The following is a 113271-nucleotide window of genomic DNA, read 5'->3' on the forward strand; positions in this document are numbered from 1 at the left end:
TTCAGCGGGATCTTCGCCTCGGCCGAGAGCAGCCGCATCGTGATCTCGCTCTTGGACATCTCCAGGCTGAAGAAGCAGCTGGTCAGGTTGTTGTGCACCGAGGCGGCTCGGCAGAAGTCCAGGGCCAGCGTCGACTTCCCGACCGCGGGACGGGCGGCGACGATGATCATCTGCCCCGGACCGAAGCCGTTGACCAGCTCGTCGAGGTCCGCGAAGCCGGTGGGCACGCCGTTGGCGGCGCCGTCGTTGTTCGAGATCGCCTCGATCTCGTCCAGCGTCGCCTCCATGATCGCCGACAGCGGCGCGTAGTCCTCCTGCTGCCGCTTCTCGCCGATCGCGTAGACCTCCTGCTGGGCCGCGTCGACGGTCTGGTCGACGTCGCCCTCGCCGGCGTAGCCCATCTGCGCGATCTTGGTGCCGGCGTCGACGAGGCGCCGCAGGATCGCCTTCTCGCGCACGATCGTGGCGTAGTAGCCGGCGTTGGCGGCGATCGGGACGCTGGCCGAGAGCGTGTGCAGGTAGGGCGCGCCACCGACCTTGACCAGCTCACCGCGGCGCTGCAGCTCCGCGGAGACCGTCACCGGGTCGGCGGGCTCGCCGCGGCCGTAGAGGTCGACGATCGCGTCGTAGATGATCTCGTGGGCGGGACGGTAGAAGTCCGCGCCGCCGATCTGCTCGTTGACGTCGGCGATCGCGTCCTTGGAGATGAGCATCGAACCCAGGACGCTCTGCTCGGCGTCGGGGTCCTGCGGGGGCATCCGTCCCGACCAGTGCTCCTGGTTGCCGCCGGGGTCGTCGCCGAAGCCGCCGGGGTAGCTGCTGGCGAAGGCGTCGTCGGTCCAGGAGCCCTCCGCGACTCCCGAAGAGCCCCTGCTCGACCCCTGAGTGGGGATCCCGCTCGACTCCGTCATGCTCACCCGTTGCCTCTTCCTCGCGCCCGTAGCCTTGAAGGTAGGTGCCCGCACCGACAACTCCGGGACTGCCGACCTCGTGTGTTCGGATGGGTCGTCGTACGGCGCTGCGCCTACCCGGACGCCGCACAGTAGGCGCGATCGGGGCGGAGCACCAAGACCGTTATCCACAGGACCCTGTGGATAACCCTGTTGATCATGTGGAACACGCCGACCAGCCTGGGTACGGCCTGTTGGTAGGGCTGTGGACAACCAAAATTCTTTGCCGCCCATATGCCCTCTGACCTGCAGGAACGTTGGCGCACAGCCTGTGGACAAAAGATTTCTGGACCAGTGGTGTTCACTTGTTGTCCACCTCACGGCGCTGTGTTTGTTTGTCGACAAAGCCCCCTGACGGACGGGATACCCACAGAAAAGCCGGGTTTTACACAGGTTTCCCGACCGCCTAGCCTCACCTCGTGATAACCGCTCGGGGGTCCAGCCGGCGCGACCGCCGGGCGGCGCAGGAGCATGAACGGTCGGTACGCCGGCAACGCAACCGGGCCCAGGACCGGGAGATCCTCCGGCTCGCGGTGCCCGCCTTCCTCGCGCTGGTGGCCGAGCCGGTGTTCCTGCTCTCGGACTCCGCGATCGTCGGGCATCTCGGCACCGCGGAGCTGGCCGCGCTCGGGATCGTCTCCGCGGTGATGGGGACCCTGGTCAGCCTGTCCATCTTCCTCGCCTACGGCACCACCGCGTCCGTCGCCCGCCAGGTCGGAGCGGGCAACAGCCGGGCCGCGCTGGCCCAGGGCATCGACGGCCTGTGGCTGGCCACGCTGATCGGCACGCTGCTCACGGCGCTCACCATCCCCCTGGTCGACCGGCTGGTCCGCCTCTTCGACCCCAGCGACCACGTCGCCGACCTCGCGGCCACCTACCTGCGGGTCGCGTTGCTGGGAGCGGTGCCGCTGCTGCTGATGCTGGCCGCCACCGGGGTCCTGCGCGGGCTCCAGGACACCCGCACACCGCTCGTGGTGGCCGTCGTGGGCAACATCGCGAACATCGTCCTGAACTTCGCCCTGGTCTACGGCGTCGGCCTCGGCTTCGTCGGCTCCGCGCTCGGCACCCTGCTCGCCCAGCTCGGGTCGGCGGTCGCGCTGGTCTGGGTCGTGCTCCGGGCGGCCCGGCGGGAGTCGGCCTCGTTGCGCCCCGACCTGCCCGGGATCAGGGCGGCGGGCCGGGCCGGCGTACCCCTGATCATGCGGACGCTGATGCTGCGCGCCTCCCTGCTCGTGATGACCTATGCCGCGGCCCGGCTCGGCGAGGACGACCTCGCCACGATGCAGCTCGCGCTGACGATCTGGACCTTCCTGGCCTTCACCCTGGACGCGGTCGCGATCGCCGCCCAGGCGATCACCGGGCGCTACCTCGGGGCCGCCGACGCCGAGGGCACCCGCGCCGTCACCAGGCGGATGGAGCGCTGGGGCTGGCTCAGCGGCGTGGCCACCGGTGTCCTGCTCGCCGCCCTGGCTCCCGTGCTCGGCCACGGCTTCACCAGCGACCCGGCCGTGCTCGACCTGCTGGTGCCGGTGCTGCTCGTGGCCGCGGCGGCCCAGCCCCTGGCCGGCATCGTGTTCGTGCTCGACGGAGTACTGATCGGCGCCGGCGACGGGGTCTACCTGGCGTGGGCGCAGCTGGTCACGCTGTTGCTGTTCGCGCCGGCGGCCTGGGTGGTCGGCGACGCCGGGCTCACCTGGCTGTGGGCCGCGTTCGCGGTGCTGTTCATGGGCGGGCGCGCGGTGACGCTGCTGCTGCGGGCCCGGGGGGACCGGTGGATGCGGATGGGGGCGTAGCGATCGATCGGCTCGCCCCTCGTGGTCTCGACGGGCTCAACCACCACTCGGGGTCAGGATGGGTGGGCGGCCAGGAACTTCCTGATGGCGCCGCGGGGGTTGTCGCGGATCTCGGGGCCGTGGGTGAAGGCGGCCGTGGAGTACTCCAGCTCGCCGAGGCGGTGGGCGGTCTACGTGGTCATCGCGAAGTCGGAGCACAGGAACTTCATCGGCCAGCGCATCCCGAGGACGTTGAAGATGGCGTCCCCGGTGATCAGCACCCCGGACTCCTCGTGCAGGTAGGACGCGTGCCCCGGTGAGTGGCCCGGGGTGTGCACCACCCGGATGCCGCCCGCGACCGACAACACCTGCCCGTCGGTGAGCTCCTCGCCCACGGTGACCTTCTCGGTCTTGGGGTCGGGGAGCCTGCGGAACAGTCTCCCGAGGCGGAAGGACGGGTCGTTGTCGGGCTGGGTGCCGGTGCGCACGTACTCCGCGTCCTCGGCGTGGACGTCGACCGGCAGGCCCGTCTCCCGGGAGACGTACGCCGCGCCGCCGGCGTGGTCGGGGTGGCAGTGGGTGAGCAGCAGCCGGGTGACCTCGCTCGGGTCCGAGCCGATCGAGCGCAGCGCGGCGATCACCTTGGGGCCCGAGGAGGCCAGGCCCATGTCCACCAGCGTGACCTGGCCGTCGGAGTCGCGCAGGGCGAAGCCGTTGACGTAGTCGCCCAGCAGGGGGATGCGCCACACCCCGGGGGCCAGCAGCACCGGTGCTTTCGCCATGGCCGATGACCCTACAGTTGCGCCATGTCGCCGCTCCAGAGAATCGCCATGGGCCTGGTGATCATCGTCGGCAGCGCGCGGTTCCCGGCCGACCCGTCCCCGGCCTGGAAGAGCTACGACGCGCTCGCCGACCCCGTCGGCTGGGTGCTGGTGCTCCTCGGGGTCTTCGCCCTGGCCCGCACCGACGAGGCGTTCGAGACCAGCCGGTGGCTCGCCGTGCTGGCCGCCGTGGTCAGCGTCCCGATGTGGCTCCCGCAGGTACAGCACCGGCTCGACGATTCCGGGGAGTGGTTCGTCTCGCTGCCGCAGATCGCGTTCTGCCTCGTGCTGAGCCGCGAGATCGGCGTGCTCGGCGTACGCCGGTCGCCGCAAGACCCCTACGTGGCCAAGCGGTTCGGCCTGCTGGTGTGGGGGTTCGCCCTGGCCGGCGTACTGCCGGTGGTCGCGCTCGGCGGCGACGTGCCGGCCCTGGAGGGGCCCACGTTCACGTTCTCTGCGCTGGTGAACGTCGCGCTGGTCTACTTCCTGTTCCGGGTGCACCGTCGCGAGTGGCTCGGCGGTCCGGGCCCGCTTGAGGTCGCCCCCAAGGACGGCCCGGTGACCGGGCCCGGGATGCGCGAAGGCCGCCCGCCCTCGAGGTGAGGGGGACGGCCTTCGCAAGGCTGTTCAGCTCAGGCGGATCGCCTCAGCGGATCACCTCAGGCAGATCGCCTCAAGCAGGGACCACGTTGAGGTTCACGGTCGCCTCGACGTCGTCGTGGACGCGCACCTTGACGGTGTGGGTGCCCAGCGACTTGATCGGGTTGCCCACCACGATGGTGCGCTTGTCGACCTCGCCACCAGCCTCGGCGATCGCGTGCGCGATCTCCGCAGCGGTCACGGCGCCGAACAGGCGGCCGCCCTCGCCGGCGCGGACCTTGACGGCGTACGTCGAGCCCTCCAGCGTGGCCTTGACCTGCGCGGCGTGGTCGGCGTCGCGCACCGCACGGGACTCGCGGGCCTTCTTGATCGACTCGATCGTCTTCTCGCCGCCGCGGGTCCAGCGCATGCCGAAGCCGCGCGGGATGAGGAAGTTACGGCCGTAGCCGTCCTTGACCTCGACGACGTCGCCGGCGGAACCGAGACCGGTCACTTCCTGGGTAAGGATGAGCTTCATGATGTCGTCTCCTCTCAGCGTGCCGTGGACGTGTACGGGAGGAGGGCGACCTCACGGGCGTTCTTGACCGCCGTGGCGACGTCGCGCTGGTGCTGCACGCAGTTGCCGGTCACGCGCCGGGCACGGATCTTGCCCCGGTCGGAGATGAACTTGCGCAGGAGGTTGGTGTCCTTGTAGTCAACGCCGGACGCCTTTTCCTTGCAGAACTGGCAAACCTTCTTCTTGGGCTTGCGAATCACTGCTTTGGCCATTGTGGAGCTCCTTCTTGAGCCCGGCCCAGAGTGATGACTGTGGCCGGAATGGTTTCGGTTGAATGTGTGGTCGTGCGGGTGGGACGACTCAGAACGGAGGCTCGTCGGAGCTTCCGGTCGCCCACGGGTCGTTCTGCGGGGCGCGGCTGGGAGCCTGACCGCCCTGCTGGCCGCCCCACTGGTTCCCGCCACCCTGGTTCCCGCCGCCCTGGGCAGGCTGGGCAGCAGGCTGCCCACCCTGTGCGGGGCTGGAGGCCCACGGGTCGTCGCCGCCACCGGTGTTGCCACCGCCGTAGCCGCCGCCTCCGCCGCTGCGCTGGACGCGCGCGACCTTGGCGGTGGCGTACTTCAGGCTGGGTCCGACCTCTTCGACATCGAGCTCGACGACAGTGCGCTTCTCACCCTCGCGGGTCTCGTAGGAGCGCTGCTTGAGCCGCCCCTGAGCCACGACGCGCATCCCCTTCTGGAGCGACTCGGCGACGTTCTCGGCCGCCTGGCGCCAGATCGAGCAGTTGAGGAACAGCGTGTCGCCGTCCTTCCACTCGTTGGAGTTCTTGTCGAAGGCGCGCGGCGTCGAGGCGATCGTGAAGTTCGCGACCGCGGCACCGGACGGGGTGAACCGGAGCTCCGGATCTCCCGTCAGGTTCCCGACGACGGTGATGACTGTCTCGCCTGCCATGTGGTTCTCCTTGTTGTCAGGATCGAATGCGCTCAGTGAGCGTCGGGACGGAGAACCTTGGTGCGGAGGACCGACTCGTTCAGCGTGAGCTGGCGGTCGAGCTCCTTGACGGTCGCAGGCTCGGCCTGCAGCTGGACGACGGCGTAGATGCCTTCGGCGTTCTTGGCGATCTCGTAGGCGAGACGGCGGCGACCCCAGACATCGACGTTGTCGACACTTCCACCGTCGTTGCGGACGACGTTGAGGTACGTGTCGAGCGATGGCTGAACGGTTCGCTCCTCGAGGTTCGGGTCGAGGATGATCATGAGCTCATAGGCGCGCATAGCGTTCTCCACCTCCTTCGGACTCAGGCGGCCACGGCGTTTCCGTGGCAGGAGGGCTGTGCGGTGTCGACCCACCCATCGGGGGTGGGCGACGCGCAAGGTTAACAAGCAGGGTGCCCCGGGGCGAAATCGTTGTCCACAGGTTGCTGGGCGACCTCATTCACCGAGCAGCCGGCGCAGGGTGGCGCTGTGCCGGGCGAAGGCCGCCCGGCCCGGCTTGGTGATCTTGTAGCTGGTGACGGCGCCGCGCCCACGGCCGGTCTTGCTCACCGTGATGTAGCCGGCCTGCTCGAGCGCCGAGGTCTGCTTGGACAGGTCGGAGTCGCTGATCCCGAGGTGGTCGCGCAGGAACGGGAAGTCCGTGGAGGCCGAGGCTGCCAGCACCGCGACGATCGCCAGCCGCTTGGGGGCGGAGAGCACCGGGTCGAGGTCGGCGAGTGGGGAGACGCTCATCCCAGGCGCTCCCGGACACGGGCCGACGCGCGGGCGTAGCTGCGCTCGTACGCCGCCACCAGGGCCCAAGCCGCCAGCACACCGGTGCCTGCTCCCCACCACACGCCCAGGGCAACGGCGACCCCCCATACGGCCAGTGCCACGACCACGGCACCGCAGACCAGCAGCGTGAACGGTCCACGGAGCTCCCTCGGGCTCTTGCCGGTGGGGTAGGTGCCCCGGACCCGGCGCATCCACCACACCGCCACGAGCATCACCACCACGTGCAGCAGCTGGGACAGCGACTTCTCCACGCCGTCGAGCACTCCGAAGGTCAGGGTGTAGGTGCCGGTCCAGATCCCGAACCCCAGCGGCCACCACCAGGCCATCGGCGGGTAGGACACCCAGGGGGCGGCCTCACCCCGCTCGATCTCGCGGAGCTGCTGGACGAGGTCGTCGCGCGGTTCATTGGTTTCCATGTTGGAAACTTATCGGATCACTTTCCAATACGTCAAGTGATCGCGGCGCCGCCGTGGGCGGTTGGAGCCGGGGTGATGATGGTCAGGGTGGAGACGCCTATCCCGGACGGCACCGCCGACGACGGCGACCGGGTGGCGGGCGGTGGGGCTGGCGACGGCCCCCGCAGCGGTCGCCGCGGGCTGCTGGGTGCCGCGGTCGGCGCCGCGGCCGCGGCAGCGGTGGGCGTGCCCCTGGCCAAGGGCCAGGTCGACGACTGGGTCACCGAGGACCTCCCCCGCGTCACCCCCATCCGGGTCTCCCGCCGCTCCTCCGGGCTGCTGACCGACACCTCGAGCGGCTTCGTCGACTGGTTCCGCGCGGGCGAGGTCAGCAACGTCACCGAGGCCAAGGCCGGCACCGGCTCGGTGCGGGTCCGCACGCCCCGCGACTCCGAGGCGGTGGCGAACGCGCTGCGGGAGTTCGCCTCGGTGGACATGTCCGCGATGCAGCTCAAGCTGTGGGTGCGCGTCGACGACTGGGAGGCCCTCGGCGCGAGCCAGGTCCGGCTGCACTCGACACCGAAGGCGTTCTTCTCCGTCCAGATCGGCGCGGCGATCGCCCGCCCGGCGCGCGTCGACGGCGAGTGGACCGAGGTGGTGCTGCCCAGATCGGCGTTCACCGACCGGGAGGGCCAGCCTCGGTGGTCCTCGATCACCGCCCTCGCCTTCACCGCGTGGTCCCCAGCCGGGACGGTGGTCGAGCTGCTGGCCTGCAACGCGGTGCTGGTCCCCGACTCCCCGGCACCCGGCGTGGTCTCCCTGACCTTCGACGACGGATGGGCCAGCCAGGCGCGCGCCGCGCGGCTGATGGACCAGCACGGGTGGGTCGGGACGGCGTACGTCATCCCCGAGCGGCTCGGCTCCGCGGGCTATCTCACCCTTCGGCAGGTGGAGGACCTGCACGACCGTGGCTGGGACATCGGCGGGCACGACGACGGCCCGCTGCGCTCCTTGGACGACGGGGAGCTGCTGGAGCGGGTGAGCGCCACCGCGGCCTGGCTGCGGGAGCGGAACTTCCGCGGCCGGCAGCACTACGCCTACCCCAACGGGTCCGTCGACGACCGCGTGGCTGCGGTGGTGCGGCGGTTCTTCGCCACCGGCCGCACGATCAACCCGATCAACCAGTCGCTGTCCTGGGTGCAGGAGGAGCGGCTGAACGCGGTCTCGGTCTTCGCCGATCAGGCCGACTCCGAGGTGCGCGCACTGGTCGACGGCGCGGCCAGGAACGGCGACTGGGCGAGCTTCGTCTTCCACAAGGTCGGTGACGAGGGCGACGACATCTCCTGGACCGAGGAGCGGTTCCGCTCCTTCCTCGACCACGTCGCCGCCTCCGGCGCCGTGGTCCAGCCTGTCGGCGGGGTGCTCTGAGGTGCCGCACCCCTGAGCCGCTCCTAGGATGGCGCCATGAGCGCGAGCCCACAGATCCCCATCGGTGCCCACGTCGAGCAGTCCGACCCGATCGCCGAGGCCCAGGCCCGAGGGACCTCGCTGGTGCAGTTCTTCCTCGGGGACCCGCAGAGCTACAAGGGCCCCGAGGTCCGGTACGCCGCCGGGGCGGCCGCCCTGCGGGCCGAGGCCGAGGAGGCGGGCGTGGACCTCTACGTGCACGCTCCCTACATCGTCAACGTGGCCACGACGAACAACCGGATCCGGATCCCGAGCCGCAAGCTGCTCCAGCAGCACATGGACGCCGCGGCCGAGATCGGAGCCAAGGGCCTGATCGTGCACGGCGGCCACGTGAACAAGACCGACGACCCCGAGAAGGGCTTCGACAACTGGCGCAAGGCGATCGAGGCCACCGACCTCAAGATCCCGCTGCTGATCGAGAACACCGCGGGCGGCGACAACGCGATGGCCCGCCACCTCGACCGGATCGCCGGGGTCTGGGACGCGATCTCCTCGGCCGAGGGGTTCGAGCAGGTCGGCTTCTGCCTGGACACCTGCCACGCCTGGGCCGGGGGGATCGACCTGCCCACCGCCGTGGAGAAGGTGCGTGCCATCACCGGCCGGATCGACCTGGTGCACGCCAACGACAGCCGGGACGCCTTCGGCTCGGGCGCGGACCGGCACGCCAACTTCGGCAACGGCCAGCTCGACGAGCACGACTTCGCCGGCGTGGTCCGCGACGCGGGCGCTCCGGTCATCTGCGAGACCCCCGGCGGCGCAGCCGAGCACCAGGCGGACTTCGCGTGGCTGCGCGAGCACGGGGTCTGAGACTCTCCCGGCGCAGCCTGCTCGCACTCGGCGCCGGCCTCCCGCTCCTCGCCGGGTGCGGCGGGGAGGAGCCCGTCGCCCGGGTGCCCCCGAGCCCACCGGCCACCGGCGTCCGCCGGATCCGGTACGGCGAGGACCATCGCGACCAGTTCGCCGACCTGCGTCTTCCCGGGCGTGACCCGGTCGCCACTGTGGTCCTGCTCCACGGCGGCTACTGGCTCCCGCAGTACGGCCTGGACCAGCTGGACCCGTTGGCGGAACGGTTCACCTCGATGGGCTTCGCCACCTGGAACGTGGAGTACCGGCGTACCGGCGCCGGCGGCGGGGTCCCGGCCACGCTGGAGGACGTGGCCGCGGCCGTGGACCACCTGGACGGACCGGGCCTCCCCGCCGGGCTGAGCCGCCGCGTCGTCGTGGTCGGCCACTCCGCCGGTGGCCACCTGGCGGCCTGGGTCGCCTCGCGCACGTCCGCCACGCCTGGAGGGCTGCCCGGCTTTCCGCTCCGGGGCTCGATCTCGCTGGCCGGCGTGCTCGACCTGACCCTGGCCGCGACCCGGCCGGCCTCGAGCGAACCGGTGACCGCCTTCGTGGGCGGCGGCCCCGACGAGGTGCCGGACCGCTACGCCGGGGCCGACCCCACGCTCCTGGTCCCGGCCGGCTGCCCGGTCTGGGCCGTGCACGCGGTGGACGACATGGTCGTCCCCGCCGAGCAGAGCCAGCGTTACGTCGCCGCCGCAACCGCTGCCGGCGCCGTGGTGGAGCGGGTGGTGGTCCCCGGCGACCACTACACCGTCGTCGACCCGGCTGCGGCGTCGTTCCCGACACTGACGAAGCTGGTGCGAGCCGCGGTCTAGCCCGTCCGGGCCACTCCGGGACTGCCGGACGGGTCGTCTCCGACGGCTCGTCCCCGCCGATATCTGCGGCTATTCGGGCTATGTCCGGTCACAAAGCCGGGCCAATCGACGAGACGACGGCCCACCAGGCCGGTGGGGGCCTGCCCGCGAGTGATTGACCCCCCTGAAAACCCGGGCCAACAATGGTGGCTCTACTCGCGGGAGCAACGTATGGGTTCTTCAATCTCGGGGATGGACCACCAAGCATCCGCCTCACTCGTGTCTCGGCCCGGGGCGCGGTCGTGAGGCCGCTGATCCTGGTCGGCGCGAGCGGGCTGGCCCGCGAGGTGCTCGCAGTGACCCGGATGGACACCCCCTCGCGGAGGGTGCGGCTGCTCGACGAGGACCCCACGATCTGGGGGTCCGTCCGTTCGGGAGTCACCGTGGAGGGTGGCCTCGAGCTCGTCCACGACGAACCCCGGGGCGAGGTGGTCGTGTGCGTGGGCAGCTCCCTCGCACGCAGGGCGATCGTCAGGCGGTTGACCGACCTCGGTGTACGCCGCGAGCGCTTCGGCCGCGTGATCCACCCGTTCGCCGACGTCGGCGCCGGCTCCACGGTGGGACGGGGGACGATCCTGCTCTCCCAGGTGGTGCTGACCGCGGACATCCACGTGGGGGACCACGTCGTGATGATGCCCAGCTCGACCCTGACCCACGACGACGTGGTGGAGGACTTCGCCACCCTGGGTGCCGGGGTCTCGCTCGGTGGTGGCGTGCGAGTGGCATCGGGCGCCTACCTGGGGATGAACTCCTCGGTCCGCGAGCACACGCACGTGGGCCGTGACTCCGTGCTCGGGATGGGCGCTGTGCTGCTGCACGACCTCCCCGCCGGCCAGGTCTGGGCCGGCGTCCCGGCCGCGGAGCTGCGACCGGTCGAGGAGGCGGCCTCCTGAGGCTGCCGCCGGACGGCCTCGGCCGCCGGGCAGCGGCCTGAGTCGCCGCAACCGGGTCCAGTGCCCCCGTTAGGCTCCTGATGTGGCCAACCAACCCCTGACCGTGCGCACGATCACCGCCGAGGAGCACCTCGCGCTGATCCGCTCGATGTCCCGTCCGGCCGCGGGGACCCCGACCGGCTCGGCCAGCTTCCTGCAGACCCCGGCCTGGGCGGCGGTGAAGCCGGAGTGGCGCTCGGAGTCGATCGGCTGGTTCACCCGCAGCAGCACCGGCAACGAGAACATCGTCGGCGCCGCGCTGGTGCTCTACCGCCAGCTCCCGAAGCTGAAGCGGTTCCTGGCCTACCTCCCCGAGGGCCCGCTCATCGACTGGACCACCGAGGACCTCGGCGCCTGGCTGGAGCCGATGTCGGCGTACCTGCGCGAGCAGCACGCCTTCGGCGTCCGGATCGGCCCGCCCGTGGTCACCCGGCGCTGGAGCGCCGCCCAGATCAAGGAGGGCATCGCCGACGACTCGGTCACGTCCCTGACCGCGCTGCCGCCGTACGAGCGCAGCCAGGTCGGCGCCCAGGTGGTCTCCCAGCTGCGCCAGCTCGACTGGAGGCCGCAGTCGGCCGAGGGCGGCTTCGCGGCCGGCCAGCCGCAGTACAACTTCTGGATCCCGCTGGTCGACGAGGACTCCAACCCCCGCAGCGAGGAGGACCTGCTGGCGGGGATGAACCAGCAGTGGCGACGCAACATCAAGAAGGCCGCCAAGCTCGGCGTCGAGGTGGAGCGCGGTGAGCCCACCGACCTCAAGGCGTTCCACGAGCTCTACGTGCTCACCGCCGAGCGGGACCACTTCACCCCGCGGCCGCTGAGCTACTTCGAGACGATGTTCGAGGCGCTCGGCGCCGAGGAGCCCGACCGGATCCGGCTCTACCTGGCCCGGCACGAGGGCGACCTCGTGGCGAGCACCATCTGGATCCGGGTCGGCACCCACGCGTGGTACTCCTACGGCGCCTCCTCCACCGACAAGCGGGAGGTGCGCGGCTCCAACGCCATCCAGTGGCAGATGATCCGGGACGCCGTCGCTGCCGGCGCGCACGTCTACGACCTGCGCGGGATCACCTCCACCCTCGACGCGAACGACGACCACGTCGGGCTGATCCAGTTCAAGGTCGGCACCGGAGGCGAGGCCGTGGAGTACGTCGGCGAGTGGGACCTGCCGCTGCCGGGCGCCACGAACAAGGCGATCTACCGCGCCTTCGAGCTCTACATGTCGCGACGGGGCTGAGCCGATGACCCTGAACCTGCGCGTCGACGGCGACCGGTGGCGAGCCCACCTCACCGAGGTCCGCGACCGGCACCCGGGGCTGGTCCCCGTGGCCAAGGGCAACGGCTACGGCTTCGGCCTGGGCCGGCTCGCACGCAAGGCCGAGTGGCTCCGCGCGGACACCCTCGCGATCGGCACCTACGAGGAGCTCCCAGAGGTCGAGAAGCGGTTCGACGGCTCGATCCTGGTGCTCACCCCCTGGCGGCCGTTCAGCCCCCCGCCCGGGGACCCGCGCGTGATCCACACCGTCGGCCGCCTCGAGGACCTCGCTGCCCTCGCCGAGCACGGCAGCGAGGGCCGGCGCCCGCGGGTGGTGCTGGAGCGGCTGACCTCGATGCTGCGCCACGGGTTCACGGCCGCTGAGCTGCGCAAGGCCGGCCGGGCCGCGCTGCGCGACGGAGGCGTGCAGGTCGAGGGCGTCGCCCTGCACCTTCCTCTCGCCCCGAGGTCGCAGGGGACCTCCCACATGCGCGAGATCGAGCGGGTGATGGACGACGTGGTCGCGGCGGGCCTGGCCCAGCACGAGCATCCGCGCGCCCGCACCATCTGGGTCTCCCACGTCGCCGAGGTCGAGCTGGCCCTGCTGGCCCGCAAGTACCCCGACTTCGTGTTCCGCCCGCGCATCGGCACCAGCCTGTGGCTCGGTGACCGGGGCGCCCTCTCGGTCCGGGCCACGGTCCTGGACTCGCACCCGGTGCGTCGCGGCGACGCCTACGGCTACCGGGGACGCTCCGCCCCGCGGCAGGGCACCATCCTCGTGGTCTCCGGCGGCACCTCCCACGGCATCGGGCTCGAGGCCCCCACCGGCGAGTCCACGATCAGGTCCAAGGCGGTCTCGATCGCCCGCGGAGGGCTCGACGCCGCCGGGCTGGTGCGCTCGCCGTACACCGTCGACGGCAAGCAGCGCCTGTTCGCCGAGCCGCCCCACATGCAGGCCTCGATGCTGTTCCTGCCCCAGGGCACCCGGGTGCCCGAGGTGGGCGAGGAGGTCGAGTGCCGGGTGCGGTTCACCGTCACCGGGTTCGACCACATCGAGATCAGCTGAGGGTCGACCCCGACCGAACGGCCGGCCCGGCCCCGGGCTCGGCGTCGGACACCGACCCGGCCCGGGACTCGGTCTCGTCCGGAGCGCCTGGCTCGGGCTCCGGGTCCGTACGCCGCACCGGGTCGTGCTCGGGGCGCAGGATGTCGCGGATCACCACCGCCACCAGGTAGAGCTCGGCCGCGACCCGGACCCAGATGGCCAGGTCGTAGACCGGGACGCTCCCGTTGGCCGCTCCCTCGAGCCAGCCGCCGAGGTACCACCACACGGCCGCGAAGTAGAACAGCTCCCCGGCCTGCCAGATGAGCAGGTCGCGCCAGCGGGGCCGGGCCAGGACCGCCAGCGGCAGCAGCCAGAGCACGTACTGGGGCGAGTAGACCTTGTTGACCAGCAGGAAGGCGGCCACGACGAGCAGCGCCAGCTGCGCCAGGCGCGGGGTCTTCGGCGCGGCGAGCCCGAGGACGGCCACGCCGCCGCACAGCACCACGAACAGGGCCATCGAGAGCACGTTGATCGTGGGCAGCGAGAGCTGCGTCCCCTGGTGGGCGAGCGCGAGCCACACCGAGCCGAGGTCGGCCCCACGGGACTGGTTGAACTCCCAGAAGAACTTCCACTGCTCCGGGCCGGTGAGGTAGGCGGGCAGGTTGGCCACCACCATGGCCGCGGCCGTGCCCAGCGCCGCCCAGGCGAGCGGGACCAGGCGGCGTTCGCGCCAGCAGATCACCAGGATCGGGCCGAGGAGGAACAGCGGGTAGAGCTTCGCCGCCATGCCCAGCCCGATCAGCACGCCCGTGAGCAGCGGCTTGTCCCTGGACCACGCCCACATCGCCCCGACGACGAACAGCACCGGCAGCAGGTCCCAGTTGATCAACACGGTGGCGTACAGGCATGGCGAGAGCACGAACAGCAGCGCGTCCCAGGGTCTGTGCGGATGCACCCGGGCCAGCAGCCAGGTCGAGGCCAGCCCCATCAGGCACAGCAGCAGCGCGGTGAACAGGAAGTAGGTGTTCACCTCGGTGGTCATCCCGGGCAGGGACCACAGCGAGTCGGGGCTCGCCTCGTGCCGCTGGTCGACCGGTGGACCGCTCGGGTCCAGCTGGACCGCCTTGGCCGCCAGGTAGGCCAGGTAGGAGATCCCCACGGGGTACTCCATCACCTGGTAGCGGCCGCCGTTGTCCTCGTAGGGCCACAGTCCCTCGATGAAGCCGCGCCCGGCGTACATGTAGGGCACGTCGGAGTAGCACATCTTGGCGTAGCGGGCCTGGTCGCCGGTCCAGTTGGTCTTCAGGCAGGGCTGGTGCTGCACCAGCGTCAGGGCGAACCCGACGGAGAACAGCGCCAGCAGGACCCGCACCGGTATCCACCAGCGGTGCGGCCGGGCGTGCCGGCCGACCGGCCCGCCCGCCACCTCGCTCAGATCCCTCGCGAACGGGTCCGTGAGCGTGGGCGCGACGACCGCCTGGGGCTCGGCGGCGGAGATGGCTCCGCCGTCAGGCCCGGGCGGGTCGGCGCCCGGCGTACGGCCCGCAGGGGTCACGGGTTGCAGGTGGGGTCAGTCGGCTGGCAGTCCGGAGGACCGGGGTCCGGCGGCGGGGGTGGCTGCGGCGCCGGGGCGTCCGGCGTGCTCGGCGCCGGAGCCGGGGTCGTCGGTGTCGGGGTCGGGGTCGGCTTGTCGTTCTTCTTCTTCGGCTTCGGCGAGGGCTTCGGCGGCGGCGTGTACGGCGCGTGGCCCTCAGCGGGAGCCTCCCCGTCGACGAACGCCGGCGGCGGGAAGCTCTCGACGTCCATCCCGTCCATCAGCGACCGCATCACCGCGGTCCACGTCGACGCCGGGTAGTCCCCGCCGTAGAAGCTCGGGAGGTAGCCGTTGAGTGCCTCGTTGCCCTTGCCGCGCGAGTACATCACCGCGGTGGCGATCTGCGGGGTGTAGCCCACGAACCACGAGGAGGAGACGTCCTCGTCCTCGTTGGTCGCCGTGCCGGTCTTGGCCGCGGCCGGGCGCCCGAGTCCCAGGGCGGTGCGTGCGGTGCCGCTCTGGACGGTCTGCTGCAGGGCGTAGCTCACGTCGGAGGCGAGGTCCTCGTCCAGGGCGCGGTCGCTCTTGCGCGGCACCCGGTAGAGCACCTTGCCGTCCGAGCCGCGGGTGACCCGCTTCACCGTGAACCAGTTGTGCCGCTTGCCGCCGTTGGCGATCGTCGCGTAGGCGTTGGCCATGTCGATCGGGCTCACGGTCGCCGAGCCCAGCGAGACGGCCGGGAACGGCTTGAGCCCGGGCGCGTTGCGGGGTACGCCGAGGGCGTTGGCCATCTTGATGACCTTCTCCGGGCCCTCGTCCATCGCGGTGGTCAGGTCGACGTAGGCGGTGTTCACCGAGTTCTGGGTCGCGGTCAGCAGGCTGATCGCGGAGCCGTAGCTGCGCCCCTTGCCCTCGCCCTGGTTGCCGACCTCGCCGCCGCCGCCCGGGAGCTGGAAGGGGGCGTTGCCGTCGAAGGTGTCCTTGAGGCTGAACCCGTCCTTGAGCCCGGCCGCGAGCGCGAACGGCTTGAACGACGACCCCGGGGAGCCGCCGAGTCGTGCCCAGTTGAGCTGGCTGTCGAGGTAGTTCTGGCCGGCGTAGAAGCCGACCAGCGCGCCGGTCTTCACGTCGACGGAGGCCGTGGCGACGTGCAGCTTCTTCAGGCCCTGGGGGCGCTCGGCGAGCACTCCCTCCTCGGCGGCCTTCATCGCCTTGCGGGTGAAGGTCGTCTCGACCCGCAGCCCGCCCGCGTCGATGGCCTCGTCGTCGAAGCCGATCCGGCGCAGCTCGTCCTTGACCATCGTGAGCATGAAGCCGCGCTGGCCGCCGTACATGTTGCTGGTGCCGGACTTCACGACCTTGGGGAGCTTGCCGTAGTTGTTCTCGGCCTCGGCCGGGTCCAGGTTGCCCATCGAGACCATGCCGCGGAGCACGTAGTCGTAGCGCCTGATCAGCGCGTCACGGCCCGCGGCGTCCCGGTCCGGACGCAGGTAGTTCGGCGAGTTCAAGATGGCGGCCAGCATCGCCGACTCCGGCACGGTCAGCTTGCTGGCCGGCTTGTTGAAGTAGGCGTTCGCGGCGGCTTGGACGCCGTACGCACCGCGGCCGTAGTAGATGGTGTTCAGGTAGCCCTCGAGGATCGCCGACTTCGACTTCTCCTGCTGCACCTTCAGGGACAAGAAGGCCTCCTTCACCTTGCGGCTCAGGGTGCGCTCCTGGGTGAGGTAGAGGATCTTCACGTACTGCTGGGTGATCGTGGAGGCACCCTGGGTGGCGTTGCCCTTGGCGTTGGAGGACGCCGCGCGGATGATCCCCTTGGGGTCGATCCCGCTGTTGGTGTAGAAGGTGCGGTCCTCCGCGGCGATCGCGGCGTTCTGCATCGACATCGGGATGTCGGCCAGGGGGATGGACTCGCGGTTCTGGTCGGCGAAGCGACCGATCTTGGCCTTGCCGCCGTTGTAGTAGACGAACGTCGACTGCGCCTCGAAGGCCTTGTTGGCGTCGGGGATCGTGGTGTTGCGGTAGGCGAAGTAGCCGATCGCGGCCAGGATCAGCGAGCTGACCAGGCCCACGACCAGCAGCCACTTGAACGCCGACCTGACCCGGGAGCCGATCGTCCTGGGCTCCTTGGCTGCGGCCGCCTTGCCCTTGGCAGAGCTGGCCTTCGTGGCGCCGACCTTCGTGGTGCCGGCCTTCGTGGTGCTGGCCTTCGTGGTGCTGGCCTTGCCCTTCGCGGCGCCGGGCTTGCCGGTGCCGTTCTTCCCGGCGCTGGACTTCTTCTGGGCAGCACCGGATCCCGACGAGGGCTTCCGGGGCCCGGGCACGTTGGATCTGCCGCTCACTGAGAACTCTTTCCTCGCTGCGTCATACGTCTCGCAGAGAGGGTACGGGTTCTGGCGACTGTCGGGGACACCGTCGGGTGACCCGAAACACACCCTTGTGCTGGTTCACCCTCGATATATCGGTGCGATAGGTTCAGGCGATAGCATCGCAGGCTCAGGGGCACACCGCTCCACGCATCGGCAGGAGGGGAGCGCATGGGCAGCAAGGCCGCGACCCTCGAGCTGGCCGTCCTCGGCCTGCTCCACGACTCGCCCCTGCACGGCTACGAGCTGCGCAAGCGGCTCAACCTGCTGATGGGCTGGACCCGGCTGCTCTCCTACGGTTCGCTCTACCCCGCGCTGAAGCGGATGCTGCGTGCCGGCCTGGTCACCGAGGTCGCCACCGCCCCTGCCGGGGTCTCGCGTCGGCAGCGGATCGTCTACCAGATCACACCGGCGGGCAACGAGTACTTCGAGACGAAGATCACCGACGTCGGTCCCTCCGCCTGGGAGGACGAGGACTTCAACATGCGGTTCGCGTTCTTCTCGCGGACCGACTCCGAGGTGCGCCTGCGGATCCTCGAGGGCCGGCGCTCGCGCCTGCAGGAGCGCCTCGACCGGGTCCGCAGCAACCGTGGACCGGCCGGGCAGGACCGCTACGTGAGCGAGCTGCAGCGGCACGCGATCGAGTCGGTCGAGCGCGAGGTGCGCTGGTTGACCGACCTGATCGCCGCGGAGCGGGGCACGGACCCGCGCCCCGACGCAACCGCCACGGGCCCGCCGATCGCGCCGCCCGCCGGCCCCGCGGCCGGGTCGAAGCGAAGACCGGCCGGCCGCACCCCCAGGACCCGAACAACCCCCCAGCCAGAGCACAAGTCGTGAACACAGAGGAGAACCCCATGGGATCGGTACGAGTAGCCATCGTGGGAGTGGGCAACTGCGCCAGCTCCCTCGTCCAGGGCGTCGAGTACTACAAGAACGCCGACCCGAGTGCTGCGGTGCCCGGCCTGATGCACGTGATGTTCGGTGAGTACCACGTCCGCGACGTGGAGTTCGTCGCCGCGTTCGATGTCGACGCCAAGAAGGTCGGCTTCGACCTCTCCGAGGCGATCAACAGCTCGGAGAACAACACCATCCGCATCGCCGACGTACCGCCGACCGGCATCACCGTGCAGCGCGGCCACACCCTCGACGGGCTCGGCAAGTACTACCGCGAGACCATCGAGGAGTCCGACACCGAGGCCGTCGACGTGGTGCAGGCGCTCAAGGACGCCGAGGTCGACGTGCTCGTCTCCTACCTCCCGGTGGGCTCCGAGCAGGCCGACAAGTTCTACGCCCAGTGCGCGATCGACGCCAAGGTGGCCTTCGTCAACGCGCTGCCCGTGTTCATCGCCTCCGACCCCATGTGGGCCAAGAAGTTCGAGGACGCCGGCGTCCCGATCATCGGTGACGACATCAAGTCCCAGGTCGGCGCCACCATCACCCACCGTGTGATGGCGAAGCTGTTCGAGGACCGCGGCGTGGTGCTGGACCGCACCTACCAGCTCAACGTCGGCGGCAACATGGACTTCAAGAACATGCTCGAGCGCGACCGTCTGGAGTCCAAGAAGGTCTCCAAGACCCAGGCCGTCACCTCCAACATGAGCCACGACATGGGCGCCCGCAACGTGCACATCGGCCCGTCCGACTACGTGCAGTGGCTCGACGACCGCAAGTGGGCCTACGTGCGCCTCGAGGGTCGCGCCTTCGGTGACGTCCCGCTGAACCTGGAGTACAAGCTCGAGGTGTGGGACTCCCCCAACTCGGCCGGCATCATCATCGACGCGATCCGTGCGGCGAAGATCGCCAAGGACCGCGGCATCGGCGGCGCGCTGCTCTCTGCGTCGTCCTACCTGATGAAGTCCCCGCCCGTGCAGCGCCCCGACGACGAAGGCCGCGCCTCGGTCGAGGCCTTCATCAAGGGCGAAGTGGAGCGCTGAGGAACGAAGCGCTCCACTTACCGCCCGCAGGTCGAGCGAGCCCGCGGCTGAGGTACGAAGCCGCGACGGGCGTGTCGAGACCAGGTGACGTGGAGCGCTGAGGAAGGGCGAAGCGGGCGCGAGGAACGAAGCGCCCGCTCACCGCCCGCAGGTCGAGCGAGCCCGCGGCTGAGGTACGAAGCCGCGACAGGCGTGTCGAGACCAGGTGACGTGGTCGCCAGGGGTGGGGACACCCCCCACCCAGAACAGCACCCGAGCCCCGTCAAGGCCACCCATTCGGTGGGTTAGTCGGGTCGACACCTTTGTCGACAAGCTCTCTGCGGTGTTCCTAAGGTCCAGGCATGAGCGAAGGCACGCCACCGCCCCCGGAGAACCCCTATGGCTCCGGGGCGGGGCAGCCCCCGCCCGGCGGCGCACACCCGGCGCAGCAGCCAGGGCAACCGCCGCCGTACCAGCCGCCCGCCTACCCACCTCCGTCCGGCGGGTACGGCGGTGGCGCGCCTCCGCCGATGCCACCCACGGGCGCCGGCGGGTACGACGCGGTCGAGGCGATCAAGTACGGCTGGTCGAAGTTCACCCAGAACGCCGCACCGTTCCTGCTCGGAGCGCTGCTGGTCGGGCTGATCAGCATCCTGTTCAGCTACCTGGGCCAGCTCGTGTCCGACTCGGTCTTCGACACCGGATCCACCACCACGATCGACCCGGACACCGGCGTGGCGACAGTGGAGAGCACCGGGCTGTTCACCGGGCTGCTGGCCAATGGCCTGGTCTCCTTCGTCGGCCAGGTCGTCACCACGCTGGCGAGCGCCGGCCTACTGAAGATGGCGTTCGACGCGGTCTCCGGACGACCGGTGTCCCTGGGGACGATGCTCCAGGGCTGGGACAAGCTGCAGGTACTGGTCGCGACGCTCCTGGTCTCGATCGCGACCTTGATCGGCTTCGTGCTCTGCTTCATCCCCGGCATCGTGGTCGCGGTGCTCACTGCATTCACCACGGCGTTCGTCGTCGACCACAAGCTGGGCGCCATCGACGCGATCAAGGCCAGCTTCAACCTGGTCCGCCACCACCCGGGGCAGACGTTGCTGTGGATGCTGCTCGCGTTCCTGTGCGGGCTGCTCGGGGCGATCGCGTGCGGGGTCGGCCTGCTGGTCGCCGTACCGGTCATCCTGATCAGCCAGGCCTACACGGTCCGCACCCTCACCGGCGGGCAGGTCGCGCCGGCGGCCCCTCAAGGTGTCTGATGGCCCATGTCCGACCTGTTCTGCGCCGCGACGCTGGTGGTCGCCCGACACGCCGACGCCGCGTTCACCGAGGACTTCTTCTCCGACGAGGGCGGTTCCCTGACGCGTGAGGGGCGCGAGCAGGCACGCGCGCTGGCGGAGTCGCTGGCGGGACGCCGGGTCGCTGCCGTCTACTCCAGCGACGTGTCGCGCGCCGTGCAGACCGCCGAGATCGCCGCGGCACGCCTCGGCGTCGCGGTCACCACCTGCAAGTCGCTGCGGGAGGTGTCGGTCGGTTCCCTGGAGGGTCAGCCCTTCGACGCCGCGCACCTGGAGAACCTGGGCGACTCATGGTGCGCCGGCTCGCTGCACGCCTGCACCGAGGGCGGGGAGTCCGGCAGCGAGGTGCTCGAGCGTTATCGGGACCAGCTCGAGGAGATCGCCGACCAGCACCGCGGCGAGACCGTGCTGGTGATCGGACACCAGACGGCCCTTCGCGCCGTACTGCCCGTACTGGCCGGCAGCCGCGCGCCGGCCTGGCCCCGTGAGCGCCAGCTGGAGCACACCGAGTCCGTGGACCTCCAGCGCGACGCGGACGGTTGGGTGCTGACCCGCTGGGGAGCGCGTTCCCTCAACTAGGACGGAAGCGACACCTAAGTGGCTCGCTACCTCAGGTCGAGACGATCCCAAGGCGGACGACAGCCCAAGGAACAGAGATCGGCCGCTGGTCGCTGGGCAGGCCCAGCATCCACGTCCGAACCTCCGCTGCCTCCTCGTAGGTCGCAAGGAGCCCCTGGTAGGTAAGTCGAGTGCCAAGACGTGCCGCTGCTTCAGATGCGTAACCGTGGCAGTGCCAAGAGTGAAAGGCCAGACAGGTTTCCGCCCCTACGATCTCGAACCCAAGCCATCGCACGTTCTCAGGCTCAGCACTCCTGGTCTGCAGCAGTTCGAAGTGTCCAGGCTCCTCGGGCAACTCGCGTATCAGCTCGGCGGCGTCCTGTGGCGTCATGGTTACCACCATGAGGAGAGCCCTTTCCGGGTCAGCACTCCACGTGTCCCGCGCTCCGTCAAGGTCCTGGAACCAGCCAGAGAACTCCGGCACGCGCAACCTGTCGGCAAGGCACCCACTGATTGTCACAAAGGGGTCCGGCACTCCCGGGCCGTACCCTTCCGGCCGACGCGTCGGGGAGACCACTACGTATCCCGCTGTCACCATATGCACGGCGAGCGGCTCAGTAGACATGCGAGAACCGTACGGCCCGGCTAATAGAACCTCGCTCGCGAGAAAGCGTCCGACCGTCCGTTCATAGCCGCGATCCGCGCAGAGTTCGGAACGCGGGATTACTGGCCCACCATGCCGAGCAGCTCTTCGTCGGTGAGACCTTCTGCTCGGCGAACCGACCAACCCGACAGTCCGCACCGACCCGGCGAGCGTCACCGACGCCGGCGTCGAACGGCGCACTGGCGACTTCGTCCCGTGTCTTGACGAAGAGAGCGCTCCCACCCCAACCAACGTCATCAGGTAAGACGACTATCTGCGCACCTGGAAGCACATCCTGCATCGGGAGCCGGATTTCCAGCGCCTCAGCTGGTGGTCGGTCATCGCGGTGTCCATCACCCCGAGCATTCAGGTGGCGAGTCTGTGCGTTCGGGCCGCTCATCTCCCATGGCTCTGCGCCGTCACCCTCCCACCGGCACACCGGACACAGGTCGTAGTCACCTCTGCCTGGCAGCGTCCGGTAGCCGCAGCAAGGGCATGGGTGCATGAGGCCCAGTTTCTCTTGCTGGTGGCGTGGAAGGACGTGCCTCGCAGGGTGACCACGGAGCCGGGTCCGTGCCCGGAGACACCTGCTCAGCCGGCCTCGGCGTCGCGCTTGATCTTCTGCAGGGTCTGGTTCATCCCCTGCTCGAGCTCGGTGGTGAAGCCCTCGACCCCTCCGAGCACCGCCTTGGTGAGCCGCACCGAGGTGTCCGAGATGCCCTGCGGTGCCTCCCGGCGCTGCACCACGCGGGTGCCGCCGTCACCGGTGGGGCTGAGCTCGAAGGACCACACGGTCCAGTTCTCCTTGACCCGGAACGCGACCTTCTGCTGCGGCACGAACTCGGTGACCACCGACTGCGTCGGCCATACCAGCAGTCCACGCCTGTTGATGTTGACCAGCTTGGCGCCCTCGCGCACCTCGCCGCCGCGGACGATCGTCTTGCGGCACTGCGGGCTCCAGCGCGGCATGTTGCGCAGGTCGGAGACCAGTGCCCACACCTTGGCCGTAGGCGCGGCGATCTCGATCGTGGCCTCGATGGGTGCGACGTCGGTCAATGGCATGGGTCCTCCGGGATCGTCGGGCCGGCCACTCAGCGAGGGCCGTGCGTGTTGAGCCAGAGGATAGGTTCCGCGAGCCCACCGGACCCGGCCAGGTCTCGGATGGCGGCCAGCGACTTCCCCGTGTACACCGGTTCCAGCTCCAGGCCGTGGGTGGCGGCCTCGCTCACCGCGGCCGTCGAGGCGGGGGTCGGGTCGCCGTACGTCGTGCCCAGCCAGTCGTCGCGCATGGTGACGTCCTCGGGGTCCAGGCGCGGCAGCTCCTCCCCGGCTCCGCGCTCGGCCAGCAGGCCGGCCGTGCGGTTCGCCAGCCGCGCGACCACGAGCGCGTCGAGCGGGAACGAGTCGTTGACCACCACCCCGAAGACCCGGGTGGGAAGACCGGCCAGGCGCAGGCCGAGGGCGAGGCCGGCCGCCGTACCTCCTGAGCCGACGGCGGTGACCACAGTCCCCGGCACCGGGAGGTGGCCCGCGCGGACCTGGGCGGCGATCTCGAGCGCGGTGTCGACGTAGGCCAGGGCGCCGAAGGCGTTGGAGCCGCCCGCGGGGAGGTACCAGGGCACGCGGCGGTCGCGCAGGACCGCCCCCGCGATGATCGCGGGGGCCGCCAGCTTCAGCCGTCTGGCCGAGGAGTGGCGGTGCAGCTGCGCGCCGGAGGCCTCGAGCCGCGCGAGCTGGTCCCGCACGTGGTCGTCGACCGGCTGGTCGACCAGGCCGAGGATCGTCCGGAGCCCGTGCTCACGCCCGTAGAGCGCCGCCGCCAGCCCCCAGTGCGTGCCGATCCCGCCGACGGTGAACAGCGCCCGGGCCCCGCGACGCTTCGCCTCGGGGATGATCCACTCCAGCTTGCGGACCTTGTTGCCGCCCCAGCCCCCGTCCCCGAACCCGCTCTCGTCCTTGAGCCACACCTCGGCCCCCGCGACCAGGCCGGGCTCGAGCCGGCGTACGGGCGTGGGCCCGGCCCCGAGCGCGACGTGCCCCAGGTCCAACCCCGGAAGGCGGTCGTGGATCAGTGACATGGGGCCCTCTCCTCTGCGCGCCGGCCCCGCTGCAACGCGGGGTTCGTGCTGCTGAGTGTGCCCCCGGGAGGGGCCTCGGCAACACGAACCCCGCGTCACAAGGGGCGGGCTCCGGTCAGATGAGCGGGTGCTTGGGCGGTGCGGTGCCGTCGAGGAGGTGGGCACCGAGGTGCACGTACTTCCACCTGGCGGGGTCGTGCAGGGAGTGCACGCGCACGTTGCGCCAGTGCCGGTCCAGGCCGTGGCGCTCGTCGGCCGCGCTGGTGCCGGCCAGCTCGATCACGTCGCTGGCGATGGTGGGGCCCACCTCCTGGGCGAACGCCTTGGCCTCGGCCACCGCCAGCGAGGCGTCGACCAGCACCTCCTCGGTGGGCGCGGCGCCGGAGTAGGCCCGGTCGACCGCGGCCTGTGCGCGGGCGAACAGTGCCTCCAGGGCCGCGAGCCGGGTGCGCAGCTGACCGAACCGGAGCTGGACGTGCGGCTCCTCGGAGACGCGGGTGACGCCCGACTCGACCCACGGGCGCGACCGGTCCCGGACGAAGGCGGCGCCGTCTTCCAGCGCGGCGCGCGCGATCCCGACGTCGATCGCGGTGTGCAGGAGCTGGTCGTAGGCACCGACGGGGCTCCGGGGCGGGTCCGCCGGCAGTACGCCGAGATCGAGCACCCGCTCCGCAGGCACCCGGACGTCGTCGAGGATGACCGAGCCGCTGATGGTGCTGCGCTGGCCGAAGGCGGTCCAGTCGGTGCCGATGGTCACGCCCGGGTCCTCGGGGGAGACGAACACGATCGCCGGGTGGCCCTTGTCACCGTCGAGGTTGGCCGCAACGCCGAAGATCGAGGAGCCCAGGGCACCGGTGGCGTAGAACTTGCGGCCGGTGAGCACCACCCCGCCGTCGGGGTCGGTCTGGGCGTTGGTCTGCCGGTCGAAGACGTGGGCGGTGCCGCGCTCGGCGGTCGCGTTCCCGATCCAGCCGCCGCCGGTCGCGACGGCGTACAGGATCTCCTGCAGCTCGGGACGACCGGCGGCGCCGGCGATGTCGAGCAGCACGAAGTGCGCCAGCACCAGCTGGGCCACCGAGGAGTCCCCGCGGGCGACCAGCCGCAGTACCTCGGCCGCTGTGGAGCGGGGCAGGCCGGAGCCGCCGGAGGCCTCGGGGACGGTGACCCCGAGCAGGCCCGTGGAGGCGAAGTCCCGCACCTCGGCGAGCGGGTGCCGTCGCTCGAGGTCCCGGTCGACCGACTCCCGGGACAGGCGTAGCGCCAGGTCCCCGGCCGCCTGCACCACCTGCTCAGGGGTCAGGCGCGGTGTCGACGTCGACTCGGCGGGCGTGCTCAGGGGTCGTTGCAGCTGGGTGGTCATGGGGCTCCCTCGTTGATTGTCATGTAAATAACTTAAGTCCAGTGACATGCTATACATAACCACGTCACTCCACCTACCCCAGAGGAATCCCCATGGCCACCACCTTTCCTGAGTCCGACCTCCAGGCCCCGGCAGTCGCCCCGCACCTCGACAAGTCCCTGGTCACCCGCCTCGGCGGGGTGGACCGCGAGGACGTCTCGCCCCGCCTGCGGCACCAGTTCGACGCCGCGGAGCGCACCTACGGCTACGTCCCGAACTGGCTGCGTGGGTACGCCGTCAACGAGGCCACCCTCGAGCGGCTGCTCGCGATCTACGGCCCGCTGTGGGACAACAGCGACAACCACCACCTGACCATCCAGGAGCGCGAGCTGATCTCGGTCGTGGTCGCACACGAGAACGAGTGCGGCTACTGCGTGGCCAACCACCGCTACGGGCTGGCCCAGGCCACCGGCGAGCGGGAGCGCGCCTACCGGATCGCCGACGACCACCACCTCGTCGACTTCTCCGAGCGCGACCAGGCGCTGGTCGACCTCTCGGTCAAGGTCACCAACGAGGCGCACCTGGTGGGCGAGGCCGACTACGAGCGGCTGCGCGCGGTGGGGCTGACCAACGCCGGCATCGTCGAGGCGATCGAGGTCGCGGCGTTCTTCAGCTACGCCAACAAGCTCACCCAGGCCATCGGCCTGCAGCCCGACTCCACGCTGTACATCTGAGCGCCCGGGCGGCGCCGTACCTGTGCCTCGGGTCGGGCACGGCGCCGCTTTCGGGGGCGACTGCGCAAGGCTTGTGGACGCTCAGAGCCCGGCAGGGCCCTTGATGAGTGTCCATAACCCCGATTTACATGCGGGAGGCGTGCCACTCCAGCAGCGCCTGGCGGGCTTCGTCTTGGCTCATCGGGCCCCGGTCCAGCCGCAGCTCGAGGAGGTGCTTGTAGGCCTCGCCCACCTCGCGGCCGGGTCCGATGCCGAGGATCTCCATGATCTGGTTGCCGTCGAGGTCGGGGCGGATCGAGGCCAGCTCCTCGGCCTCGGAGAGGTGCGCGATCCGGGCCTCGAGCTCGTCGTAGGTACGCCGGAGCAGGTCGGCCTTGCGCTTGTTGCGGGTGGTGCAGTCGGCCCGGGTCAGGACGTGCAACCGCTCTAGCTGGTCGCCGGCGTCGCGCGCGTAGCGGCGTACGGCGGAGTCGGTCCACTCACCCGAGCCGTAGCCGTGGAAGCGCAGGTGCTGCTCCACGAGCTGGGTGACGGCGTCGATCTGGTCGTTGGAGAACTTCAGCGCCTGCATCCGCTTGCGGGTCAGCTTGGCCCCGACCACGTCGTGGTGGTGGAAGGTGACCACGTTGTTGTCGGCGAAGCGGCGTGTCTTCGGCTTGCCGACGTCGTGCATCAGCGCGGCGAACCGGGAGATGAAGTCGGGCCCGCCGCCGGTGAGGTCCGCGAGCCGGTCCTCGAGGTCGATGGACTGCTCGAGCACGGTCAGGGTGTGCTCGTAGACGTCCTTGTGCCGGTGGTGCTCGTCGCGCTCGAGCGCCAGGGCCGGCAACTCGGGCAGCACGTGGGCCGCGAGACCGGTGTCGACCAGCAGCCGCAGGCCGCGCACCGGGTCGGGGGAGAGGATGATCTTCACCAGCTCGTCGCGCACCCGCTCCGCGGAGACGATGGAGATCCGCTCGGCCATCCCGGTCATCGCGGCCACCACCTCGGGGGCGACGGTGAAGCCGAGCTGGGCGGAGAACCGCGCGGCGCGCATCATCCGCAACGGGTCATCGGAGAAGGAGTCCTCCGGGCGGCCCGGGGTGCGCAGCACCCGGTTGGCCAGGTCCACCACCCCACCGAACGGGTCCTCGAGCTGCTTCTCGGGCAGCGTCAGCGCCATCGAGTTGACCGTGAAGTCACGCCGGGCGAGGTCGCCGACCAGCGAGTCGCCGTACTCGACGGTCGGCTTGCGGCTGTCCGCGTCGTAGGCCTCCGAGCGGTACGTCGTGATCTCGACCTGCCACTCGCCGCGGCGGCTGCCGATCGTGCCGAAGGCGCGGCCGATGTCCCAGACCGCGTCCGCCCAGCCCTTGAGCAGCCGCTCGGTGACCTCCGGCCTCGCCGAGGTGGTGAAGTCGAGGTCGTTCTGCAGCCGGCCGAGCATCGCGTCGCGCACCGGCCCGCCGACCAGGGCGATCTGCTCGCCCGCGGCGGCGAAGCGCGCCCCGAGCTCGTCGGTCACGGGTGCGATCCGGGCCAGCTCCGCCACCACGCGTGCCTGCACGTCGGTGATCAGCAAAGGCTCCTCGGACATGGGAAACCACTCTAGTGCCGTACGGCGACGGGTCCGGCCGGTGGTGCTCGGGAGTGAGCCGGGCCACGCACCCCGCACGGCGTCCGGAGGAGCACAGCGCGCGCAGATAACATCGCGGGCGTGAGCCGCCGCTGGACGACCCGTGCGCTTGGCGCCGTCGCAGCGGTGGGCCTCCTTGTGACCACCTTCGCGATGCCCGCCCCCGCCCTGGCACGTACGCCGGGCTCGAGCGCCCTCGAGCCCTCGGCACGCACACCTGGTTCACGCGCACCGGCTCAGACGGAGGCCGAGACCACCCCCCTCGCCGTGACGCTGACCGCGATGACGCCGGCCTCGATCCCGCGCAAGGGCGCGATCACCCTGACCGGCATCGTCACCAACGTCTCGGTCGAGGACTGGCTCGACGTCAACGTGGCACCGATCATCTCCACCTCCCCGATCACGACCCGCGACGCCCTCTCCGAGGCGGCCGCGGCCGAGCCCGACCTCGCGGTGGGCGAGCGGCTGACCGACGCCGGCACCTACGCCTCGGTGGGTGACCTCGCCCCGCGGCAGCAGGCGGCCTTCACCCTCTCGGTGCCGGTCACCTCGCTGGGAGCGATCTCCGGGGCGGCCGGCGTGTACTGGATCGGCGTACACGCCCTGGGCACCAACGCGGACGGCCGTGACCTGGTCGCGGACGGCAGGGCCCGCACCTTCATCCCGCTCGTCCCGCCGGCGGTGGCCCGCACCCGCAGCGTCCCGGTCTCGGTGCTGCTCCCGCTGCGCGAGCGCGCGCGCCGCGCGGTCGACGGCAGCCTCAACGGCCCGCAGCGGTGGAAGGCACTGACCGCGCCGAATGGCCGGCTCAGCCGCCTCGCCGAGTTCGGCGCCTCGGCCGGGGACGACTCGCTGACCTGGATCCTCGACCCGGCCGTGCTCGACGCCCTCGAGGACTACGCCCGCGGCAACCCGCCCCTCTCCCTGGACGCGCAGAGCCAGGCAGGCCCCGACGGCGCGGGCCCGGACGGGAACGGCGACGGCAAGGACGACGAGAAGAACGGGGAGAAGAACGGCGACAAGAACGGGGACAAGAACGGGGAGGCCGGCGACGGCGCCTCCCCGAGCGCGGCGCCCGAGCCGCGGGAAGGCACCCCCAGCGAGGAGGAACGGGCACGGGCCCGAACCGTGCTGGAGACCCTGGTCGCCTCCGCCGGCGCCCAGGACCTGCTCGCCCTGGGCTACTCCGACCCCGACGTGACCTCGCTGGCCCGGAACCGGCCCAACCTGATCACGCGAGCCGACGAGATCACTGCCCACCGCCTCGAGGTCCGCGGCCTGAGCGGCCCGTCGGCGGTCGCCCCGCCCAACGGGTACTTCGACCCCGAGCTGCTCACGGAGGTCTCCCAGGAGTCGGTCCTGGTCCTCAGCGACCGGGCCCGGCTGGCGAACCCGCCCGTGTCCCGGCTGCCGTCGGGACAGGAGCTCGTGCTCACCGACGCCCGCGCCAGCGCAGGCGGGCCGCAGCCGACGCTGCCCCTGGACGCGCTGGCACTGCGGCAGCGGATCCTCAGCGAGGCGGCGCTGGAGGCGACGAAGGGCTCCGAGGCGCCCCGGCCCATCGTGGTCTCGCTGCCCCCGCAGTGGAACCCCGGCCCGCACTGGCGGCAGGCGGACTTCTTCGGCGGACTGCAGAACCGGTGGGTCAGGACGGTCCCGCTGAACAGCGCCCCCACGGCCGCCTTCGAGGGGGAGCTCGCCTACGGCCCGGAGCAGCTCGCCGAGGAGATCCCCAGCACCAACGTCGCGGCCACCCGCGTCCTGGCCCGGACCGGGACGGTGCTCGGCCACCTGCTCACCGCCGAGGACACCGACGCGAGCGACCGGCTCGCCGGGGCGGCCCTGCAGGGCTCGTCGTACAGCGCCCTGGCGTCCCCGGGACTGGCTGCCGGGCTCGTGCTCGGCCTCGACACCGACGTACGCCGGCAGATGGACCAGGTGCGCGTCACCGGGACGGACTTCGTCACGCTCTCGGGAGGATCGGGCTCGCTGACGGTGACCCTGGTCAACGGCCTCGACCAACCGATCACCGTCGGGATCCAGGCGCGCACCGACAACACCCAGGTCAAGGTGGAGACACCTGACCCGGTCAACCTGCAGGCGGGGCAGCGGAGCACGCTGCGGCTGCAGGTCACCAGCGGGATCGGGGTGCACGAGGTGACGCTCTCCCCGGTCACCGCCCAGGGCGAGGCGGCGGGGACCCCGCTGACGTTCAGCCTGCGCACCAGCCAGGTCGGGCGACTGATCTGGTACATCATGGCCGGCGGCGGGACGCTGCTCGCGGTGATGATCGCCCGCCGGATCGTGCTCCGGATCCGCAACCACCGTTGGCGAGAGGAGGAGCCCACATGAGCGAACAGGCGCCGGGCGGGCCCGGCACCGACACCGGTGAGAACGCGTCGCGCTCCCTGCTCTCCTCCAGCGCGGTGATGGCCGCCGGCACGATCTTCTCCCGGCTCAGCGGCTTCGTGCGCAGCATCCTGCTGGCCGCGGCACTCGGGGCCGGCCTGCACGCCGACGTGTTCAACATCGCCAACACGGTGCCGAACATGCTCTACATCCTGCTGGCGGGCGGCGTCGTCAACGCCGTACTGGTCCCCCAGCTGGTCCGGTCGCAGAAGCACGACCCCGACGGCGGCGAGGCGTTCACCAACAGGATCGTCACCCTGGCGGCGCTCTTCCTCGGCCTCGTCACGATCCTGCTGGTGGTCGGCGCACCGTGGCTGATGCGCCTGTTCCTCGCCCCCGAGTTCTTCGAGCCGGCCCTCTCGGCCCAGCTGGAGTCGGTGATCGACTTCGCCCGCTACTGCCTGCCGCAGGTGTTCTTCTACGGGATGTTCGTCCTGGTCGGGCAGATCCTGAACGCCCGGGGCAGCTTCGGGCCGATGATGTGGGCGCCGATCGCGAACAACGTGATCGCGGTCATCGTGCTGGTCAGCTACCTGCTCACCTTCGGTCCCGCCCGCGGGGAGGAGAAGCAGGGCGGCTTCGGCCCCGACGCCGAGGCACTGCTCGGGATCGGCTCGACGATCGGGATCGTGGTGCAGTTCCTGGTCCTGATCCCCTACCTGCGGGCGGCGGGTTTCTCCTACCGGCCGCGCTTCGACTTCCGCGGCTCCGGGCTCGGGCACACCCTGCGGCTGGGGGTGTGGACGGTGCTGTTCGTGGTGGTCAACCAGATCGCCTACACGGTCGTCGTACGCCTCGCCAGCCAGGGCACCGTCGATCCCGTGGCCGGCTCGGCACCGGGAGCCGCGGAGGGCACCGGCTACACCGTCTACTCCAACTCCTTCCTGCTCACCCAGGTCCCGCACTCGATCATCACGGTCTCGCTGGCCACCGCGATGCTCCCGCTGCTCTCGTCGTACGCCGCCGACGGCCGGCTCTCCGCGATCGGCGCGGCCGTGTCCTCCACCCTGCGCTCGGCGTACGCCCTCGTGGTCCCGATCGCGGTGCTGCTCTCGCTGATGTCGCTCGACGTCGCCGACGTGATCTGGGGCTACGGCAGCGCAGCGGCCGACTTCGCCAACTTCGCCCCGTCGCTGGCGCTGTTCGGGATCGGCCTGGTGCTGTTCACCGCCCACTACCTGATGCTGCGCGGCTTCTACGCCCTCGAGCAGACCCGCCTGGTGTTCTTCATCCAGTGCGGCATCGCCGCCACCAACATCGTCGCCGCGGTGCTCCTGACCCGGGGAGCCCCGGCCGCCGAGACCGCACCGCGACTGGTGATCGCCTACGCCTGCGCCTACGCCGTGGGGGCGGTCACGTCGTACGTGATCCTCTCGCGCCGCGTCGGCGGGCTGGCCGGGCGCCGGCTGGTCCGGTTCCTGGTGCGCCTGGCCATCGCCGTGGGGCTCAGCGCTGCGGCGGGCTGGGGCCTGCGCGAGGCGATGACCGAGCTCACCCCGGGCACCGGCAAGGGGTACGCCGTGCTCGACCTCGCCGTGGTCGGCCTGGGCTTCGTGCTGGTCTACCTCGGCCTCGCCCGGCTGCTGCGGATCTCCGAGGTCACCGACGTGATCGGGTTGATCACCCGGCGTCTGCCCGGCAGGAAGTAACGCCGAACCGGTCAGGTGCTGCGCACGCCCGCCATACGATGGAGGTCGACGAGCTCTCGGGGACTCGGGCGCGGGGCCACAGGTGCACAGGGGCACAGGGGTCCCGGGCGCACTCGGGCGCGGGTCGGAAATCACCCTGCGAGAGGATGGGCGAGACGTGGGAGGGGGATGTCGTGAGTAGCGGTGCGATCTGCCACGGAACCGTCCTCGCCGGCCGCTACCGCCTCGAGGACCTGCTCGCGGAGCGCGAGGGTGCCTGGTTCTGGCGGGCCACCGACACCATCCTGGCCCGCAGCGTCGCCGTGCACGCGGTCCTCAGCGGGGATCCCCGCGCCGCCGGCATGCTCGAGGCCGCCAGGATCTCCGCCACGATCACCGACCCCCATCTGCTGCGGGTGCTCGACTGCGACGACGAGAACGGCATCGCCTGGGTGGTCAACGAGTGGGGCGACGGCATCTCGCTGGACCTGATGCTCCAGCAGGGCACGCTCCCGCCCGCACGCGCTGCCTGGCTCACCCGCGAGGTGGCCGAGGCGATCGCCGCCGGACACGCCCAGGGCGTGGCCCACGGACGGCTGAACCCCGAGGCCGTCCTGGTCACCCACGCCGGCGCCGTCAAGCTGATCGGGTACGTCGTCGACGCCAGCCTGCAGACCCCCGGACCGATCGACCCGCTCTACGGCGACCTCGACGCCCGCGAGGCCGACGTGATCAACCTGGCCGGGATCCTCTACGCGTCGCTGACCGGCCGCTGGCCGGGGGTGGCGCGCTCCTCGGTCCCCCCGGCGCCACGGGAGTCCCGCCGGCCGCTACGACCCCGCCAGGTCCGGGCGGGCATCCCCCGCACCCTCGACGCCATCTGCGACCGCGTGCTGCACAAGGAGGGCGCCCAGCACTCGCTGCCGATCGAGACGGCCCACGAGGTCGCGGCCGCCCTGGCCGACTACGTCGGCGACCCTGCCCTCGTGGCCCCGGTCGACGCGACGGCGATGCACGCCGAGCCTCCCGCCCCCGCGGCCCCCGAGGTCCCGCCCCTGCCCGACTCCGGGCCGGAGACCCAGGCGATCCGGGCCACCCCGGGCGGCGCTGCCGCAGAGGCCCCGGCTGCTGCCGAGGCCACCCAGGCGATCCCCAGGCCGACTCCTGAGCCCGGCCCCGAGCCCGGCCCCACGGGCGCCTGGAGGACCCCGGACGGAGCGAGCACCCCGGCGCCGAGTCCGTCCACGGACCCGGACGCCACCCAGATCTTCACCGGCTCGGCGAGCGGCGCGGACTCGCCGCCCCGGGTGCGCGCCGACTGGAACGCCCCCCTCCCACCCTTCCCGGAGCTGCCCGAGCGTCCGCTGTTCGCGGACACCGAGCGCAAGGTGCCCGCAGCGACCCTCCGGGCGGAGGAGGAGGCCGCCCGGCGCCGGGCCCAGGAGGCCGCCGCCGGCTGGGGTGCCACCACCGGCTCCACGTCCACGGGTTCGCACTCCACGACCGGCGCGCACGCCACCACCACGGGTCGGTCCTCGGGCCCACGGCTCCCCGACTCGACCACAGGGTCCCGGGACCTCGTGCACGACACCCCACCGGGAGGTCCACCGCCCGGGTTCTGGCCCTTCGACATGGCCGAGGAACAGCACGACGGGGGCACCGGCAAGGAGGGCCGCGGCTGGCTGCGGACCGCCGTCGTCGTCGGCGTACTCCTGCTGCTCGTGGTGGGGGCCGCCATCGTGATCAACAGCAACCGCCAGCCCGACACCCCCCGCTCCGGCTCCGAGGACTCCCCCAGCGCCCCGGCCCGCGCGACGGGACCGCAGCTGAAGCTGGCCGGGGTGCGCGACTTCGACCCGGCCGGCGACCCCGCGGAGGAGAACCCCGAGTCGGCCCCGAACGCCATCGACGGCGACCCCGCCACCTCCTGGCAGACGATGACCTACCGGGGAGACCCCGCGCTGGGTGGGCTCAAGCCCGGCGTCGGCCTGATCGTCGACCTCGGCGCCGACCGGACGGCACGCTCGGTCAGCGTGCAGCTCAAGGGCGAGCCCACCTCCTTCGAGGTGTACGCCGCTCCCGCCGGCGTCACCGAGTCGCCGGCGAGCGTCGACCAGTTCGACAAGGTCGCCGAGCTCGCGAACGCCTCGACGCGCGCGACCGTGCAGCTCGACCCCGCCCCGAAGACCCGCTACCTGCTCGTCTGGCTGACCAGGCTGCCCGCGGTGGACGGCGGCTTCCGCGGCGAGATCACCGACATCTCGGTCAGGTCGTGAAGCCGGACCTCGGCCCGGGGCGAGACGACGCCGCCCTGGTCGAGGCGCACCTCGCCGGGGACCCCGACGCCTTCGGTGAGCTGTTCGCACGCCACCGCGACCGGCTGTGGGCGGTGGCCCTGCGCACGACCGGCAACGCCGAGGACGCCGCGGACGCCCTCCAGGACGCCCTGGTCTCGGCGTTCCGGCGAGCAGGGTCCTTCCGGGGGGAGGCCGCGGTGACGACCTGGCTGCACCGGATCGTGGTCAACGCGTGCCTGGACCGGCATCGCCGGGCCAAGGTGCGCGCCGCCGACCCGCTCCCCGACGACCTCGAGGAGCACGCCGCCCGCGGACAGGTCCTCGTCGGCAGCGACCCGGACGCCGGACCCGAGGCGCTGGCGCTGGCCGGGGACCGGCGCCACCGGGTGCTCGCTGCGCTCGCCGAGCTCCCGGTCGAGCAGCGGGCGGCGCTGGTGCTGGTCGACATGGAGGGGTACCCGGTCCAGGAGGCGGCACAGATCCTGGAGGTGCCGGCCGGGACCGTGAAGAGCAGGTGCGCCCGGGGACGGGCCCGGCTCGCGGTGCTCCTGGCCGACCTGGACGAGCCACCCGCGGCCGCACCGGCGTCCGCACCGGGGCCCGATGCGGCCCCGCAGGGAACCCCGGGCCCCCGCAGCACGTCCCATCGAGGAGACCCACCGAAGGAGGTGAGCGGACATGAGCGATGACCAGGAGGCGGACGCCCGCATCCGTGCCCTGCTCGCCGACCTCGGATCCGGGCCTGAGGGCGAGTCGATGCCCCCCGAGGTGGCCGCCCGGCTCGACGAGACCCTGGCCCGGCTCGTGGCCGAGCGCGAGGCGGACGGTGCCGACGTCGTACCCCTGCGCCGGCGCCGGAGATGGCCGGCTGCCGCTGCTGCTGCCGCCGCGGCCGTGATCGTGCTCGGGGTCGGGGGCGCGGTCGTCTCCGGCACCGACCTCTTCGGCACCGACACCCTGAGCTCCGCCGACGGTGGAGCCGCGTCGAAGACCGACGAGCGCGCCCAGGACAGCGCGTCCGCGTCCGCGGAGCTGCCCCGGCTCAGCTCCGCCTCGTTCACCGCCGACGTCGAGGAGCTGCTCGGCAGCGACCCCGGAGTCGGCAAGGGAGCCACCTCCGACACCCCCGACCCGGGGACCCGTGAGTTCGGGGGGACCGACTCGCAGTCGCCGGACCCGCAGCAGGGCGATGCCTGCCGCGGGCCCAGGACCAGCGCGGGAGCGGTCACCCGCCAGGTTGTCTACGACGGTCGCCCCGCGGTGCTCGTCGTACACGCCGAGGAGCTTCCCGCGCGTGGACGCGCCTCCGGCTGGCTGGTGGAGGCCTGGGACTGCGCGGGCACCCGCAGGCTCGACCAGACGACCCTGGCCGCGACGCCTCGCTAGTTGCGAGACACGTGCGCCCACTCCCCCGCGGTGCGCAAGACTGCACCCATGAGCGCCCCCCGCACCCGTTCCGTCGCCTGCCAGGTCGAGCTCGACGTGCGCGAGGAGGCGGAGCTGGTGTGGTCGGTCGCGGTCGCCGAGGGACCCGAGCTCGCCTCGGAGTCGCTCACCATCACCGTGGACGGCCGGCGCCTCGACGTGCGGGAGCAGCGGGTCTCCGACGGGGGCCGGCTGCACCTCTGCACCGCCCCTCCCGGCCGGCTGGCGCTCTCCTACGCCGCGGAGGTCTCCGGCCTCGCCGCACCACCGGCGGTCGACCCCGTCGACGACATCGTCTACCGCCGTCCCAGCCGCTACGCCGAGTCCGACGAGCTCGGGCCCACCGCGTGGGGCGAGTTCTCCTCCTTCGAGGGCAAGGAGCTGCTCGACGCCGTCAGCTCGTGGGTGGGCACCCAGCTCTACTACGTCAGCGGCACCAGCCGCCCCACCGACGGCGCCACCCAGACCCTGCTGCTGCGCCAGGGCGTGTGCCGTGACTTCGCGCACCTCGTGATCGCGCTGCTGCGCGCCAGGAACGTCCCTGCCCGCCTGGTCGCGGTCTACGCACCCGGGCTCTCCCCGATGGACTTCCACGCGGTCGTCGAGGCGGCCATCGACGGCCAGTGGCGGGTCGTCGACGCCACCACCCTCGCGCCCCGCGAGACGCTGGTACGGATCGCTACTGGTCGCGACGCCTCGGACACCGCGTTCCTGACCGTGCAGTCGGGGCGCGCGGACCTGGTCTCGGTCAACGTCCAGGCCACCGCCGTACCGGACCTGCCCCGCGACGACCTCACCCGCCTCGTCTCCCTCTCCTGACCCTCTCCTGACTCAAGGGGGGCGGCGTCGGCCGTGCCTGCGGAATGCGGGGTGCCTAGGATCTGTTCTCCAGAGGTCCCACCCAGCCAGACCAGCGCAGGAGCAGTAGTGACCGAACAGACCAGCTCAACCCGCCAGGTGATCATCGTCGGCTCCGGCCCCGCGGGCTACACGGCAGCCGTGTACGCCGCCCGGGCCAGCCTCGAGCCCCTGGTCTTCGAGGGCTCGGTCACCGCCGGTGGCGCGTTGATGAACACCACCGAGGTGGAGAACTTCCCCGGATTCCGCGACGGCATCCAGGGCCCGGCCCTGATGGACGAGATGCGGGCCCAGGCCGAGCGCTTCGGTGCCGAGCTCGTCTCCGACGACGTGATCGAGATGGACCTGACCGGCGAGATCAAGACGGTCACCACCGCCGAGGGCACCTTCTCCGCACGCAGCATCATCCTCGCGACCGGCTCCGGCTACCGGAAGCTCGGCCTGCCCGACGAGGACCGCCTGTCGGGCCACGGCGTCAGCTGGTGTGCCACCTGCGACGGGTTCTTCTTCCGTGAGCAGCACATCGCCGTCGTGGGTGGAGGCGACTCCGCGATCGAGGAGGCGACCTTCCTGTCCCGCTTCGGGTCCAAGGTCACCCTGATCCACCGCCGCGGCGAGCTGCGCGCCTCCAAGATCATGCAGGAGCGCGCGTACGCCGACCCCAAGATCGAGTTCGCCTGGAACTCCGAGGTCGCCGAGATCCACGGCGAGGACAAGCTGACCGGCCTGACGCTGCGCGACACCGTGACCGGGGAGACCCGCGAGCTCGACGCGACCGGGCTGTTCGTGGCGATCGGCCACGACCCCCGCTCGGAGCTGCTGCACGGCCAGGTCCGCCTCGACGAGGAGGGCTACGTGCTCGTCGACGCGCCGTCCACCCGCACCAACCTCCCCGGAGTGTTCGCCTGTGGCGACCTGGTCGACCACCACTACCGCCAGGCGATCACGGCGGCCGGCACCGGTTGCTCCGCGGCTCTCGATGCCGAGCGCTACCTCGCCGACCTCGACTTCGCGCTGACCACCCCGGCCGGCGCGGCCACGGTCGGCGCCAGCGCCTGACCCCTCACCGGCGCGTCAGCGCGTCGGTGCGCGGGGAAGAAAACCCGGCGCGAGGATGTTCCACCACCGCACGACGAACAGACGTCAACACAACGAGGAGCTCAGATGTCCAACCTGCAGGCCGTCACCGACGCCAACTTCGAGGCCGAGGTCCTGAAGTCCGACAAGCCCGTGCTGGTGGACTTCTGGGCGGAGTGGTGCGGCCCGTGCCGCCAGGTCGGACCCATCCTCGACGAGCTCGCCGGCGAGCACGGCGACAAGCTCACCTTCGTGAAGATGAACGTCGACGAGAACCCGGTCACCCCCTCGACGTACCGCGTCAACGGCATCCCCACGCTCAACGTCTACAAGGGTGGCGAGGTCGTCAAGCAGATCGTCGGCGCCAAGCCCAAGGCTGCGCTGCTCAAGGACCTCGCCGACTTCATCGGCTGATCCTCGCGGCTGCATTGAACGTCGTCGTCAGGCGCGGGGACTCCGGCCCCGCCGTCGCCCAGATCGTCGGTCTCCTCGAGCGGATCGGCCTTCTGGGCCCTGACGACGCCTCGGGGTCTGACCCCGAGCGGGGATCCGGCTTCGGGTTGGACCGCACCTTTGACGAGCACGTCGAGCTCGCCGTCCGCAGTTTCCAGCAGCAGCGCGGCCTCAGCGTCGACGGCGTCGTCGGTCCGATCACCTTCCGACGCCTCGCAGAGGCCCGCTGGCGGCTCGGCGACCGGATCCTGACCCATCTGCCCGGCGACCTGATCGCCGGCGACGACGTCTACGCCCTGCAGCGCCGGCTGCTCGACCTGGGCTTCCGCGTGGGGCGCGTCGACGGATACTTCGGACCCGACACCGAGGCCGGTGTCCGCGAGTTCCAGCGCAACTTCGGCATCCCCCCGGACGGCACCTGCGGTCCGGCCACGCTCAAGGCGCTCGCCCAGCTCCGGCCGATGGTCGAGGGTGGGGCCCCGAACCGGCTGCGGGCCCAGGAGCGGATCCGGGAGGCCGGCCCCCACCTCGGCGGCCGGATCGTGGTGATCGACGTCGGGCGGGGCTACAACCTGCCGGCGGACCTCGCCGAGCGCTCGGACGCGATCCTGCACGACCTCGCCCAGCGGGTGGAGGGCCGCCTGGTCGCCATCGGCGTGCAGGCCTTCCTGACCACGCCGCGGTGGGCAGCACCCGGCGAGGAGGCCGAGCGCGCCGCCTTCGCCAACCGGGCCGGCGCCGACCTGTTCCTCTCCCTGGCCCTCGACTCCTCCACCAACCCCTCCGCGTGCGGCGTCTCCAGCTACTTCTTCGGCGACACCGACCGGGCGACGTGGTCCTCGGACGGGGAGCGGTTCGCGGGGCTGGTCCAGCGCGAGATCGTCGCGCGCAGCGACCTCGTCGACCTGCGCTGCCACCCCAAGACGTGGGACGTGCTGCGCCGCACCCGGATGCCCGCCGTACGCCTCGACGCCGGCTACCTGACCAACGCCGGGGACGCCGAGCGCCTGGCCGACCCCGCCTTCCGCGACCTGCTCGCCGGGGCGATCGTGGTCGCCGTGCAGCGCTTCCACCTCACCCCCGAGGTCGACACCGCCACCGGGGTGCTCCGGGTCAGCGAGATCCGCGGGAGCTTCCCCACCGCCTGAGCCCGACCGCGCCGCAGGTCGCTTTAGGATCGCGAGGTGGGATCGGGTGTGCGGCCGTGCACCGGCAGCTGCACCGGGGCCAGGAACCGCTCCAGGGTGCGCTCGAGCTCCTCGCGGATCGACAGCGTGGTGCGCAGGTCCATCCGCATCCGCGGGTTGACCGCATGCGCCCGCAGCGTGGAGAACCCCACGGCGAGCAGGAAGTCGGCTGGTACGACGCAGCTGCCGCCGCGCGCGCGGGTCTCCCCGAACGCCTCGACCGCCTTGATCCCCCCGCGCTTCACGAGCTCCTTGGCCATCCCCTGCACGAGCATCCGGCCCAGTCCCCCGCCGCGGTGCAACGGGTCGACGTGGGCCGTGGCCAGCACCACTGCGTCGGTGCTCACCGGCGAGGTGGGGAAGCTCAGCGCCGCGGGCACATGGGCCGGCGGTGCCCAGATGATGTGCCCGACGACCTCGCCGTCGACCACGGCCACCTGTCCGCACGAGCCCCAGTCGCGCAGCAGCTCGGAGACCCAGGCGGCCTTCTCCTCCGCCTCGTGCCCGGCCACCGTGGCCCGGCGTACGGGATCGAGCTCCCAGAACACGCACGAACCGCAGCGTCCCGGGAGCTGCTGGAGGTGATCCAGCGTCAACCGCTCGACCCTGCGCGACATGGACCCATGGTAGGTCCGGGTGCGTGGGCCGGTGGGGTGCCGCGGGCCCACAAATGTTGGATCGTGACGTCGGATCGGCCCGACTCGACGTCGCGATCCCACATTTGTGGAGTTGGGGGGACGCCCTCGCCCTCAGACGCGCTGGGTGGCCAGGAAGTCCGAGATCCGACCGATCGCCTCGGTGAGGGTGTCGAGGTCGGGCAGCGTCACCAGCCGGAAGTGGTCGGGCTCGAACCAGTTGAAGCCGGTTCCGTGCGTGACCAGGATCTTCTTGGCGCGGAGCAGGTCGATCACGAACTGCTCGTCGTCCTTGACCGGGTAGACCTCGGGGTCCAGGCGCGGGAAGCAGTACAGCGCACCACGCGGCTCCACGCAGCTGACGCCGGGGATCTCGTTGAGCAGGCGTGAGGCCGTCTTGCTCTGCTCGTAGAACCGGCCGCCGGGCTGGATGTACTCGGTGATCGACTGGTAGCCGCCCAGTGCGGTCTGGATGGCGTGCTGCGCGGGCACGTTGGGGCACATCCGCATGTTCGCGAGCAGGGTCAGGCCCTCCAGGAAGTCCTCCGCGAGGTGGCGGGGCCCGGAGATCATCACCCAGCCGGCGCGGTAGCCGCAGACCCGGTAGGCCTTGGAGAGCCCGCTGAAGGTCAGGCAGAGCACGTCGTCACCGACGTACGACGCCGTGTGGTGGTGCACCGCGTCGTCGAAGAGGATCTTCTCGTAGATCTCGTCGCTGAAGATCACCAGCTCGTGCCGCCGGGCGATGTCGACCAGGCCCTTGACGGTGTCCTCGCTGTAGACGGCCCCGGTGGGGTTGTTCGGGTTGATGATCACCAGGCCCTTGGTGTTCTCGGTGATCTTCGACTCCACGTCGGCCAGGTCGGGGTCCCAGCCGTTCTCCTCGTCGCAGCGGTAGTGCACCGGCGTGCCCCCGGACAGGTGCACCGCCCCGGTCCACAGCGGGTAGTCCGGTGCCGGCACGAGGATCTCGTTGCCGTCGTCGAGGTAGGCCTGGAGGACCATCGAGATCAGCTCGGAGACCCCGTTGCCGATGAAGACGTCCTCCACGCTGGTCTCGGTGAGCCCGTGGGACTGGTAGTACTGCGCGACCGCGGTCCGCGCCGAGTAGATGCCGCGGGAGTCGGAGTAGCCCTGCGCCTCGGGCAGGTTGTGCACGATGTCGGCCACGATCGCCTCGGGGGCCTCGAAGCCGAACGGAGCCGGGTTGCCGATGTTGAGCTTGAGGATCTTGTGACCCTCGGCCTCGAGCCGCTGGGCCTCGACGAGGATGGGTCCGCGGACGTCGTACCGGACATGCTGGAGCTTGCGGCTCTGGACAATCGGGCGCATGCGGACAGTCTCGCAGAGCCGTCACCGGTCCGTGTGACCACTGGCCGGGGTGGCTGCCTTGTCCTTGAACGGGTCCGGGCAGGTGGGGGACCCGGCCTGCGTGGCACCATCGGGCGCACGACCCCGCCATCGACGGCACCGCCCGACCATCTCCAGAGGACCCACATGCGCGACATCACCTACCCGCCGATCATCGCGACCTGCAAGGTCCTGTTCCGCGTCCTGGGTCTCAGGTTCCAGATGAGCGGCACCGAGCACGTCCCGCGCACCGGTGGGGCGCTGCTGGCGTTCAACCACGTCTCCTACATCGACTTCATCCTCGGCGGGCTCGCCGCGGTGCCCTCCAACCGCCTGGTGCGGTTCATGGCCAAGCGTGAGGTCTTCGACCACTCCATCGGGGGCCCGGTGATGCGCTCGATGCACCACATCTCCGTGGACCGCGGTGACGGGGCCGCGTCGATGGACGAGGCGCTGCGCTACCTCGAGGCCGGTGAGGTGGTGGGGATCTTCCCCGAGGCGACCATCTCGCGCTCCTTCGAGGTCAAGGAGCTCAAGTCCGGCGCCACCCGGATCGCCGCGCAGGCCGGGGTGCCGCTGATCCCGGTGGCCCTGTGGGGCACCCAGCGCCTGATGACCAAGGACCACCCGCGCGACTTCTCCCGGGGCAAGACCATCGGTATCCGCGTGGGGGAGCCGATGTACCCCACCGGCCAGGACCCGGTGAAGGAGACCCTCGAGCTGCACAGCCGGCTCTCCGACCTCGTGGCCGAGGCCGTGGACGCCTACCCCGCGGACGAACAGCCCCCCGGCTCCTGGTGGCTTCCGGCCGCGCGGGGCGGGTCCGCCCCCACCCCGGAGCGCGCCGCCGAGCTCGACGCCGAGGAGAAGGCCGCCCGCGCCCGCCGTCGCGCCGAGCGCGCGCAGCAGGGCCCGGTCGACCAGGACAACGACCCGGCTGTCGGCTGATCAGCCCGAGTTGGCTCGGGCGCACTGCTGCCCGCACTCCCGCCCGCAATTGCTGGGAAAAGTCATCTCGCGCGGCCCGACGACTGTCATTCGCCAGCAAATGCGGAGGTTGTGTCGTCAGTACGGCGCTTCAGCGACACCACGCTAGAAAGACAAAGCACCAAACCGTTGAACCGATAAACAGCTTTATCGACTTATCGCCCTAGCGGCGTCTGGCCGACAGTCTGATCCCAGCAATTGCTCGATCCGTGTACGCCAATGTCGACAAAGCGATGAACCGCTAGATCGGTCTATCGTTACGGTTCCGGGGGTCGATCACGCTGACAATGCGCTCCAGGTCGGTCAGCGAGGCGAACTCGATGGAGATCCGACCCTTGTTGCGCCCCAGGGCGAGCTTGACCCGGGTGTCGAGGCGGTCGCTGAGCCGGTCGCCCAGCTCGGCGAGGCCAGGAGCACTCGGCCGGGGAGCGCGGACGCGGGGGCCCTCGTCCTCGGCGCCGACCTCGCCCACCGCGACGAGCTCCTCGAGGCTACGAACCGAGATGCCCTCGGAGACGACCCGGCCCGCGAGCCGGTCCTGGGAGGCCGGGTCGCTGACCGCGAGCAGTGCCCGGGCGTGCCCGGCGCTGAGCACGCCGGCGGCCACGCGTCGCTGGACCGCAGGTGAGAGGTTGAGCAGGCGCAGGGTGTTGCTGATCTGGGGCCGGCTGCGCCCGATCCGGGAGGCGAGCTCGTCGTGGGTGCACCCGAAGTCGTCGAGCAGCTGCCGGTAGGCGGCGGCCTCCTCCAGCGGGTTCAGCTCGGAGCGGTGCAGGTTCTCCAGGAGCGCGTCGCGCAGCATGTCGTCGTCGCCGGTCTGGCGCACGATGGCCGGGATCGTGTCCAGGCCGGCCTCCTGCGTCGCCCGCCAGCGCCGCTCGCCCATGATCAGCTCGTAAGCGGCGTCCCCGGAGCCGCTGGGAGCACCAGTACGGCGTACCACCACCGGCTGGAGCAGCCCGACCTCCTTGATCGAGTGCACCAGCTCGGCCATCGCGGCCTCGTCGAAGTCCCGACGCGGCTGACGGGCGTTGGGCGTGATCGCGACTACGGGCAGCTCGGCGAAGTAGGCCCCGGCGACCTCGGCCGGGGAAGTGACAGCGTCGGCCGGGGACTGCGCCACGGCACCTGAGACCGAATTCGAGCCCGGATCGGCGTTCGGTGGCGTGGGGACGGGAGCCGAGCCCTCGTTCGACGTGGGCGAGGAGGGCTGCGGCGCGGTGGGAGTGCCGACGTGGCCGCCAGGCTGCTCCGTGCGTACGCCGGAACGCGCCAGCTCGTCGCGGGCACCGGGCTGCACCGGCGGCCCGGTCGGGATCAGGGACCCCAGCCCACGACCAAGTCCTCGGCGTGGCACAGGCTTGTTGCTCATCGGTCTCCTCTGGAATCCGTGGTGGCGGGGTCCGGCTGTGGCTGCTCGGTGCTCGCGCTGACCGTGACCGGGACGCCCCGGTTGATCACGCCCCGGTGGGCGAGCTCGCGAGCAGCCTCGCGGTAGCTCAGCGCCCCGGGTGAGGCGGGGTCGTAGGTCATCACGCTCTGCGCGTAGCTCGGAGCCTCCGAGACCCGCACCGAGCGGGGGATCGCGGTCTTCAGGACCTGTCCTCCGAAGTGCTCGCGCACCTCCGCGGCCACACTGGCCGCCAGGTTGGTCCGCGAGTCGTACATCGTGATCAGGATGGTGCTCACCCACAGGTCCTGGTTGAGGTGCGTACGCACCATCTCCACGGTCTCCAGGAGCTGGCCGAGCCCCTCGAGGGCGTAGTACTCCGCCTGGATCGGGATCAGCATCTCTGCTCCGGCCACCAGCGCGTTCAGCGTGAGCAGTCCCAGCGAGGGCGGGCAGTCGATCAGCACGTAGTCGAACCGGTCGGCCCCGCCGCCGTTGACCAGGGGGTGCGCCGCGATCGCCTTGCGGAGGCGCGTCTCGCGGGCGACCACGCTGACCAGCTCGATCTCCGCGCCAGCCAGATCGATCGTGGCCGGCACCACGAACAGGTTCGCGATGTCTGGGTGCGGCTGGACGACGTCCGCGAGCGCGACACCGTCCACGAGGACGTCGTAGGAGGACAGTACGCCGCGGTGGTGCGCGACATCGAGGGCCGTGGAGGCGTTCCCCTGCGGATCCAGGTCGATCACCAGGACCCGGAGACCCTGCTGCGCCAGTCCGGCCGCGAGGTTGACCGCGGTGGTGGTCTTGCCGACACCACCCTTCTGGTTCGCGACCACCATCACCCGGGTGTGGTCCGGACGCGGGAGGGGATCACTGGCTCGCCGACCCTGGCGCACCAGGATCTGCTGCTCCACCGCGCTCGCCATCGGCGTGGAGGCGTCGAAGGTCGTCCGGCCACCCGGGGATTCCGCGAGATCACCAGCGGTACGCACCCCCGATGCCCGAATTGACCCAACTGCCGAGTCAGCCTGGTTCACTGCGTCATCCCCTAGCTCTGTTTCACGTGAAACAGGGGTCACCTGTGGATAACCCCCTTCTGTCTGTGGATTCGCACGCTCACGCATGGGCAACCCACCGGTGGATAACTTCACTGGGTGCGCCAGTCCATAACCGCAAAACAACCGCGGGGCACGCGACGAAGGCAGTGTGTGCGAGCTGACGCATCACTTTTCACCTGATTTCACGATCCGCACCACTGTGACCGGGGGATCGACCCACTCCGCACCCACAGTGATGATCTCCGGGTCGACTCCGCCGGCACGGCGGACCTCGGCTGAGGCACCGGCGAGCTCGTCGGCAGCCGTGGCCCCCTTCATCGCCAGGAAGCGTCCGCCGGGTCGCACCAGCGGGAGGGACCACTGGGACAGCCGGTCCAGGGGGGCTACGGCTCGAGAGGTGACCACGTCGAACCTCCCATCCCGATCAGCTGCGCTGTGCAAGTCCTGGGCGCGTCCCCGATGGACGTGCACATTGGACAGTCCCATTGTGGACACAGCGAAGTCCAGAAACGTGGTCCGACGCAGCAAAGGCTCCACCAAAGTGACCTGGAGGTCTGGGCGGCGGATCGCCAGCACGATCCCGGGCAGGCCGGCACCGCTCCCGATGTCGGCCACGGAGCTGTCCGGCGGCATCAGGTCGGTGATCACGGCGCAGTTCAGCAGATGCCGCTCCCACAGCCGGGGGACCTCACGGGGGCCGATCAGCCCGCGCACCGTCGCTTCGGTGGCGAGCAGGTCCGCGAACTGCTCCGCCAAGGGAAGGGTGCGCGAAAACACCCCCTGCGCACTCGAGGGCGCAGGGGGTGCAGCCGCAGGCTGGTCATCCATGGGTTTCACGTGAAACGTGGCCGTGGAACACCGGTCACCCGACCGGTGTCACGAGGGCAGCACGACGACGTAGCGACGCGGCTCGGCCCCCTCCGACTCAGACTTCAAGCCGGCAGCAGCAACGACGTCGTGCACGACCTTGCGCTCGAACGGGGACATCGGCTCCAGCGTCGCGCGCTCGCCGGACTCCTTCACCTGAGCGATGATCTCGCCGGCCTGCTTCTCCAGGTCGGTACGGCGGGCCGCACGGTGGCCGCTGATGTCGAGCATCAACCGGGACCGTTCACCGGTCTCGCGGTAGACGGCAAGGCGAGTCAGCTCCTGCAGCGCCTCGAGCACCTCGCCCTGGTCACCCACGAGCTGGGGCAGGTTGGCGCCGACGATGGACACGGTGGCGCGGTCGCCCTCCACGTCCATGTCCAGGTCGCCGTCGAGGTCGGTGATCTCGAGCAGCTCCTCGAGGTAGTCGGCGGCGATGTCGCCCTCCTGCTCGAGGCGCTCACGCCGGCCCGGCCGGGTGGGCTCGTTGCTGTCGTCGCTGTCGCCCTCGGTGTGCACGTCCTCGGTCACCGCAGCAGCAGCCGACTCCTCGGGGGCCGACTCGGGGGTGTTCTCGGCGTCGGCCTCGGCCTGGGATCCGGCCTCGATGGTCTCGTTCACGGGTTCACTCACTTGTCTTCTCCCTGATCGCTCGGGGGATCGGTCTGCTGTGCAGTGGTGGGTTCTACAGGCTTGGGGGTGTTGCCAGTGGGGCCGCCGGGGCGTCCCTGCTTCTTGCGCTGCTCACGGGTCAGCTTCTTCGGCTGCTGGCGCTGGGCCGGCTTCGGGGCCTCGGGCTCGGCCTCGATCGTGGTTCCCGCCGCGGCCTCGGTGGCCGGCAGGCCCTTGCGCTTGCGCTTCTCCTCGTCGCGGAGCTGCTTGGCCTTGAACGCCTCGGTGTTCGGAGCGGGGTTGTTGCGGATCACGTAGAACTGCTGGCCCATGGTCCACAGGTTCGAGGTGGTCCAGTAGAAGAGGACACCGATCGGGAAGGCGATGCCGCCGACGGCGAAGACCACGGGGAGCACGTAGAGCAGCATCTTCTGCTGCTGGGCGTAGGGACCGGTGAGGGCGTCGGCTGGCATGTTCTTGCTCATCAGCTGGCGCTGGGTCAGGAACGTGGTCGCGGTCATCGCGAGCACCAGGACCGCGGCGAGCACGCGTACGCCGGTGGAGTCGGTGCTCATGAACGTGTCGGAGATCTTCGCGCCGAGGAAGACGGCGTCACCGAACTGCTCGTTGAGCGAGACGGTCATCAGGCCGCGGACGGTGTCGGGGTCCTTCGCGGCCTGGTCGATCAGGCGGAACAGTGCCAGGAAGATCGGCATCTGGATGATCAGCGGAAGGCACGAGGAGAGCGGGTTGGTCTTGGTCTCCCGGTAGAGGTTCATCGTCTCCTGGGCGAGACGCTCCCGGTCGTGGCCGTACTTCTTCTGCAGCTCCTTGACCTTGGGCTGCAGCAGCTGCATGTTGCGGCTGGACTTGATCTGCTTGACGAACAGCGGGATCAGCAGGGCGCGGATCACGATGGTGAGCCCGATGATCGACAGCACCCAGGCAATGCCCGAGGCCTCACCGAACAGGGACCCCCACACCTGGTGCCAGCCCAGCAGCACCGCGCTGATCACGAAGTACAGCGGCGTCATGATGAAGCCGCCGAGATCCTTGAAGAAGGACAACAAGTCAGACTCCTCGAGTCAGCTTTTGATGATGTGGAGGAACTGGGTCATATCCACCCAGCGCCCAGGGATGACACCGCGCGACCCGGCGTACGGCGAGCCAGCTGCCCTTGATGCTGCCGTGCTGGGTGATGGCCTCGAGCGCGTACGCCGAACACGTCGGGTGATAGCGGCACACCTGCCCGTACAGCGGGCTGATGGCGAACCGATATACGCGAAGAAGCCAGATCAGCAGGAACTTCACCGGACCCCCTCCACATGCGCCGAAGAATCTGCTGTCACGCCCACCTTGGCGAGACACCGGTCCAGCTCACGCTCGAGCTCGTCGTAGGACGCGTCCGCTGCCGCCGGGAGGGCACGGACCACGAGCATCCCACGCCGGGGAAGCGCGCCGATGCGCTCCCGCGCCAAGTGACGCAACCGGCGCTTGACCAGGTTGCGCACCACGGCGGGTCCCACGGCCTTGGAGACCACGAAACCCACCCGCGGGCTGTTGGTCACGCCCGCATGGGCAGGTTCTCGGGCAGGCTCGACCGCGGGCGCGCGGAGGTGGACCACCATCAGTGGGCCACCACAGCGCCGGCCGCGGCGCACGACCTCGCGAAAGTGGAGCGGCGAGGTCAGGCGATTGCTGGGAGAAAGCACACCCGGCTGCTCACGCCTCAGACAGCGAGGCGGTCGCGGCCCTTCCGGCGACGGGCGGCGAGCACGGCGCGGCCGGCGCGCGTACGCATCCGGAGGCGGAACCCATGGGTCTTGTGCCGACGACGGTTGTTCGGCTGGAACGTGCGCTTGCTCAACTTACTCACTCCACTCAGGGGGGGTTGCTGACAGTCCGGTCACCGGTATTGCGCGTGCGAGATCGATCGCCAGTTGCAGGTCAACTGGCACCGCTCACCCATGCGAGATCGGAACTGTCATGGACATGCGGCACCGGTCGACGCCGGTTCAGACCTGCCAACGGTACGTGCCGCGCGGCAGGGGGGTCAATTCGGCCGCTGTGTGACGGTGAACCTCCGCGAGCCGGACATGCCACACCCTTGGGGTGCCCGGGTTTACTTCCACACGCAGCACCCTGGGGATAACTGGGCCAATGCCTGTGGACAACGGTTGATCCACAGCCGTCACGGTTGTTAGCGTCAGCCTTCCAGCAGGCCCCAGCACACCAGTCGGCCCGGTCCCGAAACAGGCGGCCGGACGACCCAGGGTGACGGCGTGTGGCGGGCGTTCTCCCGCTGCGACAGCGCCGGAGCACGCAGCAGGACACCGTCGGGAACACCAACGCAGGAATCTCAGAACAGGACATCCTGCGTTATCGCACAACCTGTGGACAAAGGTGTGGAGTCAGTGATTTCACCGGCGCTGCACCGCGGCACAGCCATAGAAGGGGAGCGCTACGGGGCGTGGATGGAACACACAACACCAGCAACAACCAGGCGAGTGACCTCGAGGCGCTCTGGCCCGGGATCGTGGACAGCCTTCCGCCGAACCAGCGGGTGTGGCTGACCTCCAGCAAGCCGCTGATGCTCGCCGAGAGCACCGCCGTGGTGGCCGTCCCCAACGAGTTCACCCGCAACCAGCTCGAAGGGCGACTGCGCACCCGGATCGAGGACACGCTCACCGACCGCCTCGGCAAGCCGATCCGGCTCGCGGTCAGCGTGGACCCCGCCCTGGAGCCCGACGAGTCGCAGGCATCCCCGGTGGCACCCCCCGAGCCGACGCACTTCGGCGACCATCTCGGCGACCAGGGCGCCGGACGTGCCGGCACCTTCTCCACGCCCGGGTCCTCCCCGCCCAACCAGGGGGCCTCGCTCGCGGCGTCCCCGAGCCTGCCCGTGTTCCACCCCCAGGACCTCCGTCCCATCCGTCCGACCACACATCGACAAAGTGATTTGTCGACACGGGCCAGCGCATCGCTGACCACGGGCATCCCGGACAGCCCGCTGAACCCGCGGTACTCCTTCGAGACCTTCGTGATCGGGTCCTCCAACCGGTTCGCCCACGCCGCCGCGGTCGCGGTCGCCGAAGCGCCCGGCAAGGCGTACAACCCGCTCCTGGTCTACGGCGACTCCGGGCTGGGCAAGACCCACCTGCTGCACGCGATCGGCCACTACGTCCGCAACCTGTGGACCGGCGCCAAGATCCGCTACGTCTCGTCCGAGGCGTTCACCAACGACGTGATCAACGCCATCAAGGACGCCAACACCGCGGCGCTGCAGCGCCGCTACCGCGATGTCGACGTGCTCCTGGTCGACGACATCCAGTTCCTCGAGGGCAAGCAGCAGACCCAGGAGGAGTTCTTCCACACGTTCAACACCCTGCACAACGCCAACAAGCAGATCGTGATCAGCTCCGACCGTCCGCCCAAGCGGCTCACCCAGCTCGAGGACCGGCTGCGCAACCGGTTCGAGTGGGGCCTGCTCACCGACGTACAGCCGCCCGACCTCGAGACGCGGATCGCGATCCTGCGCAAGAAGGCGGCCGCCGACCGGCTCTCGGCCCCGGCGGACGTGCTGGAGTTCATCGCCTCGCGGATCCAGACCAACATCCGCGAGCTCGAAGGCGCCCTGATCCGGGTCACCGCGTTCGCGAGCATCAACCAGCAGGAGGTCGACATGACCCTTGCCGAGATCGTGCTCAAGGACCTGATCCCCGAAGGTGGCGAGCCCGAGGTCACCGCCGGGCTGATCATCGCCCAGACCGCGTCGTACTTCGGGTTCTCGATCGAGGACCTGTGCGGTCCCAGCCGCACGCGCGCTCTGGTGACGGCTCGCCAGATCGCGATGTACCTGTGCCGGGAGCTCACCGAGCTCTCGCTGCCGAAGATCGGCCAGCAGTTCGGCGGCCGCGACCACACCACGGTGATGAACGCCGACCGCCGGATCCGCAAGGACCTCGCCGAGCGTCGCAACGTCTTCCACCAGGTCACCGAGCTCACCACCCGCGTCAAGCAGCAGGCCAAGCAGAGTTGAGCCTCCCGACCCGGGTCGCCCGGCCCTGTTCCGAGGCGATCCGGGTGAGCGTGAACTACAACGTTGCAAGATGTGGTTCCAGCGGGCAATTTCGGTGGACTGGTCCGGTACGACGTGTGGACAGCCGGTGCTCGCAACCCACAGGGACTCTCCCGAACCACAGGAACTTGTGGTTTCGACGGGCGCCGTCCACAGGCCGGGTCGCACAACTTGTACGCGCTGACCTGCACGAACCCGGGTTGTCCACAGAATCCACCGCACCTACTACTACTGCTGAATTCCCAATTGATTCCTCGCCGCGCAACAACCGGGGACACGTGAGCCTGTGGAGGAAGCGGGCCGTGGCAGGATGCTCCTCCCGGCACTTAGCGAGGCTCCAGCGCACCCGAGTGGTGCGCAGCAACGTGCCGAACACAGTTTTCGCGTAGTTTTCTGCGTAGTCGCTGGGGACCCCCACAGCTGATGCACCTGATCGAGAGGAACCATCCGTGAAGTTCCGCGTAGAACGCGACGTTCTCGCTGACGCCGTCGCCTGGACGGCACGCGCGCTCCCGATCCGCCCGAGTGCCCCCGTGCTCGCCGGCCTGCTGATCGAGGCCGGGACCTTCGAGGGTGCTGACGGCCTCCAGCTGTCCACGTTCGACTACGAGACCTCCGCGCGGGCGACGCTGAACGCCGACGTCACCGACGAGGGCCGCGCCCTGGTCTCCGGGCGCCTGCTCGCCGACATCTGCCGCAGCCTGCCCAACAAGCCGGTCGAGATGAGCATCGAGGGCTCGAAGGTGACCCTGACCTGCGGTTCTGCCCGGTTCAGCCTGCAGACGATGCCGGTGGAGGACTACCCGACGCTGCCGCAGATGCCCGAGGCCCGGGGCACGGTGAGCAGCTCGGTGTTCGCCAACGCCGTCTCCCAGGCGGTCACCGCGGCCGGCCGCGACGACATGCTGCCGGTGCTGACCGGTGTCCGGATCGAGCTCGACGGAGACTCGATCGCGATGCTGGCCACCGACCGGTTCCGGCTCTCCCAGCGTGAGCTGACCTGGTCCCCGTCGGCCCCCGACATCGACTCCGCCGCGCTGGTGCCGGCGAAGGTCCTGGCCGACACCGCCAAGGCCCTGGTCGGAGGCAGCGAGATCTCGATCGCGCTCTCCAACGGTTCGGGCGGCGGCGCCGGCGAGGGGATCATCGGTTTCGAGGGCTCGGCCGGCGGCGGCATCCGTCGTACGACGACCCGGCTGCTCGACGGCGACTTCCCCAAGGTCCGCTCGCTGTTCCCCAGCGAGCACCTGACCGTCGCCCGGGTCGACAAGGCCAGCCTGATCGACTCGGTCAAGCGCGTCTCGCTCGTCGCCGAGCGCAACACCGCCGTCCAGCTCGCCTTCTCCGACGGCGTGCTGACCCTGGACGCGGGCTCGGGCGAGGAGGCGATGGCCAGCGAGTCGCTGGAGGCGCACGTGACCGGTGAGGACATCACGACCGGGTTCAACCCGGCGTACCTCCTCGACGGCCTCACCGCCATCGAGTCGCCGTTCGTGGAGCTGGCGTTCACGCAGGCCTCCAAGCCGGTCGTACTCTCGGGGGTGGGATCCCTCGAGGGCGAGGCCGAGACCGACTTCCGTTACCTGCTGATGCCGCGCCGCCTGCTGTCCTGACCCACATTCCAAGCTGCTCGTTGGACAGCGCAGTCCGACCCCTTGCACGATGAGACCTCCCGTTTCGGAAAGGTTCACGCACATGGACATCGGACTCGTCGGACTGGGGAAGATGGGCGCGAACATGCGCACCCGGATGCGTAAGGCCGGCCTCACCGTGGTCGGTTTCGACCGGAACCCCGAGGTCAGCGACGTGTCCAGCCTCGAGGAGATGGTCGAGCAGCTGCCCAGCCCCAAGGTCGTGTGGGTGATGGTTCCCTCCGGTGACCCCACCCGGGACACGATCGCGGCGCTCGGCGAGCTGCTCTCGGAGGGCGACCTGGTCGTCGACGGCGGCAACTCCCGGTGGACCGACGACGAGGTGAACGCCGCAGCGCTCGGCGAGAAGGGTGTCGGCTTCGTCGACTGCGGCGTCTCCGGCGGCGTGTGGGGCCTGGAGAACGGCTACGCGCTGATGTGCGGCGGGTCCGAGGAGGACGTCGCCAAGGTCCAACCGGCCTTCGACGCGCTGCGCCCCGAGGGCGAGGCGGGGTTCGTCCACGCCGGCACCAAGCCGGGCGCGGGGCACTTCGCCAAGATGGTCCACAACGGCATCGAGTACGCCATGATGCAGGCCTACGCCGAGGGCTGGGAGCTGCTCCAGGCCGTCGACGTGGTCGACAACGTCACCGACGTCTTCGACTCCTGGCGCGAGGGCACCGTGATCCGGTCCTGGCTACTCGACCTGCTGGTCGCCGCGGTCAAGGACGACGCCCACCTCGACAAGGTCCGCGGGTACGCCGAGGACTCCGGCGAGGGCCGGTGGACGGTCGAGGCCGCGATCGACAACGCCGTACCCATGCACGTGATCGCCGCCTCGCTGTTCGCCCGGTTCAGCTCGCGCCAGGACGACAGCCCCGCGATGAAGGCGGTGGCGGCGATGCGCAACCAGTTCGGCGGTCACGCCGTGCAGGCCGGCGGTCCGCCGACCACCAAGGACGTCGACTCCCCGGCCGACAAGCCCACCCGCGACAAGTAGTCGAGAGTTTCGTTTGTACGTCGCCCACCTCTCCCTGCACGACTTCCGCTCCTACCCGGTCCTCGAGGTCGAGCTGGAGCCCGGCGTCACCTCGTTCGTCGGCCGCAACGGCCAGGGCAAGACCAACATCGTCGAGGCGATCGACTACCTGTCCCGGCTGAGCTCCCACCGGGTGGCCTCGGACCTGCCGCTGGTCCGCCGCGGAGCGGCCAACGCCGTGGTGCGCGCTGCCGTCGTACGCGACGACCGACGGGCCGTGCTGGAGGTCGAGATCAACCCCGGCAAGTCCAACCGGGCCCGGGTGAACCGCGCCCAGCTGCCCCGGGCGCGCGAGCTGCTCGGGCTGGTGCGCAGCGTCGTCTTCGCCCCCGACGACCTGGCGCTGGTCAAGGGCGACCCCACCGAGCGGCGCCGGTTCGTCGACGACCTGCTGGTGCTGCACCAGGGCGCGAGGTACGCCGGCACCCGGGCCGACTACGACCGGGTGCTCAAGCAGCGCAACACCCTGCTGAAGACCGCCCGCCTGCGCGGCCCCGGCTCGGAGTCGGCGCTGACCACCCTCGAGGTGTGGGACGCCAACCTCGCCCGCCTGGGCGCGGAGATCATGGCCTCGCGCGGGCGGGTGATCGAGGAGCTGAACCCCCTGCTCGGCAAGGCCTACGAGGCGGTGGCCCGCGGGGCCACCCGCGACGACGCCGTGCTCAGCTACAAGCCCAGCTTCGACCCCGTGGTGGTCGAGCCGCCAACGGTGGTCGAGCCTGTCGAAACCATCGATGCCACCCATGGGGTCGAGCCTGTCGAAACCGCCCCCCAGCACACCGTGGCCAGCCTGGAGCAGGCGATGCTCGCCGAGATCGCCCGGCGCCGCCGCGACGAGCTCGAGCGCGGGGTGTCCCTGGTGGGGCCGCACCGTGACGACCTGCTCTGCTCCCTGGGCGAGTTCCCGGTCAAGGGGTACGCGAGCCACGGGGAGTCGTGGTCGTTCGCGCTGGCGATGCGGCTGGCCTCCTACGAGCTGCTGCGCAGCACCGGCGACGACCCGGTGCTGATCCTCGACGACGTCTTCGCCGAGCTGGACAGCGGTCGCCGGGCCCAGCTGGCCGAGCTGGTCTCCAGCGCGGAGCAGGTGCTGGTCACCGCGGCGGTCCCCGACGACATCCCCGAGGGACTGCGCGGCCGGCGCTTCGACGTGGCCGCCGGCCAGGTGACCCCCGTTGGCTGACGAGGACGAAAGCTCGGCCCCCCAAGAGCCGCAGGATCCCGCTGCCGGGCCGGTCGAGGAGCCGCACGACGACGCCGGCCTGGACCTGGCCCGCCAGATCGCCCGTGGGCTGGCCGGGAAGACCCCGAAGAAGTCGTCGCGCCCCGCGCCGGCACGCACCGACGCCGCCCGGCGGTGGCGCACCGAGCGCGAGGGGCGCTCCAGCGGCTCGCACCCCGACGACCGCGATCCCCAGACGATGGACTCGACCCTGGGGCGCTTCGTCAGCGAGCAGGGCTGGGAGACCGAGCTGCGGGTGCACGGCGTCTTCTCCCGCTGGGAGGCGATCGTGGGCCGCGAGGTCGCCCAGCACGTGAAGCCCGAGTCGTACGCCGACGGGCGGCTCGTCGTACGCACCGACTCCACGGCGTGGGCGACCCAGATGAAGCTGCTCGCCCCCGACGTCGTACGCCGGCTCAACGAGGTGCTCGGGCAGGAGACGGTGCAGGTGATCGACATCGAGGGACCCCGCGGACCGTCGTGGAAGAAGGGCCGGCTCCGGGTCAAGGGCCGCGGCCCGCGCGACACCTACGGCTGAGCCTGGCTCCCGGCAGCGGAGAGCATGTCCACCGCGCGGTAGCCGGCGGGCACCCCCTCGACGATCGCGGCGACCGACTCCGAGTTCCTGGTGCGCAGCGGCAGGATCTCCTGGTAGCCGGGCGACTCGTACCAACCGGTCGCCGAGGCCACGTCGGGGAAGACGATCACCACGAGACGCCCGTCGAGGCTCCCCTCGACGGCGATCAGCTCGCCGCCGTGCACCAGGAACCGGCCGCCGAACGGCGCCAGCGTCTCGTCGATGCGTTGCAGGTAGTCCACGATCTCCTCGGCGAAGTTCACCTCGCGCAGGTAGGCGATCGCGTAGGCGGGCCTGGTCGTGTCGGGGCTGCTCGTGGGGCTCTGGTCCTGGGTGGTCACGGGAGGCTCCTCGTCGTCGTGCGACCGCCGGAGTGCGGTCGACCTGGTGTCCACGTTGCGCTCACCCGCGCTCGGCGTCGACTACCTCGTAGGTAGTCGTGACGCTTCCCGGCGCATGGGAACGTGGTGACATGACCTCTCGCACGGTCCAGGCCTCGCCGTCGACCGGTGTCCTGCTGCGTGACTGGAGGCGCCGGCGCAACCGCTCCCAGCTCGACCTCGCCCACCGGGCCGGGGTCTCACCGCGGCACGTGAGCTTCATCGAGACCGGACGCTCCCGCCCCACCAGCGAGATGATCCTGCGGTTGTGCGAGGAGCTGCAGGTGCCGCTGCGCGAGCAGAACCGGCTGCTGCTGGCCAGCGGGTACGCCCCCGCGCACGCCGAGCTGAGCCTCGCCGACCCGCCCCTCGCGCAGGTCTCGGCCGCGATCGACTCGATCCTGACCGCCCACCTGCCGTGGCCGGCCCTGGTCATCGACGGCGCCTGGGACCTGGTCGCGGCGAACGACGCGGTCTACCGGCTGGTGGACGGGGTCGCTGCGCACCTGCTCGAGCCGCCCGTGAACGTCGTACGACTCACCCTGGAGCCCGACGGCCTGGCCCCGCGCATCGCGAACCTGCCCCAGTGGCGCGACGCGCTGCTCTCCCGGCTCCGCCGCGAGCACGACACCTCCGGCGACGAGCGCCTTGCGGACCTGGTCCGTGCGTACGACGCCCAGCCGCCGGCCGCCGCCGCTCCCTCGTGGCCCGAGCCACCCCCGCTGCTCGTCCCGCTGACCTTCCAGGACGGCGATCGGCGGCTCTCCTTCCTCTCCGCCACGACGGTGTTCGGCACCACCCGGGAGGTGACCGTCTCGGAGCTCGCGATCGAAGCGTTCTACCCCGCCGACGCCGCCACCCGGTCGACGCTCGACGGCCGCGGCTGAGTGCGGTCCCCATCCCGCAATTGCTGGCAAATGACATCGACATCGGGGATCGGGATGTCATTTCCCAGCAATTGCGCGACCGGGGACAGGCGCGCCAGCGACCCGGCCGCGCACGCGCGAAATGCAGCGCTGAACGGCCGCCGGGCCGTATGGGGAGTCGAATGACCCCCTCGCGCGGCGCTCTGGACCCGATTGCGGGCCTCTGAGGGGCAATTTTCGGGCCGGATCCCCACATTCCCGGGACGGGAGAGGTGATTGTGGGCCGTGGGCGGTAGACTGGAGCTCGGTCGCCGACCCATTGTGAGGCGGCCATTGTGTTGCACGCAGCAGTGCCGACATACCCGGTTTCCGCCCTGGTGAACCAAGCGAGGGCGCACAGCAGAACAGGAAGTTCCACGTGGCCGACGAGAGCACCAGCACCACTCCCTCCGACGGCCTTCCCGAAACCCACCCACCAGCTCCCGAGGTGGTTCCGGCGAGCATCACCGAGGGGCACTCGGTGGAGGCTGGCAACTACGACGCCAGCGCGATCCAGGTCCTCGAGGGCCTCGAGGCCGTGCGCAAGCGCCCTGGCATGTACATCGGCTCCACGGGCGAGCGCGGCCTGCACCACCTGGTGTGGGAGGTCGTGGACAACTCGGTCGACGAGGCCCTCGCGGGCTTCTGCGACCGGGTCGAGGTGACGATCCTGCCCGACGGTGCCATCCAGGTCTCCGACAACGGCCGCGGCATCCCGGTCGACATCCCCGCAGGTCAGGAGCTTCCGGCCGTCACGGTCGTGCTCACCGTGCTGCACGCGGGCGGCAAGTTCGGCGGTTCCGGCTACAAGGTCTCCGGCGGCCTGCACGGCGTGGGCATCTCGGTGGTGAACGCGCTCTCCAAGCGCGTCGAGGTCGAGATCAAGCGCGACGGCTTCCGCTGGTTCCAGGCGTTCGAGATGGGGGTCCCCACCGGTCCCCTGGAGAAGCTCGAGCCGACCGAGGAGACCGGCACCACCACCCGGTTCTGGGCCAACGACGACATCTTCGAGACCACCGAGTACTCCTTCGAGACGATCTCCAACCGGTTCCGGGAGATGGCCTTCCTCAACAAGGGCCTCGAGATCGTCGTACGCGACGAACGGCCCTCGGCCGCGGTGATCGCGGAGGCGATCGAGGACGGCACCGTCTCCGCGGACGTCGAGGACGGCGGCGAGGGCGCCCAGGCGGCGCACAGCGCGCCCGGCGGGGTGATGGAGCGCCGATTCAAGTACGACCGCGGGCTCGTCGACTACGTCGAGCACCTCAACCGCAGCAAGACCATCGCCAACCCGACGGTGATCAACTTCGAGGCCGAGACGCCCGAGAGCCACGAGAGCCACATGAGCCTCGAGCTCGCGATGCAGTGGAACACCACCTACAACGAGTCGGTGCACACCTTCGCGAACACGATCAACACCTACGAGGGCGGCACCCACGAGGAGGGCTTCCGGGCCTCCCTGACGACCCTGGTCAACAACTGGGGCGAGGAGTGGGGCCTGATCAAGAAGCCCGAGGACCGGGTCAAGGGCGACGACATCCGCGAGGGCCTGACCGCGATCATCTCGATCAAGCTCGCCGACCCCCAGTTCGAGGGTCAGACCAAGACCAAGTTGGGCAACACCGAGGCCAAGGGCTTCGTGCAGCGGATCGTCAACGACCAGCTCGGTGACTGGTTCCAGAAGAACCCCGCCGAGGGCAAGGACATCGTCCGCAAGGCGCAGTCGGCCGCCCAGGCCCGCGTCGCCGCCCGCAAGGCCCGTGACCTGGCCCGCTCGCGCAAGGACCTCTTCGGTGGCGGCGGACTGCCCGGCAAGCTCTCGGACTGCCAGTCGACCAACCCCGAGGAGTGCGAGGTCTTCATCGTCGAGGGTGACTCCGCCGGCGGCTCCGCCCGCCAGGGACGTGATCCCCGGATCCAGGCGATCCTGCCGATCCGCGGAAAGATCCTCAACGTGGAGAAGGCTCGCCTCGACAAGGTGCTGGCCAACGCCGAGGTCCAGGCGATCATCTCCGCCCTCGGCACCGGTGTGCACGAGGAGTTCGCCATCGACAAGCTGCGCTACCACAAGGTCGTGCTGATGGCCGACGCCGACGTCGACGGCCACCACATCAACACCTTGCTGCTCACCTTGCTGTTCCGGTTCATGCGGCCGCTGATCGAGGGCGGGTTCGTCTACATGGCCCAGCCGCCGCTCTACCGGCTGCGCTGGAACAAGCCGGCCGAGCACGAGTTCGTGTACTCCGACAGCGAGCGCGACCTGATGATGGCCGACGGCCTCGCCCAGGGGAAGAAGCTCCCCAAGGAGAACCCGGTCCAGCGCTACAAGGGCCTCGGTGAGATGAACGCCGAGGAGCTGTGGGAGACCACGATGAACCCCGACCAGCGGCTGATGCTGCAGGTCACCCTCGAGGACGCCGCCCAGGCCGACGAGGTGTTCTCCGTGCTGATGGGCGAGGACGTCGCCAGCCGGCGCGGCTTCATCCAGCGCAACGCAAAAGACGTCCGCTTCCTCGACATCTGATGAGCGCCGCGATCCGCACGCCCTGGCGGCGCCCCAGGAATCAACAGCGTGTCGGTCGACGGGCCGCTTCGCCCGCTCAGCCGTTCCAGGCCCGCCTTCCCTCATCGGCCTTGCCATCGCACGCACCTCGCAACGCCTGACTCCCGAAAGAACGAGAGTGAATTCGAATGACTGAGACCCCCACCGACGGCAGCGGCCCCATCGCACCGGGCCCCGGCGGCCGGATCGAGCCGATCGAGCTGCAGACCTCGATGCAGCGGGCCTACATCGACTACGCGATGGCGGTCATCGTGGGCCGGGCACTGCCCGACGTACGTGACGGGCTCAAGCCGGTGCACCGTCGGGTCCTCTACGCGATGTACGACGGCGGCTACCGTCCCGACCGCGGGTTCTCCAAGTGCTCGCGCGTCGTCGGTGACGTGATGGGTCAGTACCACCCGCACGGTGACTCCGCGATCTACGACACCTTGGTGCGTCTCGCGCAGCCGTGGGTGATGCGCGCGCCGCTGATCCAGGGGCAGGGCAACTTCGGCTCGCCGGGCAACGACGCCGCCGCCGCGATGCGGTACACCGAGTGCCGGATGGCGCCGCTGGCCCTCGAGATGGTCCGCGACATCGAGCAGGACACCGTCGACTTCCAGCCCAACTACGACGGCCGCAGCCAGGAGCCGACGGTGCTGCCGTCGCGCTACCCCAACCTGCTGGTCAACGGCTCGGCCGGCATCGCGGTCGGGATGGCCACCAACATCCCCCCGCACAACCTGCGCGAGGTCGCGGCGGGTGCCCAGTGGGCGCTCGAGCACCCCGACGCCAGCCGTGAGGAGCTCCAGGACGCGCTGATCGAGCGGATCAAGGGCCCCGACTTCCCCAACGGCGCCCTGATCGTGGGCCGCGAGGGCATCGAGCAGGCCTACCGCACCGGCCGCGGCTCGGTCACCCAGCGCGCGGTCATCGAGATCGACGAGGACGCCCGGGGCCGCACCTGCCTGAACATCACCGAGCTGCCCTACATGGTCAACCCGGACAACCTGGCCGAGAAGATCGCCGACCTGGTCCGCGGCGGCAAGGTCCAGGGCATCGCCGACGTGCGCGACGACTCCTCGGGCCGTACCGGCCAGCGGCTGGTCGTGGTGCTGCGCCGCGACGCCGTCGCCCGGGTCGTGCTGAACAACCTGCTCAAGCACACCGAGCTGCAGACCAACTTCAGCGCCAACATGCTGGCGCTGGTCGACGGGGTGCCGCGCACGCTGACGATCGACCAGTTCATCAGCGCGTGGGTCACCCACCAGATCGAGGTCATCCAGCGCCGGACCCGCTTCCGCCTCGCAGAGGCCGAGCGCCGCGCCCACATCCTGCGCGGGCTGGTCAAGGCCCTCGACATGCTCGACGAGGTGATCGCGCTGATCCGGCGCTCACCCGAGGTCGACGACGCCCGCCAGGGCCTGATCGAGCTGCTGGAGATCGACGAGATCCAGGCCAACGCGATCCTCGACATGCAGCTGCGTCGCCTGGCCGCTCTGGAGCGTCAGAAGATCATAGACCAGTTGGCCGAGATCGAGATCGAGATCGCCGACCTCGAGGACATCCTCGCCCGCGAGGAGCGCCAGCGTCAGATCGTCTCCGACGAGCTCACCGCGATCGTGGAGAAGTACGGCGACGACCGTCGTACACAGATCATCGCGGCCGACGGCGATCTCTCGATGGAGGACCTGATCCCCGACGAGGACCTCGTCGTGACGATCACCCGCGGTGGCTACGCCAAGCGGACCCTCGCCAGCCAGTACCGCACCCAGAAGCGGGGCGGCAAGGGCGTGCGTGGGGCCGCACTGCGCGGAGACGACGTCGTGGAGCACTTCATGGCCACGACCAACCACCACTGGCTGCTGTTCTTCACCACGGCCGGGCGCGTCTACCGCACCAAGGCCTACAACCTGCCCGAGGCGTCTCGTGACGCCAAGGGCAGCCACGTCGCGGGGCTGCTGTCCTTCCAGCCCGACGAGGACATCGCCCAGGTGCTCGCGATCCGCGACTACCAGCAGGCCCCCTACCTGGTGCTCGCCACCCGGGCGGGACTGGTCAAGAAGACGCGTCTCGGGGACTACGACAGTCCCCGCCAGGCCGGCGTGATCGCGATCAACTTCCGCGAGGACGACGACGAGCTGATCGGTGCCGAGCTGGTCAACCCCGGCGACGACATCCTGCTGGTCTCCCGCAAGGGGCAGGCGATCAGGTTCCCGGCCGACGACACCCAGCTGCGCCCGATGGGTCGCGCCACCAGCGGCGTCCAGGGGATGAAGTTCCGTGAGGGCGACTCGGTGCTCTCGATGTCGGTGATCAGGGCCGAGCAGGTGGCTGCCGAGGAGTCCGTGGAGGGTGAGGCCGCCGAGTCCGACGAGGTCGCCGAGCAGTACGTGTTCACGATGACCGACGGCGGCTTCGCCAAGCGCACCCGGATCTCCGACTACCGCACCCAGTCGCGCGGCGGCCTGGGCATCAAGGCGATGTCGCTGAGCAACGAGGACCGCGGCGGCCTGGTCGGCGCGTTCATCGTGGTGGAGGGCGACGAGATCCTCTCGATCACCTCGGGCGGCCAGGTCGTCCGCAGCCCCATCGACGACCAGTTCCGGCCCACCGGACGCTCCACCATGGGCGTGAAGTTCGTTTCTCCGAAGGGCAAGGACACCGTCGCGGTGGTCGCTCGCAGCGTCGAGAAGGACGCGGCCGTCGAGGAGGCCGTGGAGGAAGCCGTCGACGAGGCAGCCGCGGAGCAGGCGGACGCCGATTCGGGGACCGGTGACGCCGGATCCGGTGCCGAGTTCGAGGGTGGTGCCACTATGGAGGTCGAGGACGCCATCGAGGGCGCTCCCGACACCGACACCGACGACGGCACGGTCACCGACATCGAGCCGGGAGACGAGAGCTGATGGCTGAGGCTCGCGAAGACGACTCCGTCGCCTCACGGCGAAATCTGGGCGGACCGATCCTGCCGCCCCCTCCGCCAGGGCTGGCGGAGGAGTCCGGGAAGTCCCAGGAGGCCAGGCCCGCCCAGGAGCGGTCAACAGAGGCCACGTCCCAGGCTGGGCCGGCGGAGGCCAGGCCGGCGAAGAAGTCCGCGGTCAAGAAGTCCACGACCAGGTCGCCGAGGCAGGCGCGAGCCGACAAGGAGCGTGCGAAGGCCTCCGGCGGGCAGGGCGCCGAAGCGGTCTCGGTGGGCACCAGCGAGGCCCCGGCCGGGCGCAACAGCGGTTTCCGGCGACCCCGCGCGGGTGCTGCCACGCAGGCGAGCAACGGGGCCCGGACCGAGGCGGCGACCAAGCCGGCCGCGCCGCGTCGTACCCGCCGGGCGCAGCTGCGCCTGGTCCAGGTCGACGCGTGGTCGGTGATGAAGACCTCGTTCCTGCTCTCGATCGCGCTGGGCATCGTGCTGGTGGTCGCCGTGGCGATCATCTGGGCGGTGCTGGGGGCCTCGGGGGTCTGGGACGCCGTGAACTCGGTCGCCCAGCAGGCCGTCGGCGGCACCGGGGACGATCCGTTCCGGATCCAGGACTACGTCGGCACCTCCCGGGTGCTCGGTTTCACGATGATCGTGGCCGTCCTCGACGTCATCTTGATCACAGCGATCGCGACCCTGGGAGCGTTCCTCTACAACCTCTCCGCGGCGCTGCTCGGTGGTATTGAGGTCACCCTGGCCGAGGACAACTGAGCGCCTTCCGGAGGCGTTTTGTAGGGGCTCCTGCGCATGGGGTAGCCTTCCCTCTCGGTCCACCCGGCAGCAGTCGCGGGTGCACTTCCGGGCCTATAGCTCAGACGGTTAGAGCGCTTCCCTGATAAGGAAGAGGTCAGAGGTTCAAGTCCTCTTAGGCCCACCGACCACCACTGGAGGAGACAGCCGTGAAGAAGATCCTGCTCGTAGCGGCAGCAGCTCTCGGCGCTGTCATCGCGAAGAAGAAGATGGACGAGGGCAAGCGCGAGCAGGCCCTGTGGCAGCAGGCCACCGACAGCGTCGAGAAGGCGTAGTCCCCCGGGGCCTTGGCGCAATTGGTAGCGCACCTGCTTTGCAAGCAGGGGGTTAGGGGTTCGAGTCCCCTAGGCTCCACCACCCCGCTGTGGGGTTGATCACCGGCAGCAGGTGCGTGCGTTCCACCCCATAGGGGCGACTGGCGATACTGGACTCCATGAGCCTCGCCGTCACCTGGTCGCTGCTGGCGCCCGCGGACCTCGACGTCCCCACGCTGTACGACGTGCTCAGGCTGCGGTCGGCGGTCTTCGTGGTGGAGCAGGAGTGCGCCTACCAGGACATCGACGGGCAGGACCTGCTCGACGGCACCCGGCACCTGGTCGGCCGGGACGGTGGCGCGATCGCGGCGTACGCACGGATCCTGGCTCCCGACGAGCAGCACCCGGTGCCGCGGATCGGCCGGGTGATCGTCAACGAGGCGGCCCGCGGGCACCAGCTCGGCCGGCGGCTGATGGAGCAGGCACTGGCCCTCTGTGAGGAGGCCTGGCCAGGTGTCGCGGTCGAGCTGGGCGGGCAGGCGCACCTCGAGGGGTTCTACGCCAGCCTGGGCTTCCGCGCGGTGGGTGCGCCCTACGACGAGGACGGCATCATGCACGTGTGGATGCGCCGTGAGGGAATTCGCCCGGCCTGAGGACCCCCCGTACTCTGGGGGCGTGTCTCTCCTGCTCGCCCCCCGATACTGGGGCGCTCATCTGCTGATGGTGGCGGCGCTGGCGGCGGCGACGCTGCTGGGGATCTGGCAGCTGGACGTGTGGGACTCCGCGCGTACGGCGGAGGCTCGCAACGTGACCCGCGCCGAGCCGATCCCGCTCTCGAAGGCGATGACCGGCGACAGTGCGTTCCCGGGCCAGTACCTCGGCCAGCCGGTGGCGTTCGAGGGTGAGTGGATGCCCGGCGACACGCTGTACGTCGAGGGTCGCCAGGTCGACGGCAAGGACGGCTACTGGGTCGTCACCCCCGTCCTGATCGGCGACAGCGCGATGCCGGTCGTGCGTGGCTGGTCCCCGGACACCGACGTCGCGGTCCCCAACGGACCCGTGAAGGTCGAGGGGTGGCTGCAGGCCTCGGAGGGCGCGAGGATCCCCGACCCCGACCCGCACGACGACGTGATGCCCGAGATGCGGATCGCCAGCATGGTCGAGCACGTCGACGCCGACCTCTACAGCGGCTACGTGGTGGCTCGCGACGTGAGTGGAGAGGCCTCCGGGCTGGTCGCGGTGTCCCCGGACTCGGTCCCGGCCGTCTCCAGCACGACCTCTCTGAAGAACCTGCTCTACGGCTTCCAGTGGTGGATCTTCGGCGGGTTCGCCATCTACATCTGGGTCCGGTGGTGCCGCGACGTGCTCGAGGCGTCCCGGGAACCGGCGGCCAGGGCCGGAGAGGTAGCGTCGCAGCCGTGACCAAGGTCGAGCTTCCTGCCAACCTGCGTTCCGCGCTGCTGCGCTACCGGGTGATGGCCACCATCGTCGGGATCCTGCTGATCGTGCTGATCCTGGTCGGCGTGCCGCTCGGTAACTTCGACGGCACCGCGATGTGGGGGATCTTCGACTCCACTCCGGCGCTCTGGGCCGAGGGCAGCCGGGGCCACGAGGTGGGCGAGTGGATCACCAGCGTGCTCGGCGTCGCCCACGGGTGGCTCTACATGATCTTCGTGCTCACGGCCTTCCAGCTGTCCCGCCGAGCCGGGTGGCCGACCGGGTTCAGCGTGGTCACGTTCCTGATGGGCACCGTCCCGATCCTGAGCTTCTGGGCCGAGCACCGTGCCACGGCCCGCGTCCGCCGCGAGTGGGGCACGCCGGTCGGGCAGAACGACTCCGAGAACGACAGCGGCCCGCCGCACGAGGTGCGACGGGCCGGCTGAGGAGCTCGCTCAGGGCTTCTTGGGGTCCTCCACGGAGGTGACGTCCACGGCCTCGGCGGGAGCGTCGGGCGTGGTCACCTCGTGCGGCTCCTCGACGGCGTCCGAGATGGACTCACCGGGGCTGGAGCCGACCGGACCGGAGTCGGCCGGGACGTCAGCCGCGTGGCTGCCGACCGTGGGCGCCGCGGCGCTCGGGCTGGGTGCCGGGGCGGCGGGTGCGGGGCTCGGGGCGTACGACGTCTGCCAGTTGGCCGACTCGTTGCCGCCACGCAGCTTCTGCACCGCGAGGACACCGAGGCCGGCGAGGCCGGCGATCACGAAGTACTTCTTCTTGCCGCCCTTGCGCTTGACCGGCTCACCCTTGAGGGCGGCGGCGGCCAGGCTCCCGCGGCGCTGGGCCTCGAGCGCCACCGGGGTGCCGGCTGCGAGCGCGGCTGCGGCGCCCTTGGACAGTCGTTCGCGAGCGTCCTCGACGTACGGCGTGGCCTGCTCGCGCGCGTCGGCGAGGTAGGGCGCGAGCTGCTCACGTGCCTCGTTGATCCGGGGCGCGATGTGGTCGCGAGCCTCGCTGATGCGCGGGGCGATGTGGTCGCGAGCCTCGCTCAGACGGGGCGCGAGCTGCTCGCGCGCGTCGTTGATGCGCGGGGCGAGCTCGTCGCGAGCCCGCTCCACGTGTGGGGCGATGGCCTCTGACAGGTCGTGGGCGAGGTCCTGGGCCTGCTCGACGAACTTCTCCTTGCGGCTCTTGGCAAACATGGGTTGCAAGACTCCCTCTCTGCGGAGTTCGGGTGCGGCTGAGCCCCGATCATGCCCGGTGTGCGGGGGTAAATAAACCCGCGTCCACCGTGGATGAGCGGGCGAGGGACGCGCCGGGTCACCTGCCGGCGCGGCTGGGGCGCCTGGCCGAAGGGCCCCTGCGGGCGGCCTGACCCGCGCTGGGGCCTGCGTGGGAGGATCAATGCCGACGTCCTCGTAAGACACATACCCGAAAGGCAGACATGTCTGACCTCAAGGCCACGCTCAAGACCAACCGTGGCGACATCGTGATCAACCTCTTCCCCGACCACGCCCCCGTGACGGTGGAGAACTTCACCGGCCTCGCCGAGGGCACCAAGGAGTACAAGGACGACGCGGGCCGCTCCGGGGTGCCGTTCTACGACGGCCTCGGCTTCCACCGCGTGATCGAGGGCTTCATGATCCAGGGCGGCTGCCCCCTCGGCACCGGCACCGGCGGGCCGGGCTACAAGTTCAAGGACGAGTTCCACCCCGAGCTGCAGTTCGACCGTCCCTACCTGCTCGCGATGGCCAACGCCGGCCCGGGGACGAACGGCTCGCAGTTCTTCATCACCGTCGGCCCCACCCCGCACCTGAACCGGCGCCACACGATCTTCGGCGAGGTGGCCGACCAGGCCAGCCGTGAGGTCGTCGACGCGATCGCCTCGACCCCGACCGGTCGCGGCGACCAGCCGGTCGAGCCGGTTGTCATTGAGACGGTGGAGATCGAGCGCGGGTGACCCCTCCGGTTGGTCCGCCGGTGGGTGGGGCGGGCCCGGCGAACGTGCCGACCGCCCCGCCCACCTGCTACCGCCACCCCGACCGGGAGACCTGGATCCGGTGCCAGCGCTGCGAACGGCCCATCTGCCCTGACTGCATGAACCCCGCGGCGGTCGGCTTCCAGTGCCCCGACTGCGTGAAGGCGGGCAACAAGGGCTCGCGCCAGTTCCTCACGCCGTACGGCGGCCAGCGCGTCGCCGACCCCCGGCTGACCACCTACGTGCTGATCGGCCTCAACCTCGCGGTGTGGGTGCTGATCCAGGCAACGGGCGGGCGCACCAGCGAGGTGCTCTACAAGCTCGCGCTGATCCCCGCCTTCACCGGCAGGCCCACCGGCGACGGTGGCCGGGTCCTGGCGGAGGGGGTCGCGATGGGCGCCTGGTGGCAGCCGTTCACCTCGATGTTCACCCACGAGCAGGCGTTGCACATCGGGTTCAACATGCTTGCGCTCTACTTCCTGGGACCGATGCTGGAGAACGTCCTCGGGCGGACCCGCTTCCTGGCGCTCTACCTGGTCTCCGGCCTCACCGGCTCCGCGGCGGTGATGGTGCTGTCCAACGCCTACGTGGCCACCCTGGGAGCCTCCGGCGCCATCTTCGGCCTGATGGGCGCCCTGGCCGTGGTCGCGTTGAAGGTCCGTGGGCAGGTGCAGTCCATCCTGATGTGGATCGGACTGAACCTGGTGTTCACCTTCACCCTCAGCGGCATCTCCTGGCAGGGGCACCTCGGTGGCCTGCTCGGCGGGGCGGCCCTGGGCGCGGCGATGGCCTACGCGCCGCGATCGCGCCGTTCGCTGGTGCAGTGGACCGCCACCGGGCTGGTGCTCGGCATCGCCGTGTTGCTGATCGTGGCCCGCGGGGTCGCGCTCTCCGGCGCCGGCCTCGTGGCTCCCGGCTGAGCCGGAAGCACACGGCGACCACGGCTGAACCACGCCTGGGCCACGCCTGAACCACGCCTGGGCCACGCCTGAACCATGCCGGGAAACCACAGAATTACACCGGTGAAAGTTGTCCACAGCTGTGTACAACCCTGTGGAGAACTACACCGGTGTAAGTAGGGCTACTCCCACTTGGTGGCGAAGGTAAACCCCACCGCCATGAACCCGATGCCGACCAGCAGGTTGTACTGGTCGAGGTCCTTCATCAAGGGGACCGGCCCGTCCTGGCCGATGAAGTAGAACGCCACGATCCAGATCAGCCCGATCAGGAAGCACCCGAGCATCCCGATCACCACGCCGCGCCCCCGGCCCAGGGGGGTCAGCTTGTGCGCGGAGGCGGCGAGGCCGGCGAAGATCAGCCCGAACCCGATCAGGAAGTTCCAGCGACCGAGGTCGGCCATCCACGGCAGCGGGTTGGCCGGCTTCTTGGCGCCCGGGAAGTCCGTGAAGGTGGCCGCGTCCTTGGCGTAGTTGATGTAGACCGCCATCCAGGCGATCCCCGCCACGACCAGCAGCACGGCGATCACCGTCCGCGGGATCGAGGTCTGGTACCCACTGGCGATCACGGTGGGCTTGCGCGCGGACGGCTTGGACACGGTCGACTCCTTGGGGCATCGGGTACGAGCACGTCGGGCAGCCCCGCGCACCCAGAATGCGTTGCAGTGGTCGCTGGCCCGGGAAACAGCCCGGACGCGAGGCACTAGCCTAGTCACGCCAGGACCGATCGAGAGCAGGCGCCCCGTTGAGCATCAACCGTCATCTGAAGGCGATCCGCTGGCGCTTGGTCGCGATGATGGTCTTCGTGGTGGCCGGCGCCCTGTTCGTGACCAGCGCCCTGGCCTCCGGCGGCCTGGACCTGCGCGCCTCCAGCGTCACCAACCTGGACACCGTGGTGCGCCAGGAACGCCAGCGCACCGACTCCCTCCAGCGCCGGGTAGCCGCCCTCACCCGTGAGGTGGCCACGCTGGGTGAGGCGGTCGACGACGCCGAGGTGAGCAACGTGCAGGCCGAGGTTGCCGCGCTGCGTGGGCCCGCCGGGTTCGAGAAGGTCCGCGGGCCGGCCGTGACGGTGGTGCTCGAGGACGCGCCCGAGGACGCCATCGACCGCGCCCTGGAGGACGGCGAGGTGACCGCCGACCAGCTCGTCGTGCACCAGCAGGACATCCAGGCCGTGGTGAACGCGCTCTGGGCGGGCGGGGCCGAGGCGATGACGCTGCAGGAGCAGCGCGTGATCAGCACCACCGGCATCAAGTGCGTCGGCAACACGGTCGTGCTGCACGGCGTCCCCTACGCGCCGCCCTACGAGATCACCGCCATCGGTGACGTCGGGTCCCTGATGGCCAGCCTCGACGCCAGCGACTACATCGCGGGCTACAAGACCTACGTCGACGCCCACGACCTCGGTTACGAGGTGCGGGTCGAGTCGGACCTCACCATGGCGGCGTACGGCGGCAGCAGCGACCTGCGCTACGCCGAGCCGGACACCAGCGGCACCATCGGGCGCGACTGAGCCCTTGCTGGGCCGCTGTTCTGGGCCGCTCTCTGGGCGGGCCTCAGGGCGTGGGCAGGGCCGAGGTCGAGGGCTCGGTCGGCGTCGGTGAGGGCGAGGGAGCCGGAGCCGGTGGCTCGTAGGTGGAGACCACGATCGTCACGGGGCTGCCCTCGTCGAGCTCCTGCCCCGCCGAGGGACTCTGCTGCAGGACGGTGCCCTTCTGCGACTCGGTGCTGGAGTCGGTCACCCGGCTGACCTTGAAGCCGGCCGCCTCGATCAGCCGGGTCGCCTCCGCCTCGGTCTTGCCGACCACGTTCGGCACCGACTCGGGGCCGTCGGACCAGAACAGGGTCACCTTGGAGCCGTCGGCCACCGACGTCCCGGCGGAGGGCTGCATCGCGACCACCTGGTCGCGCGGGTCGTCAGCGTTGCGATCGCTGAGCAGCACGCGCAGCCCGAGGCCGCGCAGCTGCTGGGCGGCGTCCCCCTTGGGCTGGCCCACCACGCTGGGCAGCTCCACCTGGGGTCTTCCCTCGGAGACGACGAAGTCGACCTTCGACTGCGGGTCGACCTCGAGCCCGGCCTGCGGGGTCTGCGAGATCACCCGGCCCTCGGCGACCTCCTTGCTGGCAGCGGTGGTGACCTCGCCCACCTCGAGGTTGCGGTCGCGGATGGTGCGCTCGGCCTGGTCGCGGGTCAGGCCGGTGATCGTCGGCACCGCCTGCTTCTCGGGCTCGCTGTCGAGCAGCCTGGGCCCGAACACCACGCCTGCCGCGACCAGCGCGAGCAGCAGCAGCACCAGCAGGATCACGGGCCCGCGCTTCCTGCGCTCGGGCTCGTCGTCCTCGGGTGGCGGACCGAGCGTCCCCATCACCTGGGTGGCGCCGGCGGGCGGGAGGTAGCCGGTGGGGTGGGCGGCCACGGCGGGAGCCTGGACCGGCCGGCCCGCGAGGTAGCGGTCGATGTCGGCCTTCATCGCTGCCGCGCTCGGGTAGCGGTCACCCACGTTCTTGGCCAGCGACTTCATCACGATCGCGTCGATCTCCGGCGTGATCTCCTCGTCGTACGCCGACGGCGGCTGGGCCTGCTCGCGCACGTGCTGGTAGGCCACCGAGACCGGGCTGTCGCCGACGAAGGGCGGCCGGCCGGTGAGGAGCTCGTAGAGCAGGCACCCGGTGGAGTAGACGTCGGAGCGGGAGTCGACGGTCTCGCCGCGAGCCTGCTCGGGGGAGAGGTACTGCGCGGTGCCGACCACGGCCGCGGTCTGGGTCATCGTGCTGGAGGCGTCCGAGACGGCGCGGGCGATGCCGAAGTCCATCACCTTGACGTCACCGGAGGGGGTGAGCATCACGTTCCCGGGCTTGATGTCGCGGTGGATGATCCCGGCCCGGTGGCTGTAGTCGAGCGCGTCGAGCACGCCGGAGGTGATCTCCAGGGCGCGCTCGGGCAGGATCTTGCGGCCTTCGCGGACGATGTCGCGCAGGGTCCGGCCGGCGACGTACTCCATCACGATGTAGGGCTGGGCGACGTGGCTGCCGTCGGTCGACATCTCCTCGCCGGTGTCGTAGACCGAGACGATCGCGGGGTGGTTCAGGGAGGCCGCCGACTGGGCCTCGCGCCGGAACCGCGCCTGGAAGGTGGCGTCACTGGCCAGGTCGGTGCGCAGGCGCTTGATGGCCACGGTGCGTCCCAGACGGACGTCGGTGCCCTTGCGGACCTCGGCCATGCCCCCTCGCCCGAGCAGCTCGCCCACCTCGTAGCGGCCGCCGATGCGGTGCGGTTCGGTCATCGCCGATCAGTCCCCCTTCTGCGACGGCACGGGCCGGCTGGGCGTGACCGTCTCACCCTGCGGGTTCGCCGGCGGTGCCCCCGCCCCGGGTGAGGTCGACTCCTGCGGGGCCTGGGTCCCGGGCTGCTCGGTGGTGCCGCCGGTGCCCGACCCGTTCCCGTTCCCGTTCCCGGAGTCGCCGCCGCCCTGGTTCCCGCCCTGGTTCCCGCCCTGGTTCCCGTTGCCCTGGTTGCCGTTGTCCTGGTTGCCATTGCCCTGGCCCGGGTCCTCCTCGCCGGAATCGCCCTGGTCGCCCTGGTCGCCCTGGTCGTCCTGGTCACCCTGGTCGCCCTGGCCCTGGTCGCCGTCGTCGTCCTGCTCGGGCTCCGTGGGCTCGGCCGGCGCCTCCCCCCAGACCTCGAGGGTGATCGTCGCTCCCGCCGGGACGCTTCCGGTCGGGTTCAGGTCGGCGACCGTGCCGGCCTCCCGGTCGCCGGTGTTGTCCCGGGTGCGGGTCCTGGTCTCCAGCCCGAGGTCCTCCAGGGCTGCCACGGCGTCGTCGACGGGCTCGCCGATGTAGTCGGCGCGCCGCACGCGCACGGTCTCCTCCTCCGGGTCCGCGGGCGCAGAGCTCTCGACGCCGTTCTCGGTGGCGGCGTCGTCGCCGGCCCACGGCTTGGTGACGAGCAGGGCCGCGAGCAGCAGCAGGACGAGCGCCCCGGCGGCGTACAACGGCCAGCGCGAGCGCTTCGGCTGCTCCTCGGGGACGTCCTCCTCCTCGGCGTCCGCGAGCGCAGCGCCTCCCGCGAGGGGCGCCGCTGTGGAGGTCATCACCTGGGTCGAGTCGTCGTGGGGGGCGGCCAGCGGGACGACCGCGGTCGGCATACCGCCGTCGGCGCACTCGCGCAGGGCCGTCGCGATGGCGGCGCCGTCGGGGTAACGCTGCCGGGGGTCCTTGGCCAGGGCCCGGGTCACCACGGCTGCGAGGCCGGCCGGGACCGAGTCGGGCAGCGGGGGGACGTCCTGCTGGATCTGTGCGAGGGCGGTCGCGATCGGGGTGTCGGCGTTGAACGGCCGCCGTCCGGTCAGGCACTCGAAGAGCACCACCCCGAGGGCGTAGACGTCGCTGGCCGCCGTGGCTTGGTTGCCGCGGGCCTGCTCGGGGGAGAGGTACTGCGGGGTGCCGACGATCTGCCCGGTCTGGGTGAACGCGACCGAGTTGGTGGCCTGGGCGATGCCGAAGTCGGTGATCTTCACCCGGCCGTCCGGCGTGACCAGCAGGTTGGCCGGCTTCACGTCGCGGTGGACCACCCCGGCGGCATGGGCCACGGCGAGGGCCTCAGCGACCTGGAGCGCGAGACCGCGCGCCACCTCGGGGTCGAAGGGCTGCCCGTTGGCCAGCAGGTCCGAGAGCGGCTTGCCGTCGACGAGCTCCATCACCAGGAAGGGGGTGTTCGGGCCGGGGAGCACGCCGTAGTCGAAGACCGAGGCGATCCCGGGGTGGTGGAGGCCGGCGGCGTGCCGGGCCTCGGCCTCGAACCGGGCGCGGAAGGTGGGGTCGTCGGCGTACTCGCGCTTGAGGATCTTGACGGCCACCTCGCGGCCCAGCAGCGCGTCGCGGGCGCGCCAGACCTCGCCCATCCCGCCGGTCGCGATCCGGGAGATGCGCTGGTAGCGCTCACTGGGATCCGTGGGCCCGCCGGGGCTCGTGGGCTGGTCGTCGGGTCCTGGCGTCACTTGTCGATCACCGCTTCCATGACCGCCTTGGCGATGGGAGCGCCGAGACCGCTGCCGGAGATCTGGTCACGGGCCACCCCGGCGTCCTGGACGAGCACGGCGACCGCGACCTGGGAGTTCTGCGCGGGCGCGAACGAGACGAACCAGGCGTACGGAGGCCGATCGGGCGAGCTCTGCGCCGTACCGGTCTTCCCGGCCACCTCGACGCCCGGGATCTGCGCCGGCCGGCCGGTGCCCCGGTCGACGACGGAGACCATCATCTGGCGCAGGTCGCGCGAGGCCGATGAGCTCATCGCCGGCTGGTCGGGCATCGGCTCGGGCGTGGCCTTGCTGATGTTCTCCAGCTTGGGCGACTTGGTCTCGTCGACCAGGTAGGGCTTCATCACCACTCCGTCGTTGGCGATCCCGGCGGCCACCATCGCCATCTGGAGCGGCGTGGCGGCCACGTCGAACTGCCCGATCGCCGACAGGGCGGTCTGCGGCTCGTCGGGGTCCTCGGGGAAGCGGCTCAGCGACTGCCGGGTCAGGGAGTCGTCGAGCTGGCGGAAGTAGCGCTTGCCGAAGCCGAACTTCTCGGCCGTCTCGCGCAGCTTGTCCGCGCCGATCTTCATCCCCACGTCACCGAACGCGACGTTGCAGGAGACCTCGAGGGCACGGGTGAAGCTGATCTTGTCGCCGCCGCACGAGCCCCGGCTCTCGTTGACCAGGTCGCGGGTGGTCAACGGGAGGTCGAGGCGCGCGCCGCCGGGCACCTGGGTGTCGGGGTCGTACTTGCCGGTGTCGAGGGCGGCGGCCGCGGTGACCAGCTTGAACACCGACCCGGGCGGCAGCACCTCCTCGATCGCGCGGTTGTCGAGCGGATTCAGCGGGTTGGCCTCCAGGCTCCGCTTGGCCTTGCCGGCCGCCGCGAAGTCGTGGCTGGCGATCCGGTTGGGGTTGTAGTTGGGGCTGGAGACCATCGCCAGGATCTTCCCGGTGTTCGGCTCCAGCGCGACCACGGCGCCGCGCACGTTGTCGCCGAGGGCCTTGAGGCCGTCGTATGCCGCCTTCTGCGCCTTGGGGTTCACCGTCAGCGTGACGCTGCCGCCCTTGGGGGGCTCGTTGTCGACCAGGTCGATCACGCGGGTGACGAACAGGCTGGAGTCGCTGCCGGAGAGGATGGAGTTCTCGGTCGCCTCGATCCCGGCCAGTCCCCAGTCGAGGGAGAAGTAGCCGGTGAGGTGGGAGTACTCCAGGCCCTGGGGGTAGACGCGCTGGAACTTGTAGACGTCGTCGGACTTGTTGCTCTCCGCGACCGCCTTGTCCCGGACGAGGATGGGGCCGCGCTCGCGGGAGAACTCGGCGTCGCGGACGCGCTTGTTGTCCGGGTGCTGGCTGAGCGAGGTGAGGTCGTCGGCCTGCCAGTACTGCACGTAGGTCACGTTGACCAGCAGCGCCAGGAACATGAACATCGAGGCGACGGCGAGGTTTCGGATGGGCTTGTTCATCGCTGGACTCTCACCACCTGGGTGGCATCGGCGTCGTAGTCGTCGGGCTCGAGCAGCTCCGGGGGTGGCCTTCGTGCCTGGTCGGAGATGCGCAGCAGCAGCGCCACGATCGCCCAGTTGGCGACCAGGCTGGAGCCGCCCTGGGACAGGAACGGGGTGGTGAGGCCGGTCAGGGGGATCAGCCGGGTGACGCCGCCGATCACCACGAAGACCTGGAGTGCGAAGACGACCGCGAGACCGGTGGCCATCAGCTTGCCGAAGTCGTCACGGCAGATCAGCGCCGTGCGCAGGCCGCGCTCGACCAGGATCCCGTAGAGCAGGATGATCGCCATCACCCCGGTCAGGCCGAGCTCCTCGCCCAGCGAGGGCAGGATGAAGTCCGACCACGACAGCGGGGTGATCTGCGGCTGGCCCTGACCCAGACCGCGTCCGATGAGGCCTCCCCAGCCCATGCCGTAGAGGCCCTGGACCAGCTGGTAGGCGTTGGACTCGCTGTCGAAGGGGTCCAGCCAGGCCGCGACCCGGGACTGCACGTGGCTCAGGGAGAGGTAGCCCAGGTAGGCGCCGCCGACGAACAGGGCCCCACCGATCACCAGCCACCCGGGTCGCTCGGTCGCGACGTAGAGCATCACCAGGAAGAGCCCGAAGAACAGCAAGGAGGAGCCGAGGTCGCGCTGGAAGACCAGGATGCCGAGGGAGACCAGCCACATCGCGACGATCGGGCCCAGGTCACGGCCGCGCGGCAGGTCCACGAACAGGAACCTGCGCCCGGCCAGCGCCAGGGCGTCGCGGTGCTGCACGAGGTAGCCGGCGAACGCGATCACCAGGAGCACCTTGGCGACCTCGCCGGGCTGGAAGCTCAGCGGGCCGACGTTGATCCAGATCCGGGAGCCGTTGATGGTGCGCCCCAGGCCCGGCAGCAGCGGCAGCAGCAGCAGCACGATGGCGGCGAGCCCGAAGGTGTAGGTGAACGCCTGGAGCCGGCGATGGTCGCGAAGTCCGATCAGGACCACCGCGAAGAGCAGGGTCCCCAGCGTCATCCAGATCAGCTGGGCGTCGGCGAAGCCGTTGGCGTCGGGGTTGCGGGCCTGCCGGGCCAGGTCGATGCGGTGGATCATCGCCAGGCCGAGCCCGTTGAGGGCCGAGACGATCGGGAGCAGGATCGGGTCGGCGTACGCCGCGAACTTCCGGACCACCACGTGGCAGCCGATCACCAGGACCGCGAGCCACGAGCCGTAGGTGAGCAGGTTGACCGGCAGGGTGCCGTTGACGCCGAGGTCGACGGCGGCGTACGCCCCGATGCCGACGACCAGGCTGAGCAGCAGCAGGAACAGCTCGGCTCCGCGGCGGCGCCGGTGGACGAAGCCGGTCAGGCCCTGCGGGCTGCGCTGTGGGGATCGGTTGCTCATGGCGACTCGACCTCGGTGCAGTCGGCCGGGCTGGTCGTCGGGGACGACGACGGCGAGGGCGACGGGGCCGCGCGCTGCTGCTTCTTCTCCGACTTCGGGGCCGGGCTGGGACTGGCGCTCGCGCTGGGGGAGGACGACGGTGCCGGTGCCGGAGGCTCTGGGCACAGCTCGAGCCCCTCGAGCCGGGTGAGGATGCCGCGGGCGTCCTCGAGGCTGTTCGCACTGATGCCGTCGCGGACCTGCCGGGCGTTGTAGGTCGGCAGCCGGTCCAGGAGCAGGTCGCTCCTCTCCTCGACCCGGTGCAGGCGGATGCCGGGGAGGTCGGCCTCGACGCCGCGGAAGATCGCCACCACCTCGTCGTCGTTGGCGACGTAGTACTGGCCCTGCGTCCACTTGTATCCGGCCACCGCGACGATGCCGACCAGGACGGCCACCAGCGCCACCGCGGCCAGGCTCCTCGCCCAGATGAACCGCTTGGGCGGCCGGGGGGCGTAGCGCGCCTCCTCGGGATCGAGATCGGCCCCGGTGGCCGAGCCACCGGCTGGGCCACCTCCTGGGCCACCTCCTGGGTCGTCGATCGGGTCGAGCTCGCCGGTGTCGGCTGCCCGTGCCGAGCCGCCGGCGGAGCCCGTAGCGCCGCGGCCGGGGCCCTCGGCGGCGGCGCCGACGAGCATGGGGCCGGTGGTCGCCGCGGCCGAGGTGTCGCTGTCGTGGGCGGCGTCGTCGGAGACGACATCCGCGATCACGACCGTCACGTTGTCGGTGCTCCCGGCGTCCAGCGAGGCGTTCACCAGGGCGACCGCAGCCGAGTCGGGGGTCCCCTCGCCGAGCAGGCGGGTGAGCTCCTGGTCCGAGAGCACTCCCGAGCAGCCGTCGGAGCACAGCAGCAGCCGGTCGCCCGCGGCGACCTCGAGGATGAACACGTCCGGTTCGGGCTCGTGCACGCCGTCGACGGCCCGCAGGATCAGGTTGCGGTGCGGGTGGACCCGGGCCTCGTCCTCGGTGATCCGGCCTTCGTCGATCAGGCTCTGCACGAAGGTGTGGTCGGTGGTCAGCTGGGAGAGGCTGCCGTCGCGCAGCAGGTAGCCGCGGCTGTCCCCGACGTGCGCCACGCCGATCTGGGCGCCGTCGAAGATGACCGCAGTGACCGTTGTGCTGGTCCCCTCGAGTGCCGGGGTCTCCTTGACCAGGGCAGCGATCTGGTCGTGGCTGCGGTGGATGGAGCCCGCCAGCGCGCCGAGCATGTCGTCCCCGGGCGCGTTGTCGAGGCGGCGCAGCACGTTGACGGTGGCGCTGCTGGCGACGTCGCCGCTGGCCGACCCGCCGACGCCGTCGGCGACCACCAGCAGGTGGGGACCGGCGTACCCGGAGTCCTGGTTGTCGCGCCGCACCCGACCGACGTCGGAGAGCGCGGAGTAGCGAAGCCTCATGTGGGGCCCAACGTGCAGCCCGGTCGGATGCTCACTTGCGCAGCTCCAGGATCGTCTTCCCGATGCGGACCTGCGTGCCGAGCTGGAGCGTCGTGGGCTGGGTGATCCTGCTGGTGCCCACGTAGGTGCCGTTCGTGGAGCCGAGGTCCTCCACGAACCACTGCTCCCCGGAGCTGGCGATGCGGGCGTGCCTGGTGGAGACGTAGTCGTCGTCGAGGCGGATCGCGGCGTCGTTCCCGCGGCCGATCAGCAGCGGGGCCTGCTCGAGGGAGACGGCCTCACCCTTGTTGCCGCCGTCGACGATGACCACCTGCGTGGGCACGCCGCGACGGGGCTTGGCCGGCTTCGCCTTGGCCTTCGGCCGACGGTCCTGGCGTGAGCGGCCGCGACCGGACTCCTGCCGGGCGACCCGCGCACCGAACATGTCGGAGCGGATCACCGAGATGCAGGAGAGTACGAAGATCCACAGGATCGCCAGATAGGCGAGCCGAATCAGGAACAGGGTCAGCTCGGACAAGTCACACTCACCCTTGGTTGAGGTGCAGGGACATGGTCGTGTTGCCGATCTTCATCGTCGCACCATCGGTGAGGGTGGCCTTCTCGACTCGCTTGCCGTTGACCAGGACGCCGTTGGTGGAGCCCAGGTCGTGGACGGTGATGCGGGGCAGCTCGCCCGGCGTCAGAGCCTCCTCCACCCGGATCTCGATGTGCTTGCGCGACACGCCCGGATCGTCGATTCGCAGGTCGGCGTCGTTCCCTCGGCCCACCACGATGCCGGGAGGCGCCAGCGGGAGGTTCTCCCCGTTGATCGCCAAGGTGGCGGTGGCCCGGCGTACCTGGGTGTCGGTGGGGTCGCCTGCCGCGAGACTGGAGCTCGAGACCGCCTTGCTCCGGATCCGGAACCGCCCGGTGGTGAGGTCGTCGCTGACCTCGAGGGCGATCTTGACCGGGCCGGTGAAGACGTAGGACTGCTGGGCGGCGTGCTCGCGCAGCATCTCGGTGAGCTCTCGGGGCAGCTGGGTACCGAGCGCCTCGAGGCGCTCGTGGTCGCTGGCGGAGAGCTCCACCTCGAACGCGTTGGGCACCAGTCGGCGGTCGCGGCTGAGGATCTGCGCGGAGTTGTCCACCTCGCGGTTCAGCGCGGAGGCGATCTCGACTGGTTGCACAGCGCTGCGGAAGGTCCGGGCGAAGATGCCCGAGATCATCTGCTCGAGCCTGTTCTCGAATCGTTGCAGTGCACTCACGGCGGCCTCCCCTCAGGTTTCTACCGATCGGGCGTTCCCGCGATCGTATCCGGACAGTGCGACCGTTCAGGTCCCGGTTTGGGTCACTGAGACGACGTGGGATAGCCTGACGTCGCTTCTGGCGCGAGTGGCGGAATGGCAGACGCGCACGGTTCAGGTCCGTGTGCCCGAGAGGGCGTGGGGGTTCAACTCCCCCCTCGCGCACCAGAGAAGTGAGGCCCGGTCACCCCGAGAGTGGTGACCGGGCCGGTTCACTTCCCGACCTGCTCCGGTGGGCAGGCGGTGCCCCCGGCGTGGGCCGGCGCACGCGGCCGCCTCGCCGGCAGCCGGGCGGGAGACCCGGCACCGTTCGAGTGAACGGTCCGGGAAGGCTCAGCCGGTCGCGGTCGCGGGCCCGCCGCTCGAGAGCACGCCGAGCTCGCGCAGCCCCGCGGTCAGCGACCGGGCCACCGTCGCCGGGGAGACCCCGATCAGGGCGGCTGCCTCGCGGTGGGTGTGACCGCCGAAGACGCACAGCGCCAGACAGGCACGCTGGAGCTGGGCGAGCTGTCCGAGCCACACCATCGAGGCGGGCAGGCGCAGCGACCAGGGCGCCTGGTCGTCGAGCTCCTGGCAGTGCAGGTAGACGTGCCGCGCGAGGTCGCGGCGGATCTCGTTGGGTGACCCCCGTCCTCCGGAGGCGGTGACGTCGGCCATTCCGCGCTCGACGGCCCGCGCGGCGGCGAGGTCGTTGCCGAGCAGGGCGCGAGCCAGGGCGTAGGCCGCTGCACCGTGGCCCTCCCAGAGGTCGTTGGCCCGCAGCCGGTTCCGTGCCTCCTCGGCCGCACTGTCCTGGGGCCGCAGCTGGGCGGGCGTGAAGCCGGTCCTCATCCCGATGCGGATGCGGTGGGCTCCGCCCCGGTCGCCTCGACGGCCTGCCGTCAGCCGCGCGCGGTCCACGTCCCTGCGGTGGCGCCCGGTCATCGCGACCCCCCGGTCCGGGCCAGGTCCTCGACCGTCTGGTCATAGAGGGTCTGCGCCGCGCACACCAGCCGGGCGGCGACGGCCTCGGTCTTGCCGGCGGTCAGGAACGTGCAGAAGTCGGCGAACTCGACAGCCGACTCCAGCTCGCTGCACAGCTCCTGCCGCACGCGCTCCACCCGTTCGGCGGCATACCAGGGAGCTCGGGTCGGCGGAGGTAGGTGGGCAATGTGGCCATGCCGCGCTGGTGGGTTCATCCCGAGAGCCTCCTGGGCGTCCGCCGTGATTTAACGGATGAGGGTGATGTCAAACATAAGCGGGGACGTGGGGCGTGTCTAGGGTTTGATTAGGGTTGAATCTGGTTTACTCTGCACAAACCATGTACACGATCAAGCAGGCGGCACGCCTCACCGGGATTCCCGAGTCCTCACTGCGGTCATGGGAGAAGCGGTACGCCGTCGTTGAGCCGCACCGCAGTGCCTCCGGCTACCGCCTCTACGATCCCGAGGCGCTGGCCGTGCTCTCCGCCATGCGCCGGCTCGTCGACGACGGGTGGTCCCCGGCGGAGGCGGCGCGAGCAGTGCGCGGTCGCGGGGAGGCGCTGCCGCAGCCGCCGGCGGACCGCGTCCCGCGACAGCACGTGGAGGAGGGCGAGCGGCACGACCACGCGATTCCACCCGCCGACGCGCTCCCGCCCGCGATGGCGCTGATGCAGCAGTTCCTCCAGGGTGCAGCCGAGCTGGACGAAGCACTCGTGGAGGGCGCCCTCGACCAGGCGTTCTCCCTGGGCTCGTTCGAGCACGTCGTGGACTCCTGGCTCTTCCCGACCCTCGAGGCGCTGGGTGAGGCCTGGGCGGGAGGCGAGATCGACGTCGCCGGCGAGCACGCGGCCAGTCACGCCGTGCACCGGCGGCTCTCGGCGGCGTTCGATGCGGCGGGGAGCCGGGCCCGCGGCCCGGCGGTGGTGGTCGGGCTGCCTGCGGGCAGCCAGCACGAGCTCGGGGCACTGGCCTTCGCGACCGCGATCCGCAGAAGGGGGCTCAACGTGCTCTACCTCGGTGCCAACGTCCCGGTGAGCAGCTGGGACACCGCCGTGCGCAGCCATGCGGCACGGGCAGCGGTGCTGGCGGTGGTCACCGAGGAGGACCGGGCCCAAGCCGTCCGGGTCGCCGAGCGACTGCGCAGCGAGCACCCCGGGCTGCTGGTGTGCTCCGGGGGTGCCTCAGGAGCCGGGCTGCCGGAGGGTGTGCGCCCGCTCGCGGCGAAGATCCGCATCGCCGCCGAGGAGATCGACGACCTCCTCCACGCGGACAGCCACTAGCCCGCCCGGGCGGTGTCCACGACGGTTCCGGGTCGGGTCAGGCGAGCACGATCCACAGGCCGAGGAGGCCGGGGACCAGGCCCAGGGCCAGCCACGGGGTCAACGGTGGCTTCTGGTGGATGGCCCTGGCCGTGACCACGGCGAGGACGCCGATGATCGCTGCGATCACGTTCAGGCCGATGCGGGCGTCGAGGCGCGACTCGGGCATGTAGACCGCGGCGAGCACCAGGCCGCCTGCGAGGTGCAGGATCGTGGTGACCGCGAGGACCGACATCACCCAGCGCTGGACGTTGGTCAGCGACTCCTTCGTGGACTGCGACCGCCGGTGGCTCTGCGCGACGTCTGCGGGGTCGAGCAGGTGCCGCGGACGCCGTACGGGTGTCTGGGTCGGAAGGTTGTTCTGGGGGTTCACGACTAGATTCTAGTCCGCTCAGGACCCGCCTCACAGGGTGCGTCGGACGGGCATCTCGTTGTCGTGGGTCCACCCCTGACCCAGGCGCCTGCCGCTGAGCTCCTCCCACCGGAGGCGGACGTAGAGCGAGCGGTCCCCGCCCGCCCACGGCCGCGGGTCCCAGGTGCGCTGGACCGCTGCCAGCTCGTCGGCCTCCTCGATCGGCTCGGCCTTGCCGAGGGCCACCACGCTCCACCCCTTGTGGTCGGAGTAGTCGACGTAGTCGACCTCGAAGGCGATCGTCGCGTGCCAGTCGTGGGTCGCGACGACGCCGGTGGCCGAGGTCCGGAAGACCACTGCCTCGCCGACCACGCTGTAGTTCACCGGCAGGATGCGTGGACCTGCCGGCGTACACACCGCGACGCGACCGAACACACCACCGCCCAACAGCTCTCGACACTTCGCGTAGGACAGCTCGACCGGTGGCTCCATGCCCAGATTGTCCGACACGCTCCGCAAGGGCGGGAGGGCCGAAGGTCCCGGCCTTTTGTAGGCTCAGGCGGTGCGCCAGGAGATTCAGGGCCTTCGGGCGGTCGCCGTGCTCCTGGTCGTCCTGTTCCACCTGTGGCCCAACCGGGTGCCCGGTGGATACGTCGGTGTCGACGTCTTCTTCGTGATCAGCGGGTTCCTGATCACCGCGCACCTCCTGCGTGAGGTGGAGCGCGACGGCTCGGTCAGCCTCGCCAGGTTCTGGGCCCGGCGGATCCGGCGACTGCTTCCCGCGGCGTACGTCGTCCTCGTGGTCACCGCCCTCGGGGTGCTCGTGCTGGTGCCGCGCCTGCTCTGGGAGCAGTTCTTCGGCGAGATCCTGGCCGCGGCTCTCTATGTCGAGAACTGGCAGCTGGCGCTGAACTCGGTCGACTACCTCGCCTCGGAGGACGCCCCCTCGCCGGCCCAGCACTACTGGACCCTCTCGGCCGAGGAGCAGTTCTACCTGCTGTGGCCGCTGCTGGTGCTCGGCGGGCTGTGGCTGGCCCGACGCCGCGCGCGACGCGGCGCCGGCGTGGCCTCCGCGCGCCGCAGCGTGCTCGCCGTCCTGGCCCTGACCACGGGCGCCTCGCTCGCGTTCTCCCTGTGGATCACCGCGGCCAACCCGGCGCAGGCCTACTTCGTCACCCCGGCCCGGGCCTGGGAGTTCGGGGCCGGTGCCCTGCTGGCCTTCGCCCCGGCCGCGGCCTCGAAGCTGCCGGACGCGGCACGCGCGTTGGCGGGCTGGGTGGCCCTGGTGGCCCTGCTGGTGAGCTCCCTGGTCCTCGACGACAAGACCCCGATGCCGGGGACGGCGGCGGTGTGGGTGGTGGTGGCCTCGGTCGTCCTGATCTGGGTGGAGGACCCGAAGGTCGCCTGGTCGCCCTCGCGGCTCCTGGTCCAGGCTCCGGCGCGCTACGTCGGGGACATCAGCTACGCCGTCTACCTGTGGCACTGGCCCCTGATCATCCTGCTTCCCTACCTCACCGACCACCCGCTCCGGACCATCGACAAGCTCTCCGTCCTGATGGCCACGATCGGGCTGTCCGCGATCACCAAGCGTTGGGTGGAGGATCCGGTCCGCGCCGCCCGTCGCCTGGGCCTCGCCCGCAGTGGCGTCACCTTCGGGTACGCCGCGGCGGGCGCCCTGCTGCTCACGGCGCTGTGCGTCGTGCCGCGCGAGCAGGTGGCCGCCGAGGAGGCGGAGACGCTCCGGGTCGCCCAGCAGCTGGCCGACGACGCGGGGCCGTGCTTCGGTGCCGCGGCCCGTGATCCCCGGGCCAAGGGGTGCCCGGAGGAGGTGGGACAGGTCATCCCCTCACCCGCTACCGCGCGGGACGACCGTCCGCCGTACCAGGAGTGCTTCGACGAGTTCCGCAAGGGGAAGTTCGACCCCTGCAGCTTCGGCAAGCCCCGTCCCGGCGTACCCCACGTCGCGCTGGTCGGCGACTCCCACGCAGGGGTGCTGATGGCGGCCCTGGACCGTCTGGTCGAGGCGAAGCGGATCACCGTGGAGCTGTTCGTCCTCGGGGACTGCCCCTGGACGAGCCACCCGGTCTTCCCAAACTCGCTGACCGCGGACTCCTGCCGCACCTTCCGGGCCGCGCTGACCAAGCACCTCGACGACCGGGCCACCGACTACGACCTCGTGCTGACCTCGCTGAGGGAGACCACGATGCGGGGCAGCCACACCGCCCGGGTCCAGGGGCTGCGCGACGCCTGGAAGCGGGTCACCGATCAGGGAGTGCCCGTGGTCGCGGTGCGCGACAACCCGCAGAAGCGCCGTCCCAGGCTGAACCCCAACTTCTGCCTGGCCGAGGTGTCGGCAGCAGAGGCGAACATGAAGTGCGCCCTGGACCGGGTGCAGGCCCACGACCAGGTGTTCAGCTCGCTCGCCGGGGCCGTGCAGCAGACGCCGAGGACCGAGCTGGTCGACCTGACGTCGTTCTACTGCGACGCCCGGACGTGCCCGGTGGTGATCGGCGGGGTCAACGTCTACGCCGACAACCACCACATCACCGCGACCTACGCCCGCACGCTCGCGCCGTACCTCTACCGCGCCCTGGTGGCCACGGGCGCGCTCAAGCGGTGAACTCGTAGGACACGCCGGTCTTGGTCTCGGAGAGGTCCCACAGCTCGCGCGCGAGCTCGGCGTTGCGGGCGTGCCGGCTCTGCTTGGCCGCGCCCAGCCGCCCGCGGCTCTCCATCAGCCAGGTCGGGCCGGTGTAGCTGTCCGGCTCGGCGAGCGTCGCGGCGTACAGCGTGGGGTTGGCGCCCGCGGTCGAGGACTGCAGCACCAGCGGCAGCAGCAGCGGGCTCAGCCTGCGGACGACGGGGTTGGCGCCCATGCCGTCGGGGGACCCGACGAGGTTGGTCGCGGAGACGCCGGGGTGGCACGCGACGGCGGTGAGCCTGGAACCGGCCTCGGTGGCGCGGCGGTGCAGCTCGTGGGTGAACAGCAGGTTCGCCAGCTTGCTGTTGCCGTAGGTGCGCTGGGGCTCGTACGACGCACGGGGGTTGCCCTCGAGCACGGACTCGTCGCCGCGGTGGTGGGCGATCGAGGCCACCGTGACCACGCGCGGGGCGGGGGCGGCCAGCAGGGAGGGGAGCAGCAGCCCGGTGAGCGCGAAGTGGCCGAGGTGGTTGGTGCCGAACTGCAGCTCGTGGCCGTCCTCGGTCTCGCGGTACTTCGGGGGCGTCATCACGCCGGCGTTGTTCACCAGCAGGTCCAGCGGCCCCTCGAACCGGTCCACGAACCGCTGGATCGACTTCTGGGAGGCGAGGTCGAGCTCCTCGACGGTGGTGACACCGGGCATCTTGATCGCGGCCTCGCGGCCCGATTCGGTCTTGCGGCAGGCGAGCACGACCTCGGCGCCGTGATCAGCGAGCGCGCGGGCGGCGTGGAAGCCGATGCCGGAGTTCGCGCCGGTGACCAGGGCGCGGGTCCCGGTCAGGTCGGGCAGGTCCTTGGCGGTGAAGCCGGCGGGTGCGGGGCTCATCGTTCCTCCTGGGAATCGGTGTGCAGGCGACCGGAGCGGTCCTTGGTGAGCGAGCGGCTGATCACCAGTCGCTGGATCTGGTTGGTGCCCTCGAAGATCTGGGTCACCTTGGCCTCGCGCATGAACCGCTCGACCGGGAAGTCGCGGGTGTAGCCGTAGCCGCCGAGCACCTGCACGGCGTCGGTGGTCACCTTCATCGCCGCGTCGGTGGCGGTGAGCTTGGCGATCGAGGCCTCCCGGGAGAACGGCAGCCCCCGGTCCTTGAGCCGGGCCGCGTGCAGCATCATCGCCCGGGCGCCCTGCACCGCGGCCTCCATGTCGGCGAGCAGGAACGCCAGGCCCTGGAAGTCGATGATCGGCCGGCCGAACTGCTCCCGCTCACCCGCGTAGGCCACGGCGTGGTCCAGCGCCGCCTGCCCGAGGCCGACCGCGACGGCCGCGATCCCGAGGCGTCCGGAGTCCAGGCCGGCCAGGGCGATCTTGAGGCCGTCACCCTCCTTGCCGAGGAGCCGCTCGGCGGGCACGCGCACGTCCTCGAAGCGCATCGTCGCCGTGGCCGAGCCGGTCAGGCCCATCTTGCGCTCCGGCGGGTCGGCGACCAGTCCCTCGGTGTCCGCGGGCACCAGGAAGCAGGAGATCCCGTTGCGGTCCTCGGAGGTCCGGGCCATCACCTTGTAGAAGTCGGCGTGGCCGCCATGGGTGGTCCACGCCTTGGCGCCGTTGATCACGTACTCGTCGCCGTCGCGCCGGGCGAAGGTCCTCATCGCGGAGGGGTCCGAGCCGGCGTGCGCCTCGGAGAGGCAGTACGCGCCGAGCAGCTCCCCGCCCAGCATCTCGGGCAGCCACGCCTTCCGCTGCTCCTCGGTTCCGGCGGTGGCCAGGCCGAAGCAGGACAGGGCGTGCACCGAGACGCCGACCCCGACGCTGGCCCACACGGTCGCGATCTCCTCGACCACCTGGAGGTAGACCTCGTAGGGCTGCCCACCGCCGCCGTACTCCTCCGGGTAGGGCAGGCCGAGCAGTCCGGCGCGGCCCAGGGTGAGGAACGTCTCGCGCGGGAAGGTCTCGGTCTCCTCCGCCCGGGCGACGGCGGGGAGGAGGTCGCGCTCGCTGATCTCGCGCACCAGCTCGACCAGGGCGGTGGCCTCCTCGGACGGGAGCACACGGGTTGCCGGCATGTTCGACACCCTAGTTGGACCCTGCACAATGGCCCGATGGGTGACTACGAGCCGTCCGTTGACCGATACGACGGGGATCAGTACCGCTACTGCGGCCGGAGCGGCCTGCAGCTGCCCGCGCTGTCCCTGGGCCTGTGGCAGAACTTCGGCGAGGACCGCCCCGAGGAGACCCAGCGCGCCATCCTGCGGCGCGCCTTCGACCGCGGGGTCACGCACTTCGACCTCGCCAACAACTACGGCCCGCCCTACGGCCGCGCGGAAGAGAACTTCGGGAAGTTCCTGCGCACCGACTTCTTGCACCTGCGCGACGAGCTGGTGGTCTCCACGAAGGCCGGCTACGACATGTGGCCCGGCCCCTACGGGCAGGGCGGCGGGTCGCGCAAGTACATGCTCGCCTCGCTCGACCAGTCCCTGGGACGGCTGGGGCTGGACTACGTGGACATCTTCTACAGCCACCGGTTCGACCCGCACACCCCGGTCGAGGAGACGATGCAGGCCCTCGACACGGCGGTGCGCTCGGGCCGGGCGCTGTACGCCGGCATCTCCTCCTACAGCGCCGCGAGGACCAGGGAGGCCGCCGTGATCGCGCGCGAGCTCGGCACGCCGTTGCTGATCCACCAGCCGTCGTACTCGATGCTGAACCGGTGGATCGAGGAGGACCTGCTCGACGAGCTCGAGGAGCAGGGGATGGGCTGCATCGTGTTCACCGCGCTGGCCCAGGGGCTGCTCACCGACCGCTACCTCGACGGCGTCCCGGCTGACTCGCGGGCGGCCCGCAGCGGCAGCACCATCGCCGAGGACCACCTCGACGAGGCGACGCTGAACCACGTGCGGCAGCTCAACGAGATCGCCGCGGGCCGCGGCCAGAAGCTGGCCCAGCTCGCGTTGCAGTGGGCGCTGCGCGACCCGCGGGTGACCTCGGCGGTGATCGGCGCCTCCTCGGTGGAGCAGCTCGACACCAACCTCGACGCCCTCGAAGGACCGCCGCTGAGCGACGAGGAGCTCGCGGCGATCGACCAGCACGCGGTCGACGCCGGCATCAACCTGTGGGCGAGCTCGACGACGGCCTGATCGCCGGGGTCAGGACTGCATGTCGGCGGCGAGAGCGGCGGCGCCGACGATGCCGGCGCTGTTGCGCAGCGTGGCGGAGATGATCTCGGTGTCGACCTCGATCATCGGGATGAACTCCCGGCCGTGCTTGCTCACCCCGCCACCGACCACGATCAGGTCGGGGGAGAACAGCATCTCCAGAGTGCGGTAGTACGTCGTGAGCCGCCGGGCCCAGTCCGACCAGGACAGGCCCTCCTCCTTGCGCGCTGAGTTGGCCGCCCTGGACTCGGCGTCGTGGCCCTCGATCTCGAGGTGGCCGAGCTCGGAGTTGGGCACGAGCACGCCGTCGTACAGCAGCGCGGAGCCGATGCCGGTGCCGAGCGTGGTGACGATGACCAGGCCGCGCCGGCCGCGGGCGACGCCGTAGCGGGACTCCGCGAGCCCTGCGGCGTCGGCGTCGTTGATCACGTGGACCTCGCGGCCCAGGGTCTCGCTGAGCAGGTCGTCCGCGTCGGTGCCGATCCAGCTCTTGTCGATGTTGGCCGCGGACCCCACCACTCCGCCGCGGCGTACGACGCCCGGGATCGTGACGCCGACCGGGGAGTCGTGCCCGGGGAACTTGTGCAGCAGTTTGGCCATCACCTTGGCCACGGCCTCGGGCGTCGACTTCTCGGGCGTCTCGATGCGCTCGCGCTCGGCCGAGAACTCACCGGTGGCCAGGTCGACCGGCGCGGCCTTGATGCCGCTGCCACCGAAGTCGATGCCGATCGGGTCCGCCATCTGTTCAATCTAGTTGTAGTAGGCGTTCTTCGCTCGTACGGCGTCGCGGTGCAGCGTCCGCAGGGCGGGGACGTCGACCTGCAGGTTGGCGGGGAGCGGTGCGTTGCACGAGGCGCCGCGGCAGCCGAGGTAGCGCTTCCACTCGGCGATCATCATCGCCTTGACCTGCGCGTACGCCGGGTTCCGCTGCAGGCCGTACAGCTCGTTGGGATCCGTGGCGAGGTCGTAGAGCTCCTCCTCGCCGCTGGAGTAGCGGGCGTACTTGTAGCGGGCGGTGCGCACGACGAACTCGCTCAGGTCGGCGGGGAAGCCGGGGCTGCTGCGCCGCATCTCGAACAGCGCCTCGAGCAGCACCGGCCGGCTCCAGGCCCGGTCGGCCCCGGTCATCACCGGCCACAGGCTGAGGCCGTCCATCCGGGGCAGGGGCGTGGCGCCGGCGATCGCGAGGATCGTGGGGGTCAGGTCGTGAGTCATCGCCGGGCTGTAGCGGATGCCCGGCCTGATCCCGGGCCCGGCGGCCACGAGCGGCACCCGGCTGGAGACCTCGTGGTGCACCGTCTTCCCGGGCGGGGCGCGGTGCTCGCCGAGGTAGTAGCCGTTGTCGGAGGTGAACATGAAGACCGTGTTGTTGTACTCGCGCGTCTCGCGCAGTCGCTTGACCAGCTTTCCGAACTGGACGTCCCAGGCGTAGATCGCCTCGGCCCGCTGCCGCTGGACGTCGCGCAACCGGGTCTTCTCGGTCGGGGTGTTCTCCAGCAGCCGGCTGAAGTAGGTGGGCTTGTCCCTCATGTCGGGCTCCGCCGCGCGGCGCAGCGGGACCCCGGGACTGTGGGTGATGACGCGGTCGAACTTCCCCCGGACCCACTTCGGGGTGTACGGCGTGGGGAAGTTCTGCACGATCCCGTTCGCCTTGCGGTAGCTGCGCGGGTCCCGCGGCTCCTTCGGTCCACCGTGGTGCGGTGCGACCGGCGTCAGCCAGAGGAAGAAGGGCTTGGAGCTCTTGTGGTACTTGGTGACCAGCGCCCGGGCCTGCGCGCCGATCACGTTCGAGGAGTACTTCCCGCGGTGCATCACCACGCGACGGTTGATGTTCTGGGTGAAGTTCAGGTAGCGGTAGGTGCCGCCGGAGTAGCGCGAGCCGCGGGGCCACTTCGTCTCCAGGCTGGCCATCCAGTCGGTCCACCCCGCGGGCTTGTAGAGCCGGGAGGGCCCGCCGGTCACCCGCGAGCGCATCTGCCCGTAGCCGTTGAGGTACTTGCCGACCAGAGCGGTGTTGTAGCCGCGTTGCTGCATCGCCGTGGCGAGGGTGCGGCGGTCGTCGACGGCCCCGAAGCCGTACGGCGCGGTCACGGTCAGCACCTTGTGGTTGTGCGCGTACTGGCCGAGCAGGAAGGAGGATCGGGCGGGGCAGCACAGCGGGAGCGGGGAGAAGGAGTTCGCAAAGCTCACGCCACGGCTGATCACGTGCCGGTTGACGTTGGGCGCGAACTGGAGCTCGTCCCAGCGCATGTCGTCCGTCATCACCACCACGACGTTGGGCCGCCCGACCGTCGCCGCTCCGGCGTCCTCCCGGGCGACCTGGGGCAGGGCGGCGAGGGTGCCGAGGACGAGCGCGGTCGCGAGCATCCCGGCATGCGGACGCTTCAGCTGCCAACCCCGTCCGGAACGCCCTGCACGTCGGGAGCCGAGCTCCATGGGTCCTCCTGGCAGACGTGGTCGCAGACCGCCTTAGGCGCAGGTCAGTGCCCTGGACCGGCTGGTGGTCGCGCGCACGCTATCGGACCGCGGGGTCGGTAACCTGCGCTCGTGAGACGTGTCGTGGTCGGCCTGGTGACACTGTTTCTCGTCAACCTCCCGTTCGTGCACCAGACGCTCACGGAGCGGTCGATCTCGCGCTCGGGCCGGGACGTGGAGGCCGACCTCCTCGAGGCGAAGGACCTCGACGGGAGCCGGTTCGTCAGCTACCGGCTGCCGAGGGCGCTGGACCCCGACCGGGTCGCCTACTCGGCCCGGGTCGACGAGACCACCTACGCCCAGTCCCGGGAGACCGACCGGCTGCTGGTGCGGGTGGTGCCCGGCCAGCCGTCGAAGAACCGTCCGGTCGGCGAGGTGCGCAGCTCGGTGTTCGCCGTGGTGGCCCTGGGCTCCGACGCGGTCTTCGCCGTGGGGCTGGTCCTGCTCTGGAGGCGCTGGCGCCGCTGGTCCCGGCACGAGGTGGTCGGGGTCGACGCCGGGCTGGTGAGCCTGTCGGCCAACGGCAGGACGCTGACCGTGTCGGCACCCGAGGCGTGGGCGGGCCGGCTGCGGGTGGGTGAGCGGGTCTCGGGTGCGCTGCACCTCGTCGCCGAGGACGACCTCCTGCCCGGGTTGCCGCTCAGCGGGCTGGAGCGGGTGCACGGATCGACGTACGTCGCCCGCGGACGGGTGCGCGACGCCCGGGCCGGACGGGCGGTGCTGGACCTCGAGGACGGCCTCCGGCTGGCGGTGGACACCGCCGGGCACCGGATCCGTGCCGACATCCGCGACTCCACGCAGGTGCGGGGCACGTTGTGCTTCACCCCGACGATCGCGCGCGGGTGAGCCCGGAACGTCCCCGCTCGACCCGGTGATCACTTTACATTCGGCAAGGTCTTGTCAAGTCGCTTGACATCCCCTACGGTCTTGTCCAAGCGGTTGACACCGATCGCCCAAATGTAAAGCAGACTTGAGGAGGCGCCATGGCGTCCGACACGATCGCGAACTCGACGGTCCCGCAAGGTTCGAGCGCGCAGTGGACCGACAAGAAGCGCTACCTGTGGCTGATCGGTCTGGTGGTGCCCTCCCTGGCGGTGGTCGCCTTCGCCGGCCACGGGCTCACCGGTTGGGACGTGTGGCTGTGGGTCGGCCCCATCCTGATCCTGGGCATCGTGCCGGCCATCGACCTGTTCGCCGGTCTCGACCGCTCCAACCCGCCGGACGACGTGATCGACCGGCTCGAGAACGACAAGTACTACCGGTGGATCACCTACCTCTACCTGCCGATCCAGTACGCCGGGTTCGTGGCGGCCTTCGTGTGGATCGCGAAGCCGGAGTGGATCGGGGTCGAGGAGCTCTCCACCTTCGGCAAGCTCGGGATCGCGGTCTCGATCGGCTGCATCGGCGGCATCGGCATCAACACCGCCCACGAGCTCGGTCACAAGAAGGAGAGCCATGAGCGGTGGCTGTCCAAGATCGCGCTGGCCCAGAGCTTCTACGGCCACTTCTACATCGAGCACAACCGCGGCCACCACGTGCGGGTCGCGACCCCCGAGGACCCGGCCAGCAGCCGGTTCGGCGAGAACTTCTACCAGTTCTGGCCGCGCACGGTCGGGGGTTCGCTGCGCAGCGCCTGGGGTCTGGAGAAGAAGCGCTACGCCCGCAAGAACAAGCACCCGTTCCAGATCGGCAACGACGTGCTCAACGCCTGGCTGATGTCGGCGGTGCTGTTCGGCGTGATGATCGCCGTGCTCGGCATCGGGATCCTGCCCTACCTGATCGTCCAGGCGATCGTCGGCTTCTCGCTGCTCGAGGTCGTGAACTACATGGAGCACTACGGGATGCTGCGCCAGAAGGTCGGCACCCCCGAGCGTCAGCGCTACGAGCGGGTGGACCCCAGCCACAGCTGGAACTCCAACAACATCGCCACCAACGTGCTGCTCTACCACCTGCAGCGCCACAGCGACCACCACGCCAACCCGACCCGGCGCTACCAGGCGCTGCGTGACTTCGAGGAGTCGCCGGTGCTGCCGACCGGGTACGCCGGGATGATCGTGCTGGCCCTGGTGCCCCCGCTCTGGCGACGGGTGATGGACCCCCGCGTCGTGGCTCACTTCGGCGGCGACATCTCCCGCGCCAACATCAGCCCCCGCAAGCGGGACAAGGTGTTCGCGAAGTACGGCGTGGAGGAAGCACGTCGCGCCGAGCAGGAGCGGCTCTACGCCGAGGCGGCAGCGGCTGCTGCGGCGGACGAGGTCCTGGCTGCCCGGTGCCCCGGGTGCGAGTACGTCTACGAGGTCGCACACGGCGACGAGCACGAGGGCTTCGCCGCGGGCACGGCCTGGAAGGACATCCCCGACGACTGGTGCTGCCCCGACTGCGGCGTACGTGAGAAGGTCGACTTCGTCCCGGTTGAGTCGCAGCTGCAGAGCGGACTGCTCTCGTGAGGATCGTGGTCGACCGGGACGCGTGCGAGGGCCTCGGCATGTGCGAGGCGATGGCCCACGAGTTCTTCGAGCTCGACGACGACGACGTGATGACCGTGCTCGAGGAGTCCCCGCCGGAGTCCGAGCGCGCCAAGGTGCACGCCGCCGTGGAGGCGTGCCCCGTGCTGGCCCTGAGACTGGACGGGTAGGCAGCCGCCATGGCGGTGTTGCAGGACCTGCGACCGGCACTGGCCAGGCCACCTACGCTGGTCACCATGAGCCCGCTGACCTCGCCCCCGGTCACCAATCGTGACCGGCTGCTCAGCGCGGCCGCGCGGTTCACCGCCGAGCACGGCTGGGGTGAGCTCACCATGGCCAAGCTGGCCGACCTGGTCGGCGTCAGCCGTCAGACCGTCTACAACGAGCTCGGGGGCAAGCCGCAGCTCGCCGAGGCGATGGTGCTGCGCGAGCTGGAGCTGTTCCTCGAGCTGGTCGACTCCGGGTTCCGCGAGCACCCCGACGACCTGGTCCGCGCGATCGAGGCCGCGGCCTTCCAGGTGCTCGAGCTGGCCAGCACGGACCCGCTGCTCCACGCCATCCTCAGCAGCAGCCAGGGCGCGGACAGTGAGCTGCTCCCGCTGCTGACGACCAACTCCGAGCCGCTCCTCGGCGCGGCCGGCGAGATGATCCGTGCCCACGTGACCAGCTATGACGTGGCGCTCGACGAGCAGCGGCTCGAGGTGCTCATCGAGATGGTGGTGCGCCTGGTGCTCAGCCACGTGATGCAGCCGACGGCGACACCTGCCGAGACGGCCGAGACCATCGCCTGGATCGCCGAGCGGATTCTCTCCGCCTGAGGTTGCCGGGCCGATAGGATCGCGCGTTGTCCGGCGCAGAGGGCCGGTGGGAGCAGGGGTCATGACTGGGTGGTCGAGGTGGGCACGCGCGTGCGCCTGCGGCGTACTGCTGCTCGCGACTGCGTGCGGGAGCCCGTCCGGCAGCGATCCCGACCCGGCGAAGTCCCCGGGCAGGACTGCCGAGTCCGGTGCCGGCACGGATGCTGCGGCGCCGTCGCCCCAGCCGGTGCCCGACGACGTGGTGATCGACGCTCCCGGGAAGCTGAAGGAGCGGCTGCTGTCCTCCGACGTGCTGGTCTTCAGCCAGAAGACCCTCGACAAGGACACCATCGCGCAGGTCAAGACGATCAAGGGCGTCGAGGCGGTGGAGCCGATCTCGATGGGCCAGTTCTACGTGGAGCAGAACCAGGTCACCTACGCGGCGGTGGACCCGGGCACGTTCCGGCGGTTCGCGGCGCCGCTCACCGCCCAGAACCAGGAGGTGTGGGACCGCGTGGCCGGCGGTGAGATCGCCGTGGAGCCGGAGCTCGGGAAGCTGCTGGGCCAGAAGGACGGCTACATGCGGGTCAGCAACGAGGCCGCCGCGGAGACGGTGCACATCGGTGCGTACGCGAAGGTGCTGCACAGCCTGGGGAGCTCCCGCATCGACGCCGTGCTGAACCACCGGTGGGCCGAGAAGTTGAACATGACCAAGGACAACTCGATGATCGTCGCGCTCGGTTCGGCCTCCCCGGCCAGCGTGCTCAAGGAGCTGAAGAAGTACGCCGGGCAAGACGCCCAGATCGAGATCCTGGCGCAGAACCCCGACCTCAGCGCCGTCCGGACGGCCGTCCTCACCGGAGGCTCGGTGGCCGAGGCGGTGGGCTCCTTCAGCTATCGGGCGAACCCCGACGGCACCGTCGTACCTGAGGCCGCCTGGGTGAACGCCAACATCCGCACCGAGATGATGCCGATCATCGGCAAGGTCACCGGCCACCGGGTGATGCTGCCCCAGCTGCGCGGGGCGCTCAACGAGATCGTGGCCCTCAAGCGCGCCGACAAGATCAAGACCTACGACGGCTGCTACGTCCCGCGGTTCATCGCCAAGAACCCGGCCAGGGGCCTGAGCTTCCACACCTACGGCACCGCGATCGACCTGAACGCCTCCACGAACTACCGCGGCATCCCCGGAGACATCGACCGCGGCGTGGTCGCCATCTTCAAGCGCTGGGGCTTCGCCTGGGGCGGCGACTGGAACTACACCGACCCGATGCACTTCGAGCTCGCCGAGCTGAAGCGCTGACCGGGGCTCGGTTCGGTTGGTCGGTTGGTTGGTTTCCCAGGTTACGAACCCGAACTGCCTCTTCACACACCTCACACCGTGTGTGAAGAGGCAACATGGGTTCATAACCTGGGAAACTGCCGACCCACTAGCCTGCCTGCATGCGAGCAGTCCAGGTAACCCGTACAGATGGCCCCTCCGCGATCACGATCGAGGAGATCGACGAACCCACTGCCGAGGGACCGTTCGGTCCGCAGGTGCTCGTCGAGGTGCACGCGGTCGGGATCTCGTTCCCCGACCTGCTGCTGAGCAAGGGGGAGTACCAGCTCAAGCCGGAGCTGCCGTTCACGATCGGGGTCGACTTCGCGGGCGTCGTACGGTCCGCGCCGGAGGGTTCCGGGTTCGCCGAGGGTGACCGGGTCGCGGCCGTGCTCGGCAACGGCGGGGCCGCCGAGGTGGTCGGGCTCGGTGCGGACAGCGTGTTCCCGCTGCCGGACTCGCTGAGCTTCGCCCAGGGCGCCGCGATCCCGATGAACTACCTCACCGCGCAGTTCGCGCTCGCCGAGCGCGGTCACCTCAAGAAGGGCGAGACCGTGCTGGTGCACGGCGCCGCCGGCGGGGTCGGCACCGCGACCATCCAGGTCGCCAAGGGGTACGGCGCACGCACGATCGGCGTCGTCTCCACCGAGGAGAAGGCCGAGATCGCCAAGCAGGCCGGGGCCGACGAGGTCGTCCTGGTCGACGGGTTCCGTGACTCCGTGAAGCAGCTGACCGACGGTGCAGGTGTCGACGTGGTGATGGACGTCGTCGGCGGCGACCTGTTCACCGACTCGCTGCGCTCCCTGGCCCCGCAGGGCCGACTGCTCGTCGTCGGGTTCGCCGGCGGTGGCATCCCGGTCGTCAAGGCCAACCGGCTGCTGCTCAACAACGTCGACGTCCGCGGGGTCGGCTGGGGCGCCTACGCGATGGCCCGCCCCGGCTTCATGCGCGAGCAGTGGGCCGAGCTGGTGCCGATGATCGAGTCCGGCGTGATCGACCCGCCGATCGGGCGGACCTACCCCGTCGAGGAGTTCGGGGCCGCGCTGCAGGACATGGAGGACCGCAAGACGCTGGGCAAGTCGGTCGTCACCTTCAAGTGATCGAGGTCGTGTTGGGCCGTCGCTGATCGGGGTATGGGACAGCCCGTGAGCAACGAATCCGAGAAGTCCGCGGTCATCTTCGACATCGACGGCACCCTCGTCGACTCGACCTACCACCACGCCATCGCCTGGCAGCGCGCCTTCGACCGCAACGAGATCATCCTGCCGCTGTGGCGGATCCACCGGACCATCGGGATGGGCGGGGACAAGCTCGTCGCCGACGTGGCCGGCCAGGACGTGGAGGACCGCCTCGGTGACACGCTGCGCGACGCCTGGAAGGACGAGTACCTCAAGATCAAGGCCGAGGTCTTCCCGCTCCCCGGCTCCGCCGACCTCGTCAAGAAGCTGGTCGCCGATGGCCACCTGGTCGCCCTGGCCTCCTCCGGCGACCCGGCGTTCGCCGAGGAGGCGCTCGACGACCTCGACATCCGCGACGACGTCACGGTGCTCAAGACCTCCGGTGACGTGGACGCCTCCAAGCCCGAGCCGGACCTGATCGAGGTCACCCTCGAGGCGCTCGGCACCCGCCGGGCGGTGATGATCGGGGACACGCCGTACGACGTGGAGTCCTCCGAGCGCGCCGGGTTGAAGTGCATCGGCCTGCGCTCGGGTGGCTACAGCGAGGCCGAGCTCGTCGAGGCCGGCGCGGTGCTGGTGGTCGACGCGCCCGAGGACCTGCTGGAGCTCGACTGGGAGCAGTACCTCACCGAGTCCTGAGGCGTTCGGATGCATCGCTCGGTGCTCGGGCGGGTACTCGTCCGGCCATGACGAACTTCGGCTACACCCTGATGACCGAGCAGGCCGGCCCGCGCGAGCTGGTGGACCACGCCGTCCGCGCCGAGGGGGCGGGCTTCGACTTCGAGGTGATGAGCGACCACTACTTCCCGTGGCTCTCGGCCCAGGGGCACGCGCCGTACGCCTGGTCGGTGCTCGGCGCCGTGGCCCACGCCACCGAGCGGGTGGGGCTGATGACCTACGTGACCTGCCCGACCGTGCGCTACCACCCGGCGATCGTGGCCCAGAAGGCCGCGACGGTGCAGCTGCTGGCGCAGGGGCGGTTCACCCTGGGACTGGGCAGCGGGGAGAACCTCAACGAGCACGTCGTCGGCCAGGGGTGGCCCGCGGTCCAGGACCGGCAGGCGATGTTGCGCGAGGCGCTGGAGATCATCCGCGAGCTGCACACCGGGGAGCTGATCGACTACCGCGGCGAGTACTTCCAGGTCGATTCCGCGCGCGTCTGGGACCTCCCCGACGAGGGCGTGGAGCTCGCCGTCGCGGTAGGCGGTGAGCGCGCGGTCAATGAGCTCGCGCCTCTGGCCGACCACCTGATCGCCACCGAGCCGAACGCAGACCTGATCTCGGACTGGAACGCGACCGAGGGGGCCCCGAAGATCGGGGAGCGCGCCCGGGCCGTGGGCCAGATCCCGATCTGCTGGGACCCCGACAAGGACACGGCCGTGGAGCGCGCGCACGACCAGTTCCGCTGGTTCGCCGGTGGCTGGAGCGTGAACGCGGACCTGCCCACCACGGCGGGGTTCGCCGGAGCCACGCAGTACGTCCGCCCCGAGGACGTCGCCGAGTCGATCCCGTGCGGTCCCGACCTCGACGCGATCGTGGAGAGCGTCCGGCCGTTCTGGGAGGCCGGGCACACCGATGTCGCACTGGTGCAGATCGGCGGCGAGACCCAGGAGCAGTTCCTCGCCGAGGTCGCCGGACCCCTGCTGGAGAAGCTGCGCTCCGCGTCGTCGTGACGCTGCCCTGACGACCTGACGCGGCGCGCTCCGCGCAGGCCCTCAGCCGGCGTCGCCGTGCACGCGGACGCCGTCCACCCAGGTGGAGACCACCTGCGTGGCGCCGATCCCGGCGGGGTCCCCGGTGAACGGGTCCCGGTCGAGCACGACCAGGTCGGCGACCTGACCCACTGCGATCGTGCCGGCGTCGTCGCGGTGGTTCACCCAGGCCGAGCCGCTGGTGTACGCCGCGAAGGCCGTCTGCAGGTCGAGCGCCTGCTCGGGCAGGAACGGCTCGGTGCCCGAGGGACGCGCCTCGCCGTGGGCCCAGCGGTTCACGGCGACGTGGATCGCCTCGAGCGGGTTCGGGGTGCTCACCGGCCAGTCGCTGCCGGCGACCAGCCGGGCACCGGTGCGGTGCAGGCCACCGAACGGGTACTGCCAGGTGGCCCGCTCCGCGCCCAGGAAGGGCAGCGTCAGGTCGGCCATCTGCTCGTCCAGGCAGGCCCACAGCGCCTGCAGGTTCGCGGCCACCCCGAGCTCGGCGAAGCGGCGTACGTCGTCGGGGTGCACCAGCTGCAGGTGCGCGATGTGGTGCCGGTTGTCGCGTCCGCTGCCCGTGACCGCGGCGAACGCGTCCAGGGCCTCACGGACCCCGCGGTCGCCGATCCCGTGCACGTGCACCTGGAAGTCGCTGGCGTCCAGCAGGGCGACGTACCGCTTCAGTGCCTCCGGGTCGACGAAGGAATGCCCGGTGTTGGCCGTCGCGTGGCCGCAGCGGTCCAGGTAGGGCGCGGTCAGCGCCGCCGTCCCGTTCTCCGCGACGCCGTCCTGCATCACCTTGATGCTGGTGGCGCGGAACCGGCCGTGGGTGTACTCCGCACGGCGAGCGATCAGTGAGTCGATCTGCTCCTCGCCGCGTTCGCGGTCCCACCACAGCGCCCCGACGACGTGGGCGGTGAGGTCGCCGCGCCGGGCTGCGCCGAGGTACGTCGGTCCCGGGTCGTCCATCCCCGCGTAGGCGCCGACGATCGCGTCCTGCCAGCCGGTGACCCCCAGCGAGTGCAGGTAGGCCTGGCCCGTCGTCAGCGCGCGGTAGTAGTCCTCGGCCGTGGTCTGCGGGGTGTGCCGAGCCACGGCCGCCATCGCCCCCTCGTGGAGCGTGCCGGTCGGCCGGCCGTCGGGGTCGCGCTCGAAGCGGCCGTGCGGCGGGTCGGGAGTCTCGCGGGTGATCCCGGCGAGCTCGAGCGCGCGGGTGTTCACCCAGGCGCCGTGGTGGTCCCGGTTGGGCAGGAACACCGGCCGGTCGCTCACGACGGCGTCCAGGTCCTCCGCTCGTGGCGTGCCGCCGGGGAAGGCGGCCATCGCCCAGCCACCGCCGAGGATCCAGCCGGCGTCGGGGTGGGTCTCGGCGTACTCCTTGATCGTGGCGAGGTAGTCCTCCCGGGTGGTCCCTGCGGTCAGGTCGCACCGGTTCCGCTCGAGCCCGCCCTGCACCGCGTGCACGTGGGCGTCCACGAAGCCGGGGCTCAGCAGGCCGCCGTCGAGGTCGACCACCTCGGTGCCGGGCGGGAGATCCACCGGGCCGTTGGCCGGGTCCTTCTCCGGGCCGACCGCGGTGATCCGGCCGTCCTCGACCAGCACGGTACCGACCGCCCCGCGGTAGTGGTGCCCGTCGAAGACGGTGCCGTTGCGGAACGCGGTGGTGGTCATGCGCAGCATTGTGCTCCGCGGCGGCTGGTCTCGCGCGCCGTTCCCGCGCGCCCCGGCAGGCGCCGCCGTGAGCCCCCACCGGGAGGGGTGATGGGGTGGGCCCGTGCACACACCTTCACGCGCGGGCGTCATCTGGGACATGGACGGGACCCTGGTGGAGTCGGCCGCAGTGGTCCCGGACGCGATCATCGAGACGGTCCGCAGGCTCGGCGGCCAGCCGCGCGACCGGGAGAGCGTGGTCGCGCTCTACCACCTGGGGCCCCCGCACCTGATCATCGGGCGGATGCTGGAGCGCGAGGGCGTGCCGGCGGACGCCGACGAGTTCCACTCGGTCCTGGCGGAGAACGCGTCGGGAGTGATGGTCCACGACGGGATCCCGGAGGCGCTCTCGCAGCTGCGCGAGCGCGGCGTACCCCTGGCGGTGTTCACCGGGAACAGCGCCCGCGCCGCCGCGATCCTGCTGGGAGCGGTGGAGCTGCGCGACTACTTCGACGTGGTCATCGGCGGCGACGAGGTCCCGCGCCCGAAGCCGGCTCCGGACGGGGTGATCGCCGCCGCCGCGGCACTCGGGGTGGAGGTGGCCCGCTGCCTCTACGTCGGCGACTCACCGCTCGACGTGGGCGCCGCCCAGGCTGCCGGGGCCGTACCCGTCGCCGCCGGCTGGGGCCACCTCTACGACCCCACCCTCGACGCCCCCACGGCTACCACCCCGGCCGACGTGCTCGCCTTCCTGGACGGGCACCCCGGCCGCTAGGGCTGCTCAGGCTGCGGAGCCCAGGCGCAGCGTCACCGAGCGGGCACCGCGCCGGGCGGCCTCGTGCGACTCGGCGAGCTGAGCGCGAGCCAGGTCGCGCAGCTCGGCCATCGCCGGGGTGACCTCGGCCAGGGTCAGCTCGGTCTCGATCACGTCGAGGTCCAGGCCCCACACGTCGGCGAGCACGCGGCGCATCCATCCGGTGGCGTGGTCCCAGCCGGCGCGGGGGGTGCCCTCGCCGTACCCGCCGCCGCGCGCGGTCACCAGGAAGGCCGGCCGACCGGCGAGCGTGGTGGTGCCGGGGCCGAAGCGGGGGTCGGTGGCGACGAGGTCCCACCAGGTCTTGAAGTGCTGGGAGACCCCGAAGTTGTACATCGGGACCGCGAAGATCAGCGCGTCCGCCTGCTCGATCTCGTCGGCGAGCTGGGCGCTGGCCGCCAGCGCGGTGCGCTGCGCCTCGGTGCGCGACTCCTCCGGGGTGTAGCCGGCGAAGGCCGCCGTCTGCCACAGGGAGCCGTCCAGGGGAGTGGTGCCGACGTCGCGCCGGATGACCCCGGCGCCGCCGAGCTCGTCCACGACGGTTTGCTCGAGGGTGTCGGCGACCGCGCGGGTCACCGAGCCGTCCTGACGGATGCTGGCGTCCAGCCTGAAGATCGTGCTCATGGGGGGCTCCTCGTGGTGCTCGTACGGCGGTGGGCGGTCGTTTCTTCCGACCTGCTCTGACTTCTATAGTATTACACACGGATCATCTAACTTCCCGATCATCTGTTTCTGTGATGCTCGCCACCACTGAACACTTACGGCTACACTCGCGGCATGGCCGAGGACACCCGGGAGCAGAAGAAGACGCAGGCAGACGCCCTGCCCGTCGACTTCGGCCGTGCCCTGGGCGCGGTGTGGCGCACCTACCTGCGCAACGCCGGCACCGTGGTCGACGACCTGCCCGGCGGCCCCCGGGGCTACCAGGTGCTCTCGATCGCGGCGACGACCGCCTGCACGAACCAGGCCCGGATCGCCGAGCAGCTCGGCCTCGACCGGACCGTGATGACCTACCTGATCGACGACCTCGAGAAGGCCGGACTGGTGACCCGTCGACCCGACCCGGCGGATCGCCGCGCCCGTCAGGTGGTGCTCACCGACCAGGGGGAGAAGACCCTGGCCGCCGCCTCCGGCCGGATCGACCACATCGAGCGCTCCCTCCTCGGTGGCCTCGGTGACGAGGACGCTGCCCTGTTCCGCGACCTGCTGATCCGGGTGGCCTCCGCCGGCCCGGTGGACGTCGACGTCGACCCCTGCGGCGACCCGCCGGCCATCTGCTGACCCCAGGACCCGCCGAGACGTCACATCTGCAACCCCAGAGCCCGTCGACCCGTCGCATCTGAAAGCCCCGTTCGCCAACGGTGAACGGCGCGTCTGTGCGGAACATCACCGACGCCGCCAGGGTTGAGCCAGCATCGCTCAATTCTGAAAGGTGCGGACCTTGTCTCTCGCTACCAGCCTCCCCGTTCTCTTCGTCGCCGACCTCGTCGTGCTGCCCGGCATGGTCGTCCCCATCCAGCTCGACGAGTCCTCCCAGGCGGCGATCGACGCCGCCGGCAGCAGCGAGGACGGCCGTCTGCTCGTCGCCCCCCGTCTGGAGGGTCGCTACGCGTCGTACGGCGTGATCGCGACCGTCGAGCGCGTCGGCCGGTTCAGCGGCGGTGCCCCTGCTGCGGTGCTGAAGGCCGAGCGCCGCGGGCGCATCGGCAGCGGGGTGACCGGTCCGGGCGCCGCGCTGTGGGTCGAGGTCGAGCCCGTCGAGGAGCACGAGACCCCGCGGGCGCACACGCTGGCCGAGGAGTACAAGCGCCTCGTCGTCGCCGTGCTCACGCGCCGCGACGCCTGGCAGGTGATCGACTCGGTGAACCAGATGGACGACCCAGCGATGCTGGCCGACGCGGCCGGGTACGCGCCGTACCTCTCCACCGAGCGCAAGCAGCAGCTGCTCGAGACTCCCGACGTGGAGGAGCGGCTGACCACGCTGATCGGCTGGACCTCGGACTACCTCGCCGAGGTGGAGGTCACCGACAAGATCGGTGAGGACGTCCGCGAGGGGATGGAGAAGAGCCAGCGCGAGTTCCTGCTGCGCCAGCAGCTCGCCGCGATCCGCAAGGAGCTCGGCGAGGGTGAGCCCGAGGGCTCCGAGGACTACCGCGCCCGCGTGGAGCAGGCCGAGGTGCCCGACACGGTGCGCGAGGCGATGCTGCGCGAGGTCGACAAGCTGGAGCGCTCCAGCGACCAGAACCCCGAGGCCGCGTGGATCCGCACCTGGCTCGACACGGTGCTGGAGCTGCCGTGGGGCGTGACCACCGAGGACAGCGTGGACCTCGCCGCCGCGCAGGCGGTGCTCGACGCTGACCACCACGGCCTCGACGAGGTCAAGGAGCGGATCGTGGAGTACCTCGCGGTGCGTGCCCGCCGCGCCGAGCGCGGCCTCCAGGTCGTCGGTGGACGCGGCTCGGGTGCCGTGGTGCTGCTCGCCGGGCCTCCCGGAGTGGGCAAGACCTCCCTCGGTGAGAGCGTCGCCCGCGCCCTGGGCCGCAAGTTCGTCCGCGTCGCCCTCGGCGGCGTCCGCGACGAGGCCGAGATCAGGGGACACCGCAGGACGTACGTCGGCGCACTGCCCGGCCGGATCGTCCGGGCGATCAAGGAGGCCGGCTCGATGAACCCGGTCGTCCTGCTCGACGAGATCGACAAGGTGGGCGCCGACTACCGCGGCGACCCCGCGGCCGCCCTGCTCGAGGTGCTCGACCCGGCTCAGAACCACACGTTCCGCGACCACTACCTCGAGCTCGACCTGGACCTGTCCGACGTGCTGTTCATCGCGACCGCCAACGTGGTGGAGCAGATCCCCTCGGCGCTGCTGGACCGGATGGAGCTGGTCACCCTCGACGGCTACACCGAGGACGACAAGGTCGCGATCGCCCGTGACTTCCTGCTGCCCCGCCAGCTCGAGCGGGCCGCGGTCACCTCCGAGGAGGTCACGGTCAGCGACGAGGCGCTGCGCGAGCTCGCGGCGAACTACACCCGCGAGGCCGGCGTACGCCAGATGGAGCGGTTCCTGGCCAAGCTGCTGCGCAAGGCGGCGACCCGGCTGGCCACGGATCCCGAGGCGAAGCTCGAGATCGACCGTGCGGATCTCAAGGAGTTCCTGGGCCGGCCGCGGTTCGAGCCGGAGTCCCACGAGCGCACCTCGGTGCCCGGTGTCGCGACCGGTTTGGCCGTGACCGGGCTGGGCGGTGACGTCCTGTTCATCGAGGCCAGCGCCAGCGCGGGGCCGGCCGAGCTCAAGCTCACCGGTCAGCTCGGGGACGTGATGAAGGAGTCGGCGCAGATCGCGCTCTCGTTCGTGCGCTCGCACGCCGAGCGGCTCGGGATCGACCCCGCGTCGCTGGAGCGGACGATCCACGTGCACGTGCCGGCGGGCGCCGTACCCAAGGACGGGCCGTCGGCGGGCGTGACCATGGTGACCGCGCTGACCTCGCTGCTGACCGGCCGCCCGGTGCGCGGCGAGGTCGGGATGACCGGCGAGGTCACGCTGAACGGGCGGGTGCTGCCGATCGGCGGCGCCAAGCAGAAGCTGCTCGCGGCCCAGCGCAACGGGCTCACCGAGGTGTTCCTGCCGGCCCGCAACGAGCCCGACCTGGACGAGGTGCCCGCCGATGTGCTCGCGGACGTGACCGTGCACCTCGTCGGCGACGTGCTCGACGTCGTCGCCTCGGCGCTGGAGCAGGCTCCGGTCGCGACGGCCACCGCTGCCTGAGCGCGGGGGGTGACGCTGGGTTCGCGTTGCTGGGTGCCCTCCCGGGAGAGCATCCGGCAACGTAAACCCCGCGTTACAAGCAGCTCGCCGTGGACCCCTGGACGTGCGCCGGGCGGCGTACTCCCCTAGGTTCGTTGCAGGGGCCGCCGAAGATGCCGGCTCTCCTGTCCCCCGACGTGCCATGGTCCGTCCGGCCGTCCGACCTCTGCTGAGGCCCTCATGTCCGAGCACCTGCCCCAGTCCGCCGAAGCCCCGCTGCGCCGCGACATCCGGATCGTGACCTCGATGCTGGGCAACACCCTGACCCGCACCCACGGCCAGGACCTGCTCGACCTCGTCGAGAGCGTGCGCAAGGCGGCGAAGGACGACACGCTGTCCCTGCCCGAGCTCGACGTGGCCACCGCGACGACGCTGGCGCGCGCGTTCACGGCGTACTTCCACCTCGCGAACGTCACCGAGCAGGAGCACCGCGGTCGCGCGCTGCTCGACGCCCGCGCCGAGGACGGCGGTCCGCTCAGCGGGGCGCTCGCCCGCGTCCGCGAGAGCGGGATCGAGGCCTCCGACGTCGCCGAGGCCGTCTCGAACGTCGCGGTCCGGTCGGTGTTCACCGCGCACCCCACCGAGGTCCAGCGGCGTACGACGCTCGACAAGCTCCGCGCGGTCGCCGCCCTGCTCGAGGAGCCGGACACGGCCCGCCGGACCACCCGCCTCGAGGCGGCCGTGGACCTGCTCTGGCAGACCGACGAGCTGCGGGTGGAGCGACCCGAGGTGATCGACGAGGCGCGCAACGGCATCTACTACCTCGAGGGCCTGAACTCCGCCGCCGTCCTCGACGTGCTCGAGGAGCTCGAGGAGAACCTCGCCCCGTGGGACGTCGAGCTGCCGCTGACCACCAGCCCGCTGCGGTTCGGCACCTGGATGGGTGGCGACCGCGACGGCAACCCCAACGTGACCCCGGCGATGACCCGTGAGGTCCTCCGGCTGCAGGCCTCTCACGGCATCACCGTGATCCGGCGCAAGATCAACGACCTCCGACGGACGCTCTCGGTCAGCGAGCGGCTCTCCGAGGTCGCCCAGGACCTGCGCGACCGCACCGACGAGATGCTCGAGCGGCTCCCGGAGGTGGAGCCGCGCTACCGCCGGCTCAACATCGAGGAGCCCTACCGGCTGTTCCTGACCTGCGTGGACCTGCGGCTGCAGCTGACCGACGTGCGTGTCCGCCAGGGCGAGCCGCACCGGCCCGGCCGCGACTACCGCGACGACACCGAGCTGATGGACGACCTCCTCCTGCTGCACGGCTCGGTGGAGAAGTACCAGGGCCCGCTGATCGCCGGCGGGGACCTGCGCCGGCTGGTGCGCACCGTCGCGGCGTCCGGTCTCACCCTGGCGACCCTCGACGTGCGCGAGCACGCGGACAAGCACCACCACGCGGTCGGCCAGCTCATCGACCGGCTCGGCACCCTGGAGAAGCCCTACGCCGAGCTCGACCGCGCCGAACGCCGCGAGCTGCTCAGCAAGGAGCTCACCGTGCACCGGCCGCTGTCGCACCAGCCGCCGCCGATCGACGAGGACGGGCAGCAGACCGCGGAGATCTTCGCGGTCGTGGGGGAGTGCCTGGACGCACTGGGGGAGCGGGCCATCGAGAGCTACATCATCTCGATGACCATGGACGTCGACGACGTGCTGGCCGCGGTGCTGCTCGCCCGCGAGGCCGGGCTGGTCGACCTCGCCGAGGGCACGGCCCGGATCGGGTTCGTCCCGCTGCTGGAGACCGTCCAGGAGCTCGAGCGCGCGGAGCCGATCCTGGACGGCCTGCTCAGCGACCCGTCGTACCGCAAGCTCGTGGCGGCCCGCGGCGACGTGCAGGAGGTCATGCTCGGCTACTCCGACTCCAACAAGTCCGGCGGCATCGCCACCTCGCAGTGGCAGATCCAGCGGGCCCAGCGCACGGCCCGCGACGTGGCCGCCAGGCACGGGGTCCGGCTGCGGTTCTTCCACGGCCGCGGCGGCTCGGTGGGACGCGGTGGCGGCCCGACGTACGACGCGATCATGGCGCTGCCCTTCGGCACCGTCGAGGGCGAGGTGAAGCTCACCGAGCAGGGCGAGGTGATCAGCGACAAGTACGCCCTGCCCGTCCTGGCGCGCGAGAACCTCGAGCTGCTGGTCGCCGGGACCCTGGAGGCCAGCCTGCTCCACCGCACCGACCGTCGTACGCCGGAGCAGGCGAGCCGCTGGGACGAGCTGATGGACCAGGTCTCGGAGCATGCGCACCGCCGCTACTGCGACCTCGTCGAGCGCCCCGAGCTGCCGGAGTACTTCCTGGCCTGCACCCCGGTCGACCTGCTCGGCTCGCTGCACATCGGGTCGCGGCCCTCGCGCCGCCCGCAGCAGGACGGCGGCCTCGACGGGCTGCGCGCGATCCCGTGGGTGTTCGGCTGGACCCAGTCGCGCCAGATCGTGCCCGGCTGGTTCGGCGTCGGATCGGGCCTGGCCGCGGTCGAGGAGCACCGCGACGACCTGCGCGAGATGTACGAGCACTGGCCGTTCTTCCGGACCTTCCTGGACAACGTCGCGATGACGCTGGCCAAGGCCGACCTCGACATCTCCGAGCGCTACGTGACCGCCCTGGCCCCGGAGCACACCCACGGCATCCTCGACATCGTCCGCGAGGAGTTCGAGCTCACGGTCGCCCAGGTGCTCGCGGTCACCGGCGACTCCGCGCTCCTGGACCGCGAGCCGGTGCTGCGCCAGACCCTCGAGGTGCGCGAGAACTACCTCGAGCCGCTGCACCTGCTGCAGGTCCAGCTGCTGGAGCGGCGTCGCGCGAACGACGAGGAGGACCCCGAGCTCGAGCGGGCGCTGCTGCTGACGATCAACGGGATCGCGGCCGGGATGCGCAACACCGGCTGACCCGGCGGTGACCAGGCGACCTCGCAGCCAGCTCGTCGCGGCCCTCGTGGTCGTCGGCGTGACGGTGCTCCTCGGCGTGGCCTTCAGCCTGCTGCACCTGCCCTCAGCGGTGCTGTTCGCCTCGCTGCTCGGCGGGATGGCGCACGCGCTCACCTCCCGTACGCCGCTGCGGGTGCCGCGGCTGGCCTACCGCGTCGGCCAGGGCATCATCGGCGTCACCATCGGCTCCCTGGTCAGCCTCTCGTCCCTGGCCGCGATGGGCAGCGCGCTGCTGCCGATCGTGGCGATCACGATCGGCACCGTCGTGATCAGCCTGGTGGCCGGGAGGATCCTGGCCCTGCGCGACGACGTCACCCCGGTCACCGGCACCTTCGCGCTGATCGCCGGAGGAGCGTCCGGGGTGGTCGCGATCGCCAACGACCTCGGCGCCGACGACCGGGTGGTGACCGTGGTGCAGTACCTCCGGGTGCTCCTCGTGCTGCTGACGCTGCCGCTGGTGACGACCGTCGTCTTCGACCCGAAGGGCGGACAGGGCAGCTTCGAGCCGGGCGACGCACCGTTGCCGGCGCAGCTCCTCTTCGTTGCAGTGACGCTCGTGGGCGGGCTGGTGCTCGCCCGCGTCGTGCCGTTCGGCACCTCGACGCTGCTGGCACCCCTTGTCCTCGCTGCGGCGCTGGCCTCGTCGGGCTGGTTCGGGGACGTCTCGGTGCCGGTCCCCGTCCAGTGGGTCGGCTACGCCCTGATCGGGATCCAGGTGGGGCTGCGGTTCACCCGCGCCAGCCTCGCCTCGATCACCCGGATGCTGCCGCTGGTGCTGGCCATCATCGTGGCGATGATCGCCCTCACCGGAGGCATGGGCGCGCTGCTGGCCTGGCTGACTCCCGTCGACGGGTTGACGGCGTACCTCGCGACGACGCCGGGTGGCCTGTTCGCCGTACTGGCCACCGCTGCCGACAGCGGGGCCGACGTCACCTACGTGATGGCGGTACAGCTGTTCCGGCTGGTGTTCATCCTGCTGCTCGTGCCGTTCCTCGCCCGCCGCCTGCAGTCGCGGCCCTAGGCCGGCCCGACCGCCGTCAGCCCTCGACCTCGAGGCCGATCTCGCGGGCGAGCAGGGGCGCCAGCAGCACCAGCTGTGCCGAGGTGACGGTCGCCCCGCGGAGGTGGTTCACCCCGCTGACGTCGGAGAGCGTCGTGTCCGTCAGGTCCACGTGCACGAGCTCGGCGTTCTGCACGTCGAGGTGGGCGACCCGGGTCCCGGGCAGCGCCACCCTGGTCAGCTTGGCCCGGCCCAGGTCGAGCTCGTCGATCTGGCAGTCGGTGAACACCACGTCGAGCAGCTCGCTGCCGCGCAGGTTGACGTAGGTGAGCTTGCACCCGACCAGGTGCACGCGGCGCCACTGCGCGTCGTAGGCCTCCAACGAGCCGACCCGGCCGGGGCCGATCTCCACGTCGCGCCACACCCCGCGGTTGGCCCTCGCCACGGGGACGTCGAGCCCGGCCAGCGTGGTGTCGTTGACCCGCGAGCTGGAGAGGTCGAGCTCGTCGGCGGCGAGCCCGTCGAAGTGGCACTCGCTGATCGCCGACCCGTTGCCGAGGTCCAGGTGATCGGCGTGCACCTGCTCGAACCGGCTCCGGTCCAGGTCGGCCCGCGGCCGCAGGTCGTCGTGGTCACCGGCACGGAGCTCACGGTGGAGCACCGGCTCGATGCGCGGTGCAGTGCGTCGTACGGTCGCCATCTCGGTCCTGTCGTGGGGATCGCCCCAGAATCCCATCCGCAGCCGGCCCGCTGTGCCGGTGGTGCGGAGGCTGTGGGGGGCATCACTTCCTTCGGGTGGGGGGAAACTGCCGCCGGTTCTGGGTAGACCCCTCCCATGCCCCAAACCCTGGACGAGCTGCTGGACGAGCACGGAACGACGTACGCCGAGGCCGCGGGGATCCAGCTGAAGGACGAGCCGGCGCCGCTCTACCAGCTGCTGGTGCTGACCATGCTCAGCTCGACGCGGATCTCGGCCGATGTGGCCGTGGCTGCAGCGCGGGAGCTGTTCGGCCAGGGGTGGCGTACGCCGGAGAAGATGCGTGACGCGACCTGGCGGCAGCGGGTGACGGCGCTGGGGCGCGCCGGCTACAAGAGGTACGACGAGAGCACCTCGACCAAGCTCGAGGAGGGGGCGGTGTGGCTGCTCGAGGAGTACGACGGAGACCTGCGCCGGATCCGTCCCCGCGGCCACGCGGGAGTGGAGGACCTGCTCAAGGCAGTGGCGCAGACGCCCCGGATCGGGCCGGTCGGGGCGCGGATCTTCTGCCGCGAGGTGCAGGACGTGTGGCCGGAGGTGTCGCCGTACTTCGACGACCGGGCGCTGCGCCGGGCGGAGAAGCTGGGGCTCCCGACCGAGCCCGCTGCCCTGGCCGAGCTGGCCCCACGCGGGGAGGTCGCGAGGCTGGCGACGGCGCTGGTGCGGGCCGACCTCGCCGACCGGGGGTGAGGCGAGCGCCGCGCGGCGACGCGGGTCGGGCACGATGAGCGCCATGCCGGAAGCGATCACCACCAGCCCGCTCGAGACCCTGCGGACCGTGTTCGGCTACCCCGAGTTCCGCGGCGAGCAGGCGGCGATCATCGACACCGTCGTCTCCGGCGGGGACGCGCTCGTGCTGATGCCGACCGGCGCGGGCAAGTCGCTGTGCTACCAGGTCCCCGCCCTCGTGCGCCCAGGTACTGGCGTCGTCATCTCCCCGCTGATCGCGCTGATGCAGGACCAGGTGGACGCGCTGGCAGCCCTCGGCGTACGCGCCGCCTTCCTGAACTCCACCCAGGACGCCTCCGAGCGCCGCCGCGTCGAGGAGGCGTACGTCGCCGGGGAGCTCGACCTGCTCTACCTCGCTCCCGAGCGCCTCTCGGTGCCCTCGACCCTGCAGCTGCTCGCTCGCGGCACCATCGCCCTGTTCGCCATCGACGAGGCGCACTGCGTGTCCTCGTGGGGGCACGACTTCCGCCCCGACTACCTCCAGCTCACCGTCCTCGGCGAGCGGTGGCCCGAGGTCCCCCGGATCGCGCTCACCGCGACCGCGACCGCCGCGACCGCCGCCGAGATCGCGCAGCGGCTCCACCTCGACGACGCGACCCGGTTCGTCGCGAGCTTCGACCGGCCCAACATCGAGTACCGGATCGTGCCCAAGGACAACCCCCGCGCCCAGCTGCTCGACCTGCTGCGCACCGAGCACGCCGGGGACGCGGGGATCGTGTACTGCCTCTCGCGCAAGTCGGTCGAGGAGACCGCCAAGTTCCTGGCCAAGAACGGCATCCCCGCGCTGCCGTACCACGCCGGCCTGGACGCCTCCGTGCGCGCGGAGCACCAGGCGAGGTTCCTGCGCGAGCCCGGGCTGGTGATGACGGCGACGATCGCGTTCGGGATGGGGATCGACAAGCCCGACGTCCGGTTCGTGGCGCACCTGGACCTGCCGAAGTCGGTGGAGGGCTACTACCAGGAGACCGGGCGGGCCGGGCGCGACGGCGCCCCCGCGACCGCGTGGCTGGCCTACGGCCTCGCCGACGTGGTCCAGCAGCGCCGGATGATCGACGGCTCCGAGGGCGACGCCGCCCACAGGCGCCGGCTGGGGCAGCACCTCGACGCGATGCTCGCCCTGTGCGAGACCGTCGAGTGCCGGCGGGTGCAGCTGCTCGGCTACTTCGGCCAGGAGTCCGAGCCGTGCGGCAACTGCGACACCTGCGCGGCACCACCGCAGACGTGGGACGGGACCGTCCCCGCCCAGAAGGTGCTCTCGGCCGTCGTACGCCTGCACCAGCGCGGTCAGCGGTACGGCGCCGGCCACGTCGTCGACATCCTGCTCGGCAACGAGACCCCGCGCGTGACCCAGCTCGACCACACCACGCTGTCGGTCTTCGGCATCGGGACCGAGCTCGACGCGGCCGGGTGGCGCGGGGTGATCCGCCAGCTCCTCGCACGGCGCCTGCTCGCGGTCTCCGGCGACGGGTACGGCACCCTCGAGCTCACCGAGGGCTCCAACGAGGTGCTGCGCGGCGAGCGCACGGTCGCGCTCCGCACCGAGGCCCCCAAGGCTGCCCGCAAGCGCTCCTCGGGCGGTTCACGCGCGGGCAAGGGCAAGGCCGACCAGGTCCCGCTGGACGCGGACGGCGAGGCACGGTTCGAGCGGCTGCGCGCCTGGCGTGCGGCGACCGCGAAGGAAGCCGGCCTCCCTGCCTACGTCGTCTTCCACGACGCGACGCTGCGCCAGGTGGCCGCCGAGATGCCGGCCACCACCACCGAGCTGGCCGGCATCTCGGGCATCGGCGCCGGCAAGATCGACAAGTGGGGCGCCGCGCTGCTCGAGGTGGTCCAGGGCTGACGGCTCCCCGAGCCGGTGCTCAGTCGCAGTAGTCGCAGATGCCGGAGGCCGGCACCGCGGTGAAGCACTTGGGGCACAGCGGGATCGGCTTCTCGGCGGGAGGCTCGGGCGCGGCCTTGCGCGCGGCGGGGGCTGCCTTGCGGGGAGTCCCCGGGACGCGCGTCGCGGCGGGCTTGCTCGCGGCGGCCTTGCGGACGGGCTTGAAGTGCGCGGTGCGTAGCGGGGTTCCGCCGTCGCGCGGCAAACCGGCCGCCTCCCAGTGCCGGTAGCAGGCCAGCCGCTCGTGGGCGGCCTCCTCGTCCGGGTCCTCGGGGCGGGTGCCGCGGGCGAGCTCGACTGCGTCGGCGTACGCCGCACCCACGCTGCCCTGGATGCTCACGCACAGCGAGGAGAGCAGCGGCTCCCCGCGTGACTGGCAGTCCTGGGTGACGCGTTCGAGCACGTCGCCGATCCACTGGTGCATCGGCTGGGACGTGGTGATGCCGCTGGACTCCTGCACCGCGGTGGCGAGCGACTTGTAGGTGATCGTGGCGCGGTAGCGCCCTGCCACCTCGATCAGGGCCGGCCGGGCCGCCTCGGCCCAGGCCGTGCGGGCGGCTGTGGGTCCGACCTCCGTGGCGTCACGAGTTCCGGGGCTGGAGTCGGCTGTCACGAACCCTATTTTGACCCACCGGCAGCGCGGTCCCGACGGCGCCCCCCGGCCCCGGGAAGCAGCTCAGTTGGCGGCGGAGTGCTGTTCCTCGGACTGCCACTGGAGGCCGAGCGCGCTCTCGAGCTCCTCGAGCGCCTCGCCGCTGTAGACGGCCACCCGCTGCAGGTGCGGCAGCGTGTCGCGGCATCCCGTGTAGCCGATGCAGAAGGTGCTGGCGTTGCTCACCCCGGTGATGTTCAGGCCCTGGCCGTGGAAGAGCAGGCTCAGCGGGTAGTACTCCTCGAGCCGGGAGCCGTTGAAGTAGCGGGGCTCGCGCAGTCCCGGCACGTTGGAGATCACCAGGTTGGCGTCCGGGGGGCCGTAGCCGCCGACGCCGATCACCGCCGGCGCCAGGAACGGCCCCATCAGCACCGCGGTGTAGGCGTCCATCAGCGCGCCTCCCGCCTGCGGGAGCCGCTCCTTGGCGCGCTGCGTGGAGGCGCGGATCGCCTGGATCCGCTCGATCGGGTCGGCGATGTCGGTGCCCAGCTCGGTGTAGAGGAACGTGATGGCGTTGCCGACGCTGATCGCGCCCTCGGGACGCACCGAGACCGGCACGTTCGCGGTCAGGGTCTGCGCGGGGAGCGCGTCGAGCTCGAGCAGGTAGCGGCGCAGCGCCCCTCCGCAGATGGCGAGGAAGACGTCGTTGAGGCTGCCGCCCGCCGCCTTCGCGACGGCCTTGAGCCGGTCCATCTCGTAGTTCTGGGTGGCGAAGCGTCGCGGTGCGTGGATCCGGGAGTTGAGCACCGACCTCGGGGCCCGGAACGGTACGGCGCGGTCGCCACCTCCGAGCCCGGTCAGGCTCTCGGTGTACGTCCTGGCCAGCGACTGCGCCACCGAGACGGCACTCTTCGCGCCGGCGAGCGGGTCCGGGTCCTTCTCGACCGTCGCCAGGGTCTTCGTCGGTGCGGGCTCGTCCAGGCCGGACTGGTCGGGACCGCTCATCCCGATCGCCCACGGCGGCAGCATCTCCTGGGCCTCCGGGTCCACCGAGAACATCCGGCGGGCCAGCCGCAGCCCACCCACACCGTCGATCTGGGAGTGGTGCACCTTGATGTAGAGCGACCACTTCCCTTCCTCGACGCCCTCGATGACGTGGCACTCCCACAGCGGGTAGCGCCGGTCGAGCCGCTGCGAGTGAAGCCGGGACACCAGGACGCCGAGCGCGCGCTGGCCGCCCGGGGAGGGGACTGCCGAGTGCCGCAGGTGGTAGTCGATGTCGATCTGCTCGTCCGGGACCTGCTTCCAGCGCGGCACCCCGGGGCCCCGGAGCAGGTAATTGAACGGCGGTGCGAAGGTGCGGACCCGCCGCCACTCGTTGATCAGGTCCTCGAGGTAGCAGTCGTCCGCGTCCTCGGGCATGGAGAACGTGGCGAGCACGCCCACGTGCATCGGCGTACGACGGCTCTCCGCGAACAGCCACGCGGCGTCGTTGATCTTCAGGACCTTGCTGGGGAGTCGGGCCACGTCGCACCTCTTTCGGGGACGCAACATGTATCACCTGGGTGGGCCAGGCTGCGTCCGAAGCCCGATCCCTTCTGCCGCTGGGTCACCTCGCCCGGTGCTCAGCTCAGCTTGAGCACCTTGATCGCCTGCTCGGCCATCTTGGCCTCGCCGAGCGCGTTCGGGTGCACGATCACCGGGTTGGTTCCGCCCACCACGGGCTCGACCCAGCGCACGCCGATCGGCTTGCAGGCGTCGTGGCCGTTGGAGACGGTGTTCAGGTCGACGTACGTCGCCCCGGTCGCTGCCGCCGCCCGGCGGATCGCGTCGTTGAGCGTGCCCTGCAGGTTGCGCAGGTAGGGCACGTCACCGGTCGCGAGCGGCAGCTGCGGGAAGCAGCCTCCGGTCGCAGGCACGATCCAGGGGTAGCTGAGGATGCCGACCTTGGCCTTGGGCGCCTTGGCGCGGACCGCCCGCAGCGACCTCACCAGCGCCGGGTACGTCGTCTGCTTGATCGTGTCGGTGAACGAGGAGCCGTACTTGTCCTTGCACGGGCTGCCCTTGCCCAGCGTCGAGATGCCGGCGAGACCGCACTGGGCGATCGCGTTGATGAACACGCTGCTGTCGTTGCCCCCGATCGTCATCGTGACCAGCCGGGTGTCCTTGGTGACCGCGTCGAGCTGGGCCGGGACGCCCGGGTACTGCGGGCTGAAGTAGTCGTCGGTGTCCGCGGCGCCGCAGGTGACGTCGGTGAGCTGGGTCGCGGTCCGCGAGGCGATCACGTGCGGGTAGTTGCGCGTGGACCGCAGGCAGATCGGTGACGCCTTCGGGTCCAGCGGCAGCACACCGGAGGCGGCGCTGTAGGAGTCGCCGAGCGCGACATAGCGCACGGTGCTGCTCGCGCCCGAGGGCGCAGCCACGCCGGTGATCGCGGTGGCGGCGACTGCCGCGGTGGTGAGGACGGCAGCGAGCAGTCGACGGCGCACGGCGAGACTCCGATGATCGGGGGTGGTGAGATCTCAAACGAGACCTTCGCCCCCGGGTTACGAGTCCTCGGGCGCGTCCTTGAGGAAGAGGTACCAGTAGGACGTGGACACGAAGATCACCGCGCCCACGAGGTTGCCCGCGCCGGCGAGGAGCCAGTTGAGCAGCACGTCACCCAAACCGATGCCGGGCACGTCGGTGAACATGGCGGCGGGCAGGAAGAACATGTTGGCCACGACGTGGTCGAAGCCCATCGCCACGAACGCCATGATCGGGAAGAAGATGGCGAGGATCTTGCCCGAGACCGCCTTCGAGGACAGGGACATCCACACCGCCAGGCACACCAGCCAGTTGCAGCCGACCGCCCGCAGGAACGTCTGCCACGCCGTGTGCCCGGTCTTGTCGCCGACGATCGTCGCGAGCCGCTCGTGCGTCAGCCCCGCGGTGCTCGCCGCGTCGGCCCCGGCCCCTCCGATGACACCGGTCTGCACGGCGAGGAAGAACGCGACGAAGAGGGCGCCGAGGAGGTTGCCGATGAGCACGAGGGTGAGGTTGCGGGCGACGTCACCGACCTTGAGCTTGCCCTGCATCGCGCCCAGCGGGACCAGCATCATGTTGCCGGTCGCCAGGTCGGAGCCGGCGATCACCACCAGCACCAGCCCCAGGGTGAACGCGGCACCGGTGAACAGCGTGGGCAGTGTGCCCCAGGTCTCCGGGTCGAGGCCGGAGGAGACCGTGATCGCGACCATCGCCCCGAAGGCGATGTAGGCGCCGGCCAGGAACGAGCTGAGCAGCACCCGGTCCCACGACTTCTTCGACTTCTTCACGCCGGTGGCGACGGCTACCTCGGCCATCTCCTGCGGTTCTCGAGCGGACATGCGCGCCTCCAGGGGTCTCCTGCGCGCAGGTACCCGAGGTCGCCGACCACGAAACGCGGCGCGTCCGAGTGGCGAGAACACGTGGAGAGGACCACCGAGGGTGGCGTTCATTGCTGGGCTAGGGTCCAGGGGTGTACGGCCAAGCGACTCCGGAGCGTCTGAAGGTCGAGGAAGTCCTGGCCCTCGCGCCGATGCAGGGTGCTGCTGTGCTGGCGGGCGCGGGCGGATTGATGGCCGAAGTAGCGCGCATGAACATGATGGAAGTCCCGGACGTCCTGCCTTGGGTCCGCTCAGGCGAGTTGCTCGTCACCTCTGGCTATCCACTGCAAGGGTTCAATGACGCGGATCTGGTCGCACTGGTCGAGGGGCTCAAGGACAGCGGGGTAGTCGCTCTCGTCGCCAAGTTCGGAGGTCGGTACGTCGGCCGGCTGCCGGCGGTGGTGGAGCAACGAGCTGATGAGATCGGCCTCCCCATCATTACGATGCCGCTCGACCTGGCCTTCACGGACCTGCAGGAGACGTACTTCGCCGAGGTGGTCCAGCGGTACTCCCGGGCGTTGGTCGC

At 70.8% G+C, this 113271-nt stretch carries 109 protein-coding genes and 3 tRNA genes (2 of these 112 only partly in view); 61 read left to right on the forward strand and 51 right to left on the reverse strand.

The window, feature by feature from the left end; all coding sequences use genetic code 11:
- Positions 1–911, reverse strand: partial view of a replicative DNA helicase gene (dnaB, locus tag AC4BGC_RS17580; protein ID WP_490547130.1) — the 5' portion only. Its footprint begins 547 nt before the window's first position; 911 of the gene's 1458 nt are visible here — the first part of the coding sequence; the start codon lies at positions 909–911; its stop codon lies beyond the left edge, outside the window.
- A gap of 458 nt (positions 912–1369) precedes the next feature.
- On the opposite strand from dnaB, the gene AC4BGC_RS17585 reads away from it, so the two are divergent.
- A complete protein-coding gene (locus AC4BGC_RS17585) occupies positions 1370–2743 on the forward strand; it encodes an MATE family efflux transporter (RefSeq protein WP_490547129.1) in 1374 nt (457 codons plus the stop codon).
- A gap of 170 nt (positions 2744–2913) precedes the next feature.
- Here AC4BGC_RS17585 and AC4BGC_RS17590 read toward each other — a convergent pair whose 3' ends face one another.
- Positions 2914–3504, reverse strand: a complete 591-nt coding sequence (locus AC4BGC_RS17590) for an MBL fold metallo-hydrolase (protein WP_490556941.1) — start codon at positions 3502–3504, stop codon at positions 2914–2916.
- Between the two features lie 24 nt (positions 3505–3528).
- Between AC4BGC_RS17590 and AC4BGC_RS17595 the strand changes: the two genes are divergently transcribed.
- A complete protein-coding gene (locus AC4BGC_RS17595; RefSeq protein ID WP_490556942.1) occupies positions 3529–4146 on the forward strand; it encodes a hypothetical protein in 618 nt (205 codons plus the stop codon).
- Between the two features lie 70 nt (positions 4147–4216).
- Here AC4BGC_RS17595 and rplI read toward each other — a convergent pair whose 3' ends face one another.
- From rplI to AC4BGC_RS17625, 6 genes are all read right to left on the reverse strand, one after another.
- On the reverse strand, positions 4217–4660 hold the full coding sequence (gene rplI, locus AC4BGC_RS17600) for a 50S ribosomal protein L9 (protein WP_490547126.1): 444 nt from the start codon (positions 4658–4660) through the stop codon (positions 4217–4219).
- Positions 4661–4674: 14 nt separating this feature from the next.
- Positions 4675–4911, reverse strand: a complete 237-nt coding sequence (gene rpsR, locus AC4BGC_RS17605) for a 30S ribosomal protein S18 (protein ID WP_490547125.1) — start codon at positions 4909–4911, stop codon at positions 4675–4677.
- Between the two features lie 88 nt (positions 4912–4999).
- Complete coding sequence (locus AC4BGC_RS17610) at positions 5000–5590, reverse strand: single-stranded DNA-binding protein (RefSeq protein ID WP_490547124.1); 591 nt, start codon at positions 5588–5590, stop codon at positions 5000–5002.
- 32 nt (positions 5591–5622) lie between these two features.
- Positions 5623–5913 (reverse strand): 30S ribosomal protein S6, encoded by a 291-nt coding sequence (gene rpsF / locus AC4BGC_RS17615; RefSeq protein WP_490547123.1) that lies wholly within the window; start codon positions 5911–5913, stop codon positions 5623–5625.
- 156 nt (positions 5914–6069) lie between these two features.
- Positions 6070–6366 carry a winged helix-turn-helix domain-containing protein gene (locus AC4BGC_RS17620; RefSeq protein ID WP_490547122.1) on the reverse strand — a complete coding sequence of 99 codons (297 nt, stop codon included), beginning with the start codon at positions 6364–6366 and terminating at the stop codon, positions 6070–6072.
- Positions 6363–6824 (reverse strand): hypothetical protein, encoded by a 462-nt coding sequence (locus tag AC4BGC_RS17625; protein WP_490547121.1) that lies wholly within the window; start codon positions 6822–6824, stop codon positions 6363–6365. Before AC4BGC_RS17625 ends, AC4BGC_RS17620 begins: the two co-directional genes overlap by 4 nt.
- Before the next feature lie 36 nt (positions 6825–6860).
- On the opposite strand from AC4BGC_RS17625, the gene AC4BGC_RS17630 reads away from it, so the two are divergent.
- The 6 genes from AC4BGC_RS17630 (at position 6861) to AC4BGC_RS17655 (ending at position 13223) form a co-directional block, all read left to right on the forward strand.
- Positions 6861–8231: a polysaccharide deacetylase family protein gene (locus tag AC4BGC_RS17630; protein WP_490556943.1), complete on the forward strand. Its 1371-nt coding sequence runs from the start codon at positions 6861–6863 to the stop codon at positions 8229–8231.
- Positions 8232–8267: 36 nt separating this feature from the next.
- Positions 8268–9077: a deoxyribonuclease IV gene (locus tag AC4BGC_RS17635; protein ID WP_490556944.1), complete on the forward strand. Its 810-nt coding sequence runs from the start codon at positions 8268–8270 to the stop codon at positions 9075–9077.
- On the forward strand, positions 9053–9931 hold the full coding sequence (locus AC4BGC_RS17640) for an alpha/beta hydrolase family protein (RefSeq protein ID WP_490556945.1): 879 nt from the start codon (positions 9053–9055) through the stop codon (positions 9929–9931). The genes AC4BGC_RS17635 and AC4BGC_RS17640 overlap by 25 nt, the downstream gene beginning before the upstream one ends.
- Before the next feature lie 281 nt (positions 9932–10212).
- Entirely contained in the window at positions 10213–10863 is a 651-nt protein-coding gene (locus tag AC4BGC_RS17645) for an acetyltransferase (protein ID WP_490556946.1), read from the forward strand.
- A 148-nt stretch (positions 10864–11011) separates the two neighbouring features.
- Positions 11012–12139, forward strand: a complete 1128-nt coding sequence (locus tag AC4BGC_RS17650; RefSeq protein ID WP_490557205.1) for a lipid II:glycine glycyltransferase FemX — start codon at positions 11012–11014, stop codon at positions 12137–12139.
- A gap of 4 nt (positions 12140–12143) precedes the next feature.
- A complete protein-coding gene (locus AC4BGC_RS17655) occupies positions 12144–13223 on the forward strand; it encodes an alanine racemase (protein WP_490556947.1) in 1080 nt (359 codons plus the stop codon).
- On the opposite strand, the gene AC4BGC_RS17660 is transcribed toward AC4BGC_RS17655, so the two are convergent.
- Positions 13216–14757, reverse strand: a complete 1542-nt coding sequence (locus AC4BGC_RS17660) for a glycosyltransferase family 87 protein (RefSeq protein WP_490556948.1) — start codon at positions 14755–14757, stop codon at positions 13216–13218. The genes AC4BGC_RS17655 and AC4BGC_RS17660 overlap by 8 nt on opposite strands.
- Positions 14754–17078 (reverse strand): transglycosylase domain-containing protein, encoded by a 2325-nt coding sequence (locus AC4BGC_RS17665; RefSeq protein ID WP_490556949.1) that lies wholly within the window; start codon positions 17076–17078, stop codon positions 14754–14756. Before AC4BGC_RS17665 ends, AC4BGC_RS17660 begins: the two co-directional genes overlap by 4 nt.
- Positions 17079–17273: 195 nt before the next feature.
- Here AC4BGC_RS17665 and AC4BGC_RS17670 point away from each other — a divergent pair, with 195 nt between their 5' ends.
- The 4 genes from AC4BGC_RS17670 (at position 17274) to AC4BGC_RS17685 (ending at position 20895) form a co-directional block, all read left to right on the forward strand.
- Positions 17274–17939, forward strand: coding sequence for a PadR family transcriptional regulator (locus AC4BGC_RS17670; RefSeq protein ID WP_490556950.1), 666 nt, complete (start codon positions 17274–17276; stop codon positions 17937–17939).
- A gap of 17 nt (positions 17940–17956) precedes the next feature.
- Entirely contained in the window at positions 17957–19036 is a 1080-nt protein-coding gene (locus tag AC4BGC_RS17675; protein WP_490556951.1) for an inositol-3-phosphate synthase, read from the forward strand.
- Positions 19037–19377: 341 nt separating this feature from the next.
- On the forward strand, positions 19378–20277 hold the full coding sequence (locus AC4BGC_RS17680; RefSeq protein ID WP_490547110.1) for a YciC family protein: 900 nt from the start codon (positions 19378–19380) through the stop codon (positions 20275–20277).
- A 6-nt stretch (positions 20278–20283) separates the two neighbouring features.
- A complete protein-coding gene (locus AC4BGC_RS17685; RefSeq protein ID WP_490556952.1) occupies positions 20284–20895 on the forward strand; it encodes a histidine phosphatase family protein in 612 nt (203 codons plus the stop codon).
- 31 nt (positions 20896–20926) lie between these two features.
- Here AC4BGC_RS17685 and AC4BGC_RS17690 read toward each other — a convergent pair whose 3' ends face one another.
- The 5 genes from AC4BGC_RS17690 to AC4BGC_RS17710 all read right to left on the reverse strand — a co-directional run bounded on the left by AC4BGC_RS17690 (position 20927) and on the right by AC4BGC_RS17710 (position 24955).
- Positions 20927–21499: a hypothetical protein gene (locus tag AC4BGC_RS17690; protein ID WP_490556953.1), complete on the reverse strand. Its 573-nt coding sequence runs from the start codon at positions 21497–21499 to the stop codon at positions 20927–20929.
- 61 nt (positions 21500–21560) lie between these two features.
- Positions 21561–22022 (reverse strand): CPCC family cysteine-rich protein, encoded by a 462-nt coding sequence (locus AC4BGC_RS17695; RefSeq protein ID WP_490556954.1) that lies wholly within the window; start codon positions 22020–22022, stop codon positions 21561–21563.
- Positions 22023–22108: 86 nt separating this feature from the next.
- Positions 22109–22579, reverse strand: coding sequence for an SRPBCC family protein (locus AC4BGC_RS17700; protein WP_490556955.1), 471 nt, complete (start codon positions 22577–22579; stop codon positions 22109–22111).
- Between the two features lie 29 nt (positions 22580–22608).
- Entirely contained in the window at positions 22609–23595 is a 987-nt protein-coding gene (locus AC4BGC_RS17705) for a 1-aminocyclopropane-1-carboxylate deaminase/D-cysteine desulfhydrase (RefSeq protein ID WP_490556956.1), read from the reverse strand.
- Positions 23596–23710: 115 nt separating this feature from the next.
- Positions 23711–24955 (reverse strand): acyl-CoA dehydrogenase family protein, encoded by a 1245-nt coding sequence (locus AC4BGC_RS17710; RefSeq protein ID WP_490556957.1) that lies wholly within the window; start codon positions 24953–24955, stop codon positions 23711–23713.
- A gap of 92 nt (positions 24956–25047) precedes the next feature.
- Here AC4BGC_RS17710 and AC4BGC_RS17715 point away from each other — a divergent pair, with 92 nt between their 5' ends.
- On the forward strand, positions 25048–25668 hold the full coding sequence (locus tag AC4BGC_RS17715; RefSeq protein ID WP_490556958.1) for a peroxidase-related enzyme: 621 nt from the start codon (positions 25048–25050) through the stop codon (positions 25666–25668).
- A 124-nt stretch (positions 25669–25792) separates the two neighbouring features.
- Here AC4BGC_RS17715 and AC4BGC_RS17720 read toward each other — a convergent pair whose 3' ends face one another.
- Complete coding sequence (locus AC4BGC_RS17720; protein WP_490556959.1) at positions 25793–27244, reverse strand: CCA tRNA nucleotidyltransferase; 1452 nt, start codon at positions 27242–27244, stop codon at positions 25793–25795.
- A 120-nt stretch (positions 27245–27364) separates the two neighbouring features.
- Between AC4BGC_RS17720 and AC4BGC_RS17725 the strand changes: the two genes are divergently transcribed.
- The 9 genes from AC4BGC_RS17725 (at position 27365) to AC4BGC_RS17765 (ending at position 38578) form a co-directional block, all read left to right on the forward strand.
- A complete protein-coding gene (locus AC4BGC_RS17725) occupies positions 27365–29635 on the forward strand; it encodes a DUF6049 family protein (RefSeq protein ID WP_490556960.1) in 2271 nt (756 codons plus the stop codon).
- On the forward strand, positions 29632–31341 hold the full coding sequence (murJ, locus tag AC4BGC_RS17730) for a murein biosynthesis integral membrane protein MurJ (protein ID WP_490556961.1): 1710 nt from the start codon (positions 29632–29634) through the stop codon (positions 31339–31341). Before AC4BGC_RS17725 ends, murJ begins: the two co-directional genes overlap by 4 nt.
- Positions 31342–31514: 173 nt before the next feature.
- Positions 31515–33596: a protein kinase family protein gene (locus AC4BGC_RS17735; protein ID WP_490556962.1), complete on the forward strand. Its 2082-nt coding sequence runs from the start codon at positions 31515–31517 to the stop codon at positions 33594–33596.
- Positions 33593–34306 (forward strand): RNA polymerase sigma factor SigM, encoded by a 714-nt coding sequence (gene sigM / locus AC4BGC_RS17740; RefSeq protein ID WP_490547094.1) that lies wholly within the window; start codon positions 33593–33595, stop codon positions 34304–34306. The genes AC4BGC_RS17735 and sigM overlap by 4 nt, the downstream gene beginning before the upstream one ends.
- On the forward strand, positions 34296–35003 hold the full coding sequence (locus AC4BGC_RS17745; RefSeq protein ID WP_490556963.1) for a hypothetical protein: 708 nt from the start codon (positions 34296–34298) through the stop codon (positions 35001–35003). The genes sigM and AC4BGC_RS17745 overlap by 11 nt, the downstream gene beginning before the upstream one ends.
- 48 nt (positions 35004–35051) lie before the next feature.
- Complete coding sequence (locus AC4BGC_RS17750; RefSeq protein WP_490556964.1) at positions 35052–35861, forward strand: transglutaminase-like domain-containing protein; 810 nt, start codon at positions 35052–35054, stop codon at positions 35859–35861.
- 108 nt (positions 35862–35969) lie between these two features.
- Positions 35970–36959, forward strand: coding sequence for a thioredoxin-disulfide reductase (gene trxB / locus AC4BGC_RS17755; protein ID WP_490547091.1), 990 nt, complete (start codon positions 35970–35972; stop codon positions 36957–36959).
- A gap of 105 nt (positions 36960–37064) precedes the next feature.
- Entirely contained in the window at positions 37065–37391 is a 327-nt protein-coding gene (gene trxA, locus AC4BGC_RS17760) for a thioredoxin (RefSeq protein WP_490547090.1), read from the forward strand.
- A 14-nt stretch (positions 37392–37405) separates the two neighbouring features.
- Complete coding sequence (locus tag AC4BGC_RS17765; RefSeq protein WP_490556965.1) at positions 37406–38578, forward strand: N-acetylmuramoyl-L-alanine amidase; 1173 nt, start codon at positions 37406–37408, stop codon at positions 38576–38578.
- A 23-nt stretch (positions 38579–38601) separates the two neighbouring features.
- Here AC4BGC_RS17765 and AC4BGC_RS17770 read toward each other — a convergent pair whose 3' ends face one another.
- Together AC4BGC_RS17770 and AC4BGC_RS17775 are read right to left on the reverse strand one after the other, a co-directional pair.
- Positions 38602–39234: a GNAT family N-acetyltransferase gene (locus tag AC4BGC_RS17770; protein WP_490556966.1), complete on the reverse strand. Its 633-nt coding sequence runs from the start codon at positions 39232–39234 to the stop codon at positions 38602–38604.
- A 132-nt stretch (positions 39235–39366) separates the two neighbouring features.
- The gene (locus AC4BGC_RS17775; RefSeq protein ID WP_490556967.1) at positions 39367–40584 is read right to left on the reverse strand and encodes a pyridoxal phosphate-dependent aminotransferase; all 1218 of its coding nucleotides are present in this window, start codon (positions 40582–40584) and stop codon (positions 39367–39369) included.
- A 165-nt stretch (positions 40585–40749) separates the two neighbouring features.
- Here AC4BGC_RS17775 and AC4BGC_RS17780 point away from each other — a divergent pair, with 165 nt between their 5' ends.
- Positions 40750–41550: a lysophospholipid acyltransferase family protein gene (locus tag AC4BGC_RS17780; RefSeq protein ID WP_490556968.1), complete on the forward strand. Its 801-nt coding sequence runs from the start codon at positions 40750–40752 to the stop codon at positions 41548–41550.
- A 280-nt stretch (positions 41551–41830) separates the two neighbouring features.
- Here AC4BGC_RS17780 and AC4BGC_RS17785 read toward each other — a convergent pair whose 3' ends face one another.
- The 8 genes from AC4BGC_RS17785 to rpmH all read right to left on the reverse strand — a co-directional run bounded on the left by AC4BGC_RS17785 (position 41831) and on the right by rpmH (position 47386).
- Positions 41831–42961, reverse strand: coding sequence for a ParB/RepB/Spo0J family partition protein (locus AC4BGC_RS17785; protein ID WP_490556969.1), 1131 nt, complete (start codon positions 42959–42961; stop codon positions 41831–41833).
- Positions 42958–43908 carry a ParA family protein gene (locus AC4BGC_RS17790; RefSeq protein ID WP_490557206.1) on the reverse strand — a complete coding sequence of 317 codons (951 nt, stop codon included), beginning with the start codon at positions 43906–43908 and terminating at the stop codon, positions 42958–42960. Before AC4BGC_RS17790 ends, AC4BGC_RS17785 begins: the two co-directional genes overlap by 4 nt.
- A gap of 297 nt (positions 43909–44205) precedes the next feature.
- Positions 44206–44796 carry a 16S rRNA (guanine(527)-N(7))-methyltransferase RsmG gene (gene rsmG, locus AC4BGC_RS17795; protein ID WP_490556970.1) on the reverse strand — a complete coding sequence of 197 codons (591 nt, stop codon included), beginning with the start codon at positions 44794–44796 and terminating at the stop codon, positions 44206–44208.
- A 120-nt stretch (positions 44797–44916) separates the two neighbouring features.
- The gene (locus AC4BGC_RS17800; protein ID WP_490557207.1) at positions 44917–45528 is read right to left on the reverse strand and encodes a Jag family protein; all 612 of its coding nucleotides are present in this window, start codon (positions 45526–45528) and stop codon (positions 44917–44919) included.
- 8 nt (positions 45529–45536) lie between these two features.
- A complete protein-coding gene (gene yidC / locus AC4BGC_RS17805) occupies positions 45537–46553 on the reverse strand; it encodes a membrane protein insertase YidC (RefSeq protein WP_490557209.1) in 1017 nt (338 codons plus the stop codon).
- 37 nt (positions 46554–46590) lie between these two features.
- Positions 46591–46830, reverse strand: a complete 240-nt coding sequence (yidD, locus tag AC4BGC_RS17810) for a membrane protein insertion efficiency factor YidD (protein ID WP_490547082.1) — start codon at positions 46828–46830, stop codon at positions 46591–46593.
- Positions 46827–47231: a ribonuclease P protein component gene (gene rnpA, locus AC4BGC_RS17815; RefSeq protein WP_490547081.1), complete on the reverse strand. Its 405-nt coding sequence runs from the start codon at positions 47229–47231 to the stop codon at positions 46827–46829. Before rnpA ends, yidD begins: the two co-directional genes overlap by 4 nt.
- A 17-nt stretch (positions 47232–47248) precedes the next feature.
- On the reverse strand, positions 47249–47386 hold the full coding sequence (gene rpmH / locus AC4BGC_RS17820; RefSeq protein WP_490547080.1) for a 50S ribosomal protein L34: 138 nt from the start codon (positions 47384–47386) through the stop codon (positions 47249–47251).
- A gap of 603 nt (positions 47387–47989) precedes the next feature.
- Between rpmH and dnaA the strand changes: the two genes are divergently transcribed.
- The 5 genes from dnaA to AC4BGC_RS17845 all read left to right on the forward strand — a co-directional run bounded on the left by dnaA (position 47990) and on the right by AC4BGC_RS17845 (position 54027).
- Entirely contained in the window at positions 47990–49558 is a 1569-nt protein-coding gene (gene dnaA, locus AC4BGC_RS17825; protein ID WP_490556971.1) for a chromosomal replication initiator protein DnaA, read from the forward strand.
- A gap of 488 nt (positions 49559–50046) precedes the next feature.
- Positions 50047–51210 carry a DNA polymerase III subunit beta gene (dnaN, locus tag AC4BGC_RS17830; protein WP_490547077.1) on the forward strand — a complete coding sequence of 388 codons (1164 nt, stop codon included), beginning with the start codon at positions 50047–50049 and terminating at the stop codon, positions 51208–51210.
- 49 nt (positions 51211–51259) lie between these two features.
- Entirely contained in the window at positions 51260–52228 is a 969-nt protein-coding gene (gene gnd, locus AC4BGC_RS17835; RefSeq protein WP_490556972.1) for a phosphogluconate dehydrogenase (NAD(+)-dependent, decarboxylating), read from the forward strand.
- Positions 52229–52241: 13 nt separating this feature from the next.
- Complete coding sequence (gene recF, locus AC4BGC_RS17840; protein WP_490556973.1) at positions 52242–53450, forward strand: DNA replication/repair protein RecF; 1209 nt, start codon at positions 52242–52244, stop codon at positions 53448–53450.
- Complete coding sequence (locus AC4BGC_RS17845; protein ID WP_490556974.1) at positions 53443–54027, forward strand: DciA family protein; 585 nt, start codon at positions 53443–53445, stop codon at positions 54025–54027. The genes recF and AC4BGC_RS17845 overlap by 8 nt, the downstream gene beginning before the upstream one ends.
- On the opposite strand, the gene AC4BGC_RS17850 is transcribed toward AC4BGC_RS17845, so the two are convergent.
- Positions 54018–54407 (reverse strand): DUF1330 domain-containing protein, encoded by a 390-nt coding sequence (locus AC4BGC_RS17850; protein WP_490556975.1) that lies wholly within the window; start codon positions 54405–54407, stop codon positions 54018–54020. The genes AC4BGC_RS17845 and AC4BGC_RS17850 overlap by 10 nt on opposite strands.
- Positions 54408–54538: 131 nt before the next feature.
- On the opposite strand from AC4BGC_RS17850, the gene AC4BGC_RS17855 reads away from it, so the two are divergent.
- The 10 genes from AC4BGC_RS17855 to AC4BGC_RS17900 all read left to right on the forward strand — a co-directional run bounded on the left by AC4BGC_RS17855 (position 54539) and on the right by AC4BGC_RS17900 (position 63754).
- Positions 54539–55333 carry a helix-turn-helix domain-containing protein gene (locus AC4BGC_RS17855; RefSeq protein WP_490556976.1) on the forward strand — a complete coding sequence of 265 codons (795 nt, stop codon included), beginning with the start codon at positions 54539–54541 and terminating at the stop codon, positions 55331–55333.
- Between the two features lie 397 nt (positions 55334–55730).
- Positions 55731–57875, forward strand: coding sequence for a DNA topoisomerase (ATP-hydrolyzing) subunit B (gyrB, locus tag AC4BGC_RS17860; RefSeq protein ID WP_490547071.1), 2145 nt, complete (start codon positions 55731–55733; stop codon positions 57873–57875).
- A gap of 167 nt (positions 57876–58042) precedes the next feature.
- Positions 58043–60799: a DNA gyrase subunit A gene (gyrA, locus tag AC4BGC_RS17865; protein ID WP_490556977.1), complete on the forward strand. Its 2757-nt coding sequence runs from the start codon at positions 58043–58045 to the stop codon at positions 60797–60799.
- Positions 60799–61578, forward strand: coding sequence for a DUF3566 domain-containing protein (locus AC4BGC_RS17870; protein WP_490547069.1), 780 nt, complete (start codon positions 60799–60801; stop codon positions 61576–61578). The genes gyrA and AC4BGC_RS17870 overlap by 1 nt, the downstream gene beginning before the upstream one ends.
- 89 nt (positions 61579–61667) lie before the next feature.
- Positions 61668–61741 (forward strand) — tRNA-Ile (locus AC4BGC_RS17875).
- Between the two features lie 25 nt (positions 61742–61766).
- Positions 61767–61892: a DLW-39 family protein gene (locus AC4BGC_RS17880; RefSeq protein ID WP_490547068.1), complete on the forward strand. Its 126-nt coding sequence runs from the start codon at positions 61767–61769 to the stop codon at positions 61890–61892.
- A 6-nt stretch (positions 61893–61898) separates the two neighbouring features.
- Positions 61899–61974: transfer RNA gene (locus tag AC4BGC_RS17885), tRNA-Ala, on the forward strand.
- Between the two features lie 76 nt (positions 61975–62050).
- Positions 62051–62524: a GNAT family N-acetyltransferase gene (locus tag AC4BGC_RS17890; protein WP_490547067.1), complete on the forward strand. Its 474-nt coding sequence runs from the start codon at positions 62051–62053 to the stop codon at positions 62522–62524.
- Between the two features lie 22 nt (positions 62525–62546).
- Entirely contained in the window at positions 62547–63293 is a 747-nt protein-coding gene (locus AC4BGC_RS17895; protein ID WP_490556978.1) for an SURF1 family protein, read from the forward strand.
- Positions 63290–63754, forward strand: coding sequence for a DUF3817 domain-containing protein (locus AC4BGC_RS17900; RefSeq protein WP_490547064.1), 465 nt, complete (start codon positions 63290–63292; stop codon positions 63752–63754). Before AC4BGC_RS17895 ends, AC4BGC_RS17900 begins: the two co-directional genes overlap by 4 nt.
- A 9-nt stretch (positions 63755–63763) precedes the next feature.
- Here the strand turns inward: AC4BGC_RS17900 and AC4BGC_RS17905 are convergent, their stop codons facing one another.
- Complete coding sequence (locus AC4BGC_RS17905) at positions 63764–64510, reverse strand: DUF5324 family protein (protein ID WP_490547062.1); 747 nt, start codon at positions 64508–64510, stop codon at positions 63764–63766.
- Positions 64511–64752: 242 nt separating this feature from the next.
- On the opposite strand from AC4BGC_RS17905, the gene AC4BGC_RS17910 reads away from it, so the two are divergent.
- Together AC4BGC_RS17910 and AC4BGC_RS17915 are read left to right on the forward strand one after the other, a co-directional pair.
- Positions 64753–65268 carry a peptidylprolyl isomerase gene (locus AC4BGC_RS17910; RefSeq protein WP_490547061.1) on the forward strand — a complete coding sequence of 172 codons (516 nt, stop codon included), beginning with the start codon at positions 64753–64755 and terminating at the stop codon, positions 65266–65268.
- A 137-nt stretch (positions 65269–65405) separates the two neighbouring features.
- Complete coding sequence (locus tag AC4BGC_RS17915) at positions 65406–66206, forward strand: rhomboid family intramembrane serine protease (protein ID WP_490556979.1); 801 nt, start codon at positions 65406–65408, stop codon at positions 66204–66206.
- Positions 66207–66367: 161 nt separating this feature from the next.
- On the opposite strand, the gene AC4BGC_RS17920 is transcribed toward AC4BGC_RS17915, so the two are convergent.
- Positions 66368–66958, reverse strand: a complete 591-nt coding sequence (locus tag AC4BGC_RS17920; protein ID WP_490556980.1) for a cell division protein CrgA — start codon at positions 66956–66958, stop codon at positions 66368–66370.
- A gap of 29 nt (positions 66959–66987) precedes the next feature.
- On the opposite strand from AC4BGC_RS17920, the gene AC4BGC_RS17925 reads away from it, so the two are divergent.
- Entirely contained in the window at positions 66988–67755 is a 768-nt protein-coding gene (locus AC4BGC_RS17925) for a DUF881 domain-containing protein (protein WP_490547056.1), read from the forward strand.
- Positions 67756–67798: 43 nt separating this feature from the next.
- Here AC4BGC_RS17925 and pknB read toward each other — a convergent pair whose 3' ends face one another.
- Genes pknB through AC4BGC_RS17960 form a run of 7 tightly spaced genes read right to left on the reverse strand, consistent with a single transcriptional unit; the run spans position 67799 to position 76812 of the window.
- Positions 67799–69526: a Stk1 family PASTA domain-containing Ser/Thr kinase gene (gene pknB / locus AC4BGC_RS17930; RefSeq protein WP_490556981.1), complete on the reverse strand. Its 1728-nt coding sequence runs from the start codon at positions 69524–69526 to the stop codon at positions 67799–67801.
- Between the two features lie 6 nt (positions 69527–69532).
- Positions 69533–71242: a serine/threonine protein kinase gene (locus AC4BGC_RS17935; protein ID WP_490556982.1), complete on the reverse strand. Its 1710-nt coding sequence runs from the start codon at positions 71240–71242 to the stop codon at positions 69533–69535.
- Entirely contained in the window at positions 71239–72729 is a 1491-nt protein-coding gene (locus AC4BGC_RS17940) for a peptidoglycan D,D-transpeptidase FtsI family protein (RefSeq protein ID WP_490556983.1), read from the reverse strand. The genes AC4BGC_RS17935 and AC4BGC_RS17940 overlap by 4 nt, the downstream gene beginning before the upstream one ends.
- On the reverse strand, positions 72726–74138 hold the full coding sequence (locus AC4BGC_RS17945) for an FtsW/RodA/SpoVE family cell cycle protein (RefSeq protein WP_490556984.1): 1413 nt from the start codon (positions 74136–74138) through the stop codon (positions 72726–72728). Before AC4BGC_RS17945 ends, AC4BGC_RS17940 begins: the two co-directional genes overlap by 4 nt.
- Positions 74135–75568 carry a PP2C family protein-serine/threonine phosphatase gene (locus AC4BGC_RS17950; RefSeq protein ID WP_490556985.1) on the reverse strand — a complete coding sequence of 478 codons (1434 nt, stop codon included), beginning with the start codon at positions 75566–75568 and terminating at the stop codon, positions 74135–74137. Before AC4BGC_RS17950 ends, AC4BGC_RS17945 begins: the two co-directional genes overlap by 4 nt.
- A 31-nt stretch (positions 75569–75599) precedes the next feature.
- Positions 75600–76085 carry an FHA domain-containing protein FhaB/FipA gene (locus AC4BGC_RS17955; RefSeq protein ID WP_490547050.1) on the reverse strand — a complete coding sequence of 162 codons (486 nt, stop codon included), beginning with the start codon at positions 76083–76085 and terminating at the stop codon, positions 75600–75602.
- Between the two features lie 7 nt (positions 76086–76092).
- The gene (locus AC4BGC_RS17960; RefSeq protein WP_490556986.1) at positions 76093–76812 is read right to left on the reverse strand and encodes an FHA domain-containing protein; all 720 of its coding nucleotides are present in this window, start codon (positions 76810–76812) and stop codon (positions 76093–76095) included.
- Positions 76813–76933: 121 nt separating this feature from the next.
- Between AC4BGC_RS17960 and AC4BGC_RS17965 the strand changes: the two genes are divergently transcribed.
- Positions 76934–77019: transfer RNA gene (locus AC4BGC_RS17965), tRNA-Leu, on the forward strand.
- A gap of 165 nt (positions 77020–77184) precedes the next feature.
- Here AC4BGC_RS17965 and AC4BGC_RS17970 read toward each other — a convergent pair.
- Together AC4BGC_RS17970 and AC4BGC_RS17975 are read right to left on the reverse strand one after the other, a co-directional pair.
- Positions 77185–77775: a sigma factor-like helix-turn-helix DNA-binding protein gene (locus AC4BGC_RS17970; protein ID WP_490556987.1), complete on the reverse strand. Its 591-nt coding sequence runs from the start codon at positions 77773–77775 to the stop codon at positions 77185–77187.
- The gene (locus tag AC4BGC_RS17975) at positions 77772–77942 is read right to left on the reverse strand and encodes a hypothetical protein (RefSeq protein WP_490556988.1); all 171 of its coding nucleotides are present in this window, start codon (positions 77940–77942) and stop codon (positions 77772–77774) included. Before AC4BGC_RS17975 ends, AC4BGC_RS17970 begins: the two co-directional genes overlap by 4 nt.
- A 209-nt stretch (positions 77943–78151) precedes the next feature.
- Between AC4BGC_RS17975 and AC4BGC_RS17980 the strand changes: the two genes are divergently transcribed.
- Entirely contained in the window at positions 78152–79093 is a 942-nt protein-coding gene (locus tag AC4BGC_RS17980) for a MerR family transcriptional regulator (protein WP_490556989.1), read from the forward strand.
- Between the two features lie 37 nt (positions 79094–79130).
- Here the strand turns inward: AC4BGC_RS17980 and AC4BGC_RS17985 are convergent, their stop codons facing one another.
- Complete coding sequence (locus AC4BGC_RS17985; protein ID WP_490547045.1) at positions 79131–79505, reverse strand: hypothetical protein; 375 nt, start codon at positions 79503–79505, stop codon at positions 79131–79133.
- Positions 79506–79535: 30 nt separating this feature from the next.
- Complete coding sequence (locus tag AC4BGC_RS17990; protein WP_490556990.1) at positions 79536–79976, reverse strand: pyridoxamine 5'-phosphate oxidase family protein; 441 nt, start codon at positions 79974–79976, stop codon at positions 79536–79538.
- 70 nt (positions 79977–80046) lie between these two features.
- On the opposite strand from AC4BGC_RS17990, the gene AC4BGC_RS17995 reads away from it, so the two are divergent.
- Complete coding sequence (locus AC4BGC_RS17995) at positions 80047–82104, forward strand: acyltransferase family protein (protein ID WP_490556991.1); 2058 nt, start codon at positions 80047–80049, stop codon at positions 82102–82104.
- Here AC4BGC_RS17995 and AC4BGC_RS18000 read toward each other — a convergent pair.
- Together AC4BGC_RS18000 and AC4BGC_RS18005 are read right to left on the reverse strand one after the other, a co-directional pair.
- Complete coding sequence (locus AC4BGC_RS18000; RefSeq protein ID WP_490556992.1) at positions 82094–83011, reverse strand: oxidoreductase; 918 nt, start codon at positions 83009–83011, stop codon at positions 82094–82096. The genes AC4BGC_RS17995 and AC4BGC_RS18000 overlap by 11 nt on opposite strands.
- Positions 83008–84189, reverse strand: coding sequence for an acyl-CoA dehydrogenase family protein (locus tag AC4BGC_RS18005; RefSeq protein ID WP_490556993.1), 1182 nt, complete (start codon positions 84187–84189; stop codon positions 83008–83010). Before AC4BGC_RS18005 ends, AC4BGC_RS18000 begins: the two co-directional genes overlap by 4 nt.
- 36 nt (positions 84190–84225) lie before the next feature.
- Here AC4BGC_RS18005 and mgrA point away from each other — a divergent pair, with 36 nt between their 5' ends.
- On the forward strand, positions 84226–85260 hold the full coding sequence (mgrA, locus tag AC4BGC_RS18010; RefSeq protein ID WP_490556994.1) for an L-glyceraldehyde 3-phosphate reductase: 1035 nt from the start codon (positions 84226–84228) through the stop codon (positions 85258–85260).
- A 9-nt stretch (positions 85261–85269) separates the two neighbouring features.
- On the opposite strand, the gene ppgK is transcribed toward mgrA, so the two are convergent.
- Both ppgK and AC4BGC_RS18020 read right to left on the reverse strand, forming a co-directional pair.
- Positions 85270–86019 carry a polyphosphate--glucose phosphotransferase gene (gene ppgK, locus AC4BGC_RS18015; protein ID WP_490556995.1) on the reverse strand — a complete coding sequence of 250 codons (750 nt, stop codon included), beginning with the start codon at positions 86017–86019 and terminating at the stop codon, positions 85270–85272.
- A gap of 9 nt (positions 86020–86028) precedes the next feature.
- The gene (locus AC4BGC_RS18020; protein ID WP_490556996.1) at positions 86029–87714 is read right to left on the reverse strand and encodes a sulfatase family protein; all 1686 of its coding nucleotides are present in this window, start codon (positions 87712–87714) and stop codon (positions 86029–86031) included.
- Positions 87715–87825: 111 nt separating this feature from the next.
- On the opposite strand from AC4BGC_RS18020, the gene AC4BGC_RS18025 reads away from it, so the two are divergent.
- The 8 genes from AC4BGC_RS18025 (at position 87826) to AC4BGC_RS18060 (ending at position 95187) form a co-directional block, all read left to right on the forward strand.
- On the forward strand, positions 87826–88599 hold the full coding sequence (locus AC4BGC_RS18025) for a hypothetical protein (protein WP_490547035.1): 774 nt from the start codon (positions 87826–87828) through the stop codon (positions 88597–88599).
- Between the two features lie 137 nt (positions 88600–88736).
- Positions 88737–90200, forward strand: coding sequence for a fatty acid desaturase (locus AC4BGC_RS18030; RefSeq protein ID WP_490556997.1), 1464 nt, complete (start codon positions 88737–88739; stop codon positions 90198–90200).
- Complete coding sequence (locus AC4BGC_RS18035; RefSeq protein ID WP_490547033.1) at positions 90197–90388, forward strand: ferredoxin; 192 nt, start codon at positions 90197–90199, stop codon at positions 90386–90388. The genes AC4BGC_RS18030 and AC4BGC_RS18035 overlap by 4 nt, the downstream gene beginning before the upstream one ends.
- A 66-nt stretch (positions 90389–90454) precedes the next feature.
- Complete coding sequence (locus AC4BGC_RS18040; RefSeq protein ID WP_490556998.1) at positions 90455–91036, forward strand: TetR/AcrR family transcriptional regulator; 582 nt, start codon at positions 90455–90457, stop codon at positions 91034–91036.
- A 61-nt stretch (positions 91037–91097) separates the two neighbouring features.
- On the forward strand, positions 91098–92318 hold the full coding sequence (locus tag AC4BGC_RS18045) for a M15 family metallopeptidase (protein ID WP_490556999.1): 1221 nt from the start codon (positions 91098–91100) through the stop codon (positions 92316–92318).
- Between the two features lie 140 nt (positions 92319–92458).
- The gene (locus tag AC4BGC_RS18050; protein ID WP_490557000.1) at positions 92459–93436 is read left to right on the forward strand and encodes an NADPH:quinone oxidoreductase family protein; all 978 of its coding nucleotides are present in this window, start codon (positions 92459–92461) and stop codon (positions 93434–93436) included.
- Positions 93437–93481: 45 nt separating this feature from the next.
- The gene (locus tag AC4BGC_RS18055; RefSeq protein ID WP_490557001.1) at positions 93482–94153 is read left to right on the forward strand and encodes an HAD family hydrolase; all 672 of its coding nucleotides are present in this window, start codon (positions 93482–93484) and stop codon (positions 94151–94153) included.
- Between the two features lie 47 nt (positions 94154–94200).
- Positions 94201–95187: an LLM class F420-dependent oxidoreductase gene (locus AC4BGC_RS18060; protein WP_490547024.1), complete on the forward strand. Its 987-nt coding sequence runs from the start codon at positions 94201–94203 to the stop codon at positions 95185–95187.
- A gap of 42 nt (positions 95188–95229) precedes the next feature.
- Here the strand turns inward: AC4BGC_RS18060 and AC4BGC_RS18065 are convergent, their stop codons facing one another.
- Positions 95230–96879: an amidohydrolase gene (locus AC4BGC_RS18065; protein ID WP_490557002.1), complete on the reverse strand. Its 1650-nt coding sequence runs from the start codon at positions 96877–96879 to the stop codon at positions 95230–95232.
- A gap of 103 nt (positions 96880–96982) precedes the next feature.
- On the opposite strand from AC4BGC_RS18065, the gene AC4BGC_RS18070 reads away from it, so the two are divergent.
- A complete protein-coding gene (locus AC4BGC_RS18070; RefSeq protein WP_490557003.1) occupies positions 96983–97633 on the forward strand; it encodes an HAD family hydrolase in 651 nt (216 codons plus the stop codon).
- Between the two features lie 6 nt (positions 97634–97639).
- On the opposite strand, the gene AC4BGC_RS18075 is transcribed toward AC4BGC_RS18070, so the two are convergent.
- Positions 97640–98296: an FMN-dependent NADH-azoreductase gene (locus AC4BGC_RS18075; protein ID WP_490557004.1), complete on the reverse strand. Its 657-nt coding sequence runs from the start codon at positions 98294–98296 to the stop codon at positions 97640–97642.
- Between the two features lie 153 nt (positions 98297–98449).
- On the opposite strand from AC4BGC_RS18075, the gene AC4BGC_RS18080 reads away from it, so the two are divergent.
- The 4 genes from AC4BGC_RS18080 to AC4BGC_RS18095 all read left to right on the forward strand — a co-directional run bounded on the left by AC4BGC_RS18080 (position 98450) and on the right by AC4BGC_RS18095 (position 105405).
- Entirely contained in the window at positions 98450–98953 is a 504-nt protein-coding gene (locus tag AC4BGC_RS18080) for a MarR family winged helix-turn-helix transcriptional regulator (RefSeq protein ID WP_490547020.1), read from the forward strand.
- A 151-nt stretch (positions 98954–99104) separates the two neighbouring features.
- Positions 99105–101435: an endopeptidase La gene (gene lon / locus AC4BGC_RS18085; RefSeq protein WP_490557005.1), complete on the forward strand. Its 2331-nt coding sequence runs from the start codon at positions 99105–99107 to the stop codon at positions 101433–101435.
- Positions 101436–101654: 219 nt separating this feature from the next.
- On the forward strand, positions 101655–104345 hold the full coding sequence (gene ppc / locus AC4BGC_RS18090; RefSeq protein WP_490557006.1) for a phosphoenolpyruvate carboxylase: 2691 nt from the start codon (positions 101655–101657) through the stop codon (positions 104343–104345).
- Positions 104346–104352: 7 nt separating this feature from the next.
- Complete coding sequence (locus AC4BGC_RS18095) at positions 104353–105405, forward strand: AbrB family transcriptional regulator (RefSeq protein ID WP_490557007.1); 1053 nt, start codon at positions 104353–104355, stop codon at positions 105403–105405.
- 16 nt (positions 105406–105421) lie between these two features.
- Here AC4BGC_RS18095 and AC4BGC_RS18100 read toward each other — a convergent pair whose 3' ends face one another.
- Positions 105422–106084, reverse strand: a complete 663-nt coding sequence (locus tag AC4BGC_RS18100; RefSeq protein WP_490557008.1) for a pentapeptide repeat-containing protein — start codon at positions 106082–106084, stop codon at positions 105422–105424.
- A gap of 135 nt (positions 106085–106219) precedes the next feature.
- Between AC4BGC_RS18100 and AC4BGC_RS18105 the strand changes: the two genes are divergently transcribed.
- Both AC4BGC_RS18105 and recQ read left to right on the forward strand, forming a co-directional pair.
- Positions 106220–106831: an endonuclease gene (locus AC4BGC_RS18105; RefSeq protein WP_490557009.1), complete on the forward strand. Its 612-nt coding sequence runs from the start codon at positions 106220–106222 to the stop codon at positions 106829–106831.
- A 43-nt stretch (positions 106832–106874) separates the two neighbouring features.
- A complete protein-coding gene (gene recQ, locus AC4BGC_RS18110) occupies positions 106875–108710 on the forward strand; it encodes a DNA helicase RecQ (RefSeq protein WP_490557010.1) in 1836 nt (611 codons plus the stop codon).
- A 19-nt stretch (positions 108711–108729) separates the two neighbouring features.
- On the opposite strand, the gene AC4BGC_RS18115 is transcribed toward recQ, so the two are convergent.
- The 4 genes from AC4BGC_RS18115 to AC4BGC_RS18130 all read right to left on the reverse strand — a co-directional run bounded on the left by AC4BGC_RS18115 (position 108730) and on the right by AC4BGC_RS18130 (position 112706).
- Positions 108730–109362, reverse strand: a complete 633-nt coding sequence (locus AC4BGC_RS18115) for a hypothetical protein (protein WP_490557011.1) — start codon at positions 109360–109362, stop codon at positions 108730–108732.
- A 63-nt stretch (positions 109363–109425) separates the two neighbouring features.
- Positions 109426–110868: a WS/DGAT/MGAT family O-acyltransferase gene (locus AC4BGC_RS18120; protein ID WP_490557012.1), complete on the reverse strand. Its 1443-nt coding sequence runs from the start codon at positions 110866–110868 to the stop codon at positions 109426–109428.
- A gap of 98 nt (positions 110869–110966) precedes the next feature.
- Positions 110967–111830 (reverse strand): SGNH/GDSL hydrolase family protein, encoded by an 864-nt coding sequence (locus tag AC4BGC_RS18125; RefSeq protein WP_490547011.1) that lies wholly within the window; start codon positions 111828–111830, stop codon positions 110967–110969.
- A 57-nt stretch (positions 111831–111887) separates the two neighbouring features.
- Positions 111888–112706 carry a formate/nitrite transporter family protein gene (locus tag AC4BGC_RS18130; protein ID WP_490547010.1) on the reverse strand — a complete coding sequence of 273 codons (819 nt, stop codon included), beginning with the start codon at positions 112704–112706 and terminating at the stop codon, positions 111888–111890.
- Between the two features lie 131 nt (positions 112707–112837).
- On the opposite strand from AC4BGC_RS18130, the gene AC4BGC_RS18135 reads away from it, so the two are divergent.
- Positions 112838–113271: the start of a PucR family transcriptional regulator gene (locus AC4BGC_RS18135; RefSeq protein ID WP_490557013.1), read on the forward strand. Its footprint extends 808 nt past the window's final position; the window shows 434 of its 1242 coding nt (coding positions 1–434); the start codon lies at positions 112838–112840; the stop codon falls past the right edge of the window.

The sequence above is a fragment of the Nocardioides sp. Z38_18 genome (assembly GCF_058215695.1).

Coding starts and splice junctions, on each gene's coding strand:
- AC4BGC_RS17695 (WP_490556954.1), bottom strand. CDS start 22,022: ATGCACCCATGCCCTTGCTGCGGCTACCGGACGCTGCCAGGCAGAGGT.
- AC4BGC_RS17950 (WP_490556985.1), bottom strand. CDS start 75,568: ATGAGGCTTCGCTACTCCGCGCTCTCCGACGTCGGTCGGGTGCGGCGC.
- mgrA (WP_490556994.1), top strand. CDS start 84,226: ATGGGTGACTACGAGCCGTCCGTTGACCGATACGACGGGGATCAGTAC.
- AC4BGC_RS18000 (WP_490556992.1), bottom strand. CDS start 83,011: ATGAGCCCCGCACCCGCCGGCTTCACCGCCAAGGACCTGCCCGACCTG.
- AC4BGC_RS17590 (WP_490556941.1), bottom strand. CDS start 3,504: ATGGCGAAAGCACCGGTGCTGCTGGCCCCCGGGGTGTGGCGCATCCCC.
- AC4BGC_RS17620 (WP_490547122.1), bottom strand. CDS start 6,366: ATGAGCGTCTCCCCACTCGCCGACCTCGACCCGGTGCTCTCCGCCCCC.
- AC4BGC_RS17595 (WP_490556942.1), top strand. CDS start 3,529: ATGTCGCCGCTCCAGAGAATCGCCATGGGCCTGGTGATCATCGTCGGC.
- AC4BGC_RS18100 (WP_490557008.1), bottom strand. CDS start 106,084: ATGGCGACCGTACGACGCACTGCACCGCGCATCGAGCCGGTGCTCCAC.
- ppc (WP_490557006.1), top strand. CDS start 101,655: ATGTCCGAGCACCTGCCCCAGTCCGCCGAAGCCCCGCTGCGCCGCGAC.
- rpsR (WP_490547125.1), bottom strand. CDS start 4,911: ATGGCCAAAGCAGTGATTCGCAAGCCCAAGAAGAAGGTTTGCCAGTTC.
- AC4BGC_RS17790 (WP_490557206.1), bottom strand. CDS start 43,908: ATGGCGAGCGCGGTGGAGCAGCAGATCCTGGTGCGCCAGGGTCGGCGA.
- rpsF (WP_490547123.1), bottom strand. CDS start 5,913: ATGCGCGCCTATGAGCTCATGATCATCCTCGACCCGAACCTCGAGGAG.
- AC4BGC_RS18130 (WP_490547010.1), bottom strand. CDS start 112,706: ATGTCCGCTCGAGAACCGCAGGAGATGGCCGAGGTAGCCGTCGCCACC.
- AC4BGC_RS17915 (WP_490556979.1), top strand. CDS start 65,406: ATGAACCCCGCGGCGGTCGGCTTCCAGTGCCCCGACTGCGTGAAGGCG.
- AC4BGC_RS18080 (WP_490547020.1), top strand. CDS start 98,450: ATGGCCGAGGACACCCGGGAGCAGAAGAAGACGCAGGCAGACGCCCTG.
- AC4BGC_RS17940 (WP_490556983.1), bottom strand. CDS start 72,729: ATGAACAAGCCCATCCGAAACCTCGCCGTCGCCTCGATGTTCATGTTC.
- pknB (WP_490556981.1), bottom strand. CDS start 69,526: ATGACCGAACCGCACCGCATCGGCGGCCGCTACGAGGTGGGCGAGCTG.
- rplI (WP_490547126.1), bottom strand. CDS start 4,660: ATGAAGCTCATCCTTACCCAGGAAGTGACCGGTCTCGGTTCCGCCGGC.
- AC4BGC_RS18040 (WP_490556998.1), top strand. CDS start 90,455: ATGAGCCCGCTGACCTCGCCCCCGGTCACCAATCGTGACCGGCTGCTC.
- AC4BGC_RS17770 (WP_490556966.1), bottom strand. CDS start 39,234: ATGTCGCGCAGGGTCGAGCGGTTGACGCTGGATCACCTCCAGCAGCTC.
- trxA (WP_490547090.1), top strand. CDS start 37,065: ATGTCCAACCTGCAGGCCGTCACCGACGCCAACTTCGAGGCCGAGGTC.
- AC4BGC_RS17910 (WP_490547061.1), top strand. CDS start 64,753: ATGTCTGACCTCAAGGCCACGCTCAAGACCAACCGTGGCGACATCGTG.
- gyrA (WP_490556977.1), top strand. CDS start 58,043: ATGACTGAGACCCCCACCGACGGCAGCGGCCCCATCGCACCGGGCCCC.
- yidC (WP_490557209.1), bottom strand. CDS start 46,553: ATGACGCCGCTGTACTTCGTGATCAGCGCGGTGCTGCTGGGCTGGCAC.
- AC4BGC_RS18075 (WP_490557004.1), bottom strand. CDS start 98,296: ATGAGCACGATCTTCAGGCTGGACGCCAGCATCCGTCAGGACGGCTCG.
- AC4BGC_RS17750 (WP_490556964.1), top strand. CDS start 35,052: ATGAGCGCCCCCCGCACCCGTTCCGTCGCCTGCCAGGTCGAGCTCGAC.
- AC4BGC_RS17890 (WP_490547067.1), top strand. CDS start 62,051: ATGAGCCTCGCCGTCACCTGGTCGCTGCTGGCGCCCGCGGACCTCGAC.
- AC4BGC_RS17685 (WP_490556952.1), top strand. CDS start 20,284: ATGTCCGACCTGTTCTGCGCCGCGACGCTGGTGGTCGCCCGACACGCC.
- AC4BGC_RS18050 (WP_490557000.1), top strand. CDS start 92,459: ATGCGAGCAGTCCAGGTAACCCGTACAGATGGCCCCTCCGCGATCACG.
- AC4BGC_RS17625 (WP_490547121.1), bottom strand. CDS start 6,824: ATGGAAACCAATGAACCGCGCGACGACCTCGTCCAGCAGCTCCGCGAG.
- AC4BGC_RS17655 (WP_490556947.1), top strand. CDS start 12,144: ATGACCCTGAACCTGCGCGTCGACGGCGACCGGTGGCGAGCCCACCTC.
- AC4BGC_RS18045 (WP_490556999.1), top strand. CDS start 91,098: ATGACTGGGTGGTCGAGGTGGGCACGCGCGTGCGCCTGCGGCGTACTG.
- AC4BGC_RS17990 (WP_490556990.1), bottom strand. CDS start 79,976: ATGGAGCCACCGGTCGAGCTGTCCTACGCGAAGTGTCGAGAGCTGTTG.
- AC4BGC_RS17675 (WP_490556951.1), top strand. CDS start 17,957: ATGGGATCGGTACGAGTAGCCATCGTGGGAGTGGGCAACTGCGCCAGC.
- murJ (WP_490556961.1), top strand. CDS start 29,632: ATGAGCGAACAGGCGCCGGGCGGGCCCGGCACCGACACCGGTGAGAAC.
- AC4BGC_RS17785 (WP_490556969.1), bottom strand. CDS start 42,961: ATGAGCAACAAGCCTGTGCCACGCCGAGGACTTGGTCGTGGGCTGGGG.
- AC4BGC_RS17855 (WP_490556976.1), top strand. CDS start 54,539: ATGACCTCTCGCACGGTCCAGGCCTCGCCGTCGACCGGTGTCCTGCTG.
- AC4BGC_RS17775 (WP_490556967.1), bottom strand. CDS start 40,584: ATGCGCCCGATTGTCCAGAGCCGCAAGCTCCAGCATGTCCGGTACGAC.
- AC4BGC_RS17720 (WP_490556959.1), bottom strand. CDS start 27,244: ATGTCCGAGGAGCCTTTGCTGATCACCGACGTGCAGGCACGCGTGGTG.
- AC4BGC_RS17635 (WP_490556944.1), top strand. CDS start 8,268: ATGAGCGCGAGCCCACAGATCCCCATCGGTGCCCACGTCGAGCAGTCC.
- AC4BGC_RS17715 (WP_490556958.1), top strand. CDS start 25,048: ATGGCCACCACCTTTCCTGAGTCCGACCTCCAGGCCCCGGCAGTCGCC.
- AC4BGC_RS17680 (WP_490547110.1), top strand. CDS start 19,378: ATGAGCGAAGGCACGCCACCGCCCCCGGAGAACCCCTATGGCTCCGGG.
- AC4BGC_RS18065 (WP_490557002.1), bottom strand. CDS start 96,879: ATGACCACCACCGCGTTCCGCAACGGCACCGTCTTCGACGGGCACCAC.
- AC4BGC_RS18105 (WP_490557009.1), top strand. CDS start 106,220: ATGCCCCAAACCCTGGACGAGCTGCTGGACGAGCACGGAACGACGTAC.
- AC4BGC_RS17690 (WP_490556953.1), bottom strand. CDS start 21,499: ATGTCTACTGAGCCGCTCGCCGTGCATATGGTGACAGCGGGATACGTA.
- ppgK (WP_490556995.1), bottom strand. CDS start 86,019: ATGGCGGACCCGATCGGCATCGACTTCGGTGGCAGCGGCATCAAGGCC.
- AC4BGC_RS18005 (WP_490556993.1), bottom strand. CDS start 84,189: ATGCCGGCAACCCGTGTGCTCCCGTCCGAGGAGGCCACCGCCCTGGTC.
- AC4BGC_RS17710 (WP_490556957.1), bottom strand. CDS start 24,955: ATGACCACCCAGCTGCAACGACCCCTGAGCACGCCCGCCGAGTCGACG.
- AC4BGC_RS17650 (WP_490557205.1), top strand. CDS start 11,012: ATGTCCCGTCCGGCCGCGGGGACCCCGACCGGCTCGGCCAGCTTCCTG.
- AC4BGC_RS17945 (WP_490556984.1), bottom strand. CDS start 74,138: ATGAGCAACCGATCCCCACAGCGCAGCCCGCAGGGCCTGACCGGCTTC.
- AC4BGC_RS18020 (WP_490556996.1), bottom strand. CDS start 87,714: ATGGAGCTCGGCTCCCGACGTGCAGGGCGTTCCGGACGGGGTTGGCAG.
- gnd (WP_490556972.1), top strand. CDS start 51,260: ATGAGACCTCCCGTTTCGGAAAGGTTCACGCACATGGACATCGGACTC.
- AC4BGC_RS17700 (WP_490556955.1), bottom strand. CDS start 22,579: ATGCCATTGACCGACGTCGCACCCATCGAGGCCACGATCGAGATCGCC.
- AC4BGC_RS18030 (WP_490556997.1), top strand. CDS start 88,737: ATGGCGTCCGACACGATCGCGAACTCGACGGTCCCGCAAGGTTCGAGC.
- AC4BGC_RS17745 (WP_490556963.1), top strand. CDS start 34,296: ATGAGCGATGACCAGGAGGCGGACGCCCGCATCCGTGCCCTGCTCGCC.
- AC4BGC_RS17705 (WP_490556956.1), bottom strand. CDS start 23,595: ATGTCACTGATCCACGACCGCCTTCCGGGGTTGGACCTGGGGCACGTC.
- AC4BGC_RS17905 (WP_490547062.1), bottom strand. CDS start 64,510: ATGTTTGCCAAGAGCCGCAAGGAGAAGTTCGTCGAGCAGGCCCAGGAC.
- AC4BGC_RS17610 (WP_490547124.1), bottom strand. CDS start 5,590: ATGGCAGGCGAGACAGTCATCACCGTCGTCGGGAACCTGACGGGAGAT.
- AC4BGC_RS17670 (WP_490556950.1), top strand. CDS start 17,274: ATGGGCAGCAAGGCCGCGACCCTCGAGCTGGCCGTCCTCGGCCTGCTC.
- AC4BGC_RS17870 (WP_490547069.1), top strand. CDS start 60,799: ATGGCTGAGGCTCGCGAAGACGACTCCGTCGCCTCACGGCGAAATCTG.
- AC4BGC_RS17980 (WP_490556989.1), top strand. CDS start 78,152: ATGTACACGATCAAGCAGGCGGCACGCCTCACCGGGATTCCCGAGTCC.
- AC4BGC_RS17970 (WP_490556987.1), bottom strand. CDS start 77,775: ATGACCGGGCGCCACCGCAGGGACGTGGACCGCGCGCGGCTGACGGCA.
- AC4BGC_RS18060 (WP_490547024.1), top strand. CDS start 94,201: ATGACGAACTTCGGCTACACCCTGATGACCGAGCAGGCCGGCCCGCGC.
- recQ (WP_490557010.1), top strand. CDS start 106,875: ATGCCGGAAGCGATCACCACCAGCCCGCTCGAGACCCTGCGGACCGTG.
- AC4BGC_RS17780 (WP_490556968.1), top strand. CDS start 40,750: ATGCGCGACATCACCTACCCGCCGATCATCGCGACCTGCAAGGTCCTG.